Annotated in this window: 89 protein-coding genes, 1 tRNA gene and 3 pseudogenes; 63 read left to right on the plus strand and 30 right to left on the minus strand. The window is 60.1% G+C overall.

Annotated elements, in window-relative coordinates; genetic code table 11:
* Positions 1 to 381 precede the first annotated feature (381 nt).
* Positions 382 to 2469: pseudogene (locus HX790_RS20470) on the plus strand (LTA synthase family protein).
* A gap of 56 nt (positions 2470 to 2525) precedes the next feature.
* Here HX790_RS20470 and HX790_RS20475 read toward each other — a convergent pair.
* Positions 2526 to 2678, minus strand: coding sequence for a DUF3309 family protein (locus HX790_RS20475; RefSeq protein WP_015885095.1), 153 nt, complete (start codon positions 2676 to 2678; stop codon positions 2526 to 2528).
* A 329-nt stretch (positions 2679 to 3007) separates the two neighbouring features.
* Between HX790_RS20475 and HX790_RS20480 the strand changes: the two genes are divergently transcribed.
* A complete protein-coding gene (locus HX790_RS20480; RefSeq protein WP_017137819.1) occupies positions 3008 to 3823 on the plus strand; it encodes an SDR family oxidoreductase in 816 nt (271 codons plus the stop codon).
* Positions 3824 to 4072: 249 nt separating this feature from the next.
* Positions 4073 to 4270: a carbon storage regulator CsrA gene (gene csrA / locus HX790_RS20485; RefSeq protein ID WP_176992024.1), complete on the plus strand. Its 198-nt coding sequence runs from the start codon at positions 4073 to 4075 to the stop codon at positions 4268 to 4270.
* 7 nt (positions 4271 to 4277) lie between these two features.
* Here the strand turns inward: csrA and HX790_RS20490 are convergent, their stop codons facing one another.
* From HX790_RS20490 to mnmC, 5 genes are all read right to left on the minus strand, one after another.
* Entirely contained in the window at positions 4278 to 4505 is a 228-nt protein-coding gene (locus HX790_RS20490) for a YheU family protein (RefSeq protein WP_003192759.1), read from the minus strand.
* Positions 4506 to 4595: 90 nt separating this feature from the next.
* The gene (locus HX790_RS20495; protein WP_017137817.1) at positions 4596 to 5780 is read right to left on the minus strand and encodes an osmoprotectant NAGGN system M42 family peptidase; all 1185 of its coding nucleotides are present in this window, start codon (positions 5778 to 5780) and stop codon (positions 4596 to 4598) included.
* A gap of 136 nt (positions 5781 to 5916) precedes the next feature.
* Positions 5917 to 7662, minus strand: a complete 1746-nt coding sequence (gene ngg, locus HX790_RS20500) for an N-acetylglutaminylglutamine synthetase (protein WP_176992025.1) — start codon at positions 7660 to 7662, stop codon at positions 5917 to 5919.
* A gap of 3 nt (positions 7663 to 7665) precedes the next feature.
* Positions 7666 to 9438, minus strand: a complete 1773-nt coding sequence (locus HX790_RS20505) for an N-acetylglutaminylglutamine amidotransferase (RefSeq protein WP_169984785.1) — start codon at positions 9436 to 9438, stop codon at positions 7666 to 7668.
* Positions 9439 to 9602: 164 nt separating this feature from the next.
* Entirely contained in the window at positions 9603 to 11591 is a 1989-nt protein-coding gene (gene mnmC / locus HX790_RS20510; RefSeq protein ID WP_176992026.1) for a bifunctional tRNA (5-methylaminomethyl-2-thiouridine)(34)-methyltransferase MnmD/FAD-dependent 5-carboxymethylaminomethyl-2-thiouridine(34) oxidoreductase MnmC, read from the minus strand.
* Between the two features lie 210 nt (positions 11592 to 11801).
* Here mnmC and HX790_RS20515 point away from each other — a divergent pair, with 210 nt between their 5' ends.
* The 14 genes from HX790_RS20515 to HX790_RS20580 all read left to right on the plus strand — a co-directional run bounded on the left by HX790_RS20515 (position 11802) and on the right by HX790_RS20580 (position 30772).
* Positions 11802 to 16646, plus strand: a complete 4845-nt coding sequence (locus HX790_RS20515; RefSeq protein ID WP_176992027.1) for an NEL-type E3 ubiquitin ligase domain-containing protein — start codon at positions 11802 to 11804, stop codon at positions 16644 to 16646.
* Between the two features lie 102 nt (positions 16647 to 16748).
* The gene (gene pap / locus HX790_RS20520) at positions 16749 to 18263 is read left to right on the plus strand and encodes a polyphosphate:AMP phosphotransferase (protein WP_017137812.1); all 1515 of its coding nucleotides are present in this window, start codon (positions 16749 to 16751) and stop codon (positions 18261 to 18263) included.
* 1002 nt (positions 18264 to 19265) lie between these two features.
* Complete coding sequence (locus HX790_RS20525; protein WP_176992028.1) at positions 19266 to 20450, plus strand: thiolase family protein; 1185 nt, start codon at positions 19266 to 19268, stop codon at positions 20448 to 20450.
* Positions 20451 to 20944: 494 nt separating this feature from the next.
* Positions 20945 to 21466: a fimbrial protein gene (locus tag HX790_RS20530; protein ID WP_017137810.1), complete on the plus strand. Its 522-nt coding sequence runs from the start codon at positions 20945 to 20947 to the stop codon at positions 21464 to 21466.
* A 52-nt stretch (positions 21467 to 21518) separates the two neighbouring features.
* Entirely contained in the window at positions 21519 to 22079 is a 561-nt protein-coding gene (locus tag HX790_RS20535) for a fimbrial protein (protein ID WP_017137809.1), read from the plus strand.
* Positions 22080 to 22099: 20 nt separating this feature from the next.
* Complete coding sequence (locus HX790_RS20540) at positions 22100 to 24703, plus strand: outer membrane usher protein (protein ID WP_176992029.1); 2604 nt, start codon at positions 22100 to 22102, stop codon at positions 24701 to 24703.
* Positions 24700 to 25458, plus strand: a complete 759-nt coding sequence (locus tag HX790_RS20545) for a fimbria/pilus periplasmic chaperone (protein WP_099548932.1) — start codon at positions 24700 to 24702, stop codon at positions 25456 to 25458. Before HX790_RS20540 ends, HX790_RS20545 begins: the two co-directional genes overlap by 4 nt.
* 21 nt (positions 25459 to 25479) lie before the next feature.
* Complete coding sequence (locus HX790_RS20550) at positions 25480 to 26064, plus strand: fimbrial protein (protein WP_026013763.1); 585 nt, start codon at positions 25480 to 25482, stop codon at positions 26062 to 26064.
* Between the two features lie 10 nt (positions 26065 to 26074).
* A complete protein-coding gene (locus tag HX790_RS20555) occupies positions 26075 to 26569 on the plus strand; it encodes a fimbrial protein (RefSeq protein ID WP_017137805.1) in 495 nt (164 codons plus the stop codon).
* Between the two features lie 13 nt (positions 26570 to 26582).
* Positions 26583 to 27062, plus strand: coding sequence for a fimbrial protein (locus HX790_RS20560; protein ID WP_099548933.1), 480 nt, complete (start codon positions 26583 to 26585; stop codon positions 27060 to 27062).
* 11 nt (positions 27063 to 27073) lie between these two features.
* Positions 27074 to 27610: a fimbrial protein gene (locus HX790_RS20565; protein ID WP_017137803.1), complete on the plus strand. Its 537-nt coding sequence runs from the start codon at positions 27074 to 27076 to the stop codon at positions 27608 to 27610.
* 80 nt (positions 27611 to 27690) lie between these two features.
* Positions 27691 to 28662 (plus strand): fimbrial protein, encoded by a 972-nt coding sequence (locus HX790_RS20570; RefSeq protein WP_176992030.1) that lies wholly within the window; start codon positions 27691 to 27693, stop codon positions 28660 to 28662.
* A gap of 116 nt (positions 28663 to 28778) precedes the next feature.
* Entirely contained in the window at positions 28779 to 29735 is a 957-nt protein-coding gene (locus HX790_RS20575) for a fimbrial protein (RefSeq protein WP_176992031.1), read from the plus strand.
* Between the two features lie 80 nt (positions 29736 to 29815).
* Positions 29816 to 30772, plus strand: a complete 957-nt coding sequence (locus HX790_RS20580; protein ID WP_017137800.1) for a DMT family transporter — start codon at positions 29816 to 29818, stop codon at positions 30770 to 30772.
* 108 nt (positions 30773 to 30880) lie between these two features.
* Here HX790_RS20580 and HX790_RS20585 read toward each other — a convergent pair whose 3' ends face one another.
* Entirely contained in the window at positions 30881 to 32269 is a 1389-nt protein-coding gene (locus HX790_RS20585) for a class II fumarate hydratase (RefSeq protein WP_017137799.1), read from the minus strand.
* A gap of 319 nt (positions 32270 to 32588) precedes the next feature.
* Between HX790_RS20585 and HX790_RS20590 the strand changes: the two genes are divergently transcribed.
* The 7 genes from HX790_RS20590 to HX790_RS20620 all read left to right on the plus strand — a co-directional run bounded on the left by HX790_RS20590 (position 32589) and on the right by HX790_RS20620 (position 40450).
* Positions 32589 to 33107: a DUF2059 domain-containing protein gene (locus HX790_RS20590; protein WP_017137798.1), complete on the plus strand. Its 519-nt coding sequence runs from the start codon at positions 32589 to 32591 to the stop codon at positions 33105 to 33107.
* 6 nt (positions 33108 to 33113) lie between these two features.
* Positions 33114 to 33407 carry a BolA family transcriptional regulator gene (locus tag HX790_RS20595; RefSeq protein ID WP_099548936.1) on the plus strand — a complete coding sequence of 98 codons (294 nt, stop codon included), beginning with the start codon at positions 33114 to 33116 and terminating at the stop codon, positions 33405 to 33407.
* Between the two features lie 275 nt (positions 33408 to 33682).
* Positions 33683 to 34624, plus strand: a complete 942-nt coding sequence (locus tag HX790_RS20600; protein WP_017137796.1) for a rhodanese-related sulfurtransferase — start codon at positions 33683 to 33685, stop codon at positions 34622 to 34624.
* A gap of 3 nt (positions 34625 to 34627) precedes the next feature.
* On the plus strand, positions 34628 to 35266 hold the full coding sequence (locus tag HX790_RS20605; RefSeq protein ID WP_017137795.1) for a DsbA family protein: 639 nt from the start codon (positions 34628 to 34630) through the stop codon (positions 35264 to 35266).
* Positions 35256 to 37058: an ABC transporter ATP-binding protein gene (locus HX790_RS20610; protein WP_017137794.1), complete on the plus strand. Its 1803-nt coding sequence runs from the start codon at positions 35256 to 35258 to the stop codon at positions 37056 to 37058. The genes HX790_RS20605 and HX790_RS20610 overlap by 11 nt, the downstream gene beginning before the upstream one ends.
* 65 nt (positions 37059 to 37123) lie before the next feature.
* Positions 37124 to 39598, plus strand: coding sequence for an EAL domain-containing protein (locus HX790_RS20615; protein ID WP_017137793.1), 2475 nt, complete (start codon positions 37124 to 37126; stop codon positions 39596 to 39598).
* A 45-nt stretch (positions 39599 to 39643) separates the two neighbouring features.
* Complete coding sequence (locus tag HX790_RS20620) at positions 39644 to 40450, plus strand: TenA family transcriptional regulator (protein ID WP_017137792.1); 807 nt, start codon at positions 39644 to 39646, stop codon at positions 40448 to 40450.
* Between the two features lie 21 nt (positions 40451 to 40471).
* Here HX790_RS20620 and HX790_RS20625 read toward each other — a convergent pair whose 3' ends face one another.
* Positions 40472 to 41398, minus strand: coding sequence for a GGDEF domain-containing protein (locus tag HX790_RS20625; RefSeq protein ID WP_017137791.1), 927 nt, complete (start codon positions 41396 to 41398; stop codon positions 40472 to 40474).
* A 282-nt stretch (positions 41399 to 41680) separates the two neighbouring features.
* Positions 41681 to 42823, minus strand: coding sequence for an FMN-dependent L-lactate dehydrogenase LldD (gene lldD / locus HX790_RS20630; protein ID WP_017137790.1), 1143 nt, complete (start codon positions 42821 to 42823; stop codon positions 41681 to 41683).
* A 101-nt stretch (positions 42824 to 42924) separates the two neighbouring features.
* On the opposite strand from lldD, the gene HX790_RS20635 reads away from it, so the two are divergent.
* From HX790_RS20635 to HX790_RS20675, 9 genes and pseudogenes are all read left to right on the plus strand, one after another.
* Positions 42925 to 43809, plus strand: coding sequence for a LysR family transcriptional regulator (locus HX790_RS20635; protein WP_017137789.1), 885 nt, complete (start codon positions 42925 to 42927; stop codon positions 43807 to 43809).
* 86 nt (positions 43810 to 43895) lie between these two features.
* Positions 43896 to 43971: transfer RNA gene (locus HX790_RS20640), tRNA-Asn, on the plus strand.
* A 213-nt stretch (positions 43972 to 44184) separates the two neighbouring features.
* Complete coding sequence (locus HX790_RS20645; RefSeq protein ID WP_017137788.1) at positions 44185 to 45906, plus strand: ShlB/FhaC/HecB family hemolysin secretion/activation protein; 1722 nt, start codon at positions 44185 to 44187, stop codon at positions 45904 to 45906.
* Between the two features lie 33 nt (positions 45907 to 45939).
* The gene (locus HX790_RS20650; RefSeq protein WP_176992032.1) at positions 45940 to 60624 is read left to right on the plus strand and encodes a filamentous hemagglutinin N-terminal domain-containing protein; all 14685 of its coding nucleotides are present in this window, start codon (positions 45940 to 45942) and stop codon (positions 60622 to 60624) included.
* Complete coding sequence (locus HX790_RS20655) at positions 60611 to 60844, plus strand: hypothetical protein (RefSeq protein ID WP_099548941.1); 234 nt, start codon at positions 60611 to 60613, stop codon at positions 60842 to 60844. Before HX790_RS20650 ends, HX790_RS20655 begins: the two co-directional genes overlap by 14 nt.
* A gap of 65 nt (positions 60845 to 60909) precedes the next feature.
* Positions 60910 to 61491: a tetratricopeptide repeat protein gene (locus HX790_RS20660; RefSeq protein WP_176992033.1), complete on the plus strand. Its 582-nt coding sequence runs from the start codon at positions 60910 to 60912 to the stop codon at positions 61489 to 61491.
* Positions 61492 to 61680: 189 nt separating this feature from the next.
* Positions 61681 to 62187 carry a sigma-70 family RNA polymerase sigma factor gene (locus tag HX790_RS20665; RefSeq protein WP_176992034.1) on the plus strand — a complete coding sequence of 169 codons (507 nt, stop codon included), beginning with the start codon at positions 61681 to 61683 and terminating at the stop codon, positions 62185 to 62187.
* Positions 62184 to 63149, plus strand: coding sequence for a FecR domain-containing protein (locus HX790_RS20670; RefSeq protein WP_176992035.1), 966 nt, complete (start codon positions 62184 to 62186; stop codon positions 63147 to 63149). The genes HX790_RS20665 and HX790_RS20670 overlap by 4 nt, the downstream gene beginning before the upstream one ends.
* Positions 63150 to 63245: 96 nt before the next feature.
* Positions 63246 to 66080: pseudogene (locus HX790_RS20675) on the plus strand (TonB-dependent receptor domain-containing protein).
* A gap of 129 nt (positions 66081 to 66209) precedes the next feature.
* On the opposite strand, the pseudogene HX790_RS20680 reads toward HX790_RS20675, so the two are convergent.
* A pseudogene (locus HX790_RS20680) lies at positions 66210 to 66362 on the minus strand (hypothetical protein); the annotation flags it as partial.
* 183 nt (positions 66363 to 66545) lie between these two features.
* On the opposite strand from HX790_RS20680, the gene HX790_RS20685 reads away from it, so the two are divergent.
* A complete protein-coding gene (locus tag HX790_RS20685) occupies positions 66546 to 67601 on the plus strand; it encodes a D-isomer specific 2-hydroxyacid dehydrogenase family protein (protein WP_176992036.1) in 1056 nt (351 codons plus the stop codon).
* A gap of 108 nt (positions 67602 to 67709) precedes the next feature.
* Positions 67710 to 68633 (plus strand): LysR family transcriptional regulator, encoded by a 924-nt coding sequence (locus HX790_RS20690; RefSeq protein WP_170037863.1) that lies wholly within the window; start codon positions 67710 to 67712, stop codon positions 68631 to 68633.
* Between the two features lie 22 nt (positions 68634 to 68655).
* Here HX790_RS20690 and phnX read toward each other — a convergent pair whose 3' ends face one another.
* The 5 genes from phnX to HX790_RS20715 all read right to left on the minus strand — a co-directional run bounded on the left by phnX (position 68656) and on the right by HX790_RS20715 (position 73713).
* The gene (phnX, locus tag HX790_RS20695; protein ID WP_017137004.1) at positions 68656 to 69483 is read right to left on the minus strand and encodes a phosphonoacetaldehyde hydrolase; all 828 of its coding nucleotides are present in this window, start codon (positions 69481 to 69483) and stop codon (positions 68656 to 68658) included.
* 89 nt (positions 69484 to 69572) lie between these two features.
* Entirely contained in the window at positions 69573 to 70445 is an 873-nt protein-coding gene (locus HX790_RS20700; RefSeq protein WP_017137003.1) for a LysR substrate-binding domain-containing protein, read from the minus strand.
* Positions 70446 to 70465: 20 nt separating this feature from the next.
* Complete coding sequence (locus HX790_RS20705; RefSeq protein ID WP_017137002.1) at positions 70466 to 71761, minus strand: MFS transporter; 1296 nt, start codon at positions 71759 to 71761, stop codon at positions 70466 to 70468.
* Between the two features lie 103 nt (positions 71762 to 71864).
* The gene (gene psrA, locus HX790_RS20710; RefSeq protein WP_026013707.1) at positions 71865 to 72956 is read right to left on the minus strand and encodes an iron-containing alcohol dehydrogenase PsrA; all 1092 of its coding nucleotides are present in this window, start codon (positions 72954 to 72956) and stop codon (positions 71865 to 71867) included.
* 112 nt (positions 72957 to 73068) lie between these two features.
* On the minus strand, positions 73069 to 73713 hold the full coding sequence (locus HX790_RS20715; RefSeq protein ID WP_017137000.1) for a TetR/AcrR family transcriptional regulator: 645 nt from the start codon (positions 73711 to 73713) through the stop codon (positions 73069 to 73071).
* 121 nt (positions 73714 to 73834) lie between these two features.
* On the opposite strand from HX790_RS20715, the gene HX790_RS20720 reads away from it, so the two are divergent.
* Both HX790_RS20720 and HX790_RS20725 read left to right on the plus strand, forming a co-directional pair.
* Positions 73835 to 75052 (plus strand): MFS transporter, encoded by a 1218-nt coding sequence (locus HX790_RS20720; protein WP_017136999.1) that lies wholly within the window; start codon positions 73835 to 73837, stop codon positions 75050 to 75052.
* A 204-nt stretch (positions 75053 to 75256) separates the two neighbouring features.
* Positions 75257 to 76123, plus strand: coding sequence for a DNA/RNA non-specific endonuclease (locus HX790_RS20725; protein WP_017136998.1), 867 nt, complete (start codon positions 75257 to 75259; stop codon positions 76121 to 76123).
* Between the two features lie 85 nt (positions 76124 to 76208).
* Here HX790_RS20725 and HX790_RS20730 read toward each other — a convergent pair whose 3' ends face one another.
* From HX790_RS20730 to HX790_RS20750, 5 genes are read right to left on the minus strand one after another with little or no spacing between them, the layout of a single operon-like run.
* A complete protein-coding gene (locus HX790_RS20730) occupies positions 76209 to 77228 on the minus strand; it encodes a branched-chain amino acid aminotransferase (protein WP_017136997.1) in 1020 nt (339 codons plus the stop codon).
* A 33-nt stretch (positions 77229 to 77261) separates the two neighbouring features.
* Positions 77262 to 78512 (minus strand): ATP-grasp domain-containing protein, encoded by a 1251-nt coding sequence (locus HX790_RS20735; RefSeq protein ID WP_017136996.1) that lies wholly within the window; start codon positions 78510 to 78512, stop codon positions 77262 to 77264.
* The gene (locus tag HX790_RS20740) at positions 78509 to 79456 is read right to left on the minus strand and encodes a DMT family transporter (RefSeq protein WP_017136995.1); all 948 of its coding nucleotides are present in this window, start codon (positions 79454 to 79456) and stop codon (positions 78509 to 78511) included. The genes HX790_RS20735 and HX790_RS20740 overlap by 4 nt, the downstream gene beginning before the upstream one ends.
* The gene (locus HX790_RS20745; RefSeq protein WP_176992037.1) at positions 79453 to 80658 is read right to left on the minus strand and encodes a DUF6421 family protein; all 1206 of its coding nucleotides are present in this window, start codon (positions 80656 to 80658) and stop codon (positions 79453 to 79455) included. The genes HX790_RS20740 and HX790_RS20745 overlap by 4 nt, the downstream gene beginning before the upstream one ends.
* A complete protein-coding gene (locus HX790_RS20750) occupies positions 80645 to 81193 on the minus strand; it encodes a hypothetical protein (RefSeq protein ID WP_017136993.1) in 549 nt (182 codons plus the stop codon). Before HX790_RS20750 ends, HX790_RS20745 begins: the two co-directional genes overlap by 14 nt.
* A 239-nt stretch (positions 81194 to 81432) precedes the next feature.
* Between HX790_RS20750 and HX790_RS20755 the strand changes: the two genes are divergently transcribed.
* From HX790_RS20755 to HX790_RS20775, 5 genes are all read left to right on the plus strand, one after another.
* A complete protein-coding gene (locus tag HX790_RS20755; RefSeq protein WP_017136992.1) occupies positions 81433 to 82644 on the plus strand; it encodes a YeeE/YedE family protein in 1212 nt (403 codons plus the stop codon).
* 26 nt (positions 82645 to 82670) lie between these two features.
* Positions 82671 to 83546: a LysR family transcriptional regulator gene (locus HX790_RS20760; RefSeq protein WP_176992038.1), complete on the plus strand. Its 876-nt coding sequence runs from the start codon at positions 82671 to 82673 to the stop codon at positions 83544 to 83546.
* A 111-nt stretch (positions 83547 to 83657) separates the two neighbouring features.
* A complete protein-coding gene (locus HX790_RS20765; protein ID WP_138449673.1) occupies positions 83658 to 84083 on the plus strand; it encodes a VOC family protein in 426 nt (141 codons plus the stop codon).
* Between the two features lie 158 nt (positions 84084 to 84241).
* Positions 84242 to 84784 (plus strand): cysteine hydrolase family protein, encoded by a 543-nt coding sequence (locus HX790_RS20770; RefSeq protein WP_017136988.1) that lies wholly within the window; start codon positions 84242 to 84244, stop codon positions 84782 to 84784.
* A gap of 4 nt (positions 84785 to 84788) precedes the next feature.
* On the plus strand, positions 84789 to 85772 hold the full coding sequence (locus HX790_RS20775) for a GlxA family transcriptional regulator (protein WP_017136987.1): 984 nt from the start codon (positions 84789 to 84791) through the stop codon (positions 85770 to 85772).
* Here HX790_RS20775 and HX790_RS20780 read toward each other — a convergent pair.
* The gene (locus HX790_RS20780; RefSeq protein WP_017136986.1) at positions 85743 to 85910 is read right to left on the minus strand and encodes a DUF2986 domain-containing protein; all 168 of its coding nucleotides are present in this window, start codon (positions 85908 to 85910) and stop codon (positions 85743 to 85745) included. The two genes, HX790_RS20775 and HX790_RS20780, sit on opposite strands and share 30 nt — an antisense overlap.
* Positions 85911 to 86050: 140 nt before the next feature.
* Between HX790_RS20780 and panB the strand changes: the two genes are divergently transcribed.
* On the plus strand, positions 86051 to 86866 hold the full coding sequence (gene panB / locus HX790_RS20785) for a 3-methyl-2-oxobutanoate hydroxymethyltransferase (RefSeq protein WP_099548954.1): 816 nt from the start codon (positions 86051 to 86053) through the stop codon (positions 86864 to 86866).
* Here the strand turns inward: panB and HX790_RS20790 are convergent.
* Complete coding sequence (locus HX790_RS20790) at positions 86854 to 88230, minus strand: PLP-dependent aminotransferase family protein (protein WP_176992039.1); 1377 nt, start codon at positions 88228 to 88230, stop codon at positions 86854 to 86856. The two genes, panB and HX790_RS20790, sit on opposite strands and share 13 nt — an antisense overlap.
* Before the next feature lie 299 nt (positions 88231 to 88529).
* Between HX790_RS20790 and HX790_RS20795 the strand changes: the two genes are divergently transcribed.
* The 3 genes from HX790_RS20795 to HX790_RS20805 are packed head-to-tail and all read left to right on the plus strand — an operon-like array spanning position 88530 to position 91144.
* A complete protein-coding gene (locus HX790_RS20795; RefSeq protein WP_176992040.1) occupies positions 88530 to 89513 on the plus strand; it encodes a DUF1852 domain-containing protein in 984 nt (327 codons plus the stop codon).
* A 29-nt stretch (positions 89514 to 89542) separates the two neighbouring features.
* Positions 89543 to 90577, plus strand: a complete 1035-nt coding sequence (locus HX790_RS20800) for a methionine synthase (RefSeq protein ID WP_176992082.1) — start codon at positions 89543 to 89545, stop codon at positions 90575 to 90577.
* Positions 90578 to 90628: 51 nt separating this feature from the next.
* Complete coding sequence (locus HX790_RS20805) at positions 90629 to 91144, plus strand: flavin reductase family protein (protein WP_017136981.1); 516 nt, start codon at positions 90629 to 90631, stop codon at positions 91142 to 91144.
* 706 nt (positions 91145 to 91850) lie between these two features.
* Here the strand turns inward: HX790_RS20805 and HX790_RS20810 are convergent.
* Positions 91851 to 92681, minus strand: a complete 831-nt coding sequence (locus HX790_RS20810) for an alpha/beta fold hydrolase (RefSeq protein ID WP_017136979.1) — start codon at positions 92679 to 92681, stop codon at positions 91851 to 91853.
* Between the two features lie 159 nt (positions 92682 to 92840).
* Here HX790_RS20810 and HX790_RS20815 point away from each other — a divergent pair, with 159 nt between their 5' ends.
* Positions 92841 to 93263: a MerR family transcriptional regulator gene (locus tag HX790_RS20815; RefSeq protein ID WP_017136978.1), complete on the plus strand. Its 423-nt coding sequence runs from the start codon at positions 92841 to 92843 to the stop codon at positions 93261 to 93263.
* A 72-nt stretch (positions 93264 to 93335) separates the two neighbouring features.
* Positions 93336 to 94568, plus strand: coding sequence for an NADH:flavin oxidoreductase/NADH oxidase family protein (locus HX790_RS20820; protein WP_176992041.1), 1233 nt, complete (start codon positions 93336 to 93338; stop codon positions 94566 to 94568).
* A 7-nt stretch (positions 94569 to 94575) separates the two neighbouring features.
* On the opposite strand, the gene HX790_RS20825 is transcribed toward HX790_RS20820, so the two are convergent.
* Positions 94576 to 96003, minus strand: a complete 1428-nt coding sequence (locus tag HX790_RS20825; RefSeq protein WP_176992042.1) for an MFS transporter — start codon at positions 96001 to 96003, stop codon at positions 94576 to 94578.
* Positions 96004 to 96098: 95 nt separating this feature from the next.
* On the opposite strand from HX790_RS20825, the gene HX790_RS20830 reads away from it, so the two are divergent.
* A complete protein-coding gene (locus HX790_RS20830; protein WP_218174707.1) occupies positions 96099 to 96722 on the plus strand; it encodes a metalloregulator ArsR/SmtB family transcription factor in 624 nt (207 codons plus the stop codon).
* Positions 96723 to 96886: 164 nt separating this feature from the next.
* On the opposite strand, the gene cynR is transcribed toward HX790_RS20830, so the two are convergent.
* The gene (cynR, locus tag HX790_RS20835; protein WP_176992083.1) at positions 96887 to 97780 is read right to left on the minus strand and encodes a transcriptional regulator CynR; all 894 of its coding nucleotides are present in this window, start codon (positions 97778 to 97780) and stop codon (positions 96887 to 96889) included.
* Between the two features lie 111 nt (positions 97781 to 97891).
* On the opposite strand from cynR, the gene HX790_RS20840 reads away from it, so the two are divergent.
* From HX790_RS20840 to HX790_RS20850, 3 genes are all read left to right on the plus strand, one after another.
* Positions 97892 to 98533, plus strand: coding sequence for a carbonic anhydrase (locus HX790_RS20840; protein ID WP_017136973.1), 642 nt, complete (start codon positions 97892 to 97894; stop codon positions 98531 to 98533).
* A 31-nt stretch (positions 98534 to 98564) separates the two neighbouring features.
* Entirely contained in the window at positions 98565 to 99035 is a 471-nt protein-coding gene (gene cynS, locus HX790_RS20845; RefSeq protein WP_138451189.1) for a cyanase, read from the plus strand.
* Between the two features lie 67 nt (positions 99036 to 99102).
* Entirely contained in the window at positions 99103 to 99246 is a 144-nt protein-coding gene (locus HX790_RS20850) for a hypothetical protein (RefSeq protein WP_176992044.1), read from the plus strand.
* Here the strand turns inward: HX790_RS20850 and HX790_RS20855 are convergent.
* Positions 99225 to 100286, minus strand: coding sequence for an alpha/beta fold hydrolase (locus tag HX790_RS20855; protein WP_176992045.1), 1062 nt, complete (start codon positions 100284 to 100286; stop codon positions 99225 to 99227). The two genes, HX790_RS20850 and HX790_RS20855, sit on opposite strands and share 22 nt — an antisense overlap.
* A 255-nt stretch (positions 100287 to 100541) precedes the next feature.
* Here HX790_RS20855 and HX790_RS20860 point away from each other — a divergent pair, with 255 nt between their 5' ends.
* The 3 genes from HX790_RS20860 to msrA all read left to right on the plus strand — a co-directional run bounded on the left by HX790_RS20860 (position 100542) and on the right by msrA (position 103084).
* Positions 100542 to 101039: a hypothetical protein gene (locus tag HX790_RS20860; protein ID WP_176992046.1), complete on the plus strand. Its 498-nt coding sequence runs from the start codon at positions 100542 to 100544 to the stop codon at positions 101037 to 101039.
* A 94-nt stretch (positions 101040 to 101133) separates the two neighbouring features.
* Positions 101134 to 102468 carry a hypothetical protein gene (locus HX790_RS20865; RefSeq protein WP_176992047.1) on the plus strand — a complete coding sequence of 445 codons (1335 nt, stop codon included), beginning with the start codon at positions 101134 to 101136 and terminating at the stop codon, positions 102466 to 102468.
* Positions 102469 to 102577: 109 nt separating this feature from the next.
* Entirely contained in the window at positions 102578 to 103084 is a 507-nt protein-coding gene (msrA, locus tag HX790_RS20870) for a peptide-methionine (S)-S-oxide reductase MsrA (RefSeq protein ID WP_176992048.1), read from the plus strand.
* A gap of 134 nt (positions 103085 to 103218) precedes the next feature.
* Here the strand turns inward: msrA and HX790_RS20875 are convergent, their stop codons facing one another.
* Positions 103219 to 103542 carry a DUF6124 family protein gene (locus tag HX790_RS20875; RefSeq protein ID WP_176992049.1) on the minus strand — a complete coding sequence of 108 codons (324 nt, stop codon included), beginning with the start codon at positions 103540 to 103542 and terminating at the stop codon, positions 103219 to 103221.
* Between the two features lie 618 nt (positions 103543 to 104160).
* Positions 104161 to 105402 (minus strand): acyl-CoA dehydrogenase family protein, encoded by a 1242-nt coding sequence (locus tag HX790_RS20880; protein WP_176992050.1) that lies wholly within the window; start codon positions 105400 to 105402, stop codon positions 104161 to 104163.
* 272 nt (positions 105403 to 105674) lie between these two features.
* On the opposite strand from HX790_RS20880, the gene HX790_RS20885 reads away from it, so the two are divergent.
* The 4 genes from HX790_RS20885 (at position 105675) to HX790_RS20900 (ending at position 108501) form a co-directional block, all read left to right on the plus strand.
* Entirely contained in the window at positions 105675 to 106598 is a 924-nt protein-coding gene (locus HX790_RS20885; protein ID WP_176992051.1) for an ABC transporter substrate-binding protein, read from the plus strand.
* A 139-nt stretch (positions 106599 to 106737) separates the two neighbouring features.
* On the plus strand, positions 106738 to 107040 hold the full coding sequence (locus HX790_RS20890) for a type II toxin-antitoxin system RelE/ParE family toxin (RefSeq protein WP_099548967.1): 303 nt from the start codon (positions 106738 to 106740) through the stop codon (positions 107038 to 107040).
* 1 nt (position 107041) lies between these two features.
* On the plus strand, positions 107042 to 107416 hold the full coding sequence (locus tag HX790_RS20895) for an addiction module antidote protein (RefSeq protein WP_099548968.1): 375 nt from the start codon (positions 107042 to 107044) through the stop codon (positions 107414 to 107416).
* 134 nt (positions 107417 to 107550) lie between these two features.
* A complete protein-coding gene (locus tag HX790_RS20900; protein WP_176992052.1) occupies positions 107551 to 108501 on the plus strand; it encodes a DHH family phosphoesterase in 951 nt (316 codons plus the stop codon).
* Here HX790_RS20900 and gudD read toward each other — a convergent pair.
* Complete coding sequence (gene gudD, locus HX790_RS20905; RefSeq protein WP_017136961.1) at positions 108470 to 109795, minus strand: glucarate dehydratase; 1326 nt, start codon at positions 109793 to 109795, stop codon at positions 108470 to 108472. The two genes, HX790_RS20900 and gudD, sit on opposite strands and share 32 nt — an antisense overlap.
* 18 nt (positions 109796 to 109813) lie before the next feature.
* Positions 109814 to 111175, minus strand: coding sequence for an MFS transporter (locus HX790_RS20910; protein WP_170037910.1), 1362 nt, complete (start codon positions 111173 to 111175; stop codon positions 109814 to 109816).
* Between the two features lie 350 nt (positions 111176 to 111525).
* Here HX790_RS20910 and HX790_RS20915 point away from each other — a divergent pair, with 350 nt between their 5' ends.
* The 4 genes from HX790_RS20915 (at position 111526) to HX790_RS20930 (ending at position 114176) form a co-directional block, all read left to right on the plus strand.
* Positions 111526 to 112236 carry a FadR/GntR family transcriptional regulator gene (locus tag HX790_RS20915; protein WP_017136959.1) on the plus strand — a complete coding sequence of 237 codons (711 nt, stop codon included), beginning with the start codon at positions 111526 to 111528 and terminating at the stop codon, positions 112234 to 112236.
* A 13-nt stretch (positions 112237 to 112249) separates the two neighbouring features.
* On the plus strand, positions 112250 to 112945 hold the full coding sequence (locus HX790_RS20920) for a tRNA (adenine(22)-N(1))-methyltransferase TrmK (protein ID WP_169984717.1): 696 nt from the start codon (positions 112250 to 112252) through the stop codon (positions 112943 to 112945).
* A gap of 292 nt (positions 112946 to 113237) precedes the next feature.
* Positions 113238 to 113783, plus strand: coding sequence for an ATP phosphoribosyltransferase regulatory subunit (locus tag HX790_RS20925; protein ID WP_026013702.1), 546 nt, complete (start codon positions 113238 to 113240; stop codon positions 113781 to 113783).
* Positions 113784 to 113876: 93 nt separating this feature from the next.
* Positions 113877 to 114176: a DUF3144 domain-containing protein gene (locus HX790_RS20930; RefSeq protein ID WP_017136956.1), complete on the plus strand. Its 300-nt coding sequence runs from the start codon at positions 113877 to 113879 to the stop codon at positions 114174 to 114176.
* The last annotated feature ends 1167 nt before the right edge of the window (positions 114177 to 115343 follow it).

Raw genomic sequence — 115343 nt, forward strand, 5'->3', positions numbered from 1 at the left:
ATCAAGACACAAGCGGGCTTGCCCGCGATAGCGGTGTATCAGTATCAGATGTTTTGACTGACACACTGCAATCGCGGGCAAGCCCGCTCCCACAGTGGTTTCCAACGTACTCAGGATTTTGTGTGTCGAAACTATTCGCTGCACACAATTTTCACATCTTTTCCAAGACAATTCGGCGGTTTTACGGCTCTCCCAAGGCTCTAACTCACGTGCCATTAAAGGCCGGGCCACGGCGCACGTTCAGTAATTAATAGCGTTGATGCCATTGATCGGGCACCATTTGCGCCACCGCGTTAACCGCCTACCCCAGCCAGCCTGGGCGAGGGACGGACGCCACTGCATAATTTCGAAACTTAAACTTCCAATGGGTCCTAGAACGACATGGCAAACCCGGACGCCCTGAGTCAGCAGCGAGCTTCTAATCGCTTGCTGCAACCGACCGTCAAATCCCATCTGGCATACACGCTGCTTTGCGCGCTGGTCATGATGGTGATGTTCTCCCTGCTGCGCCTGGCGCTGCTGGTCTACAACCGCGAGATGATCCTCGACACGCCCGCCTCGACCTTCCTCGAGGCCTTCGTCAACGGCACGCGCTTCGACATCCGCTTTGTGATGTACGCACTGGTTCCGCTGCTGCTGGCCTTGTTCAGCGTACGGGCCATGGCGGCGCGCGGGTTCTTCCGTTTTTGGCTGACCATCGCGTCCAGCATTGCCCTGTTCCTGGGCCTGATGGAGATGGACTTCTACCGCGAGTTTCACCAGCGCCTCAACGGCCTGGTCTTCCAATACGTGAAGGAAGACCCGAAAACCGTGATGAGCATGCTCTGGTACGGTTTCCCGGTGGTGCGCTACCTGCTGGCCTGGGCCGTAGGCACGCTGATCCTGAGCATCGCCTTCAAGGGCGCCGACCGTGCGACACGCCCACGTGGTCCGTTCAGCGGCGGCACCGTCGGCACTCGCCAGGTTGCTCCGTGGTACAGCCGCATTGCGGTGTTCGTGGTGTGCCTGCTGATCGCCGTGGTCGCCATTCGTGGCACCCTGCGCCAAGGCCCGCCGCTGCGCTGGGGTGATGTCTACACCACCGACTCGAACTTCGCCAACCAGTTGGGCTTGAACGGCACCCTGTCGTTGATCGCCGCAGCCAAGTCGCGCTTCTCCGAAGAGCGCTCGAATATCTGGAAAGCCACGCTGGACCAGCCGCAGGCTACCCAGACCGTGCGTGACATGCTGGTGTTGCCGCAAGAGAAACTGGTGGATACCGACACCGCCGCCGTGCGCCGTGACTACACGCCACCGGCCGAGAAAACCCTGCCGATCAAGAACGTCGTGGTGATCCTGATGGAAAGCTTCGCCGGTCACTCGGTCGGCGCACTGGGCCGCCCAGGCAACATCACGCCGTACTTCGACAAACTGTCCAAGGAAGGCCTGTTGTTCGACCGTTTCTTCTCCAACGGCACCCACACCCATCAGGGTATGTTCGCCACCATGGCGTGCTTCCCGAACCTGCCGGGTTTCGAATACCTGATGCAGACCCCGGAAGGCAGCCACAAGCTGTCGGGCCTGCCGCAGTTGCTCAGCGCGCGCAAGTTTGACGACGTGTATGTCTACAACGGCGATTTCGCCTGGGACAACCAGTCGGGCTTCTTCAGCAACCAGGGCATGACCAACTTCATCGGGCGCAACGACTTCGTTAACCCGGTGTTCTCCGACCCGACGTGGGGCGTGTCCGACCAGGACATGTTCAACCGTGGCCTGGAAGAATTGAAGGCCCGCGAAGGCGGCAAGCCGTTCTACGCCCTGCTGCAAACCCTGTCCAACCACACGCCGTATGCGTTGCCGACGCCCTTGCCGGTCGAGAAAGTCACCGACCGTGGCAGCCTCAACGAGCATTTGACGGCCATGCGTTACTCCGACTGGGCCTTGGGCCAGTTCTTTGAAAAGGCGCGTAAAGAGCCGTACTTCAAGGAAACCCTGTTCGTGATCGTGGGTGACCACGGTTTTGGTAATGAACAGCAGATCACCGAGATGGACCTGGGCCGCTTCAACGTACCGATGCTGATGATTGCACCGGGCATGCAGGAGAAGTTCGGCGAGCGTGACCACACCGTGGGTACCCAGATCGACATCGTGCCGACCATCATGGGCCGCCTGGGTGGCGACACCTTGCACCAGTGCTGAGGCCGCGACTTGTTGAACCTGCCGGAAGGCGACAAGGGCTTTGGCGTGATCAAACCGTCGGGCAGCGACCAGACCGTCGCCCTGGTCACTGCTGACCGCATCCTGGTACTGCCTAAAGAGATGCCACCGAAACTGTGGGAATACGAACTGGGCGCTAACCCGACCGGTAAGGTGATTCCTGAATCGCCGGACGAAGCCGCGCTGAAACAGAAACTTGAGTCGTTCCTGCAGACGGCCACCAAGAGCCTGTTGGATAACACCGCCGGTGTGATCGACGGCAAGCCGGACTAATAATCCGGGCATAAAAAAAGAGGCCTTCTAGAAGGCCTCTTTTTTTTGTCCGGATTTTATATCCGGCCGAGTAGCAACAGCACCAACAGTACCACCAGTACCACACCCAGAATACCCGACGGCCCATAGCCCCAGTTACGAGAGTGCGGGAACACCGGCAGGCCGCCGACCAGCAGCAGGATCAGAATTATGATCAGAATCAGGCTCATGTTTTTTTCCTTGTAGGCCTTCTGAAAAGACCGGTTGTTTAACGACAGGCCCGTGGGTTTATTTACGGACGCCTTAACAACTCCGACTGTGCCGTTGTGGAGAAAATTCCATAGTTTCTTAAAGCATTTCGCACACTGGCTTATTTCTTTTAATGCGTTCGCAATAATGGGCACTTAGTTGAAAAAGATTGAACTTACGCTATAAGCCGGGCTGCTACCTGGCTGGCGGTTTGCCTGAGGCATTCATCAATTGGATGGTGCGTGGGTGCAGGAAAAACCTTCGCTACACTGCCGATCACTTCTTCCGTGAACTACAAGGCTACTTACCTATGCAAAATCGCATGATGATCACTGGCGCCGGATCCGGCCTGGGTCGCGAAATCGCGCTGCGCTGGGCACGCGAGGGTTGGCAGTTGGCCTTGTCGGACGTCAGCGAGCCAGGCTTGCAGGAAACCCTGAAGCTGGTGCGCGAGGCCGGTGGCGATGGCTTTATCCAGCGCTGCGACGTGCGTGACTACAGCCAGCTCACCGCCTTTGCCCAGGCTTGCGAAGTGAAGCTGGGCGGCATTGATGTGATCGTCAATAACGCTGGCGTGGCCTCGGGTGGTTTTTTTGCCGAATTGTCCCTGGAAGATTGGGACTGGCAGATTGCGATCAACTTGATGGGCGTGGTCAAGGGCTGCAAGGCGTTCCTGCCGCTGCTGGAAAAGAGCAAAGGACGGATTATCAACATCGCGTCCATGGCTGCGCTGATGCAGGGGCCGGCAATGAGCAACTACAACGTGGCCAAGGCCGGTGTGGTGGCGTTGTCGGAGAGTTTGCTGGTGGAACTCAAGCAGCAGGAAGTCGGTGTGCATGTGGTATGCCCGTCGTTTTTCCAGACCAACCTGCTGGATTCATTCCGTGGGCCAACGCCTGCGATGAAGGCGCAGGTCGGCAAGTTGCTGGAGAGTTCACCGATTTCGGCGGCGGATATTGCCGATTACATTTATCAGCGGGTGGCAGAAGGGGAGTTCATGATTTTGCCCCACGAGCAGGGGCGCATGGCGTGGGCGTTGAAGCAAAAGAACCCGCAGTTGCTGTATGACGAGATGACGCTGATGGCCGACAAGATGCGCGCCAAGGCCCAGGCAACCAAGGGCTGATGATGATCGTTCCCACGCTCCGCGTGGGAATGCCGCCCCGGACGCTCCGCGTCCCGCTTTTGAAGGCGTGACGCGGAGCGTCACCGGATGCGTTACCACGCGGAGCGTGGGAACGATCAGAAACTGGGGCTTGTCTGTCAGCAAAATTACCGGGCTACGTAGGCCTTTCCTGATTTTACTGCAAGCCATTGCTGCGTCAAATCCAATCGCGCATGGTCAAGGTCCTGTCACTCCAAAAGGACAACCGCCATGCTGGTCTTAAGCCGCGCTGTGGGCGAAGTCATCTCCATCGGCGATGACATCGCCCTGCACATCCTCGAACTCAACGGTACCCAAGTGAAATTCGGCATCGAGGCCCCGGTGGGTGTGAATGTCCATCGGGCCGAGGTGTATCGCAAGATCCTCGAACGCCAGGCCACAGAAACCCATGCCGAACCCAACCGCTGAACCCTGCTCAGTCAAACAGATGCTTGGGCACGTCGTGCTTGAGCATCAACTGGCATTGCTCGCTCTCCGGGTCGAACACGATCAGGGCCTGGCCCTTGGTCAGCGCTTGGCGCACGCGCAGTACGCGGGTTTCCAGGGGCGTGTCGTCGCCATTGTCGGTACCGTCGCGGGTGACGAAGTCTTCGATGAGGCGGGTCAGGGTGTCGACTTCAAGTGCGTCGTAGGGAATCAGCATACAAGCCTCGGAGGTAGGAACCCGGCGATGCTACTGCGCCGGGGGCCCTTGTTACCAGCAGTTACCATCAGTTACCAGTAGTTGCCAGTGTCAGGACTTCTGTCCGACCAGGCTGTCCACCGACGGCACGCGGGTGTCGCTCTCCATTTGCGTTTCGTGCTCGATCTGATGACTGAACCTGTCCAGCGAACCCTGGGCCGGCTGTGCGTCGCTGGCAAATACCGGCGGGCTGAGGATGTACGCGCCCAACAGGCGGCTGAGTGCGGCCAGGCTGTCAATGTGTGTGCGCTCATAGCCATGGGTCGCATCGCAGCCAAACGCCAGCAGCGCGGTGCGAATATCGTGGCCGGCGGTGACTGCCGAGTGGGCGTCGCTGAAGTAATAGCGAAACAGGTCGCGGCGCACCGGCAGTTCATTCTCCGATGCCAGGCGCAGCAAGTGACGGGACAGGTGATAGTCATACGGCCCGCCGGAATCCTGCATCGCCACACTCACCGCGTGTTCGCTGGAGTGCTGGCCGGGCGCGACCGGGGCGATGTCGATACCGACAAATTCACTGACGTCCCAGGGCAGGGCGGCGGCGGCGCCACTGCCGGTTTCTTCGGTGATGGTGAACAGCGGGTGGCAGTCGATCAGCAACGGTTCGCCGCTGTCGACAATCGCCTTGAGTGCGGCAAGCAGGGCGGCCACACCGGCTTTATCGTCCAGGTGGCGGGCGCTGATATGCCCGCTCTCGGTGAATTCCGGCAGTGGGTCGAACGCCACGTAGTCACCGATGCTGATGCCTAACGAGTCGCAATCGGCGCGGGTGGCGCAGTAGGCGTCCAGGCGCAATTCCACGTGGTCCCAGCTCACCGGCATTTCATCTACGGCGGTGTTGAACGCGTGCCCGGAGGCCATCAACGGCAGCACGCTGCCACGGATCACGCCGTTGTCGGTAAACAGGCTGACACGGCTGCCTTCGGCAAAACGGCTCGACCAGCAGCCCACCGGTGCGAGCGTCAAGCGGCCGTTGTCTTTGATCGCACGCACGGCGGCGCCGATGGTGTCCAAGTGCGCGGAAACAGCGCGGTCGGGGCTGTTTTTCTGGCCCTTTAGCGTGGCGCGGATGGTGCCGCGCCGGGTCATTTCAAAGGGAATGCCCAGCTCTTCCAGGCGCTCGGCGACGTAGCGCACGATGGTGTCGGTGAACCCCGTGGGGCTGGGGATGGCAAGCATTTCCAGCAGCACTTTCTGCAGGTAGTTGAGATCCGGTTCGGGGATGGTTCGGGTCATGGAAACTCCTGATGAGTTGAGGGCGATCGTTCCCACGCGCAGCAAAGGAATGCCTCACTGGACGCTCTGCGTCCGCTCTTGTGACGCGGAGCGTCACCGGCTGCATTCCCACGCAGAGCGTGGGAACGATCAGTGGTCAGGCGGTCGGCTGACTGTGCGGAAACAACAAATCCACAAACTTCTCCGCTGTCGGTTGCGGTTCGTGATTAGCCAGCCCGGCGCGTTCGTTGGCTTCGATAAACACATACTCGGGCTGGTCGGCGGCGGGCACCATCAGGTCCAGGCCGACCATGGGAATGTCCAATGCACGGGCGGCGCGCACGGCGGCGTCTACCAATGTCGGGTGCAGGATCGCGGTGACGTCTTCCAGGCAACCGCCGGTATGCAGGTTGGCGGTACGGCGCACCGCCAGGGTTTGGCCACGGGGCAAGATGCTGCTGTAGTCGTAACCGGCGGCGTGCAACGTGCGTTGGGTTTCGGCGTCCAGCGGGATTTTGCTCTCACCATCGGTGGCCGCCTGGCGGCGACGGCTCTGGGCTTCGATCAAAGCACCGATAGAGTGCTGACCATCACCGGTAACCTCGGCCGGGCGCCGAATTGCAGCGGCAACTACCTCAAAGCCGATCACCAGGATGCGCAGGTCGAGGCCTTCGTGGAAACTTTCGAGCAGCACACGGCTGTCGAATTGACGCGCCGTCTCGATGGCTTTTTGCACCTCCTCGATGGTCTGCAGATCCACTGCCACGCCTTGGCCTTGTTCGCCATCGAGCGGCTTGACCACGATGCGCTGATGCTCGTCGAGAAACTCCAGGTTGTCGTCGGCACTGCCGGCCAATTGTTGCGACGGCAGTTTCAACCCCGCTGCGCTGAGCGTCTTGTGGGTCAGGCTCTTGTCCTGGCACAGGGTCATGCTGATGGCGCTGGTCAGGTCGCTCAACGACTCGCGGCAACGCACACGGCGCCCGCCGTGGCTGAGGGTGAACAGGCCGGCGTCGGCGTCATCCACTTGCACATCAATGCCACGTCGATGGGCTTCTTCGACAATGATGCGCGCATACGGGTTAAAGCCTGCCTGCGGGCCGGGGCCGAGAAACAGCGGCTGGTTGATGCCGTTCTTGCGCTTGATCGCAAAGGTGGTCAGTGCGCGAAAACCGAGCTTGGCGTAGAGGCTTTTGGCCTGACGGTTATCGTGCAGCACCGACAGGTCGAGATAGCTCAGGCCACGGCTCATAAAGTGCTCTACCAGGTGGCGCACCAGCACCTCGCCCACTCCGGGGCGCGTGCATTGCGGGTCGACCGCCAGGCACCACAGGCTGCAACCGTTTTCCGGGTCGTGGAAGGCTTTTTGATGGTTCAGGCCCATCACGCTGCCGATCACCGCGCCGCTGTCTTCATCCTCGGCCAGCCAATACACCGGGCCGCCTTGATGGCGTGGTGTCAGGCGCTCGGCATCGACGGGCAGCATGCCGCGGCCTTGATACAGCTGGTTGACCGCCTGCCAATCGGCATCGGTTTGCACGCGGCGAATGCGAAAGCCGCGAAATACCCGCGTAGCGGGGCGGTAATCGCTGAACCACAGGCGCAAGGTGTCGGAGGGGTCGAGGAACAACTGCTGCGGGTCAATCCCGAGGATTTGCTGGGGCGCTGCCACGTACAGCGCGATGTCGCGCTCGCCCGCCTGTTCATTGAGCAGTTCCTGGGCCAGGCTGGCCGGGTCCGGAAAGGTATGCCCGATCAATAACCGGCCCCAGCCGCAATGCACGGCAATCGGCTCGGCGCCCAGTGGGCTGCCGTCTTCAGCCAGGCGCGCCTGCAGGCGCTCGTAGGTCGGCGCCTGGCCCTTGAGCAAGCGTTGGCTGTAAGCCGCTGCAAGAGGTTTCATCGATCAGATTCCTTGTTCGCTGAGCCACAGGTTCAGCGCCGCCAGTTGCCATAGTTTGGAGCCGCGCAGCGGCGTCAGTTGGCCTTGCGGGTCGGTCAGCAGGCGGTCAAGCATGGCCGGGTTGAACAGGCCGCGATCCTGGCTTGGGTCCATCAGCAAATCGCGCACCCAGTTCAAGGTATCGCCCTGCAAATGCTTGAGGCCCGGCACCGGGAAGTAGCCTTTCTTGCGGTCGATGACTTCGCTGGGGATGACTCGGCGCGCGGCTTCTTTGAGCACCTGCTTGCCGCCATCGGGCAATTTGAATTTGCCTGGCACACGGGCTGACAGTTCTACCAGGCGGTAGTCCAGGAACGGCGTGCGCGCCTCCAGGCCCCAGGCCATGGTCATGTTGTCGACGCGTTTGACCGGGTCGTCCACCAGCATCACGGTGCTGTCCAAGCGCAAGGCCTTGTCCACGGCGGCGTCCGCGCCGGGCATGGCAAAATGCTCGCGCACAAAGTCACCGGCGGCGTCATTGGCGGTCAGCCATTTTGGCGCGACGGTGGCGGCATAGTCGTCGTAGCTGCGGTCGAAAAATGCGTCTCGGTAGGCGGCATACGGGTCGTTGGCGCCGTCCACCTGCGGGTACCAGTGGTAACCGGCGAACAGTTCATCCGCGCCCTGGCCGCTTTGCACCACTTTGCAATGTTTGGCCACTTCCCGCGACAACAGGTAGAAGGCGATGCAGTCATGGCTGACCATCGGCTCGCTCATGGCACGGAACGCTGCCGGCAGTTGCTCGATGATTTCGCTTTCGGCGATGCGCAACTGGTGGTGACGGGTGCCGTAGTGTTTAGCGATCAAATCCGAATACTGGAACTCGTCGCCACGTTCGCCACCGGCGTCTTCAAAACCGATGGAGAAGGTCGACAAATCCTGCACGCCGACTTCCCGCAGCAGGCCCACCAGCATGCTCGAATCGACACCGCCCGAGAGCAGCACGCCGACATCCACGGCCGCACGTTGGCGGATCGCCACGGCTTCGCGGGTGCTGTCGAGCACGCGGTCGGTCCAGTCTTCGAGGCTGAGGTTTTTTTCATCCTCGTGCGGGCCGTAAGGCAGGGTCCACCAGGTTTTCTGTTCGGTGGTGCCGTTGGCATCGATGCGCATCCAGCTTGCCGGCGGCAGCTTTTCGATGCCTGCCAGCAAGGTGCGCGGTGCAGGCACCACGGCGTGGAAATTGAGGTAGTGGTTGAGTGCGACCGGATCCAGGATCGGGTTGATATCGCCGCCCTTAAGCAGGGCCGGCAGCGCTGAGGCAAAACGCAGGCGCTGGCCGGTGCGCGACAGGTACAACGGCTTCACACCCAGACGGTCACGGGCGATAAACAGGCGCTGCGCGTCACGCTCCCAGATGGCAAAGGCAAACATGCCATTGAGCTTGGGCAGCAAGGCTTCGCCCCAGGCGTGATAGCCCTTGAGCAGCACTTCGGTGTCACCGCCGGAATAGAAGGCGTAGCCCAGGGCTTCCAGCTCTTCACGCAATTCCGGGAAATTATAGATTGCACCATTGAACGCCAGGGACAGCCCCAGCTGGGCGTCGACCATCGGTTGGGCGGAGCCGTCCGACAGGTCCATGATCTTCAGGCGGCGGTGGCCCAGGGCAATCGGCCCTTGGGCATGGAAACCCCAGGCGTCCGGGCCTCGCGGGGCAAGGTGATGGGTGATTCTCTCTACGGCTGCCAGGTCGGCAGGTTGATGATCAAAGCGTAACTCGCCAGCTAGTCCACACATAAATTCCTTACCGGTTTTTCCGTTGGGGAGGGCAATACTCGATACGCCCGACAGGGCGCGTACCCAGAAACTGACCCAGTGCTATGCGTGGAGTTTTAGACCGATAAGTTATAAGGCAAATAGCCGCGATGCTCGCGACGGCGTCGTTTCTTCCCTCACGGTGATCAGCGTGTCGCCGGTTTTCCTCGAACCAGCGCGCGCAAGGCAAACCGGTTCGGGTGGCAGGCTTCGGCCACGCTGGCCGGCACCGGCAGCGGTTCGTCGCTCAACCAGGCGGCCAGCAGTTCGCCGCACAGGGGCGCGGTGATCAGCCCGCGTGAGCCGTGGCCGCTGTTGATATACAGGCCCGGCAACCACGGGCAGGGCGTATCCGGGACTTGCCGGGCGTCTTTGCCCAGTACGGCATAAGCCTGTTGGAACGCAGCGCTTTCGGCCAAGGGGCCGACGATTGGCAGGTAGTCAGGGCTGGTGCAACGAAAGGCGGCGCGGCCTTGCAAGTGTTCGGCGTTTAGTGAGTCAGCGCCAAGACGCAGCAGCAGGTCTTCGGAAATCTCCCGCAGCATCGCAAGGTTGCCCGTGTGCTCGGCGAGGGTGGGGGTGAGGTCTTCATTGTTGAAATCAAAACTGGCGCCCAAGGTGTGTTCGCCAAGGCGCGCGGGTGCCACATAACCTTCGGCGCACACCACGGTGGCCAATGCCGCACTCGCCGGAGTTTGCGCCAAACGTGTGATCTGCCCGCGAATGCGCTTGAGCGGCAAGCCCGCACTATGCGGGAATCGCTTGATTTCGGCTGCACCGGCCAGCACTACCACGTTGGCGCTTGCCAGTACGTCATCGCCGTCACGGGCTTGCCACTGCTCGTCGACGCGGTGCAGCTCCAGCGCCTCGTGATGGGTAAGCACCTTGATAAGCGGATGCGTGGCTTGCCATTGGCACAGCGCCGGTGGATGCACCCAGCCACCTTCGGGGAAAAACAGCCCGCCCTGGGCCAATTGTATGCCGGCCTGTAGTTGAGCCTGATCGCGGCCCAGCAGGTGCAACAGATCCGGTGCGAAGGCCTCGGCCAGTTGCGCCTGGCGTTGGGCTTCCTTGGCGTCAAACGCCAGTTGCAGGACACCGCAACCGTCCCAGTCAACGCCGCGCTGCAAGTGCTCCAGCAGGCGCCGGGTGTGGCCGAAACCGCTGAGTATCAGCTGCGACAATGCTGTGCCATGGGCCGACAGCTTGAGGTACAGCACGCCCTGCGGGTTGCCCGAGGCTTCCTGGGCCAGGGCGGCGTGACGTTCCAGCAAGCTCACGCGCCAACCGCGAGCGGCCAGGCTGGCGGCGGTGGCGCAACCGGCCAGGCCGCCGCCGATGACCATGGCGTGGCGTTCGCCTTCGATGCCTGCCGGGCGCGCAAACCAGGGTTTGGGTGTGGCCGGCGGTGGCGTATCTTCGGGCCAGCCGAGGAACTCACCGCGCAGTATTTCCCATTTATGGCCGATGCCCGGTGTGCGTTTCATCTTGAACCCGGCGGCATTGATCAACCGGCGTACCCAGCCGGTGCTGGTGAAGGTGCTGATGGTCGAACCCGGTGCCGCCAGGCGCGCCAGTTCGGCGAACAACTCAGCGGTCCACATGTCGGGGTTCTTGGCCGGGGCAAAACCGTCGAGAAACCACGCGTCGATTTGCGCGTCCAGTTGCGGCAATTGCTCCAGGGCGTCGCCGATCAACAGCGTCAGGGTCACCCGGCCGTTATCCAGCACCAGGCGCTGGAAGCCTTGATGGATCGCAATGTACTGAGCCAACAGTTGCTCGGCGAAGGCACTGAGTTCCGGCCAGAGGGCCAGGGCGCGTTGCAGGTCGGTGTGGCTCAGAGGGTACTTTTCCACACTGACGAAGTGCAGTCGCGCACCGGCCACGGCGTGCTGTTCAAACAGTTGCCATGCGCAGAGAAAATTCAAACCCGTGCCGAAGCCGGTCTCGCCAATGACCAGTCGCCCACCCACCGGCAGGGCCGCAAAGCGCGCCTGCAAGCGGTTCTGCTCAAGGAACACATAGCGGGTTTCTTCAAGGCCCGACTTGTCGGAGAAGTACACATCATCGAAGACCCGCGAGTGCGGTCGACCTTGGTCATCCCAATCGAGCTGGGCGTGGGTGATGGGGTTCATGGGCGACTCATAAAAAAAGCAGACAAAGGCAAGGCGGCCATTCTAGCCGATCACGGGGCAGAGGGCTGATTGCGGGTGGTAACCCAATAGATTTTGCATGGAAAAAACTGCTGTGCGCAGCCTCCAAGCCATCAACAATCAGCGCTAATCCTGGGCAGATTGCTGCGGTATCGTCATTCCTTGATTGATAGGCAATAAAGGATATTGCTGATGCGCACCCAGGATGATTTGAACAATAAACTGAGCCAATTGACCCAGAGCCAGCTGCAAGCGGCCTTGCTGGAAATGACGGGCGATCTGGACAAAGCTCAGGTGCTGCAAAAGCAACTGCCTGGCTGGATGGTCAACGCGCCGCCCGGCGTGCTGGATGCATTGACTAAAGATGCCCTGCAGGTTGCAGATGCCCAGGCAGCCGTCGCCGAGCGATTGAAGCCATTGCAGGCGCTGGATGAGTTTTGCAGTGAGCGGCTCAAGCAATACTGCTCTACGCGATGGCAACGGGTTGTGGACCCCAAAAAAGATCTATTTATTCGTGCGGTAAACGAATACGAGAAAGAGGTCTTGCCGTTGAAGTATGTGAAGACGGTGAGGTTGGTGCAGGACAGCCTGCTGCATGTGGCGATGCAGAATTTCTCAGAGGATGAAGCCCGGGCGCAGCACTTTCCCGTCGGGTCGCTGTTGCAGTCGGGGTCTGCTGATCGTGAAGTCATTGGCATTACACCCCTCGAGTTTGCGCAGGGGTGTCGCGCCCTGGATCTTGGCCGCTTGTATCAGCAGCACATCAGTGACGTGCTTGAACTTGACAGCGACCCGGCAGGTGATAAGCCTTACCTCAATAATGTAGCGACCGATATCGGCCGGATGAAAATCCTGGACGTAAAAGTCGACGCCCATATTGCCTTGATGCGAGGGGACATTACCCAAGGCACCTACGCGATGTTGTGCACATTGCTGGACCGCCAATTGACGCCGTCCCAGGCCCAGGCCGAAGGGGTGCTGTACGACGGGCGCCCGGTCATTTGGCAAGGGCTCAATACCCAGGGCGGATGCCTGTGGAGCATTCTGGTGTTTTCCGCTCGCTCGATTGCGCAATACCCGCAAGCGCCTTGCGTGGTGTACATGCCCAATGAACCGGAACGGCCATTCTTTGAGTATGCCTCGCTTGACGACTTTCAGGTCTACCTCAAGCGCAAGCTTGCACTGGCCGCGTACCGTGCCTTCTTTACGCGTTACCTGAGCCAGGGGGACCGGGTTGGGTTCTTCACCCGTTTCGATCAAGCCCAGAGCCTGGGGGCGCTGGACGCCAACCCCATTACGGCCAGCCTGGCGCGGCACTTTTTCGACACTTACGCCGCAAAGCTGCAAGCCGATGCACGGGCCCTGGCGGTGCCGGTGGCCGAGGTCGATGAGGACGTCCGTGAGCAGCGCTTGCAGACGTATCTGGACGCCGGTTTGACGGTGCTCAACCTCGCAGGGTTTGTCGTCCCGGAGCTGGGGTTATTGATGACAGCCGTGGCGGTAGGCCAGATGCTCGGGGAACTCTATGAGGGCATTGAAGACTGGCGCCGTGGTGATAAGAATGAGGCGTTCCAGCAGTTGGCAGTGATCGCGCAAAACATCACGTCGATGGTGTTGTTCGCGGCAGGGAGCAAGGTTGTCGGTTCGGCCATGCAGCGTACCGGCCTTAATCTGAATGGTTTTTTCCGTAAATTCGAGGTGATAAACCCCGCTGTGGGCAACCAGCGGCTGTGGCGTCCGGATATCACGCAATACGTCCATGATCAGCGCCTTGGCGACGAGCAGGTTGCCGACGCGTCGGGAATCTACACGGTGGAGGGGCATTCGTACGTCAAGGTCAATGACTGTATCCACCGGATCGCGTTCGACGCGAGACTGGATCAATGGCGGGCCAGCCACCCGGTGCGGCAGACGGCTTATCGCCCGAAATTGCTGCATAACGGTGAAGGTAGCTGGCGTTTTGCGTTCGAGAAGCCCGACGAGTGGGAGAACCCGGAGTATCTTTTTTCGCGGTTGAAACCGACAGGTCCCGGCTCTTCGCTCCCTCCTCGCAAACTTCTACAGATCAAGGCCATTATGGATTTGCCCGATGATTGGGGCGTCTATCAGGCCCAGGAGTGTCTGCCGTTTCCCGCACGCTTTCGCGATCTGTACGAACGTTTCAGGCTCGATCAGTCCATTCGCGATTTGAACTGGCAGTTGGAAAGCGGTGCTTCCCCCAACATTGAAAACTCGACCTTGCAGATGCATGCCTTGCCCCTGTTACCGGGGTGGCCCGCCGGGCGCTATTTTGAGCTGCTGGATGCAAAGCGCAGTGTCATGGCGCGTTACCCTGCCAGCGAACCTTACGATGCAGGCCTGCGTTTGACGATCACCGAGCCGATGCTCAGTGAGGGGAAAGTGTTTGAAGTGCTGTTGTCCGGGCTGGATGACGCACAAAAGACCGGCTTGTTGGGAGAGGGCGTAGACGCCGATCAGGCCCACACCGTGCTGGCGCGTCAGTTGCTCGCGCATCTGAAGGCTGATCGCAAGCCGCTGTTTGAGCAGTTGTATCAGACCTATGATGGGCCCGTACCGCCGGAATGGGCGTTGCTCAGGCGCACCTACCCGCAATTGCCCTGCACGCTGATGCGCGAATTGATGGCCGAAACGACCACCGTGCAGCGTGAGTCCCTGCGCGATAATCAACGGGTTCCCATGGCGTTGGCCGAGTCAGTGCAACGTGCTCTTGAGGCACAACGCCTGGACCGCGCCTTGATGGGGTTTGAGCAGCCAGAGTTGGCCAGCCTGGATACTGCCCTCATCGCTGTTCGGACAATGCCGCGCTTGGCGGGGTGGGGGGCAGAGCTGCGGCTTGAGTTGCGCCAGGACTCGCCTCAAGGCGACTTGTTGGCCTTGGGCGCGTTCAAAGACGCTGGTGTGCGGCGAGTAGTAGTCAGGTCGAACGCAGGGTTTGAAGCGTTCAACGACAACGGCCGCAGTCTCGGCGGACCTTATGCCGGGCCGGACGGCCTGTTCGAGGCGATCGATGCAACGCTGATGGATGGCCAGCGAGTGGCATTGGGATTGCCGCTGAAGGACGCCAGTAACATTTGGCGTTTGCGATACATGAGTGCCTCGCAAGCGAAAGGCGATCGGGAACTGGCTGTCGAGGCTTTTTCCAGCCAGGTCAGCGAACCGGCGTCGCAGGGGGTGAGCTGTGAAATGGCCGATTTGCCGACGGGGCCGTTGGTTCATCCAGCCGCACTGGTGCGTAAGGTAAAGCGTTTGTACCCATTGTTCAGTGAGGCTCAAGTGTCTTCGCTATTGATGACGTTGGGCGCTGACCATCTGGCCCGGGCCAAGGCGGTCAAACGTTTGAAGGCAGAACTCGGCCATTTGCGCGCGCTGCTCAAGCATTGGAAAACCGATATCCAGGGCATGGAGACACAGCCGGGCCTGAGTGACGTTCGTACTAGCCGCCAGCAGGTGGCTGAGCGCATTGAAGCGTGTTGGCGGCGTCAAAGCTTTGCTCTGGATGAGCATCAGACGTCCGTTGCCAGTTTGAACCTGGATGGGATGCGCGTTGGCTCACTGCCGACGCTGCCAGCCGACATACGTTTCGACCATGTTCGGCAGTTGTCACTCAGGAACATGCGACTGGGCGATGACGTCGCCTATTTCCTGAAGTGCTTTAAAGGCGTGCAGCATTTGAAACTGGGGCGTAACCGACTGACCCGCTTGCCGGAGGTATTTTCGCGAATGCTCGACCTGGAAAGTTTGTCGATGCCCCGCAACCGTCTTGTGCTCACCGAATACACCCGACTGAAACTGGCAGACCTGAATACGTTGCGCCTGCTGGATCTGAGCCACAACCCGCTGGACAAGTTGGTGGATGTCAGCCGGATGCGTGACCTGCACACCCTGTTGTTGCAGGACACCAAAATCGTCGACTTACCCGCAGGGCTTGGGCGCCTGGCTCACCTGGAGCAAGTGGACCTGCGCGATAACGTGATCACCGTGTTGCCTGAGTGGTTGTTTACGGTGTCACGCAGTTTCAGCCAGTCGATTGACCTGGGCGGCAACCCGCTCTCCAGTACCACGATAACCGCGCTTACGCGTTACCGTGACGAAGTGGGAATTGGCATGGGGTTTGTAGAGGACGATCAGCCACGCATGACCGAACTGAAGGCCAGGGCATTGTGGTTGCCGGACGAGGTGGCCGCCCGAGAGGCCCACAAATCTACCGTGTGGGCCAACCTGCGGGATGACCCGGACTCGACGCCGTTGTTCCACTTGCTGGCTGAGCTGTCCGGTACTGCCGACAATCGTCATGTGCACGAGGACTTGACCCGGCGGGTCTGGGACGTGTTGCAGTCGACCCACGACAGTACCGATCTGCGCGAGCAGGTCTTTCAACTGGCGGCTCATCCGGCGAACTGCGCAGACGACGCCGCGCAGATTTTCAGTCAGATGGAGGTGCTCAAGGAGGTCGAGAAGGCAACGCAGCAGGCCGGTCGTGTAAAAGGCAATTCCGGGGCACTGTTGAACTTGGGCCGAGGGTTGTTTCGCCTCAGCGAGCTGGAGAAAATTGCGGCCACCTACGCTGTCGAAAACGCGTCCGTGGACCCGCTGGAAGTCAGCCTGGCATTCCGGGTAGGGTTGGCCAAAACCCTGCAGCTACCGGGGCAGCCCAAGCACATTCAATATGGAGAGTTTGCCAATGTGACCAGCGACAGTCTGGAGGTGGCGCACTCCCAAGTGCGCACGGCAGAGCTGTCCCCCACGTTCTTGCGTTTTATTTCACAGCTGGCGTTCTGGAAAACCCACCTCAAGCAGCAATTTTCCGGTGCGTTCGAGTCGGCGACAGAGCCCTTTGATACGCAGCAGCAAGCACTTTTTGAGAACAGCCAGAATCTCACCGACGCGCAGTACCTTGAGCAAATGGAGGCCCTGCGTTCGCCTCGCCGGCAGGCCATTACCGAAGTGGTAGAGCGGCTCACACAGCAGATGTTGAGGCAGCATGACCTTGGCATTTGCCATCTGCCAGGGAACTAGCCATAGGGGACGGCGATTGATCCATGGCAACTGTTTTGGAATTCTTTGAGTGGCGTGGTGCCCAATCCGCTAGTCTTGAGCCATCTTGAAATGGAGCTGCCCATGTTCGAATCCGCCGAAATCGGTCACGCCATCGATAAAGACACGTATGACGCCGAAGTGCCGGCCCTGCGTGAAGCCTTGCTGGAAGTACAGTACGAACTGCAACAGCAGAAGCGCTTCCCGGTGATCATCCTGATCAATGGCATCGAGGGCGCGGGCAAGGGCGAAACCGTCAAGCTGCTCAATGAATGGATGGACCCACGGCTGATCGAAGTGCGCACCTTTGACCAGCAGACTGACGAAGAACTGGCGCGCCCACCGGCGTGGCGCTATTGGCGTCAACTGCCGGCCAAGGGGCGCATGGGCATCTTTTTCGGCAACTGGTACAGCCAGATGCTGCAAAGCCGCGTGCATGGCCAGATCAAGGACGCGCGCCTGGACCAGGCCATCGCCGGTGCCGAGCGCCTGGAAAAGATGCTCTGTGATGAAGGCGCGCTGATCTTTAAGTTCTGGTTCCACCTGTCCAAGAAACAGATGAAGGCACGCCTCAAGGCGCTGGCCGACGACCCGCTGCACAGCTGGCGCATCAGCCCGCTGGACTGGCAGCAGTCCGAAACCTACGACAAGTTTGTGCATTTCGGCGAGCGCATCCTGCGCCGTACCAGCCGTGACTACGCGCCGTGGCATGTGATCGAAGGCGTGGATGCGAATTACCGCAGCCTCACGGTGGGCAAGATCCTGCTCGAAAGCCTGCAAAACGCCTTGAAGCTGCCCAAGGGCAAGGCCAGCGGCATGAACCCGGCGCCTTTGATTGCCTCCGTGGACAAGAAGGGCCTGCTCGACAGCCTCGATTTGACCCAGCGCCTGGAAAAAGATGATTACGAAGAGCAACTGATTACCGAGCAGGCGCGCTTCTCTGGCTTGATGCGCGACAAGCGCATGCGCAAGCACGCATTGATCACCGTGTTTGAAGGCAACGATGCGGCGGGCAAGGGCGGCGCGATCCGCCGCGTGGCGGCAGCGCTGGACCCGCGCCAGTACCATATCGTGCCGATTGCCGCGCCGAGTGAAGACGAGCGCGCCCAGCCGTATCTATGGCGCTTTTGGCAGAAGATTCCGGCTCGCGGCATGTTCACCGTGTTCGACCGCTCGTGGTACGGCCGCGTATTGGTGGAACGCATCGAAGGCTTCTGCACCCCGACGGACTGGATGCGTGCCTATGGCGAGATCAATGACTTCGAGGAGCAACTGCGCGATGCGGGCGTGATCGTGGTCAAGTTCTGGCTGGCGATCGACAAAGATACACAGTTGGAGCGCTTCCAGGCCCGTGAGGAAATTCCCTTCAAACGCTTCAAAATCACCGAAGACGACTGGCGCAACCGCGACAAGTGGGATGACTACCGGGCGGCGGTGGGTGACATGGTCGATCGCACCAGCACCGAAGTGTCGCCCTGGACCCTGGTGGAAGCCAACGACAAACGCTGGGCGCGGGTCAAGGTGCTGCGCACCATCAACCGCGCGCTGGAAGAAGCGTTCGACAAGACCGACAAGCACGATAAGAAGAAAAAGAAATAAAGCTGGCGGCACTTCCTGTGGTGAGGCTCCCGTGGTGAGCGACGCTTCTGTGGCGAGCAGGCTTGCCCTGCGTTGGGCTGCGCAGCAGCCCCCGACCCAGGCAGCGCGTTCTTTCTGGTAGACCTCATTGGCAGGTTTTGGGGCCGCTGCGCAGCCCAGCGCGAGCAAGCTCGCTCGCCACAGTCTGCGTCGCCTCCAAGACCTGTGGTGAACAGAGGCTTCTGTGGCGAGCAGGCTTGCCCTGCGTTGGGCTGCGCAGCAGCCCCTACCCAGGCAGCGCGTTCTCTCAGGCAGACCTCATTGGCAGGTTTTGGGGCCGCTGCGCAGCCCAGCGCGAGCAAGCTCGCTCGCTCGCCACAGTTTGCGTCGCCTTCAAGACCTGTGGTGAACAGAGGCTTCTGTGGCGAGCAGGCTTGCCCTGTGTTGGGCTGCGCAGCAGCCCCCGACCCAGGCAGCGCGTTCTTTCTGGTAGACCTCATTGGCAGGTTTTGGGGCCGCTTCGCAGCCCAGCGCGAGCAAGCTCGCTCGCCACAGTTTGCGTCGCCTCCAAGTCCTGTGGTGAACAGAGGCTTCTGTGGCGAGCAGGCTTGCCCTGCGTTGGGCTGCGCAGCAGCCCCCGACCCAGGCAGCGCGTTCTCTCAGGCAGACCTCATTTGGCAGGTTTTGGGGCCGCTGCGCAGCCCAGCGCGAGCAAGCTCGCTCGCCACAGTTTGCGTCGCCTTCAAATCCTGTGGTGAACAGAGGCTTCTGTGGCGAGCAGGCTTGCCCTGCGTTGGGCTGCGCAGCAGCCCCCGACCCAGGCAGCGCGTTCTTTCTGGTAGACCTCATTGACAGGTTTTGGGGCCGCTTCGCAGCCCAGCCCAGCGCAGGGCAAGCCTGCTCGCCACAGAAGCCTCGTTCAGGCGGTCATGCTTTTGTATATGCCAGGTGAATGATCGTCGCGGTTGGGCAGGCCGGCCTCTATGCTCGGTCCATCTCCCAACCACAAGATCGAGGTAGCCCATGCGTGAAGTAGTGATCGTCGACAGCGTGCGAACCGGCCTGGCCAAGTCCTTTCGTGGCAAGTTCAACCAGACACGCCCGGATGACATGGCGGCCCATTGCGTCAACGCGCTGCTGGCGCGTAATGGCGTCGACCCGGCGACGGTCGAGGATTGCATCGTCGGCGCCGGCTCCAACGAAGGTGCCCAGGGCTACAACATCGGGCGCAACGTGGCGGTGCTCTCGCAACTGGGCACCGGGACGGCGGGCATGACCCTCAACCGGTTCTGTTCCTCGGGCTTGCAGGCGATTGCGATTGCGGCCAACCAGATTGCCTCGGGTTGCAGCGATATCATCGTTGCCGGTGGCGTCGAGTCCATCAGCCTGACCATGAAAAGTGTCAACACCGATAACCTGATCAACCCGCTGCTCAAAGAGCAGGTGCCGGGCATCTACTTCCCCATGGGCCAGACTGCCGAGATCGTCGCGCGCCGCTATAACGTCAGCCGCGAAGAACAGGACCTGTACGCCCTGCAAAGCCAGCAACGTACCGCCCAGGCCCAGGCCGACGGCTTGTTCAACGATGAAATCGTGCCGATGGCCGTCAAGTACAAGGTCGAAGACAAAAACACCGGCGAGGTGCAGGTGCTCGATGGCGTGGTCGACCGTGACGACTGCAACCGCCCGGACACCACACTGGCCAGCCTCAATGGCCTCAAGCCGGTGTTTGCCGAAGACGGTTCGGTGACGGCGGGCAACTCTTCGCAGTTGTCCGATGGCGCTTCGATGACTTTGGTGATGAGCCTGGAAAAAGCCCTGCAATTGGGACTCAAACCCAAGGCGTTTTTCCGTGGCTTTACCGTGGCCGGTTGCGAGCCGGACGAGATGGGCATCGGACCGGTGTTCTCGGTACCCAAATTGCTCAAGGCCAAGGGTTTGCAGGTGGCGGATATCGACCTGTGGGAGCTTAACGAAGCGTTTGCCTCGCAGTGCCTCTATGCTCGCAATCGCCTGGAAATCGACAATGGCAAATACAACGTCAACGGTGGCTCGATCTCCATTGGCCACCCGTTCGGCATGACCGGGTCGCGGCAGGTCGGGCACCTGATGCGTGAGTTGCAGCGACGTAACCTGCGCTACGGCATCGTCACCATGTGCGTGGGCGGTGGCATGGGCGCTACCGGATTGTTTGAGGCGGTGCGTTAGTCAATCGACAGCTCACACCTATCCATACAAAAGGGGGAGCGTGCTCCCCCTTTGCGCATTCGCTGTTTGGTAATAATCAGGTACTTCTCTGCTTGTTTGATTAGTTGCTCAAAGTCCGTAAACACGGTTATTTTTTAATGCGCGTAATCCCCATCTTACAGAGACGGTCTGATTTGAATTGTTCTCATTAATCTGCATGTAGTCCTTTTCCTTCAGCCAGTTTTAAAGTTTTGGCAAATAGCCATGTTTTTCCTGCGCGCTTTGGCGTACTGCGGCTACTTGGTTTGCGGAAACAGACGGCTTACTTGCTCAAGTGTGAAGTGGAGAATTGCCCGGCGTTGAGCTGATTCCTGGATTGCAATACAACAAGTTGGAAAAAAACTCAGGAATCATCGGCTTAACAGCACGGGTTATAACCGCTCGTTTAATCAGCCCTGCACCGACCTGTGGCCGGGCTTCTTTAATGACACTTGTTAATAAGTGGGAATCTGTAGATGAATACCAAAATGAAAGCTGCGCTGTTGTCTATCGGTCTGTTGGCCGGCTCGATCTCTGTTGCGCAGGCAGCGGATGGGACCGTCACGTTTCTGGGGTCGGTGCATTCGGGTGCTTGCTCCATCAAGCCTGACTCTGTGGATCAGACCGTTCGCCTGGGGGCGATTGCCAAACACCAACTGGAATCGGGCGGCAAGTCTGAAGCGCGCCGCGTGCTGATTGAACTGGAAGGCTGCGACCTGTCCGGCCTGACCGATAACACCGTGACCACGACCTTCACCGGCGCACCGTCGAGCGTGGTTCCAGGTGCGATCGGTACGGTCGGCGGCGCTGGCGGCGTGGGCATCATGATGACCCACGGTGGCGCACCTGTTGAGCTGGGTGTTCCTACCACTCCGCAAGCCATCTCCACCGGCAACAACACCCTGGAGTTCGGCGCTTATGTGCAAGGTGCCGCCACGGACCCGATCATTCCTGGCGATTTCAGCGCAGTGACCAACTTTACCTTGGCTTATCAGTAAGTTTTTCCCCCCGCCACCACGTGTGGCGGGGGGACGCTGACGGGAGATCCAGGTGAAAACATTCCTACGTTTGGCTATCGCCTCTTCATTGACGACGTTGATCTGCCCTTACGCTCTGGCCCAGGACGCTTCGCAGGGTGAAGGCGTCGTTCTGTTGGGCGGAGAAGTCGTGGACTCAGCCTGCGGGCTGGAGCTGAGCAGTATCGATCAAACCATCGAAATGCCGTCGGAGCCAGTTGGCCGGCTGTTGCGCAACACGCGGGGAGAAGATCACCCGTTTCAGTTGCGTTTGGTCAACTGCTCACTGACACGTCCGGACCCGTCGCGCCCAGGGGCAACCCTGCCTGACTGGGAGCACATGCGGGTGACGTTTGATGGGCCGACCGACCGGGCTGGGCTTTCCTTTGCTGTGTTCGGTGGCTCCCAGGGGGTTGCCCTGCACATTGTGGACGCGGCCGGCGAAGAGAGTATTCCCGGGCAGCGAATGTCGCCTACGCCACTGTCGGAGGGCGATATGACACTTAACTACAGGTTTTATCTGGTTGGCAATGGACTGCCACTGGTAGTGGGCGCCCACAGTGCCGCAGTGCGGTTCAAGTTGGAATACTTTTGAACATTGATGGACAGGCTTTCATGTTGAATACAGCGAAGATCAAAAACACGCTGCGCCCGAGTCTGTTTGGCGGGCTGATGTCTCTGGCGGGAACTGCATTGGGTGCCGGCGATATCGAGTTTAATACCGACGTTCTTGACTTGATTGATCGCACCAACATTGACTTGTCTCAATTTGCGCGCAGCGGGTTTATTTTGCCCGGCACGTACTCGATGGTCGTGCACATCAACGGCCAGCCAATTGCCGAACAATCGGTGGCGTTCTATCACCCCGATAATGATCCCAAAGGCAGTCAGGCGTGTTTATCTCGCAGCCTGGTGGAACAGTTGGGTCTAAAAGCGGCGGATGCCGACAAGCTTGCCTGGTGGAAGGGCGGCGAATGCCTTGATGTTCAAAGCTTGCCGGGCACCGAGGTCAGTGGCGACCTGGCCACGTCCACGCTGAGCATCAATCTGCCCCAGGCCTACCTCGAATACAGTGCCATCAACTGGGACCCGCCCTCGCGGTGGGACGAAGGGGTGCCGGGGTTGTTGGTTGACTACAGTCTGACGGCGCAGTCCAACTACCAGCGCGGCGATGGTAACCGCAATAACCTCAGTGGCAACGGCACCGTTGGCGCCAATGCCGGCGCCTGGCGGTTGCGGGCCGATTGGCAGGGGCGCGTCGAGCGTGGCCGGCAGGAAGCGGCCGGGCCGCAAAAGCTGGAGTGGAGTCGCTACTACGCGTACCGCGCCATTCCTGCGCTGAAGGCACGTTTGGTGGTGGGCGAGAACTACCTGTATTCGGACCTGTTCGACAGTTTCCGCTTTACCGGTGCCGCGCTCAACTCGGATGAAAGCCAGTTACCGCCCAACCTGCGTGGCTATGCGCCGGAAGTGGTCGGGGTGGCCAAGACCAATGCCAAAGTCATCATCAGCCAACAGGGCCGCGTGCTTTACGAAACCCTGGTAGCGGCGGGGCCTTTTCGTATTCAAGACTTGCAGGATGCAGTGACGGGCAAGCTCGATGTGCGGGTGGAAGAACAGGACGGCTCGGTCCACAGCTTCCAGATGGATACGGCCGGGGTTCCTTACCTTACCCGCCCGGGGCAAGTGCGTTACAAGCTGGCATCCGGGCGCCCGTCCAACCTTCAGCATGGCGGTGACGGCGACTTTTTCGGCACCGGGGAGTTTTCCTGGGGCATCAGCAATGGCTGGTCGTTATTTGGCGGCGGCATGACCGATAACAACTATCGGGCATTGTCCGTGGGGGCGGGGCGCGACTTGCTGGCGTTCGGCGCGGTCTCGCTGGATGTGACGCAGTCTCACGCCGAGGTGTGGAACGAGACGCTCTCGGGCAAATCCTACCGCCTTCAATACTCCAAGAACTTTGAGCAGTACGACAGCCAGGTGACCTTCGCCGGTTACCGGTTCTCCGAGAAAAACTTCTTGAGCATGAGTGAATACCTGGATGCCCGGTATTACGGGCTGAACGGTGAACTCGGCGGGCGTGGTGATTACCGTGACCCGAGTGAGGGCTGGAAGCCGATTGGTGGCAGCAAGGCGCTGTATACGGTCACGGTCAACAAGCAGTTTCGTGACCTGGGCGCCACCGTATACGCCAGCTACAACAAGCAAACCTACTGGGATAGGCCCGACACCCAGCGCTGGAACCTGTCGCTGTCGCGCTACTTCAACGTGGGCACGGTCAAGAACATGAGCCTGTCCCTGAACATGTACCGCACCCAGGAATACAACTACAAAGACAACGGCATGGCCGTCACGGTCAGCCTGCCGCTGGGGCGCACCGGCACATTGTCGATGGACGCCAGCCGCACCGCCGGCAGGAACAACTTTGCGACGCGCTACAGCGATCGTCTCGATGAGCGCAACAGCTATCAGCTCAGTGCCAGCGATTCGTCCGCCAGCGGTTACTTGAGCCATATGGGCGACCAGGCCGATATCGACGTCAGCGCCAGCACGCAAGAGGGCGGCTACAGCAGCCTGGGTGTGTCGGCGCGTGGCGGTGGCACGGTCACGCAATATGGCGCGGCCTTGCACCGTACCACCAGTACCGGCGGCACGCGCCTGATGCTCGACACCGGCGGTGTACCCGACGTGCCGGTGCGCGGTTACGGCTCGCCGACCCGTAGCAATGCCTTCGGCAAAGCGGTTATTTCCGATATCAGCAGCTATCAGCGTACGGCAGCCAGCGTGGACCTGGAGCGCTTGCCGAGCACGGTCGAAGCCACTCAATCGGTCACGCAGTTGACGCTCACCGAAGGGGCGATTGGTTATCGCTCGCTGAGCGTGATTGCCGGTGAAAAAGCCATGGCGATTCTGCGCCTGCCGGATGGCAGCTCGCCGCCCTTTGGCGCCACGGTGAAGAACCTCAAGCAACAGGACACCGGCATTGTGAATGACGGCGGCAATGTCTACCTCAGCGGCCTGCAGGCCGGCGAGCAGATGGTCGTCAGTTGGGGCGGCAACGAGCAATGCATCCTCACGCTCCCCACCGTTCTGCCCGTCGATGGCTTGACGCACGCCCTGCAGCTGCGCTGCCAGAGAGTTGCCGCTGCCCCATCCCTGCCCGAGCCAGCCACGCTGACCGGGGAGCTTACCGACACGGAGAACACAGCCTCATGAAGCTTGATATGCGCCTCACCTTCCCAGCGTTCGCGCTGCTGGCCCTAGGCTTGAGCCAGGGCGCCAGCGCCGCGGTTGGCCTGGATCGTACCCGGGTGATTTTCGATGGCGGCAAAGATGCCACCAGCGTGAACATCACCAACAACAATACTCAGCTGCCGTACCTGGCCCAGGGTTGGATCGAGGATGAAACCGGTAAAAAAATCAACTCACCCTTGATCGTGCTGCCGCCGGTGCAGCGCCTGGAACCCGGCAAACAAAGCCAGGTGAAAGTCCAGGCGCTGCCGGCCGCCAAGTCGTTGCCGCAGGACCGCGAGACGGTCTATTACTTCAACTTGCGAGAAATCCCGCCGCGCAGTGATAAATCCAACACCCTGCAAATTGCCCTGCAAACCCGCATCAAGTTGTTCTACCGCCCGGATGCGATTGCGCCGAGCCAGCAAGACCTGTCCAACCCCTGGCAGCAGAAACTGACCCTGACCCGCGAAGGCGACCACTACCGGGTCCATAACCCGACGCCGTACTACGTGACCCTGGTGGATGCACGTGCCAGCAAAGACGGCAAAACCGTGCCGGGCTTTGCGCCGGTGATGGTTCCCCCCAAGGACGCGCTGACCCTGGGCCCCAGTGCCAAGGCACTGGGTACGTCACCTTATCTGGCCTATGTGAATGATTACGGCGGCCGTCCACTCCTGGCGTTCACCTGCAATGGCAATACGTGCCAGGTCAACGCGCAGGCCTCAGCGCCGAAATGAGTAATGCTGCTGGAGAACATCATGAAGTCGCAAAGTGTGAAGGTCTTGGGCTGCCTGTTATGGGTCTTGGCGATGGGCGCGCACGCCGCCGACGATGACGAAGATATCGAAGGGATGAGCGGAATGTTGAATGTCCTCGGGGCCATGAATGAGTCGCCTTGCAGTCTGGATATGACCTCATTGCACCAGACGGTGGACCTGGACGCGGTGTCGACCAGCCATTTGCAACGGCCTGGTGATCAGGCGCCCGCCAAGGCTTTTCAACTGCGTTTTACCGACTGTATGCGCACCGCCGGTCGCGTGCGCAACGAACGCACGGGCAACCTGACATGGAGTGCTTACCAACCTGTGTTGTCGGTGGCGTTTGTCGCGCCGGCCGACGCCGATGATCCACGGTTGGTCAAAGTCCAGGGCATCACCGGGATGGGCCTGCAATTGACCGATCCCCTTGGTCGGGATGTACAGCTGGGCTCAAAGGGCGAACCGTTGATTCTGCCCGTGGGCCGCAATACCCAGACCTGGAATGTTCGGCCTACGCGCACCTCGGCGCCGTTGAGCAGTGGGGCTTTCAGGGCCGTGGTGGAATTCAGGCTCAACTATGAGTAAGGGCAGAGCGATGGCTAACTCAATCGGCCCGTGGGCCATTCTTATCGGTGGCGGTTTACTGTGGCCTGTCAGCCAATGCGTGCAGGCCGACACCAGCCTGACCATCCGCGCGGTCATCATCGCGCCGCCGCCTTGCGTGATTAACAGTGGCGCAACCCTGGATGTGCCGTTCGGCAATGACCTGCAGACGTCACGGGTAGACGGGGTTAATTACCGTCGTGACGTGCCCTATACCGTCACCTGTAATTCGCCGTTCAGCAACGCCCTGACCCTGGAACTCAAAGGCACCGGCGCCGGGTTTGACAGCCGCGTGCTGTCGACCCGCAAGGCCGACCTTGGGGTCAAGCTGTTCGTGAATGGCGCTGACTGGCCGTTGAATACGGCCGTGAATTTTACCTATCCCAACTTCCCGGCGGTACAGGCGGTGCCCGTCAAACGCGTGGGCAGCACGCTGAGCGGCGGGGCATTTGATGCTGTGGCAACCCTGGTGGTCGATTACCAATGACGAGGAATGCTCAATGACATTTTGGCAGCAACGCGTGTTGCTTACCTTGTGTTCCATCGGCCTTTGCAGTGGTGCGTCGGCCAACCTGACGTTCAGCGGCACGCTGAATGAACCGCCGCCCTGCACCATTGACGGCGGCAACACCATTGAGGTGGATTTTGGCGATGTGGGGGTAAAACGCGTCGATGGTGTGAAATACCGCCGGGGCGTCGGTTATGCCATCAACTGTGGCACCGACACGCTGCCGTGGGAGCTCAAATTGAGCGTCAACGGCACAGCCACCTCATTTGACGGTGCAGCGGTACAGACCAGTGTGCCGGCACTGGGCATTCGGATTTTCCAGAATAACCTGCCACTTCCACTTAATACGCCACTGGACATCACCCTGTCGTCACCGCCGACATTGGAGGTGGTGCCCGTGCAGCAGCCAGGCACCATTTTGACGCCCGCGCGGTTTACGGCGGTGGCCACGTTGTTGGCCGAATACCAGTAGGAGTTGAGTCGATGCGAGACCAAATTGTGCAAAAAGGCGGGTTGGCGTTATTGCTCACCGTCGGCCTGATCCCCCTGGGGCACGGCGCGGACAACCTGATGTTCAAGGGCAACCTGGTGGAAGAGGCCTGCACCATCCGCCCTGGCGATGAGGCCATCACGCTGGAGCTCTGGGACGTCACCAGCAAGCACCTTTATATCAACACGCGAACCGTGGGCAAGCGGTTCCAACTGCACTTGGAAGAGTGTGACACCACCATTGGCAACACCGTGACCATCACCTTCGGCGGTGCCGAAAATGGCGAACTTCCAGGTTTGCTCGCGCTGGACGGTGGCAGTGGTGCCTCGGGGATTGGCGTTGGTATTGAGACGCTGAGCGACAAGCCGTTGCCCTTGAATACCGTCAGCGATGAGCAGGTGCTGAGCGATGGTAGCAATGTGATCGAACTCAAGGCCTATGTGCAGGGCGAGCCGACGGCGATAAGAGATCAAACCATTGGGCACGGTGCGTACACGGTGACCTCTACTTTTACGTTGGACTATCCGTAGCGGCTACGTCCTCTTCACGACGTGAGCCGAGTGCCCGGCGGGCGACATTCGGGTAGATAAAAGCCGCGAGAGATTAAAAAATGAAACAGCGCTATGGAGCCATTGTGCTTCTTGTACTGATGGGAATGACTACGGCTGCGAGTGCAACTGATTGTCGTGTGAACGGCGGGGCTTGGATATTTGTAGGTGCGGGTGGGACTTTAAACCTGCAAGTTCCCGTCACAGTTCAACTGAGCGCAGACAGAACTCGTATCATGCTCGAAGGGGCAAGGTTAGAGTGCCGGTTCTCGGGTTTTGGCGGTAGCCAGCCTTGGTATACGGACTACTGGGCTACGTCCGCAAGAGTGGGGCCGGCCTGGGTGCCAGGCCCGAAGTTCACCAGCCAAGGCACCGGCTTACGCATCAACGGCAGCTATCAAAATACCCCGGTCCCGAATGGTATCCGAATGACGACCATGCCTAACAACGGCATCGGCGTGCCGGTCGATGTCACACCTTATATTTTGGTGCGTAACAATCCGACCAATCCTATCGACGTTCGATTAGGAGACGTCCTCGGAAGGTTAAACCTGGACCAGACAAATAACTATAACTCCGGCAGCTCAACGCTCGCGCTCACGTACACGGCCGCCAACAACTTCTCCATCTCCCCATCCACCTGCACCATCAACAATAACAATCCGATCGAGATCAACTTCGGTACCGTCCATCAGCGGGCAATCGGCACCGACCCGTTGACCTCTTCCGTCGTCAGCAACCGCAGGCTCACTTACTCATGCCCGGACGGCGGCATTACCACGCCCATCACCATCACCTACAAAGGCACCCGCTCGGCCTTCGATGCACGGCTGTTGATGATGAGTAACCCGGACGTGGGCACGGCCATGGTGCATGCCGGTACTGCGGTGCCGGTGAACGGCTCGTTCCTGACCCGTATCACCAACAGTGTGGGCGCAGACGATGTGACCTTTTCGCTGGTGCGGCGCAATGGCTCCTTGCCGACCGCAGGCGCCATAAGCGGCAGTGGTGTGCTCGTAATGGGTGTGCCATAAGGCCCAAGCTCGCCGGCAGCCAACCCTACTAACCCCAACACTCTAACGGGCGGCGCGAACAGGGGGCTGAATATTCCTCGGACGGCGCCTGGGTAGAAAAATCACGAGAAGTCAAAATGAAATCACTTTATGGCGCGCTGGCGCTTCTCGCCCTGGCGGGTTTTACCACAACCGCGCACGCCGTCGATTGCCGTGTTAACGGCGGGGCTTGGCAGAATGGCAACCCCAACCTGCAGGTGCCGGTGACGGTCACCCTGGCTGCAGATCGCACGAGGCTCATGCTCGAAGGTGCAAGGCTGGAGTGTCGGTTTACCTATAGCGGAGGCCCCGCTTGGCATACGGACTTTTGGGTCAGTGGAAGCGCCGCAGGTACGGCCTGGACTCCTGGACCAAAATTTGCCGGCGAAGGCACCGGTTTACGCATCAACGGCGCTTTTCGAAACACGCCGGTGCCGTCCGGCATAGCGATTGCGAACATCCCCAACAACGGAGTGTTTTACCCGATCAATGTCACTCCCTACATTCTGCTGCGTAATTATCCGTCCAACCCGTTCGATGTTCGTATCGGTGACAACCTCGGCCTGTTGCGCCTGACCAGCTCGAACAATTACGACGGCACCCGGCCACAGCTCACGGTAACCTACACGGCGGCCAACAACTTCACCGTCTCGCCCTCCACCTGCACCATCAACAATAACAACCCGATCGAGATCAACTTCGGCGACGTCCACCAACGCGCCATAGGTTCCGACCCGTTGACATCCTCCGTCGTCAGTAACCGCAGGCTGACCTACTCATGCCCCGACGGTGGGATCAACACACCGATCACCATTACCTACAAAGGCACCCGTTCCGCGTTCGACCCGCGCCTGCTGATCATGAGCAATCCCGATGTGGGCACGGCGTTGTTGCGCGGCGGTGCTGCAGTGTCTGTCAACGGCTCATTCCTCACCCGCATCACCAACAGTGTGGGCGGCGATGATGTGACGTTTTCGCTGGTGCGGCGCAATGGTTCACTGCCGACGCCTGGCGCCATCAGCGGCAGTGGTGTGTTGGTGATGGGGGTGCCCTGACCCCCAAATGATCGATACCCAAAGCACAACGCCTCGCCCTAGAATGCCAGCTCCTCCACCTCTGGCATTTTGGGGCGCTCATGCACATCTCTTCCGGTCGCTGGGTCTATGGTTTTGGCCTGACCCTGCTGACTGCGTTTCTCTGGGGCATTCTGCCGATCAAACTCAAGCAAGTATTGCAGGTGATGGACCCGATCACCGTCACCTGGTTTCGCCTGGTGGTGGCCGGCAGTTGCCTGTTTATCTACCTGGCGCTGAGCAAACGCTTGCCCAGTCGCAAGGTGCTTGGTCCCAGGGGCGGCTGGCTGGTGGCGATGGCCGTGTGTGGTTTGGTGGGCAACTACGTGTTGTACCTGGTGGGCCTGAAAATGCTCAGCCCCGGCACCGCGCAATTGGTGGTGCAGATGGGGCCGATTTTTTTGATGATTGCCAGTGTGTTCGTGTTCAAGGAGCGTTTCAGCCTGGGGCAGGGCATGGGGCTGGCGGTGCTGATCTTGGGCTTTGGTCTGTTCTTCAACCAGCGCCTGGCTGAGCTGCTGACCTCCATGGGCACCTACACGGCGGGCGTGTTGACGATCCTGCTGGCTACCACCATCTGGGTGTTCTATGCCCTGGGCCAGAAGCAATTGCTCACGGTGTGGAATTCGCTGCAGGTGATGATGGTGATCTACTTGTCGTGCGCCCTGTTGCTCACGCCATGGGCACATCCGCTGGAGGCGTTGCAATTGAGTCCGCTGCAAGGCTGGTTGCTGCTCGCGTGCTGCATGAACACGCTGGTGGCCTATGGTGCGTTTGCCGAAGCACTGGCGCATTGGGAGGCCTCGCGCGTCAGTGCGACCCTGGCGCTGACGCCGTTGGTGACCTTTGTGGCGGTGGCGGTGGCGGCGTGGCTGTGGCCGGACTATGTGCAGGCAGAAGAGATCAATGCCGTGGGCTATATAGGGGCATTGGTGGTGATGCTGGGTTCAGCGACGGTAGCACTGGCGCCGTCGCTGCTCGCCGGGCTCAAGGCCCGGCGGGTGCGTATGGCGTCTTAATACCTTATTAAGGACGAACACTCTCACTGTGGCGAGCAGGCTTGCCCTGCGTTGGGCTGCACAGCAGCCCCAGCCAGCTTTAACTGACTCACCGAGTCGCCAGTTCTCTCAGTGGCCGGCTTCCAGCATGTTCTCCGGGCGCACCCACTGATCGAACTCTTCATCAGTCAGATAACCCAGGTCCAGCGCCGCCTGGCGTAGCGTCAAGCCTTCGGCGTACGCCTTCTTGGCAATCTGCGCCGACTTGTCGTAGCCGATATGCGGGTTGAGCGCCGTGACCAGCATCAAGCCGCGCTCCAGGTGCTCGGCCATTTGCTCGGCATCCGGCTCAAGGCCTGCGATGCAGTGCTCCTGGAAGTTGTTGCAGCCGTCGGCCAGCAGGCGGATCGATTCGAGCAGGTTGTGGATGATCACCGGCTTGTACACGTTCAGCTGCAAGTGCCCTTGACTGGCGGCGATGCCGATGGTCACGTCATTGCCCAGCACTTGGCAGGCCAGCATCGACAGCGCTTCGCACTGGGTGGGGTTGACCTTGCCGGGCATGATCGAGCTGCCCGGCTCATTGGCTGGCAGCTTGACCTCGGCCAGGCCTGCGCGTGGGCCGGAACCCAGCAGGCGCAGGTCGTTGGCGAGCTTCATCAGCGCCACCGCCAGGGTCTTCAGTGCGCCGTGCAGGGTGACCAGCGGTTCATGGCCGGAGAGGGCGGCGAACTTGTTGGGGGCGGTAACGAACGGCAAGCCGGACAAGGCCGCCAGCTCGGAGGCGATCGCCTCACCAAAGCCATGCGGCGAATTGAGCCCGGTGCCCACGGCGGTGCCGCCCTGGGCCAGCTCGCACACAGCGGGCAGGGCGCTACGGATGGCGCGCTCGGCGTAGTCGAGTTGGGCGATAAAGGCCGAGACTTCCTGGCCGAAGGTGATCGGCGTGGCATCCATCATATGGGTGCGGCCGGTTTTCACCAGTTTCATATGGCGTGCAGCCAGCTCGGCCAAACCGCCAGAAAGCGTGGCGATCGCCGGGAACAGGCGTTGATGAACCGCCTGCACCGCCGCAATGCTCATGGCCGTGGGAAAGCAGTCGTTGGAGCTTTGCGAGCGGTTCACATGGTCATTGGGATGCACCGGGCTTTTGCCGCCACGGGCCTTGCCCGACAGCTCGTTGGCGCGGCCGGCGATCACTTCATTGGCGTTCATATTGCTTTGGGTGCCGCTGCCGGTCTGCCATACCACCAGCGGGAACTGGTCGTCGTGCTGGCCATCGAGCACTTCATCGGCGGCCTGTTCGATCAGGCGGGCGATGTCGGCGGGCAAGTCGCCGTTGCGGTCGTTGACCCGTGCTGCGGCTTTCTTGATCAGGGCCAGCGCGTGCAACACCGCCAGCGGCATGCGTTGCTCGCCGATGGCGAAGTTCACCAGCGAGCGTTGGGTCTGGGCGCCCCAGTAAGCGTCATCCGGGACTTGGACGTCTCCCAGGCTGTCGGTTTCGATACGGCTCATCGGGCACACTCCTTCAGGTTCGTTTGCGCAGTTTAGGCTGTGATCCGTTGGTGGGGTTCCATAAAAGACTTTTCATCGAGGGTATTCCCATGCGGTTCAGGCTGCCTGCGATGGCGTCAACGGGTTGTCACTGATAAACCGCGGTGCTTGCATCGCAGCGGTGCGACGATTCGACAAGCCGGCTCGCATAGAAAGGCAGATCCCAGCCGCGTGCCCCCGCAAACCAGGCTGAACAAGGCCTGGGGTTGAGCCGCAAGGTTTTTTAGGCGCAGAATGGTCGCCCTTGGGGTCTTACCTCGCCTGCTAGAAAGGAAACTCGATGACTCGTCTTCGTGCCATCTGTACCGCGGTTGCTCTGGTTTGCGCCAGCGGCCAGGTTTTTGCCGATACCGCCAGCCATAACGCCAGTGCCGAAGCCTTCCTGACCCTGGCCCACGCTGACAAGCTGGGTACCCCGGTGTACATGCAAGTGCAGCAAATGTTTGCCCAGCGTTTCGCCCAGACCAAGGCACCTGCCGCCAAGCAGTCCGTACTCGACAGCTACCAGGCCAAGGCCAATGCTGCGCTGGACCAGGCCATCGGCTGGCCGAAGCTGAAGCCGGACATGGTCAAGCTCTACACCACCAACTTCAGCGAATCCGAGCTCAAGGACCTGGTAGCCTTCTACCAGTCGCCGCTGGGCAAGAAAGTCCTGGAAAAAATGCCTCAGTTGACCCAGCAATCGGCCCAGATGACCCAGGCCAAGCTGGAAAGCGCGGTACCTGTGGTGAACAAGCTGCTCGAAGACATGACCAACGAGCTGACGCCTAAAGCCCCGGCCCCGGCCAAGAAGAAGTAAACAGGAATGACCATGCAACAGCGTATCGAATCGGCACTCGTCGCCCTGAGCCCGGAATACTTGAGCGTGCTGGATGAAAGCCATATGCACAGCCGTGGGTTGCAGACCCACTTCAAGGCCGTGCTGGTCAGCCAGCAGTTCGAGGGGCTCAACCGCGTCAAGCGCCATCAGAAGGTCTATGCCACCCTGGCTGACCTGATGAGCGAATTCCATGCGTTGGCGCTGCATACCTACACGCCTGACGAATGGGCGAAAATCGACGCAGCCCCGGCCTCGCCGACCTGCGCCGGCGGGCACTGACACTGTGGCGCATGGGCGTTATGTGGTGAGGGAGCTTGCTCCCGTTGGGCTGCGCAGCAGCCCTGATGCCCATCACTGCGATCTTTGTGAAAGGTCACAATCGCCTTATCGGGGCCGCTTCGCAGCCCAGCGGGAGCAAGCTCCCTCGCCACAGTAAAGAGGCGGCCCATAAACGTCGCCAATTTTGTTAGAATCCGCAACGCGCCGCTTAGCCGGCGCGTTTTTTTTGCATCCGGTTCACCCCTTACGAGGGTAGCCACCTGGAGAGAACACCCATGACTCAACCGATTGTCGTGGCGGCACTGTATAAGTTCGTCACCCTCGAAGATTACGTCGCTCTGCGCGAGCCACTGCTGCAGGCAATGGTCGATAACGGTATCAAAGGCACCTTGCTGATCGCCGAAGAAGGCATCAACGGCACCGTTTCCGGCAGCCGTGAAGGCATTGATGGTCTTATGGCCTGGCTCAAGAACGACCCACGCATGGACGACATCGACCACAAAGAGTCGTACTGCGACGATCAGCCGTTCTACCGCACCAAGGTCAAGCTCAAGAAAGAGATCGTGACCCTGGGCGTCGAAGGCGTTGACCCGAACAAAAAGGTCGGCACCTACGTCGACCCGCAGGACTGGAACGCGTTGATCAGCGACCCTGAAGTGCTGTTGATCGACACGCGCAACGACTACGAAGTGTCGATCGGCACCTTTGAAGGCGCAATCGACCCGAAAACCACCAGTTTTCGCGAATTCCCTGACTATATCAAAGCCAACTTCGACCCGGCCAGGCACAAGAAAGTCGCGATGTTCTGCACCGGCGGCATTCGTTGCGAGAAGGCTTCCAGCTACATGCTCAGCGAAGGTTTCGACGAGGTTTACCACCTTAAAGGCGGGATTCTGAAGTACCTCGAAGAGGTGCCGCAGGCAGAAACCAAATGGCAGGGCGACTGCTTTGTGTTCGACAATCGCGTGACCGTGCGCCACGACCTGAGCGAAGGCGACTACGATCAATGTCATGCCTGTCGCACACCGGTCAGCGTAGAAGACCGCGCGTCCGAGCATTATGTGGCTGGCATCAGTTGCCCGCATTGCTGGGATAAGCTGCCGGAGAAGACCCGTCGCAGCGCCATCGACCGGCAAAAGCAGATCGAACTGGCCAAGGCCCGCAACATGCCGCACCCGATTGGCTTCAACTACAAGCAAACCCCTTCCGAGGCCTGACCCATGCCCGCGCGCCTGCTCTATGTGATGGACCCGATGTGTTCCTGGTGCTGGGGCTTTGCCCCGGTGGCGCAGGCGCTGGTTGAGCAGGCCCAGGTGGCCGGCGTGGATGTGCACCTGGTGGTGGGCGGTTTGCGCACCGGCAGCGGCGCGGCACTCGAGCCGACTACGCGGCGCTATATCCTTGAGCACTGGCAGGCCGTTACCGACGCCACCGGCCAGCCGTTCAAGCGCGAAGGCGCGTTGCCCGACGGGTTTGTCTATGACACCGAGCCTGCGTGCCGCGCCATCGTCACCGCGCGCAGCCTGGCGCCCGATTGCGCCTGGACACTGCTGGGGCTGATCCAGCGTGCGTTTTATGTCGAGGGCCGCGATGTGACCCTTGCCAGCGTGCTGGTGGAACTGGCCGAGCAGGCGGGCATTCCGCGCATCGAGTTTGCCGGCGCCTTCGACCGCGCCGAGCAACATGCGGCGACGGCGGCTGACTTTACCTGGGTGCAGGACTTGGGCATCGCCGGTTTCCCGACGCTGCTGGCCGAGCGTAATGGCCAGCTGGCGTTGCTGACCAACGGTTATCAGCCGTTGTCCGAGCTGTCGCCCTTGCTCGCCCGATGGCTGGAGCGTGCCACCTGTGCAGGATGAGCCCAAACGCACCGACCGACTGACCTGGGCGGAAGTTCGCCGCCTGGCCCTGCGTCACAAGAAATCCCTGTGGATCGCCAATGGCGTTGCCGTGCTGGCGACCCTGTGCAGCGTGCCCATCCCTTTGCTGTTGCCGTTGCTGGTGGACGAAGTGCTGCTGGGCCACGGCGATGCTGCGCTCAAGGTGATGAACCACGCGTTGCCACTGGGTTGGCAGAAGGCCGCCGGTTATATCGGCCTGATGCTGTTGGTGACCTTATGCCTGCGCTGCGGTGCGCTGGTGTTTAACGTGGTGCAGGCGCGGCTGTTTGCGCGGCTGGCCAAGGACATTGTGTACCGCATCCGCGTGCGCCTGATCGAACGGCTCAAGCGGATTTCCCTGGGCGAATACGAAAGCCTGGGCAGTGGCACGGTGACCACGCATCTGGTCACCGACCTGGACACGCTGGACAAGTTTGTCGGCGAAACCCTCAGCCGCTTCCTGGTGGCCATGCTCACGCTGGTCGGCACCTCGGCGATTCTGGTGTGGATGCATTGGCAACTGGCACTGTTGATCCTGCTGTTCAACCCCTTGGTGATCTACGCCACGGTGCAGTTGGGCAAACGCGTCAAACACCTGAAGAAGCTCGAGAACGACAGCACTTCGCGCTTCACCCAGGCGCTGACCGAAACCCTCGACGCCATCCAGGAAGTGCGCGCCGGCAATCGCCAAGGCTTTTTCCTCGGGCGCCTGGGCCAGCGCGCCAAGGAAGTGCGCGACTACGCGATCCATTCGCAATGGAAAACCGATGCCTCCAGCCGCGCCAGTGGCTTGTTGTTCCAGTTCGGCATCGACATCTTCCGCGCGGCGGCGATGCTCACGGTGTTGTTTTCCGACCTGTCCATCGGCCAGATGCTCGCAGTGTTCAGCTACCTGTGGTTCATGATCGGCCCGGTGGAGCAGCTGCTGAACCTGCAATATGCCTACTACGCGGCGGGTGGTGCGCTGACGCGGATCAACGAGCTGCTGGCGCGGGCCGACGAGCCGCAATATGCCGGCGGCGAAGACCCGTTCACCGGGCGTGAGACCGTCGGCATCGAGGTGCGCGGCCTCAACTTCGGCTATGGCGAAGAGTTGGTACTCAACCAGTTGAACCTGGCTATCGCACCCGGCGAGAAGGTCGCGATTGTCGGCGCCAGCGGCGGCGGCAAAAGTACCCTGGTGCAACTGCTGTTGGGGCTCTATACCCCACAAGCCGGCAGTATCCGTTTCGGCGGTGCTACCCAGCAGGAAATCGGCCTGGCGACCATCCGCGAAAACGTCGCAGTGGTGCTGCAACACCCGGCGCTGTTCAACGACACCGTGCGCGCCAACTTGACCATGGGCCGCGCCCGCAGTGACCAAGCCTGTTGGCAGGCACTGGAAATCGCCCAGTTGGATGCTACCGTCAAGGCACTGCCCTTGGGCCTGGACAGTGTGGTGGGGCGCTCGGGGGTGCGCTTTTCCGGTGGGCAACGCCAACGCCTGGCGATTGCACGCATGGTGCTGGCCGAGCCCAAAGTGGTAATACTGGACGAGGCCACCTCGGCCCTGGACGCCGCCACCGAGTACAACCTGCACCAGGCGCTGGCGCGGTTTCTCAGTGGGCGTACTACACTGATCATCGCCCACAGGCTTTCTGCGGTGAAACAGGCCGACCGGGTACTGGTGTTTGATGGCGGGCATATCGCCGAAGATGGCGACCATCAGCAGTTGATTGCCGATGGAGGGTTATACGCCAAGCTCTACGGGCATCTGCAACAAGTGCGTTGATTTGGCTGAGCTATCGAGAGCGGATTCTCGCGTGCGTATCAAGCAGTGCATGTGCAAGGGATCTCATGAAGCAAAAGCGTACTCTCGCAGCGACGTTAAGCAAGCCTCGGTTGCTGGGCATTGTCTGGCCCTTTATCGCCGTCGTGCTGTTCCAGGCATTGCTGGGCTGCGTCAGCCTCTACATGCTGTCAGCGGTGCGCGGCTATGTAGCAGGCGAGAGCTTGTGGTCCAAGGGCCAGAAAGACGCCATCTACTATCTGAGCCTTTACGCCGATAACCGCGACGAAGCGACGTTCCTCAAATACCGGCAAGCCATCGCCGTGCCCCAGGGCGGCCATGAGCTGCGCGTCGCGCTGGACCGTCCCACGCCCGACCTTGCGGCCGCGCGCCTGGGCATCCTCAAGGGCGGCAACCACCCTGATGACGTGTCCAGTCTGATCTGGCTGTACCTCAATTTTCGCCATTTCAGCTACCTGGAAAAAGCCATCGAGCTGTGGACCGTGGGCGATGGTTACCTGGTGCAACTGGATGACCTGGCCCAAGCGATGCACCGGGCGATCCGCAGTGATCAGGTCAGCCCTGGCGACATTGCTGGCTGGAAGACGCGCATCATCGCCATCAACGACGGCGTGACGCCAGCCGCCAAGGCCTTCAGCGATGCCTTGGGCGAAGGTTCGCGGATGATCCTGCGCCTGTTGCTGATCACCAACCTGGCCACCGCCCTGGGGTTGATCGTGCTGGCACTGCTGCGTACCCATAAACTGCTGACCCAGCGCCACGCCTTCGCCACCGCGTTGCAAGCCGAGAAGGAGCGGGCGCAGATCACCCTGGAGTCGATTGGCGACGGCGTGATCACCACGGATGTCGACGGCGCCATTGCCTACATGAACCCGGCGGCCGAGGCGCTGACCCATTGGAAGAACGCGCAGGCCCAAGGGTTGCCGCTGGCGGCGTTGTTCAACCTGCTTGATGAGAACGCCGAGCCCGATGGCTTCGCCCTGATTGAACACATTATCAAGGGTGAACTCAGCGGTGGCAGCGAGCATTCCAAGCTGATCCAGCGCGTGGACGGCAGCACGGTGTCAGTCACCCTGGTAGGTGCGCCGATCCGCAACGCCGGCAAGGTCAGCGGCGCGGTGCTGGTGTTGCACGACATGACCCAGGAGCGCCAGTACATCGCCAACCTGTCGTGGCAGGCGACCCACGATGCCTTGACTGGCCTGGCCAACCGCCGCGAATTCGAGTTCCGGCTGGAGCAGGTGCTGCAACAGGTAGCGCGCCAGCAGAGCGGGCGGCATGCCTTGATGTTCCTCGACCTCGACCAGTTCAAGCTGGTCAACGACACCTGCGGGCATGCGGCGGGCGATGAGCTGCTGCGGCATATCTGTGCGTTGCTGCAATCGGACCTGCGCGAAGGCGACACTCTGGCGCGCCTGGGCGGCGATGAATTCGGCATCCTGTTGGAGAACTGCCCGGCAGCGGTGGCGGAAAAGATCGCTGAAAGCCTGCGCCATACCGTGCAAAGCCTGCATTTTGTGTGGAAGGGCCGGCCGTTCATGACCACCGTGAGCATTGGTCTGGTGCATATCTCGCAATCGCCGACCACCCTGGAAACTTCGCTGCGCGCCGCTGATATGGCCTGTTATATGGCCAAGGAAAAGGGCCGTAACCGGGTGCAGGTCTACCATGCCGATGATTCGGAATTGTCCATGCGTTTTGGCGAAATGGCCTGGGTACAACGCCTGCACATGGCCCTGGAGGAAGATCGTTTTTGCCTCTACGCCCAGGAAATCTCGCCGTTGGGCCATACCGATGGTGGTAATGGTCATATTGAGATACTCCTGCGCCTGCACGACGAGGCGGGTCGGATCATCTTGCCGGACAGTTTTATTCCGGCTGCAGAACGTTACGGTTTGATGACTTCGCTGGATCGTTGGGTCGTGGAAAACGTCTTTAAGATTATCGCCCGTTGTATGCAAGAGCGTGCAGGCCGTCCTATGGCTATGTGTGCGATTAATCTGTCAGGCATAACTATTGGCGATGATGATTTTCTCGGGTTTTTACGTGAGAAATTCGAGGCTTACAGCATTCCGCCGGAAATGATTTGTTTTGAAATAACAGAGACCAGCGCTATTGCCAATTTGGGCAGTGCAATCCGCTTTATTAATGAACTCAAGGCCTTAGGTTGCCATTTTTCACTTGATGACTTTTGTGCCGGAATGTCCTCGTTCGCTTATCTTAAACATTTACCTGTAGACTTCCTGAAGATCGACGGGAGTTTCGTAAAGGATATGCTGGACGACCCGATTAACCGTGCCATGGTCGAAGTGATCAACCACATCGGCCACGTCATGGGTAAGCGCACAATTGCCGAATTTGTTGAAACACCGCTGATCGAGCAAGCTTTACTTGAGATCGGTGTGGATTATGCTCAGGGCTACCTGATCGAACGTCCGCAATTGTTTACCTTTGATAGTCTGCAGTGCCGACCCGTGCGGCCGCAGCCACTGTTGCTAAAGGCGCCCGGCACATTCCGCTGAAGCATTCGACGGTCTGTACAATCACACTAGAAAAGGAGCCCTACAGTGATCGACACCTTCAACCGAACCGGCCCGCTTATGGAAGCCTCGAGTTACCCAGCCTGGGCGCAACAACTGATCCAGGACTGTAGCGAGAGCAAGCGCCGGGTTGTCGAACACGAACTGTACCAGCGCATGCGTGATAACACGCTCAGCGCCAAGACCATGCGCCACTACCTGATCGGTGGCTGGCCAGTGGTTGAACAGTTTGCCTTGTACATGGCACAGAACCTCACCAAGACCAAGTTTGCCCGTCATCCTGGGGAGGATATGGCGCGCCGGTGGCTGATGCGCAATATTCGCGTGGAACTCAACCACGCCGACTATTGGGTGCACTGGGCGCGCGCCCACGGTGTAAGCCTGGAAGAGTTGCAAGCGCAGAACGTACCACCGGAGTTGCACGCACTGAGTCACTGGTGCTGGCACACCAGCTCGGCCGATTCGTTGATCGTGGCGATTGCCGCGACCAACTACGCGATTGAGGGGGCGACTGGGGAGTGGTCTGCCGTGGTGTGTTCGACCGGCGTGTATGCGGCCGCCTTCCCTGAGGAAGACCGTAAACGCGCCATGAAGTGGTTGAAGATGCACGCGCAATACGACGATGCCCATCCTTGGGAAGCCCTGGAAATCATCTGCACCCTGGCCGGGATGAACCCGAGCAAAGCCTTGCAGGTAGAACTGCGTCAGGCGGTGTGCAAGAGCTACGACTACATGTACCTGTTTTTGGAAAGTTGCATGCGGTTGGAGAACGAAAAAGCAAAGGCGCCAGCAGTTGTTCGTGAACGTCAGGTTCGCGCCGCCAGCGAGGCGTGATGTAAGCGTGATGGCGGGGTTTTACCCCGCCATTGCCAAGCGGTTGCGGCCTTCGCGCTTGGCCACGTACAGGGCGTTATCGGCCCGCCGCAACAGGCTTTCTGCCGACTCGGCGGCCAACAGGGTCGAGCAACCCAGGCTCACCGTCAGTTCAATTCGCTTGCCATCGGCCCAATAGTCCTGAGCCTCTGCCGCCCGACGCAGGCGTTCGCCGACCATACCTGCCGCGTCCCGGCCGGTGTTCGACAGCAGGATCAGAAACTCTTCCCCGCCAAAGCGAAACACCATGTCCACATTGCGCAACTGGCTTTTGATCGAGTCGGCGACAGCGCGCAATACGATGTCGCCCGCTGCATGGCCGTGGGTGTCGTTGATTTTCTTGAAATGGTCAATGTCCAGCATCAACAAAGACAGCGGGCTCAGGTGCCGCCGGGCCATGTCGATTTCCCGTTGCAGCGTCTGGTCCATCGCAATGCGGTTGCCGGTTTCGGTCAGCGGGTCACGCAGGGCGCTGCGGGTGGCGGCGCGGTAGAGCAGGGCGTTACGCATCGGGTACAGCAACGTCGACAGCAGTGACTCAAGTTGCGCCAACTCGTCGTCCAGCAAACGCTGGTTGCGCCGGAATATCAACTCGCCCAGATGCTCGCCTTCATGGCTCAAGGTGTAGCTCACCGAGTGATGCCCGCGATGGCCAAACTCCAGGCGCAAGTCGCTGGCCTCATGGCGATATTGCAGCGCGTCCAACGGCACCAGCCGCTGAACTTCGCGAAAGAACAGCGCCAGAATGCGCTCCGGCTCAAGGCTGGTTTGCAACTGCTGGTTCAGTTGCTGACGAAGTTGCGCAAGTGTGGTGGGGCGACGTGGAAGCAGGGACGGCTGACCAAACCCCAGGCGTTGCAATTTGGCACTGTCGAAGTCAATTGCGTTGGTCTGGGTCGGTGATTTCATAAGCTGACGGCCTCTAAGCACTTAACTGTCTTACAGGCTGCACGAGAGCGGCAAATGCCAAGCGTCTTACTGTTCCTTCAGTTCCGTAAAACATTGGAAACAGTTTAAACCGCTTTGCCATGGGTTATAACCCCTGGGCCCTGCCACACGTCTTGTCATCGCTTAACCTGCTTGAAAGGGGTTAGAGCGAGATTCATGCCACTTTGTTTAACTTACAAAAACGCCTTATAAATCAACGACTGTTTTAAAAAACTCAACACAGTCGTTGTGCAGTGACGTCAGTTATTTGGCTGTTTGAACCAAGGTGGAGTGGTCAATCTGGTCAATCGAGGTGACGCCGGTCAAGGTCATGGCCACGCGCATCTCCTTGGCGAAGATATCCAGCAGGTTTTCCACCCCGGACTGGCCGGCGGCGGCCAGCGCATACACGGTCGAACGTCCCAGCAGGCAACCCTTGGCGCCCAGGGCGAGCATGCGTACTACGTCGAGTCCGGAGCGAATGCCGGAGTCCACCAGCACCGTGAGATCATCGCCCACGGCCTCGGCAATCGGCGGCAAGGCTTTGGCGGTCGACAACACGCCATCCAGTTGGCGCCCGCCGTGGTTGGAGACCACGATGCCGTCGGCACCGAAACTCACCGCGTCCTTGGCATCCTGGGGGTCAAGGATGCCCTTGATGATCATCGGGCCTTTCCAAAACTCACGGATCCACTCCAGGTCTTTCCAACTGATCGATGGGTCGAAATTATTCGCCAGCCAGCCGATGTAGTCTTCCAGGTGGGTGGGCTTGCCGAGGTATTTGGAGATATTGCCCAGATCATGAGGGCGGCCCATCAGGCCCACATCGAAGGCCCATTGCGGCTTGCACACCGCCTGCAGCATCCGGCGCTGCGCCGCATACGGCCCGGACATGCCCGAATGCGCATCACGGTAACGCGCGCCGGGTGTGGGCATATCGACGGTGAATACCAGCGTGGTCACGCCCGCTGCCTGGGCGCGCTCCAGCGCATTGCGCATAAAGCCGCGGTCCTTGAGCACATAGAGCTGGAACCAGATCGACTGCGGGCTTTGCGACGCCACCTCTTCAATCGGGCACACCGACACCGTCGACAGGCAGAACGGGATGCCCTTGTTGGCCGCCGCCTTGGCCGCCTGCACCTCACCACGTCGCGCGTACATGCCGGTCAGGCCCACGGGGCTGAGAATCACTGGCATGGCCAGCTCCTGGCCGAACAGCGTGGTCTTGAGGCTCAGGTTGTCGACATTGCGCAGGATGCGCTGGCGCAGGCTGATCTCGGCCAGGTCCGAACTGTTGGCGCGCAGGGTGTGCTCGGCGTAGGCGCCGCCGTCGATGTAATCGAACAGAAAGCGCGGCAGCTTGCGTTTGGCGGCTGCACGGTAGTCGGCGGCGGACGAGATGATCATGAACGGGTTCTCCACAGAGCTGGGTCGCACCACCATAAGCAAAAAGCTGGCATGATAAAAACAACTTTTATTACTAATACCCAGTCGCTATAGGAATACCGATGAACCTGAGAACCGTGCGGGCCTTTGTCGAAGTGGTGCGCCAGGGCGGTTTCTCCCAGGCGGCTGAGGTGGTGGCCCTGACTCAATCCACCGTGAGCAAAGCGGTCAAGACCCTCGAAGACGAGCTCGGCACGCCGCTGCTCAATCGCCTGGGCCACCGTAACGAGCTGACGGCCGCCGGCGAAATTGCCTACCGCCGCGCCCTGGTACTCCTCGCCGAGCACAACGACCTGGTGGCCGAGATCAACGACCTGCGCGGCCTCAAGCGCGGCGTGCTGCGCATCGGCCTGCCGCCGGTGGGCTGCGGCGTGCTGTTTGCCGCTATGTTCGCGGCATACCGCAGCCGCTACCCGGATATCGAGATCGAACTCACCGAATACGGCAGCAAAAAACTGCGCGAATGCCTGGAAGCCGGGGAGGTCGACCTTGCCGCACTGCTGTTGCCGGTGGACGAAGCCTTCGACTACCAGCCAGTGCGCAATGAACCGCTGATGGCGGTATTGCCCATCAGCCACCCACTGGCCCAGCGCAAACACATCGACTTCACCGACCTGGCCGATTCACCGTTCATCTTGTTCGAAGCCGGCTTCGCCCTGAACGCCAAGATCCTCGCCGCGTGTGAGCGCAAAGGCGTCACGCCCCGAGTGACCGCGCGCAGCGGGCAAATCGACTTTATCGTTGACCTGGTCTCAGCCGGGCTGGGCGTTGCGTTTCTGCCGCGCATGCTCGCGCTCAAACATCAACACGCGGGTATCGCCTTGATTGCGTTGGACGAACCACACACCGACTGGCATATCGCCCTGGCCTGGCGGGCCAGCGCACACCTGCCGCCGGCGGCGCGTGCGTGGCTGGATCTGGCCAAGGAAACGGCCAGCCCGGTGTAGCGGGCTGCGGCCGTAATTTGCAGGAATTCGTCAAAATGCTCCTCAATGCTTGACTTCTTCTTTTTAATCAGTAACATATGGCGCATTCCGCGATAGCTCAGTTGGTAGAGCAAATGACTGTTAATCATTGGGTCCCTGGTTCGAGTCCAGGTCGTGGAGCCAGATAGAGAAAAGCCTGCAGAGATGCAGGCTTTTTTTTGCCTTGGATTTTTGAAATATTTGTTAAGTGCATGATTTTAAAAAAACATAACTTTCAAGCTGAACCTGATTTGTTTCACTTTTGAAACAAATTTGTACATTTTATTGACGCCATCAAAGTGCCATCCTAGAATCGCCGCCCATTGATAGCACAACGCTATGTAGAGGGATCTAGAGATGTGGCGTTTGGAACGCCGGACCAGGTTTTGCCTGCTGTCCGTTTTTTTCTGCCTGGGCACCGCCGGATTAGCGCACGCCGCGCCCCCGCAGAGCACCCCCGGCATCACCGACCTGATCCGCGACCGTCAGGACCGCCTGCTCGAAGAGCAGCAGCGGCGCCTCGAAGAACTCAAGGATCTGCCCGGTAAATCCGCCGCCCCTGCAGCTCCGGCGACGCCTGCCGACACCCGTTGCTTCCCGATCAAAACCATCGAGCTCGCAGGCGCCGACGCCCTGTCCGTAGACGAGCGCAGCGCGCTGATCAAGCCTTACATCGGCCAATGCCTCGGCGTGCCGCAGCTCAACGAAGTGCTCAAGGTCATCACCGACCGCTACCTGGCCAAGGGTCTGGTCACCAGTCGCGCGTATCTGCCACAGCAAGACCTTTCCAGCGGCAACCTCAAAATTCAGGTAGTCGAGGGCAAGCTCGAAAGCCTGAAAGGCGCCGAAAGCAGCGGCATCACCGACCGCCAACTGGCGATGAGCTTTCCCGGCAAACAAGGCGAGTTGCTCAACCTGCGTGAAATCGAGCAGATGGTCGATCAGCTAAACCGTTTGCCCTCGAACCAGGCGCAGATGGAACTGGCGCCGGGCAAGGCCGTGGGCGGCAGTGATGTACTGGTCAAAAACACCCCGCAAAAGCCCTGGCGTGTCGGCCTGTCGCGGCACAACGGCGGCCAGCGCAGCACCGGCGAACAACAGTGGGGCGCCAGCCTCGACTGGGACAACCCGCTGGGCTTGGCCGACCAACTTTCGTTGCGTGGCGGCCACGATGCGGTTAGCGATCACCAGAAAACCTCGCGCAATTCGATGCTCAACTACAGCTTGCCCTTCGGCTGGTGGAACCTCACCTACAGCTACACCGAAAGCGAATACCGCTCTCGGGCCGAGGCCAACAACTTCAAGTTCAAGCAGACCGGCGACAGCCAGAGCCACCAGTTGCGCCTGGAGCGTGTCGTTCACCGCGACGCCTTGAGCAAAACCTCCCTGAGCACCGGCGTGGCCTACCTGCGCACCAACAACTTCATTGAAGACAGCAAGCTGGCGCTGAGCAGCAACCGCCTCAGCGAAGCCCAGTTCGGCATCAACCACGGCCGACGTATCGGCAGTTCATTTCTCAACATCGACCTCGGCATGCAAGACGGCATCGGTGCCTTTGACGCCCAGGCCAATCACCACCCCCGGAACGGCCAGGCCGATGCGCGCTACCGCAAATACACGGCCACCGTCAGCTACCTGTACCCGTTCAAGCTGTGGGGCGAGTCCTTGAGCTTCAGCAGTTTGATGACCGGCCAGCACAGCGAAGATGTGCTGTTCAGCCCGCAGCGCATGAGCCTGGGTGGGCAGTCGTCGATCCGTGGCTACAAGGACCAGATGCTGTCCGGCGACAGCGGCGGCTACTGGCGCAACGACCTGCGCTGGAGCCGCCCGGTGACCTGGGCCTGGCTGCAACCGGTGCTCAGCGAATACGGCACCAGCCTCGGTTATGACCAGGGCGTGATCAGCCGCGACCGTTACAACGCCGAGCAGCATGGGCGCATGAGCAGCAACTCGGTGGAGCTGTTTGCCCGTGGCAAAAACGTCGCCGCCAGCGTGACCTTTGCCCACTCTTTGGAACGACCGGCCGCTATCACAGAGCGTGAAGCGCCGATCTATTTCCGTATGGATTTTTTCCTTTAATTTTTTTACCGCCTTCGGGTATCGAGACACAACATGGACGTTCGCCAGTTCGCCTTCCTCGTGCGTCAGCCTTCTGCTGCCGTAAAAAGCCGTTCCCACTTTTTGGGGCTGCCTAAACGCGGGTTGGCGTTGATCCTGGCCAACGCGATGTTCTGGCACCCGTTGCTGGCCCAGGCCGACGGCATTGTGGTCAGTGCACCGGGCACAGGCCTCGCGCAGGCGGGCAATGGCGTGCCCATCGTCAATATCGCCGCACCGAATGGCAATGGCCTCTCGCACAACCAATTTCATGACTATAACGTCGGTGCCAACGGCGTCATCCTCAACAACGCCACCGACCGCACCCAGGCCACACAACTGGGTGGCATCATCGTCGGCAACCCGAACCTGCGCGGCACCGCTGCCAATATCATCCTCAACGAAGTCAACGGCGGCAGCCCCAGCCAACTGCGCGGCTACACCGAAGTGGCGGGGCAGTCGGCCCATGTGATTGTCGCCAACCCGTATGGCATCAGTTGCAACGGTTGCGGCTTTATCAACACGCCGCAAGTCACGCTGACCACCGGTAAAGCGGTGATCGAAAACGGCCAGATCAGCCGCTATCAAGTCGATCAAGGCAACGTCGCCATCGAAGGCGCGGGCCTCAACGCGACCAATGTCGACCAGTTCGAAATCATCACCCGCGCTACCACCATCAATGCGCAGATCCAGGCGAAAAAACTCACCATCGTCGCCGGGCGCAACGATGTGGACGCACGCACCTTAAACCCCACCGCACGGGCGGCAGATGGCAGCCAGGCGCCAGACCTGGCGATTGACTCGTCGGCGTTGGGCGGCATGTATGTGGGCGCGGTCAAGCTGATCGGCACCGAGGCCGGTGTGGGCGTGAAGCTGTCGGGCGATATGGTCGCCGGTGGTGATATCCAGATTGATGCTGCGGGCAATGTGGTCATGGGCACAACCACGGCAGGCACCTCTGTCGCCGTCAAAGCGGCCAGCTTGCAAGCCAAGGCGGCGGTCTACGCCGGTACTGATCTGTCGGTAAAAACCCAGGGTGCGCTCACCACGCAACAAACCCTGGCCGCCAAGGACAGCATCGCGCTGGACGCCGGCGGCCGCTTGACCAACAACGGGATCATCGAAGCAGGCGTCAACGCCGATAACAGCCGCAATGCCCAGGGCGATGTACGCTTGACCGCGCAGGCCATCGACAATACCGGCAAAACCGTGATCGCCAGCCGCGACCTCAGCGTCAACAGCGGCGAACTGGCCAACCAGGGCGGTACCTTGAGCGCCCGGCGCGACGCACAGTTGACGGCCACGCAGATCGACAACCAGAACCAGGGCCGCCTCCTCAGCGCAGGCAGTCTTGGGATCACCGCCGGGCAACTGCTCAACAGCCAAGGTGGTTTGGTCACCAGCACCGGCAACCTCACGGCGGGTATCGGGCAACTGATCAACCGCAACGGCGAGCTGTCGAGCCAGGCGCAGGTCACGCTGCAACTGAATGAACTGGATAACGTCGCCGGCCTGGTCTCGGCCGGCCAATCGCTGAGCCTGAATGCGACGGGGCTGATCAATAACCAGGGCGGGCGAATTGCATCGCGTCAGACGGCACAGGTTAATACTGGCGCCCTCGACAACAGCCAAAAGGGCTCGCTCACCAGCCAAGGCTCACTGACGTTGAGCCTCAACCAAGGTCACTGGGATAACCGCAACGGCCTGATCAACGCCGGCGGTCAATTGACCCTTAACAACCTCAACACGGTCGATAACCGCCAAGGGGAAATCTCCAGCGCGCAGTCATTCCTCCTGGCCGCCAACAGCCTCGACAGCGGCGCCGGTAAAGTGCTCAGTGACCAAGACCTGACCCTGCGTATCGCCGGTGCAATGAACAATGCGTTGGGCCTGGTTTCTGCGTCGAACCTCGACGTCAACGCCGCCAGCCTGAACAACCAGGGCGGCAAGCTCCGCGCATTTAATCAACTGACGGCGAACACCGCAGGCCTGCTGGACAACCGCGGCGGCGAGTTGCTGGCCACCGACCTGGCGTCCACCACGGGTGAATTAAACAACAACAGTGGCCGCCTGCAAGGTGATCGCTCCCTGGTGCTCAGCAGCGGCGTGGTGTCCAATCAGCGCGGTACATTGGCGGCAGGTGCAACGTTTACCCTCAATGCATCCCGCCTGGACAACAGCGCAGGCACGCTCACCAGCGACGGCGTGTTGGTCGCGGTGATTGCCGGGCAATTGCTCAACCAGACCGGTCTGTTTGCCGCCAAAGGTGATGTACGCCTCAGCCTGGGTAGCCTTGATAACCAACAGGGCAGTCTCGTCGCCCGTAACCTCACCGTGCAATCAAGCGGCCCGCTGAACAACCAGCGTGGCACCTTGCGCGGTGACGTCGCATTTAATTTGAACGCCGGCCAAGTGGATAACAGTGAGGGCGGCCGCATCAGCGCGGGCCAAATGCTGAATGCTGGTATCAGTGGTCTTGATCAGCACAACGATGGTCGATTCTTCGGCCAGGGTGACGTAAGCCTCAACCTCAATAATGGGCATTTGAATAACCAGGGCGGCACGATCAACGCCCCTGGCCAATTACTGCTGAGCAACCTCGCCAGCGTCGATAACCAAGGCGGCGAAATTTCCAGCGCCCAGGCGTTTACCCTGGCCGCCGATACCCTGAATAACCAGCACGCCAAGCTCCTCAGCGAGCAGGGTTTGGCCCTGCGTATCGCCCACGCACTGGATAACACGCAAGGCTTGATCTCGGCTAAAACGCTGGATGTACGCGCCGCCAGCCTGACTAACCAAGGCGGCACGCTCAGCGCGGGTGATGGCCTGATCGCACAGATCGACGGAGCATTGGATAACCGCAGTGGCAAGCTATTGGCGCGCACGGCGTCGGTCAACAGTGCGTCGCTGGATAACCGCGAGGGCCTGCTGCAAGGCGACGCGATGCTCTCGCTCAACAGCTCAGGCTTGATCGACAATCGCCAGGGCACGCTGTTCGCCGGGCAGGCGCTGGACATCACCGCTACGCGCTTGGACAACAGTGGCGGTAAGCTGACCAGCGACGGTCGCCTTGGCGCGTTGATCAGCGCGCACCTGCTGAACCAGGCCGGGCTGTTCAGCGCAACCGGCCCGTTGCTGGTGAGTGCGGCAAGCCTGGACAATAGTGCCAAAGGCAATATCCACAGCCAAGCGGGTGCAAACCTTGACCTGAACCACGGCCACCTGAATAACCAAGGCGGCTTGATTCACGCGCCGGGCACGCTGCTACTGAGCAACTTAAGCAGTGTCGATAACCAGGCCGGGGAAATTTCCAGCGCCCAGGCCCTGGCGTTTACCGCAGGCAGCCTCGATAACCGGGGCGGCAAATTGCTCAGCGAGCAAGGCCTTGTGGTGCGTGTTGCCGGTGCGCTGGACAACACCCAAGGCTTGGTCGCTGCCACGGGGTTGGACCTGCACGCAAACAGCCTGGTTAACGCCGAAGGCAAGCTGAACGTCCGCGATGATCTGGCACTGTCCGTCGACACTGCCCTGGACAATCACCACGGTGAAGTCATCGGTGCTACCACCACCTTGAGCAGCATGAGCCTGGATAACAGCCAGGGACTGTTGCAGGGTGACCGCTTGCTTAACGTCACTACCCGCGGCATCGCGATCAACCGTGGCGGTCGGTTTGTCAGCGGTCAGCAGGCGGCCTTGGCGATTGAGCAATTCGATAACCGTGGCGGTAGCGTAACGGCAGCCGGGCCGATGCAGGTAAGCGCCACGCAACTGGATAACCGCGAGGGTGGCTTGCTCAACGCTCGCCAGTCGCTGGTGGTGAAAGTTGATAGCCTGAATAACCAGGGCGGCGAAGTCTCCAGCCTCACCGACCTGTCGTTCAACGGCAGGCAGTTCGACAACAGCAACAAAGGTCGACTTTTAGCGAACGGCGCACTGAGCCTGAAACTGGACCAACTGAACAATCAGCAAGGCACCGTACGCAGTGACAAGAGCCTGACCCTGCAAACCGCCACACTGAACAACGACAGCGGCCGCCTCAGCGGCGGTGCGGCTTTGGATCTGACCGCCAGCGGCGTACTGACCAACCGCAGCGGCGAGCTGCTCAGCGCGATGGCGTTGACCGTGAGCAGCGCCAGCATCGACAACCGCGGCGGCAAAATGATCGGTGACGGCGCTGTGCGCATCACGACCGGCGCGTTGAATAACCAGAGTGGCGGGCGCCTGACCAGTGCTGATCGCCTGGCGCTGACGGCAGGGAACGTGGACAACCGTTTTGACGGCCACATCGCCAGTAACAAGGCACTTACCGCCAGCCTCGCGGGCCTGGACCAACGCAACGGTGGGCAGCTCTACAGCACCAGCGACGTGAGCCTGGACATGAATCACGGCGCTCTTGATAACACCGGTGGCTTGATCCATGCGCCGGGTCAGTTGCTGTTGAAAAACCTCTCCACGGTCGCCAACCAGTACGGCGAAATTTCCAGCGAGCGTGCCTTCACCCTGGCCGCACAAAGTCTGGATAACAGCAACGGCCATGTGCTCAGTGATCAGGCGCTGACCCTCAAAGTCGACCAAGCGCTGATCAACCTCAAGGGCGTCATTTCTGCGGCAGGCCTGGCTGCTCAAGCTGGGCGACTGGATAACACCCACGGCGTATTCAGCAGTTCCAAAGACCTCGCGTTAACGTTGGCGGCTGACCTGCATAACGACGACGGCGAAGTCTCCAGCGGCGGCGCCACAGTGGTCAACGCGATGACCCTGAATAACCGCAACGACGGTCATGTGATGGGCGACATCAGCCTTGACTTGACCGCCCGCGGTGCACTGTTCAACCAGGCCGGCACCTTGGGCGCCGGCCAGCGTTTGAACGTGACCGCGGCCAGCCTGGATAACAGCCAGTCCGGCAGTCTGGCGACCGATGGCAGCCTGACGGTGAAAGTCGACGGCCTGCTCGATAACCAAGCCAAAGGTGCCGTGCTCGCCAAAGGCGTGATGGACATCCAGGCTGGGAGTGTGGACAACCGCACCGGTCGCCTGTCCGGACAGAACCTGCTGACCCTGCGCAGCAATAGCCTGGATAACCGTGGCGGCGCGGTGCGCGCCAATCAGGGGCTGAACCTTCACGTCGGCCAGCTCGACAACCGTGAAGGTGTGCTTAACAGCAAGCAGGCGCTGGCACTCGACGGCCAGTCCTTGAACAACCAGAACGGCCTGACCAGCGCGATTGGCCCGGTACGCCTGGCCCTAGATACCGTTGAAAACGCCAAAGGGCGCATCGCCAGCCAGGATGATCTGGACGCCACGATTGGCGTGCTGAATCAGCAGGGCGGTCAGTTGGTCGCGAAGGGTAATCTGAGTCTCAACGCTGCCACCGTGGATAACCAGAACGGCGGTTTGCTCGCCGCGACAAAAGTGCTGAAACTCAAGGCAGGCAGCACCGACAATCGCAGCGGGGAAATCTCCAGCCAGCAGAGTGTCGATTTCAGCGGACAACGCCTGGATAACAGTGCAGGCAAGTTGTTGGCCGGCACTGCGCTTGAATTGGCGATGGCCGAGGTGATCAATCAGGCCAAAGGTTTGATCTTTGCCCAGGACGCTCGGCTTACCGGCACTGCAGTAGATAACACCGATGGCACTGTTGGCGCTCAGCGTGCTTTGGCGCTTCAACTGAAGGCAGGCCTGGACAACACAGGCGGCAAGCTCACCAGCGAAGGCTCGATGGCGCTGGCAGGCCAGCGTATTGACAACACCAGCGGCAAAATTTCCAGCGCAGGACCGTTGACCCTTGTGAGTGCAGCGGCGCTAATCAACCAAGGCGGCACCGTCGAAAGCGCCCAAAACCTCACACTGACCAGTGCCAGCCTGGATAACACCAACGGCCTGCTCAAAAGCCAAGGCCTGGCAACCGTTAACACCGGACAGTTCACCAACGGCATCGACGGCCGTGTGATCAGCGCCGACAAGCTCGACCTCAGCGCCACCCAGCTCACCAACAGCGGGCATATCGCCAGCGTCGGCGCAATGAATGCCAGCGTCACCGGCCTGACGCAATTGGACGGCGCCGAACTGGTCAGCACCACACAACTCAACCTTGACCTGCACCACGGCGCACTGGTCAACGCGGGTGTGATCAACGCACCGCTGCTGACACTGAACAACCTCGCCAATATCAACAACCGCGACGGCGAAATCTCCAGCCAGAACGCTTTTACCTTGGTCGCAAAAAACCTGGATAACAGCAACGGTAAACTGATCAGCAACCAGGCACTGACCCTGCGTGTCGACCAACTGCTGGCCAACCTCAAAGGCCATCTCAACGCCGCCAGCCTGGATGTGCGCAGCACTCGCCTGGACAATACCGAAGGCGTGCTCAGCGGGCGTGGCGATGTCACCCTCAGCGCCAGCCAATTGTTCGATAACCAACGCGGCAGCGTGATCGCCGACGGTGCCTTGTTGCTGACCAGCGCAACGCTGGACAACCGCAATGGCGAGATCGCGGGCAAGGCGCTTGCGACGATCAGCGCCAGCAACCTCGATAACCAAAACGGCAAACTGATCAGCACCGACGAGCTCAACCTGCGCGGCGCAAACCTTGATAACCGCAACGGTCTGGTAGGTGCCACAAAAGCGCTGAAACTCGACGTGCAGACGCTCGACAACCGCACCGGCGAATTGACCGGCAACGCCGACGTCAGCGTCACCGGTCAGCAGCTCAACAACAGCGACAAAGGTGTGGTGTTCGCAGGCGGTACGTTAAGCCTTGCAGTCGATCAGGTCATCAACCGCACCCTCGGCGAACTCAACGGCGAGCGCCTGACGCTGACCGGCTCCATGCTGGACAACAACGGCGGCAAGCTGCTCAGCCAGCAATCGCTGAAGCTGGATCTCGCCGGTGATTTCGATAACAGCCAGGGTGTACTTAGCAGCGAAGACGCATTGGCCGTCAAAGCCCGCAGCCTGAATAACAGCAAAGGCAGCCTGTCCAGCGCCAATGGTTTGAGCGTCGCCGTCACCGACAGCCTCAATAACAGCGAAGGCAAACTGGTCACCGACGGCGGCCTGACACTGCAAAGCGCCAATCTTGGCAACCAGCAAGGCATCATCAGCGGCAAAGGCCCGGTCACGGTCAGCACGGGCGAGCTGAACAACCAAACCGGCCGCCTCAACAGCGGCGACACCCTGGCCCTGACCACCGCACAGTTGACCAACGGCGGCAGCATCGGCAGCGCCAAGACGCTGACCGCCAGCGTCACCGGGCTGGATCAGCAGGGCGGTAAGCTGTTCAGCAACGCTGGCTTGAGTCTCGACCTGAACAACGGCCAACTGAAGAACCAAGGCGGATTGATCAACGCTATTGGCCCGCTGACGCTTAACAACCTCAACAGCATCAATAATCAGAACGGTGAAATCTCCAGCGCCCAAGCCTTTACCTTGGCCGCGCAAAGTCTGGATAACAGCAACGGCAAGCTGCTGAGTAATCAGGGCCTGACCCTGCGCGTCAATCAAGCCCTGGCCAACCTCAAAGGCCTGATCGGCGCCGCCAGCCTCGACGCTCACGCAGGCTCCGTCGACAACCGAGGCGGCACTTTGAATAGCCGCAGCGACTTGCAACTGACCAGTGATGGCCTGCTGAACAACCAGGACCAAGGCTTGATCAGTGCCAAGCAAACCCTGAATCTCAACGCCGCCGGCCTCGACACCGGCAACGGCGGTGAGGTCTCGGCCAAAGGTGTGTTGACCGCGAACCTCAACGCTCTGGCCCTGGCGGGCGGTCGCGTTGTGGGTGAGCAGGGAATGACCCTGGACCTCAACAACAGTGATTTGGACAACCGCAACGGTCTGCTGCTGACTAACGGCCCGCTGACCCTGAAAAACCTGGGCGACCTTAATAACCAGGGCGGTGAAATCTCCAGCCTGCAAAGCTTCGCTTTGACGGCGCGCAACCTGGACAACCGCGCCGGCAAGCTGATCAGCAGCCAAGTGCTGACTGTCAACGCGGACACCATGAACAACACCGCCAGAGGCCTGCTGTCCGGCTGGCAAGGCCTGAACGTCAGTGGTGGCAACCTCGACAACCGTAACAACGGCACGCTCTCCAGCCGCAGCGGTGCAATCGATGTGCGCCTGAGCGGCGCGTTGCAAAACAACAACGAAGGCGCGCTGGTTAGCCAGGGCCGCTTGGGCGTCAGTGCCGCCAGCCTGGATAACAGTGGCAAAGGCGTACTTTCCAGTGGCGATGGGCAAACGCTTATCGTGACCGGTGCGCTGACCAACGCCGACGGCGGTTTGATCGAAAGCGGCACCACGCTGGATCTGCAGGCGGTAACACTGACCAACCAAAGCACGATCAACGCCCAACAAGCGATGACCGTCACCGGCACCGACCTGAACAACAACAGCGGCACGTTGGCCACCAACGGTCGCCTGACCCTCAACCTGCTCGGCACCCTCAACAACAGCGGCGGCAGCATTGCCAGTTCCGGCCCACTGCTGCTGCAGCGGGCGATGCAGGTCAACAACGACGCCAAGGGCAGAATCATCAGCCAAAGCCTGCTGACGCTGTTCGCCGGTAGCCTGAACAACAGTGGCGGCGGCACCCTTGCCAGTAAGGATCGTGTCGCGATCACCAGCACCGGCATCGTGCAAAATACTAACGACGGCCTGATCTATAGCCAGGACGCCGACGTGCAATTGAACGCAGTGGGATTGAATAACGCCAAGGGCAAGGTGCAGGGCCAGACCGGCCTGAGCCTGGGCGTCAGCGGTGACCTCAATAACCAGGGTGGCACACTCCAGGCCCATAGCCTGAACCTGACTGCCAACCGCCTCGACAACCAGAACGGCTTCATCGCTGCGCAGACCGGCGATGCAGTGGTCAATGCCAACTACTTCGCCAATGCCAACGGCGGGGTGTATGCCACCGGCTTGATGCGAGTCAGTGGTGCACAGCTGGACAACAGCGCCGGGCAAATTGCAGGTCGCGCGGTTGAGCTGAGCGCTGGTGGCGCGTTGATCAACCGCAGCGGTGTGATTGAAAGCGATAGCTCCCTGAGCGTGACAGGCGCCAGTGTCGACAACCAAGGCGGGCAACTGCGCGCGCTGGGCCGTAGCGGCAAAACCAATTTCCAGCTCGGCGGTGCGTTCGATAACCGCAATGGACGACTGGAAACCTCCAACGCTGACCTGACCCTGAATGCCGGCAGCTTCCTGAACCAGGGCGGCAGTCTGCTGCACGGCGGCACCGGCACTTTTGATATCGCCACCGCCAACCTGATCAATGCCGGCGGCAACCTGGTGACCCGTGGTGGCCTGACCCTGGCCGCAGACAGCTGGACCAACAGCAGCGTGATCCAGGCCGGGCGCCTGACGGTCAACGTCAATACCTTGAACCAGACCGCCAGTGGCCAGTTACTCGCCTCCGACAGCCTGACGGGCAACGGCGGCAACTGGAATAACGATGGCCTGATCGCCAGCGACGGCACGGCCAACCTGACGCTGGCCGGCAGTTATGGCGGCAATGGGCGCTACAGCAGCCTGGGCAACCTGGGCTTGAGTGCCGCGCAGATAACCGTGAATGAAGCCGCCAGTGTGGCAGGCGGCGCTTCCCAACTGACCACCGGGGGCCAACTGCTCAACCGGGGGCGTTTGACCTCCAGCAGCGACCTGCGCATCAACGCCGGCAGCATCGTTAACACCGGCACGTTGGGGGCTTCACAGAACCTGGTACTGACCGCACAAAGCCTGCTCAACGACCACGCCGCCAGCGGCATCGGGGCACGTGGCTTCCTGTTCAGCGGCCAGGACTCGACCTTCAACCTCGGCAGCCTGACCAACAACTATTCGGATATCTACAGCCTGGGCAACCTTACGGTGGCCGGTGTAGCCGCTGGCACTCTGGCGCAGAGTGTGCGTAACGTTTCTGCCAGCATCGAGAGTGTGGGCGACCTCAGACTGTCGGCCAATGACGTGGTCAACGAGCGCGAGAAATTCACCCTCAACCAGCAGCTGACCTCGGTGGGCGTGAGCATCCGTTGCACCCAGCATTGCAGCGGCGGTTGGAGCGACCGGCGCCCGGCGGTGTCCCTGAGCCGCACGGTTGAGAGTGTGATCGAAGCGAACTCGCCTTCCGCCACGATCAGTTCGGGGCGCAACATGGTGATTACCGGTCAGAACTTCACCAACCGCTATAGCGTGGTGTCGGCTGCTAACGATCTGTCGATCAGCGGCGAGAACATTCTGAACCTGGCGGCCACCGGTGGTTCCGGCTCCCAGAGCCAGGAGTACGGCGGCATTACCAAAATCTCCAAAGGCCAATACAACCAGATGGTCGCCGCGGTGCAGGCCTATAACCGTGCGCACCCGCAGGGTTCGCCGGTGGATGAGGCGGCGTTTGCGGCCTTGATGACGCGGTTCAGCCCGTCGCTGTTTCCCGGCATCAACCAGCCCATCGCGGTACAAGGCGGCACCCAGGTGGTGGCCCCGGCGATTATTCAGGCCGGTGGCAACGCTGCGCTCACCGCCAGTAAAAGCATCAACAACATCAACGTGATCAAGACCGCGCTGGCGGTTGATGGCCGTTCGCTGGACACCGGCGTAGGCGCCAACAAAACCCGGGTGGTAGTGCTCAATGCACAATTGCCGCCCGACCTTGCCCAACAGCAGGTCAACCCCTTGACCCTGCCGGGCTTCGGTTTGCCCAGCGGGCAGAACGGATTGTTTCGTTTAAGTGGCCAAAGTGGCACTACGGGGCAGGCAGGTGCTGGTAATCAGGATTGGACGCTGGGCAGCGCCAGCCTGGACCCAAGCCAACGCCAACAAGCCCTGCCTGGCGCCCACGAACGTGTGATTCAGGTGGGTGGCGCGGCGCAAGTGACCACCAACACGCGCCAAGTTGCCGTGGCTGCTCGTGAAGCCGGTGTCGTCAACGCGGTTGCCAGTGCCATTGATACCGGCGCCGTGGGCAGCGCCGATGTGCAGCCCCTGCCACCGGGTCGCACCAGTGGCGTAGACATCACCCGCGTCGATGGCATTGACGCCCGCAATCCTACGGGTGTCCCCCAGCCTGCGGTCGATGGTTCGCGGCCGGGCATCGACCTGCCTGCCGTAACGCCAGGCGATAGGGTTGTGCATACGTCATCTGACGGGGCTCTCCCTGATCTGCGTGTGCCGGGCTTGTCGACCGTTGCGCGCAGTGCAGACGTTGCTGCGATCGCACCGCCGGATACCCAACTGCCGGGCCTTACCCCGGCGGCCCACGACGTACCCGTTGTCGGTAACGTACAGCCACCGCAGGTCAGCCAACCCACGGCATTGGCCAGCCAAACCATCAGCCGCGTCCAGGGGCTGCCGGAAAGTCGTGCCGTATCGCAACCGCACAAATACCTGATCGAAACCAACCCGGTACTCACCGACCTCAAGCAATTCATGAGCTCGGACTACCTGCTGCAAGGCGTGGGCTACAACCCGGACGAAAGCTGGAAGCGCCTGGGCGATGGCCTCTACGAACAGCGCTTGATTCAGCAGGCCGTGCAAGCACGCACCGGCCAACGCTTTATCGACGGCCAGACCACCGACGAAAAACTGTTCAAGTACCTGATGGACAACGCCATCAGCAGCAAGCAGCAACTGAACCTGTCGATGGGCGTCAGCCTCACCTCGCAACAGGTCGCGGCGTTGACGCATGACATCGTGTGGCTGGAAGAGCACGAAGTGAACGGTGAGAAAGTCCTGGTGCCGGTGCTGTATCTGGCCCAGGCCAACAACCGTCTTGCACCCACCGGAGCCTTGATCGCGGGTAACGACCTGAACCTGATTGCCGGTGAAAACCTGGTTAACGCCGGCACCCTGCGGGCCACCAACAACTTGTCGGCCAAGGCCGCCAATGACTTGACCAACAGCGGGTTGATCGAAGCGGGCAACCGCCTGGACCTGCTGGCGGGCAACAATATCGTCAACAAAGCCGGAGGCATCATCAAAGGGCGTGATGTGACGTTGACCGCCATTAATGGCGATGTGATCAACGAACGCAGCGTGACCGGTTGGGATGACAAAGGGGCAGGGTACTCGCAGCATCGCGATTATGTGGATAGCGCTGCGCGGGTTGAGGCGGCGAATGATCTGAGTATCAAGGCGGGGCAAAAAGTAACCAGCGCAGGCAGTGGTTTGCAAAGCGGTCGTGACATGACGATCGTCGCCGGGCGCGATGTGAGCTTCGTGTCCGCCGAAGAGCAAAACGCGATGGACATGGGCAAGCGTCTGCAAACGAGCAGCGCCACGCAACATGGCTCAAGCGTTGAGGCGGGGCGCGATATCAACGTGAAGGCGGGCCGGGATATCACGGCGATTGCCAGCCAAATCGATGCGAAACGCGATATCAGCATGAGTGCAGGCGCTGATTTGATTCTGGCTTCGGCGGCGGATGAGGAACATTCCTCTAGAAAGAGCAAAAAGGAGAAGCGTCAGGAAGATCATGTGAGCCAGGTGTCGACCACGCTGAATGCGGGTGGGGATGTAACGCTTGGTGCGGGTAAGGACCTGCTAATGACCGCCAGCCGCATTAGTGCGGGGGATGAGGCTTATCTGGTCGCGGGCGGCAACCTGGGCTTGCTGTCGGCTGAAGACAGCGATTATTCGCTGTATGACATGAAGAAGAAGGGGAGTTGGGGCTCTAAGAAAACCCAGCGTGACGAAGTGACTAAAGTCACCAACATCGGCAGTGAAATAAAAACCGGTGGCGACCTTACGATTCAAAGCCAGGGTGACCAGAAGTACCAGGCGGCGAAGTTGGAAAGTGGCAATGATCTGACCATTGCCAGTGGCGGTAGTGTGACGTTCGAAGGTGTGAAGGACCTTCATCAGGAAAGCCACGAGAAGTCCAATAACAACGCTTTTTGGGTGTCATCCAAAGGCAAAGGCAATACCGACGAAACCGTGCGTCAAACGCAAATGGCCGCTGCAGGCGCTATTGCGATCAAAGCGGTGGATGGTTTGAAAATTGATGTGACGCAGGTCAATCAGCAAACCGTTAGTCAGTCCATTGATGCAATGGTCAAAGCTGACCCGCAATTGGCATGGATAAAGGAAGCGGAAAAGCGTGGCGATGTAGATTGGCATCAAGTCAAGGAGATCCACGACAGCTTCAAATACAGCAATTCCGGGCTTGGTCCTGCGTCGCAGATCATTATCGCGATCGTGATGGCTGCGGTCGTAGGGCCGATGGCTGCGGCTGCGGCGGGTGGTGGTGCTACGGGAGCGGCGGTGGGTGCGGTTGCTTCAAGTGCAGCGACTAATGCAAGCGTCAGCGTTATCAATAACCGGGGCAATCTTGGGGCGGTGTTCAAGGACGTCACCTCGTCGGATGCAATGAAGGGCTACGTGATATCGGGTGTAACGGCAGGCCTGACGGCGGGTCTTTTCGATGGTTGGACAGGCACGCAGACCAATCCAGGCACGGGAGCTGTTATCACTTCGCCAGCCCTCAACACCTGGACCGGCGTTGGGCAGTTTGCGGCGAACCAAGCCTTGCAGAACGGCACGTCGACGCTGCTGAGCAAAGCGCTCGGGCAAGGTGGTGACTTTGGTGATGCACTCAAAGGCGCTTTGTTCAACACGTTGGCAGCGGCAAGCTTCAATGCTGTGGGGGATTACACCAAGGGCAAACTGACTGATGGCTACCCGCCGAAGATATTGGTGCATGCGATGGTCGGTGGGTTACTTGCCCAGGCCACCGGTGGAGACTTCAAGACCGGCGCGCTGGCGGCGGGTATTAACGAAGCGGCTGTAGTTCACTTGGATTCGTTGGTTAGCGGTGATAAGAATCTGCTAGCTATGAGTTCTCAAATAGTCGGTGTTCTGGCGGCAGCTTCGCAAAAAGATGCTGATGCGAAGTCCATCGAGAAAGGTGGATGGATTGCGAAAAATGCTACCCTCTACAATCGTTCTGCACATAAAGATGAAATTGACGCTATACAGCAAGAGACTGAAAAAGGAGATTTCAAAAAAGAAAATCTCGAAAAAGCGACCTGTTTTCTGACGAAATGCTGGGCGGAGTTTGAACGAGGCGGCGAAGAGTACCGTAATAAATACCTTACGGAGTCAGATATGGCTGGACTCAGTAATGAACTTACGTGGGCGCAAGTGCAGCAAGAAAAAGGGCTGTTTAACTATAGTTTTTTTGATCGTCTGGCTGACGGAACAACGTCCGATGTAATCCCAGTCGGAAAAAGTGCAGTCACAGCGGGGTTGGGTGGCATGACCGTGAGTGCAGGCGTTACGCTATGCGCCACTGCTGCGGGCTGCTTCGTGGGCGCTCCCATGAGTGCGTTTGGAGCAGGTAATGTCTTGGAAGGAACCACGGGGATGTACAACCATTTCTGGGGGGATGAGCCTAAGAGCTACAACCCTGTTAAGTCGGCGTTTGACTTGATTCCAGGTGGCTATGGTCCATTGGTCTACCAAGGGGCGGATACGTTACTTTCCGCCGGTGCTGGCTTTGGGAAAGTCCCTCTCGTGATGGGGGCTTCGGATGGGTTGAGGAAGGGTTCGATCTTCGGGGTTTTGGTTCCGAAGATGGATAATAATTTTATCATTCCGCTGTTAGGTACGAAAACGCCATTTGGTACTGCGCTGGGTGTGTATGTCGGCGGAGTGGGTTATAAGGGCTACGGCTTTTACGAGGAGGCTAAGGGTGACGGTAAGTAAGTTGATGTCTTCGGCGATAATGGCGGCGGGCATTTTAGTCGTAATGCTTTCCATAGGCTGCCTGCTGGCATTGTTGCCAGTCCTGTTTATTTCCGCAGGGTTTGAGGTGGAATTTGATGTGGTATTTGTATGGTTGGGAATGCCATTTTCGATTTTGTTTGCGTTGAGTTGGTTTTATAAGTATGCAGACTTCGCAAAATCAATCATCTTTAGGCGCTAGTCAGGCGTGCCTGTGAGCACGGCTTGGATAACAAGACGGCCCGCAGAAGTGGTTGGAGAGTAGGTGTGAGCGAATCTGATTTTAGAAATATAAAGAGACAGCTGATTCGATACCTTTCAAGCGGACTTGACGAAAAGGCTGTTGACTATTTCAAGGAGTGTTCGCACTCACTGTCGGAGTCAACATTCGCTGAGTGTTTGGGCGATATTTGTTTCTATCAGCGTGACTTCGCCCAAGCCATAAAACATTATGAAGTGGCTACCCAATTGGCCCCCGGCCAGGTCATCGCGCGCTATCTTTTCCTGGCGGGTGTATCCAATGAGCGGGCGTCTAATTATGTCGACGCATTTAAGTATTATCAGGCCGCCATTGAAGCTGAACCGTCATTTGTCGATACGTATCTTGAGCTCGGTGCAATGTTGGTGAAGTTGGGGGATCTTGAAGGCGCCTTGCAGTGCTATGAAGATGCTATTGAAATAGAACCTGCAGACTTGGCGAGTCATGAAAGTCTGGTGTCGATTTTGGCTGAGCTTCACAGCCGCACTCCGGAAAAATATGCTGATAAGTACGCAGCGTCCAAAGCGACAGTTGAAAAGATGAGGCGTTCCGGAAGGTCGACACCGTCGAATCGTCATGCCGCATGGTAAGTAAATCCAAAACAAGCCAAGCCGAGGTTCCCTGGTTCGAGCCCAGGTCGTGGAACCAGATAGAGAAAAGCCTGCAGAGATGCAGGTTTATTTTGTCTGAAATTTGGCTGATCGTCGCAACTTATCCCTCTATACAAGCCATCCCCTCACCCTTAAGATGAGAAGCATTATCATTAGTGCGGATCTGAAATGCAGCACGACAGCACCCCCTCGCCCGTCGCCCAGCTGTACGCCAATCACCACAGCTGGCTCCGAGGCTGGTTGCATCGACGGCTGGGGCATACGGCCGATGCCGAAGACCTCGCACATGACACCTTTATCCGCGTGCTGCGCTCCCAAGAGGACGTGCGTGAATTACGCCAGCCCATGGCATTTCTGGCCACCATCGCCAACGGCTTGCTGATCAACCGTTGGCGTCGCCAAGCCATCGAGCGGGCTTATCTGGAAGCGCTGGCGGCGCGGTCGGTGGCCGAGGAGCCTTCGCCGGAAGAGCGGCATCTGATGATCGAAACGCTGTTGCAGCTGGATTCGCTGCTGGTCGGTTTGTCGGGGCGGGTGCGGCAGATTTTCTTCTTGTCGCAGCTCGATGGCCTGACCTATCCGCAGATCGCCAAACAATTAAGCCTGACGGTGGCCGAGGTGCAGCGCGCCATGGGTAAGGCATTCAGTGTCTGCTATGCGAGCCGGTTTGAATGAGCAGTGTGGCGGTTGACCCGCAAGTGCGCGACAGTGCCATCGAGTGGCTGGTGCGCTTACAGTCCGGCTTGATGAATGCCGCCGACCATCAGGCTTTGCAGCAATGGCGCCAGGCCAACCCCGCGCATGAGTACGCCTGGCAGCGGGTCAGCAGCTTGCCGCTGTTGTTGCAACCAGGCGCCAATGTGTTGGCCGACGTCACGGCACGCCAGGCATTGCAGGCGGCCGGGACCGATCCTCAGCGCCGTCGTCAGGTGCTCAAGTGCCTGTTGGCGCTGGGGCTGCTCGGCGGCGTTGCCTGGCAAGGTGCGGACTCCACGCGGGTACGCGCGGCGCTGGCGAGTTATCGCACCCGCACCGGCGAGCGCCGACACTGGACCCTGGCGGACGGCAGTTCGCTGTGGCTGAACACCGCCAGTGCGGTCAACCTGGACGTGAGCGTAGGCCAACGCAGTGTGCAGTTGGTCGAGGGCGAGCTGGCACTCGATACGCCAGCGGGGTCTGCCTCGTTACAACTGCAAACCCCGAACGCGCTGCTTTATAGCCAGGGTGCCAACCTGTTGGTGCGCCATGATCATCAGAGCACGCAGGTGACTGTTTTGCGCGGGCGGGTGCAAGTGAGTGCGCGGCATCAGCCGACGCCCGTGCCGTTGCAGGCTGGCTGGCAGATAAACGTTGACGACTACGCAATCGGGCGCCCAAGCCCGGTTGACTTGTTGCTGGCCCAGGCCTGGATGCACGGCATCCTGCCTGCCGAACGCATGCGCCTGGATCAATTGATCGCCGAACTCTCGCGCTATCGTCCAGGCTTGCTGCGTTGCAGTGAAGCGGTGGCGGCGCTGCGCATCACCGGCAGTTTCCAGTTGGACGACACCGATGCCGCGCTGGCCCTGGTGGCCAAAACCTTGCCGGTGCGCATCGAGCGAAGAAACCGTTATTGGGTGACGGTGGTGCCCGCGTAAAGTTTTTTTTCGCCGACGCGATAGTTTTTTCGATCTGGCTTGGCCTTTAGGTATTACCCACCGGCACAGGTGGGTTTCGATCCCTAGGAGCCTTGCATGATTTCCCCCGTTAGTGTCTTGCGTCGTCATACGTTCAGCTTGTTGTTTCTCGGCCTGCAACCGTTGTGCGGTGAGCTGGTGTTGGCCGCCGGTGAACGCCCGTATAGCATCAGCGCCGGGCCGCTGGACCAGGTGCTGTCGCGCTTTGGTGCCGAAGCCGGGATCAGCATGGCGGGCAGTTCGCTGCTCACGGCGGGCAGGAAAAGCCAGGGGCTGCAGGGCGAATTCAACACTGAGAACGGCCTGGCCCAGGTGCTCTCGGGCACCGGCCTCGACTATCAGCGCCAGGCCGATGGCGGCTATGTGTTGCGCCTGCGCCAGGAGGCCGTGCAGTTGCCGACGCAAAAAGTGACGGGCGAAAATCTCGACGAAGAGGAGGTCTACCGCGCGCCGCGTTCGTCGGTGTATATCTCCGGCGAAGACATGCAGCGTTTTGGCGTGGTGTCGGTGGGTGATGTGCTCAAGGGCCAGCCCGGCGTGCAGGTGGGCGACAGCCGCAATGGCGGCGGGCTGGATGTGAACATTCGTGGCATCCAGGGCCAGAGCCGGGTGGCGGTCACGGTGGACGGCTCGCAGCAGGCGCTGGATGTGTATCGCGGCTATGCCGGTACTCAGCAGCGCAGTTATATCGACCCGGACTTGATCAGCGACATCACCATCGACAAAGGCCCCAGCCTGACCTCCAGCGCCATTGGCGGCACGGTAAAAATGCGCACGCTGGGCGTTGGCGACATCCTCAAGGACGGCCAGAACATCGGCCTGCGCCTCAAGGGCGATGTTTGGAACAACGGCGTCGCCCCGGCTTCCCGCGACCCGCACTCAAAAACCCAGGACCTGTATGCTGAGCCGCACCAGAGCCGCGGCGGGCTGTTCGGCTCGCAGGCCGAAGCCGGCAGCGCCGCGTTTGCCTACACCCATGAGTTTTTCGACGTGGTGGCGGCCTACGCCAAGCGCAATCAGGGCAATTATTTTGCCGGTAAAAAAGGCCAGGACCGCTACCGCACCTACAACCGTTGGGGCGATGAAGACACCAGCGTCGCCACTACCTACAACGCCGGCGAAGAAGTGCTCAACTCCTCGGCGAAGACCGAATCGTTCCTGCTCAAGACCACCCTGCGCCCGGCGGACGGCCATACCTTCGACCTGGGCTATCGTCGTTATGACGGGCGCATTGGCGAGATCATGCCGTCGGATATCTTCCGTTTCGGCACCGGCGGCATCTATCAGTACCCGCTGGGCCATACCAGGATCGACACCTACACCGCTCGCTACAACTACCTGCCCTCGGGCAACCCGCTGGTGGACCTGACCGCCGACCTGTGGATGACCGACGCCCAAACCAGCCAGCTCACCTCGGTGGCCGCACCTGCGTCCCAGGCTTATCGCTCCGACCGCGCCTGGAGCCGCCAGGCAAACCAGCGCATCGGCGGCGGGCTGGCCAACACCTCACGCTGGGCGACCGACTACGGTGATCTGAAGCTCGACCTCGGCAGCTCGTTCCAGCTCGAAGAACTGCGCCCGCAAAAAGGCGTCGCCACCACCCAGCACGATATCAACGCCAACCGCATGCTGCGCGAAGGCTCGCGGCAGGAATACAGCTTCAATGGCAAACTCGAATACAAGCCGGTGGACCGCCTGACCTTATGGGGTGGCGGCCGTTATACCCACTACCGCAGCAAAGACCATATTGCCAATGCCACCGCGCGACGGGAGGAGCGTGACCTGCGCTACCTGCGCGTCTACAACGGCAACAATTCCGGCAACATGATGTGGTTCCCGGACCAGAACGGCGAGTACACCAACGCCACTGATCCGCGCCTGAACAACGGCATCGTGTTCCAGAACACCAACTTCCCCTTCGAAGGCGTGCGCTACAACGACTTTGGCGTGATCGATTCGACGGTTTACCCGTCCCAGGTCGGTGACGTGGTGAGCGGCTATGACTATTCCGGCAAGGCCAGCAACAGCGGCGGGGCATTTTCGCCGGCGCTGGGCATCAATATCGAAGTGCTGCCGGACACCTTTGTGTATGCCTCCTACACCCAGGGGTTTCGCATGCCCTCGTTGTTTGAAACCAGCCAGGGCGTGCTGCAAACCCTGCCCGGCAAGGGCTTGAAACCCGAGCGCTCAAGCAACTGGGAGGTCGGCGCCAGCACGTTGCGCAAAGGGCTGTTGGTCGAGGATGACGCGGCGGCGATCAAGCTCGCCTACTTCAACAACACCATCAAGAACTACATCACCCGCTACTAGGACCCAAGCCCAGGCACCTGGGGCCAGATGCGTTTCAGCAACACCGACAGCTACAAGACCAGCGGGCTGGAACTGCAAGCCCGCTACGATGCCGGGCGCGTGTTCGCCGACCTGTCGTCCACCTACTACTTGAAAACCGAAACCTGCGACGCGGCCTTCGCCGCCACACTGCGTGCTACCAGCAACAGCTATCAGAAAACCGCCGACACCCCGAACTGCACGCCGGGCAGCTTCATGGGTTCCTACACCAACACCCAGAACCCACCCCGGCTTGCTGGCAACCTGACCACTGGCCTGCGCTTCTTTGACCAAAGCCTCACGCTCGGCACACGTATTACCTACACCAGCGGCCCCACCGTCACCGCCGACAAACCCTGGCAGACCGGCGCCACCACGCCGCAACTGAACTACCGCGAAGTGGCACTGGTGGATCTGTTCCTCAACTATAAGTTGCAGGAGGACGCGAGCCTGAATGTATCGCTGCAGAACGTCACCGATCGCTACTACCTGGACCCGCTGGCGCAAAGCTTCATGCCGGCGCCGGGGCGTACATTACGGTTGGGCGTGCAGGCGAAGTTCTAAGGGCCAGGCGACGCCCATCGGTTAAGGCTGGACACCTTCACCGTGGCAAGCCTGCTCGCCACAAGTGACGGTGTTCGTCGTTCACGCTCGCCCACTGGCAGGCAGCGCCCGTTCCTAGCTCTCAGTAGCTTACATCGCCTGCACAATGATCTGGCTTTTCAAGTCATTGACCATGCCTTCAATCGCCGGCTTCATCGCCGCGAAATCTTGCGGGGAGCACAGGGCATCCGGCTTGGTGAAGGTATAGTGGCGCGTGATCAGCACCGTGTTGGCTTTTTTCACAGTGATCGTTCCCACGCTCTGCGTGGGAATGCATCCGGTGACGCTCCGCGTCACGCCTTCAAGCGCTGGAAGCAGAGCGTCCGGGGCGGCATTCCCACGCGGAGCGTGGGAACGATCAATTAACCCCTATCCCCAGGGCAACCTGGGTATCGGCAGGCGCTACCCTCCAGGAGAATCAACTGTATGGCATTGACCACCCTGATACTGGATGCCCCCGGGCCGCCGTTACTGTTTGAGGAAGTCGATCGCTTTCTTGAGCTGGGTCTGGGTGTCACCCTCAACCTGTATTATTTCGCGGACAAAGAGCGCATTCGGCAGCACTACGGCGCGCGCATTCACTATGCCGAGATCAACTGCCATGACGAGCCTGGCTTTATTGCCGCCGTGAGTCAGGCCGGCGGCTACAGCGTGTTCAAGACGCGCCTGAACATCCCCTTGGGCGCCGGCCTGATCCGCGCTGCCACCTCGACGGCGTTGGCCACGCCACTGCGCGCCGTTGCCCAGGCTGGCACAGGGGTCAATCATATTGACCGGCTGGCGTGCGAGCAGTGTGGCGTGGCGATCCTTAACACGCCGGGCTCCAACGCGGCCGCTGTTGCCGAATACGTCGTGGCCCAGGCGCTGTATCTGTCGCGCGATCTGGATGCCTACAACGCCGAAACGCACAACGGCCATTGGGCAAAAGGCACCTTGGCACCTGCCTGCGAATACGCCGAACTCACGCTTGGGCTGGTGGGCACCGGCAGCATTGCCCGACAGGTGGCGCGCAAGGCTGCGGCGCTTGGCCTCAAGGTGATCGCCACCGGGTCCGAACGCTTTACCGAAGCGGTGGCGCGCAGCCTTGGGCTTGAACGACGGGCGGGTCTTGAACCGTTACTGGCCGAGGCGGACATCGTCTCGATCCACGTACCGCTCACCCCGCAAACCCGAGGCTTGTTCGGCACTGCCGAGTTCCGGCAGATGCGCCAGGGCTCAATCCTCATCAATACCGCGCGCGGCGGGATCGTCGACGAACACCAGTTGGCCGCCTTCATGGGCGAGTTTCCCAGGCATATCAAAGCGGTGGCCATCGATACCTTTGCCCTGGAGAAAGACCGCTTCGACTCGCCATTGACCGCTATTGCCAATGCGCAATTGACGCCGCACATTGCCGGCAATACCACCACGGCAATCCGGACGGCATCACGCCAGATCGTCGACAAGATCCACGCATTCAGTGCCGCCGCCATCGTGCGTTAACCTGCCGGACACAAAGAAGGCCGATGACTCATTCTCGTCCGGCGCGCTGTATTAAAGGCCAAGAGGCTGGTAAGAATGACGTCGGATAGTGAGCCGATGTAATCAATCATGAAACGCCATTTCGAAGATTTACAGCTGGGCAGCATCGAGCTGTTCTGCCTCGCTGCCGAAGCCGGCAGTTTTACCGCTGCTGCGCAGGCTGCGGGCGTTACCCCGGCCGCCGTCAGCCGCAGTATTTCGCGCCTGGAAGAACGCCTGGGCTCGCGCTTGTTTGTGCGCACCACGCGCAGCATTCGCCTCACCGACAGCGGCCGCACATTTTACGAGCAGTGCCGCCAGGCGCTGACGCAACTGGTGGAGGCCCAGCAACAGGTGATGGGCGCGCAGGCGGTGCCGTCCGGGCGCTTGCGCATCAGTGTGCCGACCACCTACGCGCATCACCGCTTGCTGCCGCTGCTGCCCAGGTTCCGTGCGCAGTACCCGCAAGTCACTGTGGATATCCACATCAGCAACCGCAATATCGACTTCGTTGCCGAAGGTTATGACCTGGCCATTCGCGTGCGCGCCCAGCCGGATTCGTCGCTGATCGCGCGGCTGCTGGAAGATGCTGAGTTGGTGGTTATCGCTGCGCCTGCGTACTTGCAGCGCGTCGGCACACCGCAGACGCTGGACGATCTGCCATTGCATGAGTGCATTCAGTTTGAACTGCCCAGCAATGGCCGGCGCATCCCCTGGCTGTTCCAGCTGCAAGGCCAGGAGCAGGAGTTTGCCGGAGAGGCCGGTTACAGCATTGCCCATGATGTGCTGGGCGGCGTAACCCTGGCCAAACACGGCGCGGGGTTGTTTCAGACCTACAAGTTTATCGTTGAGCGTGAATTGGCCGACGGCAGCCTGGTTGAAGTGCTGAAGCCGTTTGGCGGGCGTTCACGGCCCTTCACCTTGCTGTATCCCCATGGGCGCTATGTGCCGCATCGGGTGCGGGCGTTTGTGGATTTTTTGCTGGCATGTCGGGACGAATGGGGCACGCTTTAACAGCAGGCGTGCCCCGAACCGGTCAGACGCCTTGGGGTGTTTCCCCGCGTGCCAGGCGGGCGTTGATGTCTTCAACCACCGCCGCCAGATCGACGATGGTGTCGATCAGGTAATGCGGGCGGGCGCCTTCGAACAGCTGGCCGATGCGTGTACGTTCTTCGGCAAGTTTCTGCGCCGGCAGCGCCTTGAACTGCTCGTAGGTCAGGCCCAGGGCATTGCCGGAGCATGTGAGTGCCACCGTCCACATGCCGGCGCTGCGCCCTTCGAGAATACCCGGCCAGGTGTCATCGACCTTGACGCACGCCGCGACGTCGCTGATGCCCAGCGCGATCACATTGGCCAACGCCTGCGCCGGGTACGGGCGGCCGTTGGGCACTTCATCGGTGGCCACCACGTGGTCGGCGACGTAGCCGTTCTGGCGGGCCAGCTCCACGACTTTGGCCATGACCACTGCCGGGTAGCCCGAGCACGAGCCGATTTTGAGGCCTTTGCTGCGCAGGGCTGCAATGGCTTCCAGGGCGCCGGGGATCACCGCCGAATGCAGTGCAATCTTTTCGATTTGCAGGGGCATGAAGCGTTCATACAGCGCGGTGACGTCCTCATCGGTCGGCAGGCGATCAAACACGGCGCGGTAGCGTTCGGCAATTTGCGGCTGGTTGCACAGCGTACGGATGTGGTCCCACTTGCCCATGCCCATGGGGCCGCGCGCCTCCTCCAGTGACACCGCCACGCCAAACTCGGCAAAGGCTTCGACGAAAATCTGGGTGGGGGCAAACGAGCCGAAATCCACCACGGTGCCTGCCCAGTCGAGGACGACAGCTTGCAGTTGCTTGGGTTGTTGGTAATGCATGGTCAATCTCCAGTTGCGGGTACAGGGAGGCCGTCCCTTTCGCGTGCGAGAGGTAGGCGGCCAGTTCAAGGGTCAAGCGTGTGGGGTATTCAGGTGGTCGGTGTGGGGCTTGAGTCGAACAGTTCGGCGATCATGGGTCGATTGCGTCGGATGCCCAGGCAACACAGGTGGTAGTCGATGGAAAACGGGTGATTTACAAAGGTAATCGGGGTCGTACCGGGCGTTTCGGCGTATTCGACCGCCGATACAAAACCGATACCGATACCCTTGGCGATCGCATGCACGATGGCTTCGCGGCTGTTGAGTTGCATCACACAATTAAGCGAGACACCCAGGCGTGTGCAGCTTTCCTCCACCAGTTGGCGGGTGCGCGAGCTTTTTTCACGCATCACCCATTTCTCCTGACTGATCTGCTCCACATGCACCTCCTTCTGGCTGGCCCAGGGATGGTCGTTGCGCACCACGGCAATGATCGGGTAACGGTGGTAAAGCTGCGTGTCGAAGCGCTGGTCGAATTCGGACAGCGCCAGGATCGCCACATCGATATCAAAATTGAACAGCCGGTCCAGGGTTTCCTTTTCGGGTGAGAAGGAGGTTTCCAGCTCGATGTCCGGGTGACGTTGCATCAGCTCATACGTCAGGTTCATCGCAATCGGCGGCGACACCGCACCCAGGCGCAACATCCCGAGCTTGCGTTGCTTGAAACTCTGCAGCAATTGCACGGCTTCATCCTCTTGCCCGAACAGCCCCTGGGTGATCGCATACAGTTGATGGCCAGCGGCGCTCATTTCGACAAAACGCCCGCGCCGGTGGAACAACTCAACGGAGAACTTCCTTTCCAGGGCATTCACCTGTTCGCTGACGGTCGGCTGGCCAACACTCAGGAACTCGGCGGCGAGGGTGAAACTGCCGGTCTTCGCCACCGCATGAAAGGAGCGCAGCCACTTGTGGTACTGGTACATGCAAAGGTCCTGTGGCTGGCTCAGCGTCTGATGAACAGTGCGACCACCGCGCTGCTCAGGCAGGCAGTCGTCACCACCAGAAAGATCAGCGACGTGTTGCCGGTACTGTCGAGCATACTGCCGATCAGCGGTTCCGCCAGCCCGGCAAACAGATAGGACGAGAAATTCATCACACCGGTCGCGGTCCCGGCGCGCTTGGCGCCGACCAGGTCCGGGCACAGTGCCCAGAAACTCGACGCCGGCCCATAGACGAAAAAGCCACACAGAAACAACGCGACCAGGCCGATGGCGCTATGCGGCGGCAGGCTCCACATCCACAGGCTGGTGGCGGCACCGAGGACCATGTACAGCATGATCGCCAGGTAGCGTTTTGAGCCGAACAGCTTGTCCGACACCCAGCCATTGCTCAAGGCGCCGATGGCCATGCCAACGGGCAAGGCAACGGTGATCCACTTGGGGTCGACCAGGCTGTCGCCGCTTTTCCAGTTGGCGCCCAGGAAGTGCACCGGCACCCACACGATCAAGCCGTAGCGCGCAGCGTTCTGAAACCCCAGGGACACGGCTGCGATGATCAGGCGGGCATTTTTCAGCACCGCCTTGTAGCGCTGTAACGAGCTTTCGACGGCGCCGTGCGCCACCTCATGGTTCTTGTCTTCGGCATTGGCCACGCCGGTATCGGCAAGGGCTTCGAAACCCATGTCCTGTGGGCGTTCGCGGGCCACCAGGTAAAAGATGATGCCGCCGGCGAGCATCAGCAGCACCGGCAAGCGGAAGATCCAGCGCCATTCCAGTTGCAGCACTTCAAGCACGATAATCGATGTGACGTAGGACAGGATCGAGGCGCAACCGGCGGCGAAGACATAAAAGCCGTAGACCTTGCCGCGCTCGCCCGCGCTCCACCAGTTGGAGATCAGCCGGCTGCCGGGCGCCCAGCCCAAGGCCTGAAAATAGCCATTGAGACCCCAGGGCAGGATCAGGCTGGCAAAACCGCCGGCAAAGCTGGTCACCCAGTTGGCGGCGCACGACAGCACCGCGCCGAGGGTCATGATGCGCCGCCCGCCAAACTTATCGGCAAGGTTGCCGTTGATGGCCTGGCCGATAGCGTAGGCCCACAGCATGGCCGCAGAGGCCCAGCCGAGGGTTTCCTTGGTCAAGCCGAACTCGGCCTGGATGCCGGGGATGGCAAAACCGAAGGTTTGCCGGCCAGTGTAGAAAAACAGGTAGCAGAACATCGCTGCCAGCAGCATTCGCCATTGGGCGACTCGAAACGAGGCGGTTTTCACGGTAAGGCCAGGCAAGGCTTGGGCACGGTTCATGATCTTTTCCTTTTTATTGTTGGTTCCCACCGAGTGGTGTCGGTGGGCGCACTCTTGCGAGGGTGCGGCAGGAAATCGTCGCTACAGGGGTAAACGGCTGGCTTCAGGCGGCGTGGGCACCGATGAAGTTTTTGCCGCGTGCGCCCTGCAGGGCGAAGTTGATCATGGCTTCGGCCTGGGAGGCTGTTACACCGTAGTCGGCAAACTCCGTCTTCACCTCAAGGCTGTGCAGAAAGTCGCGCAGCCTGTGTTGGGCGTGCTGCAAGTCGCTGCCGAAAATCCGCTGAAGGGTTCGGTCACGCGCTGCGTTGCGACCCCAGGCCAGGCCCAGCACCAGCGGCAGCGTGAACGAGCAGGCAATGCCATGCGGCAGGCCGTGGTGCAGGGTCATTTCGTAGGAGATGGAATGGGCGAGGGCGGTCTTGGTGTTGGAGAACGCCAACCCGGCTTTAAGGGCCGCCAACGCCATGCGCGAGCGCAGTTCCTGATTGGCCAGGTCACGCCGCAGCAACGGCAGGCATTCGAGGATGTCTTCGATGGCCGAAATGGCGAACGTATCCGAGATGGGGTTGGCATTGATGTTCCATACCGCTTCCAACGCATGGGACAAGGCGTCCAGCCCGGTGGAGACGGTGACGCCGGCGGGCACGGTGAGCATCAATTGTGGGTCGATGATCGCCACCTTCGGCCAGGTACACGCCAGGTGCAGCGAGTACTTTTTCAGGCTCGCCGAGTCCCAAATGGTGGCCCAAGGCGTGACTTCACTGCCGGTTCCCGCCGTGGTGGGCGCGGCAATCAGGATTTTGCTGCGCGCAGGCACAAAGGGTTTGCCCGTGGCCAGCAACGCCAGCAACTCATCGAAACGGCCGGACTCGGTGCCCACAATCAGCGCTTTGGCCGTGTCGATCGCGCTGCCGCCGCCCACGGCAATCACCGCATCACAGTCGCCGGCTACCTGCCAGAAACGTTCATAGGTATCGCGCAGTTGCGCCACGTCGGGGTTGGGCTGCACGTCTTCGATGAGGTACACCAGGCGGTCGCCGAGCAGGTCCTGGATGCGTTCCACCAGGCCCAGCCCACGCGCTTCGGGAAAGGTCACCAGCGCCACGGTCTGGCCCTGGGTGATGTCGGCAAGCTCGAGCAGGCTGCCGCAGCCGAAACGCGTGTCTACTGGGTTGTGAAATCGGGCAGTCATGGCGAGTCCTTTGTTTTTGTTGTTGGAAGTGGCCCCATAGTCGGGGCGCTTCAACAAAGGCTCAAATCGATAATTCGCGGGTGTGCATCGGCTGGGCCGATAACGGGCCGGTTCAGGCGTGATTGAAGTGGGTGCGCGGTGCGACGGTTGAGGCTGCAACATCCCATGTCAGCAGGAGTTGAGTGATCGCCGCGTCGATAGCCACATGCGGCACGTTATCGCGCGCCAGAATCGAAACGCCCTGCAAGAAACTGTCAAATACCGTCGCCATCGACGCTGCCTGCGTGGTGCCCGGCAATTGCCCAAGACGTATCCCGCGCTCAATGCAGGCCACAATCCCGGCCCGGGTGCGCACGCGCGATTGCGTCAGCGCGTCCGCGACCCGCGCGTTCTCCGGGCTGGGTGCGCTCATCACGCCCAGCGCCACCATGCAGCCTTTGGGGTGCCCGTCTTCACACTGCATGCGTGCTGACTGGCGCAGCGCGGTTTCGATGGCCTTACGCGGGGGCAAAGCCTCATCCCACAGGCATTCGGTGACCTGGGCGTAGGTGGCCAGATAACGCTGCACGCATTCATCGAACAGCGCTTCTTTGGAGCCGAATGCGGCGTAAAAACTCGGCGCGGAGATACCGCCACCCAACCCGGCCTTGAGCTGGGCGAGGGAGGTGGCGTCGTAACCGTGCTGCCAAAACAGGTGCATGGCCTGTTCCACGGCCTGGTCTCGGTCGAAATTACGCGGGCGGCCCATTTGTGCCATGTCGGGAATCCTCTGGGTAAGCGAGATAAATACTAGTCGATACATAAGTCGTTGACAACGAGCTGTGTGTGCACGCAACATTTATATCGATCAGTATCTAAGTCATCTCAAGGAGTCTCCCGTGACACCCTCACTCAGCCTATCTGCGGTATCCGACCGTCTGCCCATTGGCGCCTTGCTCGCCCTGGCCATGACCGGCTTTATCTGCATCGTCACCGAAACCCTGCCCGCAGGGCTGTTGCCGTTGATCAGCGACGGCCTGGCGATTTCGCCGTCGATGGCCGGGCAGATGGTCACGGCCTACGCGCTGGGGTCGGTGCTGGCGGTGATTCCCATGACCATTGCCACCCGAGGCTGGCGGCGGCGCAACGTGTTGCTGCTGACTATCGTCGGCTTTCTGCTGTTTAACTCCATCACCGCGCTGTCGTCCCAGTACGGCGTAACCCTGGTGGCGCGGTTCTTTGCCGGCGTGGCGGCAGGGCTGGCCTGGAGCCTGCTGGCCGGTTATGCCCGGCGCATGGTTGCGCCGCATCAACAGGGTCGGGCGCTGGCACTGGCCATGGTGGGTACGCCGATTGCGTTGTCGCTGGGTGTGCCGCTGGGCACTTGGCTGGGCGGCCTGGTGGGCTGGCGTACGACGTTCGGCCTGATGTCGGCGCTGACGCTGCTGCTGATCGTGTGGGTGCTGGTGAAAGTCCCGGACTATCCACCGCAGCCTGCGCACCAGCGGCTGTCCCTGGGCCAAGTGCTGACCACGCCCGGCGTGCGGCCGGTGCTGGCGGTGGTGATCAGTTGGATGCTGGCACACAACATTCTGTACACCTACATTGCCCCGTTTGTGGCGCGTGCAGGCTTGGCTGAACGTGTGGATTTAGTCTTGCTGGTGTTCGGCATTGCCGCGCTGCTGGGGATCTGGTTGACGGCCAAACTGGTCGAACCGCTGTTGCGCAAGACCGTGCTGGCAAGCCTGGTGACGTTTGCGGCGGTAACCCTGGTGTTCGGCTTTTTGGGTAGCGTGCCGCAGGTGATCTACCTCGGCGTGGCCGTGTGGGGCCTGAGTTTTGGTGGCGCCGCGACACTGCTGCAAACCGCATTGGCCGATGCCGCTGGAGAGGGCGCGGACGTGGCGCTGTCGCTGAACGTGGTGGCGTGGAACAGCGCCATTGCGGCCAGCGGCGTGGTCGGTGGCGTGTTGCTGGAGACGTGGGGCGCCGCCTCATTTCCATGGGCAATGGCGCTGTTGCTGCTGGTGGCGTTGGTGATTGCCTGCGCGGCGCATGCCCATGGCTTCAAACCGGGACGGCGGTCAGCCGATGGGCCAGCGGTGGCGGGGCAATAGGCGCTAAGCGAGCTTCACGGTCATGGTGCCGCCTGCCAGTTCGGCAAGTGGCTTCCCCGGCAGGCGCAGCATCCTGCGTGAAGCGCTGGCGTGCTTTAACGAGGTGGGGAGCCTGGCTCAGGCGGCCTGGAATTCGATCCGTCAGGCGTCGCACTAAAGTTTAAAGTGAGGGTCCATTAGGCTCCTCACTTTAAGATATAAAACATGCACTTACGCATTATTGCAGTCGGCCTGTCGGCGTGTGTTCTGCTCTCGCCCGGCGCGCAGGCCCGCAGCCTGCTGGACCTGATCAAACCACCGGCCCATGAACACACTTCGCGCTCAAGCTCCATCAGCCAAAGCGCGGCCCTTGGTCTCTATTCCCGTCAAGAAAAGCAGCTCTCCTTCGACGGCTGCGCGGACCTGTTTCCTGGCGCCACGCCGATCAACACGGCCACCGTACCCGCCTCGATGAAACCCATGGCGCTGTGTTCGGATCACTTTGCGGTGCTCTACTCGCAAACCAGCAAGACGCCTTTGGTGGTGGTCGAGCGTTTGAACGCCGCACAGTTGAAAGATGCCAAGGGTGAAGAGCGCACCAACCAGTTTTATCCCGACCCGCGCATTCCCAAAGGCGCCCGCGCCGAGCTGAGCGACTACCGCAGCCAGCACCCGGCGGTTGACCGCGGCCACCAGTCCCCGGCCGCCGATGCGCCAAGTGCAAATGCCATGGCGCAGTCCTTCGCCTTGTCGAACATGGTGCCGCAAGACCCCACCAATAACCGCAAGATCTGGAGCAAGGTCGAGGCCGACGTGCGCAAGTTCGCGGTACGTGCAGGCGGTAATGTGTTTGTGTTCACCGGCCCGTTGTTTGATGCCGGCTACAGCACCATCGGCGACAACAAGGTGTGGGTGCCGACACGCCTGTTCAAGCTGGTGTACGACGCTTCGTCCAAACGTGCCTGGGCCTATGTGCTGCCCAACGCCGAAACCCGTATCCAGAAGCCGATGGACTACGACACCTTTGTGAAAAGCACCGGGCTCAAGTTGCTCGGCAACTTGCCGGTTACCGGTTCGGTGGGGCGGACATGAGCTTTTTCGGCCGGTCTGACTGACGCTTGATCGGCCCGCTGTACTGACACCCACGGGGTGTCGGCACAGCGAGCGCCTCAGGGCTTTAGACTTTTTCGATCCAGCCTGCCGGCGCTTCAACGTCGCCGTTCTGGATGCCCGTCAACTCGTTGAACAAACGTTGGGTCATCGGGCCGGCTTCATGTTCACTGTGGAATACATGCAGGTGATCGTTGTAGCGGATACCGCCAATCGGTGTGATAACCGCCGCGGTGCCGCACGCGCCGGCTTCCTTGTACGCCGCCAGGTTGTCGATATACACATCCTCTTCCACCGCCTTGAGCCCCAGACGGCTTTGCGCAAGCTCGATCAACGAGGCGCGGGTGATGCCAGGCAATACTGAAGGCGAACGCGGGGTCACAAAGGTGTTGTCATGGGTGATGGCAAAGAAATTCGCCGAGCCGACTTCTTCGATTTTTTTATGGGTCAGCGGGTCGAGGTAAATGCAGTCGGCAAAACCCGCCTGCCGTGCCTCGGTACCGGGTAGCAGGCTGGCCGCGTAGTTTCCGCCGACCTTGGCGGCGCCGGTGCCATTGGGGGCGGCGCGGTCGTAGTCCGAAATGATGAAGTTGCTCGGTTGCAACACGCCTTTGAACAACGCGCCGACCGGGATGCAAAACACGCAGAAGATAAACTCCGGCGCGGTACGCACACCGATGTTATCGCCCACACCGATGACGAAAGGTCGTAGATACAGCGAGCTGCCTGTTCCGTAGGGCGGCAGGAAGCGTTCGTTGGCCTTGATCACCTGCTTGCAGGCATCAATGAATTGCGCGGTCGAGACGGGCGGCATCAGCAGCCGTGAGCAACTGCGCTGCATACGGGCAGCATTCTGATCGGGGCGAAACAGGTTGATCGAACCATCCTTGCAACGGTAGGCCTTCATCCCCTCAAAACACTGCTGGCCATAATGCAACGCGGTTGAGCCTTCGCTGATATGCAGCTGGTTATCTTCGGTCAGTGCACCTTCCTGCCACTGACCGTCACGCCAATGTGCGATGTAACGAAGGTCGGTTTTCCTGTAGCTGAAACCCAGGTTATTCCAATCCAGTTGCGGATGTTCCATATCACGACTCCCGAACCCGGCTACGGGTGGTATTTATTGGTTCCAGTTGATGCTCAAGGAAGCATCAAGCCATTGGTGGTAAGCGCTCGCCGCCTCATCCGAGGCATGTACCGAGAAGATGAAGCCTGGGTAGCCGCCAAACGCGGGAGGTGGTGGTGAAAGATGCCCTGCCTCGAAAAAAGTCACGATCCGGGCGGTTTCAGGGTGCTCCGCGACCTTTTCCAGCCCGCTGAAACCGTTGAAACGGCCATCGCCGCGCAGAGGAATGATGTAGTTTGCTGCCACTCTGGCGGCCGGCAGCACATCGGGCAGTGCCGGGGTGGGCAAACCCAGGGCGGCCTTCATGCACAGTGCGGCGAACGACACGCCGGTGCTCTGTTCCACCACAAAGTGCGAGACCCCCGAGCCCCCTATGCGTGCGCCGATTTCAATCACATACGCTTGCTGGTTGGCATCCAGGCGCAGCTCCACATGGGCGGCGCCCATGGTAATGCCCAGTGCCTTGACCCCGGCGCGCGCGGTCTCACACAGGGCCATGATCAAGGGGGCGTCGATATCTCGACGCTGGCGGTAGATCGTTTCTTCAAACCAGGGCCCTTCGGGTTGGCCCTTGTCGCCCACTGCCAGGACATGCACCCCTTCGATATCGACAAAGCACTCCACAACGAATTCTTTACCCGGCAAATACTGTTCAACAACCAGGCCTGCGGCTTTGTCCTGGTCATAGAAACGAGCCAGGTCCTTGCTCTGGACCTCCCAGACCGCGTTGACGAGGGCGGGAAGCTCTTCGGCCGTTTTGGCCAGCATCACACCGGTGCTCGACCAGCCGGAGAGCGGCTTGATCACCAGTGGCAACCCCAGGGCGCGGGTTTGCGACAGGTCGTGCGGGTTATCGATGTAGCAAAAGCCCGGCGACCTCAAGCCTGCCTCGGCAAAGGCCTGGCGCATCAGGTACTTGTTGCGGGCCAGCGCCGCCACATGCGGATCGATGCCAGGGGTACCGATTTTTTGCGCCGCCAGTGCCGTCCAGATGATCGCTTCTTCGCGAACCGTCATCACCCCGCCAATCCCTCTCTCTTGCACGCCGGCCGCGAACGCTTCCAACGCCAGCTGCGGCTCGTCGAAAACCGGCAGCTGCCAGGTCGACGTGACTGCCGGCAAGTGCGCGGGGGCGCTTTCGGTCGTGTCGTAAATCAGTACCAGTTCAATACCTGCCGCTTCTGCGGCCTCAAATACAAAGGACAACTTGGCACTGCGGTGGCAAACCAACGCCAGCTTTTTCATTGTATTTCCTCACTAACCGGTTGGTTTGGGGCACGACGCTTGAACGTCCAGCCCGAGGCGCCTGATGCATCCATGAATAACAGGGTGATCCCCACCATGACCGCAATCATCGCGACGATTTTTACTGCACCCAAGGTCGTGCCGGAGCCGATCAACCACTCACCGGTGACCACGGCGAACGGTGCCAGCAAGCCAATCGCATTGGCATACAGCACGCCGCCCTCGGCCAAAACCTTCTGGTACAACACATACACCGGCGCCGAGCAGGCAGCCCCCAGGATCAGCACTTTGAGCGCATCCTCAAGGTTCAGGCGCAACAAGGGCGCGGGGTCGAGAATGAACAGCGGCACAAAGCACGCCGCGGCGATCAGTGTGACCCAGGCCAGCGAGTTGATCAGTGGCAAATCCTTGAGGTAGCGCTTGGACAGCAGGCCATAAACGGCGTAGGAAAGCGCCGCGACCAGGGCCAGCGCAATGCCAGACGGGCTGACTGCGCTAACGTCACCGGTGTGGGTATTGAACGCCAGCGCCGCGACACTGACGATCACCACACCCGCCAGTTTGAGCCAGGAAAACCCCAGGCTGCGTGTCAGCAGGCCCAGCAGGTAGGTAATGCCCGGAATCGTCGCCAGGACCATGGTCAGGTCGCTGGCTTTCAGCGTTTTCAAGGCGCCGAAGCTGCAGACAAAATAGAGCGAGAACCCCAGGATCGACAGGATGAAAAACCCCGGCATTCTTGCGAGCAGCGGCTTGGATGCCAGCGGCGGTCGCGTGCCGAACGCCACGATCAACCATAAGGCGGCGGTTGTGGCCCACAGCCTGAGCCCAACGGCATGCATCACCGAAATGCTACCGAGCAGGTTTTTCGACAGCAGCCAACTGATCGAGAACAACGCGAGAATGGCCACGGTGAACAGCAGCAGACGGACCTTCAATGCATTCATTGGGGGCACTCGGCCAGCACGCGGCGTGCGTAGTGCGTGGCCGGGAAATTGAAACGTGCCAGTGGGGTTTGCGGTGTGCCCAGATGTTGCTGAACATAGGCTTTGGCACCCGCCAGGTAGGCCTCGTCGTCGAGTGCTTCGAGGGCCTCGATATCGGCAATCATCGACACAAGCTTTTGGTCAAGACGCTCGCTGTCAAAGCTGAGGTGGCCGTGCTCGGTTTCGACCAATGCCTTGGCATTGATCAGCATCTCAAAGAGCAAAATCCCGGTGCCGGCATCGAACGTCATGTGCTGGTCCGAGCCCTTGGGGTAGCGGAACATGCGCTCGAGCAGGATGAACTCGGCGATTTCACGCCAAAAGTCCGGACGATGTTCCAGCACCAGGCGCACCGTAATCAGGTCACACTTGGTCTCTTCCAACAGGCCGGTAAACCAATTCAGCTTTATGTACAGGTTTTTGTCCAACGGGCGTGGCCCGGTGTGGTGCGCATAGTCGTGGTAATAACCCCACAGGCAACGCGCGTCGTACATGTCTGACTCAGACATCTGGCGGCTGCTCAATTGGCCGAACAGGAACGGGCTCTGGCGCCCGAACAAGCGGTCTGCCTCGACGAGTGTCTGCTCGTTGTAGATACGCAGAAACTTGCTGAAAAAGAACAGCGCGAAGGTCTGTTTATCGACCTTGGCTGCCGTCGCCACGGACTCTGGAAACAGCACAATGCAATTGCCTTGCAGGAACCCCTTCGAGGCCGCTCCAAGCTTGATGCATTGAAACGGTGCCACGTACTGCTCGGTGTACTGCGCGGCCTTTGCCAGGTAAGGGGTTTCACTGCGGTAGCCGGTGACCAGCTCCAGCCGAAAGCCTTCGGGGTCAGGGCCGTTGGTCGCGCGCATGGGGGCCAGTAGAAACAAGGCGTCGCCGGGTGCAGGGGTGTTGAAACTGGCGAGAGTCTTATCGAATAGAGGCCGTTGATCCAGGCCATTCTTCAGCCAGTTGCCCAGGTCTTCCAGGGTCGCCGTCAACAGCGGCGCAGATAGCCCGTCGATGATTGCGGCGTGCCGGTCGAGCTCGGTGATCAAGCGGTTGATGAGGGCATGGTCGGCTACGTTCGGCGCCTTGATGCTGCCATCCAGTTCCTGGCGGGCACGCACTTCATCGACGATATTGACCAGGGTCGACAGCGGATCAGGCTTTTGCATGGTCGGCTCGCTTCAGCGAATGGACCAGAAAGGCCATCGGCACCTGGCCGAAATCCTCAATGATGTTCAGCTCATGCAGGTCTGCCGCGACCACGGTGGTCACGCACGCATCTGCCTGGCCAGTGCTGCACAGCACGGCGGCATCGGCATTGCTGTTGGCGAACACTTTGCGGTAGTGGCTTGCCACCAGGGATTGGGGCGCGGGATGGGTTGCCACACTCTTTATCTGGTCGGCGCTGGTACGGCTGGCAAGCACCATGGAGTGGGTCGGCATGATGAAGCTGTCGCACAGCTCCATATCGCCCAGGCGGGTAAAAATCAGCGTATGCAAATCGGGGTACGCGGCGCAGCTTAAAAGATAGCCGTCCTGTTTTCCGGACAACTCATCAAAGGCTTGCTCAAGCGTCTCATGCAGAACAATTCGCTGCGTGCCATTGCGCGCTTCACGAGAATCAAGCCACCACTGCGCGGCGGTGGCGCAATTGGTACCCTCGGGGCCGAGCGTATAGATGGTCGGACTGATAGCCGTGTGCATGCTTTAACTTCCTTGTCAGAGCCCACCGGACAGCGGGCCAGAATCCATTCCTGCCACCCATTGGTGGCTGCCTTGGCGGAGGTTACTGTAGGTTTTTTGTTCAAGCAATACACCCGGCGAAACTAAACGTTGCCACCTTCGCAGGCGTTGCCTGGCCGTCTGAATTCCTGCAAAGGCCGACCCTGTCAGGGTTTATACTCACCGCCAAACTTCCCCCCCGATCAAATCCGAGAAAGCCCATGAGCACCTCCCTTTCCCTGACCCCCGCGCGCAAGCCTATCGCGCCGTTGGCGGCTTTTATCATCCTGGTGGCCGGTGCCGTATTCCTGCAAAACAGCGTCGGCTCGCGCCAGGTGCTGTTGCTGGTGGTCGGCGCCGCATTGGGCTTGACCCTGTACCACGCCGCTTTCGGATTCACGTCGGCCTGGCGCGTATTTATCAATGATCGACGCGGCGCCGGTTTGCGCGCACAGATGGTCATGCTGGCGGTGGCGGTGTTGCTGTTCTTCCCGGCATTGGGCGCGGGCACGTTGTTCGGGCAGCCGGTGGTCGGGCTGGTAGCACCGGCTGGGGTGTCGGTGGTGTTCGGGGCGTTTATCTTTGGTATCGGCATGCAGTTGGGCGGCGGTTGTGCGTCCGGCACGCTGTTCACCGTGGGCGGCGGCAATGCGCGCATGCTGGTGACGCTGCTGTTTTTTATCTGCGGTTCGCTGATTGCCACGCACCATGTGGATTGGTGGTTCGCGTTGCCGGCGTTCCCGGCGGTGTCCATCGTCAAGAGCTTCGGCGTGTTGCCGGCCATGATTCTGAGCCTGGCCGTGTTCGCGGTCATCGCACTGGTCACCGTGCGTTTGGAGAAGGGCCGTCACGGCCAGCTTGAACCCGGCGTGAGCAGCGAGCACATCGGCCTGCGCCGCTTCCTGCGCGGGCCTTGGCCATTGGTTTGGGGGGCAATCGGTTTGGCGCTGCTTAACTATGCGACGCTGGCGCTGGCCGGGCGGCCATGGGGCATTACCTCGGCGTTCGCGCTATGGGGCGCCAAAGTGGCCAGCGGCTTGGGTGTGGACGTGGCCAGTTGGGCGTTCTGGCAAATGCCGGGCAATGCCAAAGCCCTGGCAGCGCCCGTGTGGGAAGACATCACCAGCGTGATGGACATCGGCATCGTCCTCGGCGCGCTGTTGGCTGCGGGCCTGGCCGGGCGTTTTGCCCCAAGCCTGAAAATCCCGGCACGCTCGCTGGTGGCCGCAGTGATCGGTGGTTTGCTGCTGGGCTATGGCTCGCGCCTGGCCTACGGCTGCAACATCGGCGCGTACTTCAGCGGCATCGCCTCCGGCAGCCTGCATGGCTGGGTGTGGTTGGTGGCAGCGTTTATCGGTAACAGCGTCGGTGTGCGCCTGCGGCCGTTCTTCTTCGCAGGCGAGCGACCGCAGGTGGCCTTGAGCGGTTGCTGAACCCCAACGACCTATAAGGCAGGCCCATGATCAGAGAACTGAGAACCTTCGTAAGCGCCGCCCGCCGTGGCACTTTCGCCGCCGCCGGGCAGCAGGTGGGGCTGACGCAATCGGCGGTGAGTGCGCAGATCAAACACCTCGAGGACGCCCTGGGCGTCAAGCTGTTCGACCGCACCGGTCGCTCCGCCACGCTCAATGCGGCCGGGCAGCGCGCGGTGCCGCTGGCGGAGGAGATCCTCGATATTTTCTCGCGCATGGGCGCGCCCGACAGCGCCAACAACTTTCAGGGTTCGCTGCGCATCGGCGCCATCGGCAGTGTGCAAACCGGCCTCCTGCCCCAGGCGCTGGTCGCGCTTAAACGCCGCGCGCCGTTTATCGAGGTCAGCCTGGTGCCCGGCGTTTCGCTCAACCTGCTCAGCCAGGTGGATGCCGGTGAGCTGGATTTGGCGATCATGATCCACCCGCCGTTCAACCTGCCCAAGGACCTGAATATCGAAGTGATCGCCCGCGAACCCTTTGTGCTGATTACCGCCAAGGACGTGCAGGGCGACGACCCGCTGCAGATCCTGCGCGAGCAACCCTTCGTGCGGTATGACCGTGGCTCGTTCGGCGGGCGCCAGGTCACGCAGTTTCTCAAGGAACACAAGATCCAGACCCGGCAAGCGCTGGAACTCGACGAGCTGGACGCCATCGTCAAGATGGTACGCAGCGGCCTCGGCGTGTCGCTGGTGCCCCTGGCCGGCCTGTGGCTGGAACACGGCAGTGACGTGCGGGTTTTGCGATTGGACAAGCTCACGTTCTACCGTGAAATCGTGCTGCTGACCAAGTACACCCAGCGCCAATTGCCGCTCTTCGAATTATTCAGGGCGTGCGTCATCGAAGTGCTGGGTGCGCCGAAGTAGGGCGCGAGCATCGAAATTTTTGAGGCTCAGGGCGAAGGATATCCGCTTTATCCGTGGGGCTTTCTGGTGAAGAATCGGGTTCTAACCAAACAGAACTTGCAGGTAGCCACCGTGAGCCTTTCTCCCTTTCACCTAGCGATTCCCGTCTACGACCTGGCCGCCGCGCGTCACTTCTACGGCGATGTGTTTGGCCTTTCGGAAGGTCGCTCCAGTGCGCAATGGGTCGACTTCGATTTCTACGGCCACCAACTGGTGATTCACGAGCACCCCAAGACGCATTCCCAGGAGTCGGTGCACTCCAACGCGGTGGACGGCCACGATGTGCCGGTGCCGCATTTCGGCATCATCCTGCAATGGGACCAGTGGGAAGCCTTGGCCGATCGGCTGCGCGCGCGGGAAACCCAGTTTGTGATCGAACCCTACATCCGCTTCAAGGGTGAGGTGGGCGAGCAGGCCACCATGTTCCTGTTCGACCCGTGCGGCAACGCCCTGGAGTTCAAGGCGTTCAAGGACATGAGCCAGCTGTTCGCCAAGTAATTGCTCATCGTGCGCAAACGTCCCAGGGTGATTTGCGCCGCTGAGCCGGTATGTCTGAATCGGTCCTGAAGTGGTCCGGCACCTGCCTGTCGCTCATCGGCGCGGGTGCTTACCATGGCTTGCATCAACCACTGTGATGCAAGCCACAAGGACCTGTCATGAGCCGCAAAGCCCTTATCGTTATCGATGTGCAGCATTCGTTCCGTCATTCTGCTTACTGGTCCGAAAATGACCTGCCGTTGTTCCTGGAAAAACAGCAAGCGCTGATCGATGGGTGTGTTCAACAGGGCATCCCGGTGATACAAGTCTTCCATGTTGAAGACCAAGGGCACTTTTCGATGGCATCGGGCAATGTCAAAACCTTGAGCGAGTTGTCGATCAACCCCGACCTGATCATCCACAAGCGCTTTCACAGTGCTTTCGCCGGCACGCCTTTGTCTGCACGGCTTACGGAGATGGGCGTGAGCGCGCTGATCATCAGTGGCATCCGCACCGAACAGTGCTGCGAAACCACCACCCGGCAGGCGTCGGACAGTGGTTTTACGGTGGATTTTGTCAGCGAGGCGACCCTGACCTTCCCGATGACCCACGCACGCAGTGGCCGCGAATACAGCGCCGCCGAGATTCGTGAGCGTACCGAACTGGTGCTGGAAGAGCGCTTTGCGCGCATCGTCACCGTCGCCCAGGCGCTGGAGCGTTGAACCCGTGAGCGTGCCGGTGCTGTTCGTGCTGTTGCCCAATGTGCTGATGCTGGACTTGGCCGGCCCCGCCGAGGTGCTGCGCCTGGCCGCGCAGAGCGAGGACCCTGCGGCTCTCGACTTCGACTTGCAGTACGTCAGCCCGGTGCCGTCCCTGCAAACCTCGATTGGCTTGCCGCTGGCCGGCTTGGCGCCCCTGCCGCCAAGCCTGGCGCCCGGCACGCTGGTGGTGTTGGTCGGCTCCACGTCAAAGGTGAGCAAGGCGCAGCAGCAGGCGTTCGAGTCGGCAAGCGACACCTTGACCCAATGGCTGCAAAGCGTGTTTGCAGCGTCGGGCCAGCGGCTGGTTTGCGTGTGCGCCGGCGCATTAAGTGCCGCCCGCGCGGGGTTGCTCGATGGCCGCCAGTGCACCACCCACCACGCGCTGTGCGAGGCATTGCAGGCCCTGGCGCCCAAGGCCCGCGTGTTGGAAAACCGGCTGTATGTGACGGACGGCCCGGTCAGTTGCAGCGCCGGTGTCACGGCGGGCATCGACCTGATGCTGCACCTGCTCGCCGAGTTGGCCGGGCCACGCCTGGCCTGCAGCGTGGCGCGCGACATGGTGGTGTACATGCGTCGCAGCGGCGCCGACCCGCAGCTCTCAGCCTGGATCACCGGTCGCAACCACCTGCACCCGGCCGTGCACCGTGTGCAGGACGCCATCACCGCGGCGCCCTGTGAAGCCTGGACCGTCACACGCATGGCCGAACTAGCGTGCACCAGCAGCCGACACCTGGCGCGGCTGTTCCACGAACACGTTGGCATCAGCCCGCTGGATTACCTGCACACGCTGCGTATCACCGTGGCCCGTGAACTGCTCATGGCGTCGAGCCTGGACATGGAAACCGTCGCCGAGCGCGCAGGCTTTGGGTCAGCCCGGCACCTGCGGCGTATCTGGAGCAAATATGAGGTGGGGACGCCTTCAAGCGGGCGTGTCGGCGCCGCTGGTTGAGGCTTGATCGGCCTCGGCTTCGAGTTTGGCGCGGTCTGCCTTGCTGATGTACTTGTCTTTGCTTTTCGGCGCCAGTTTGGCGCTGGCCTTCTTGGCTTTAGCCTTGAAGAGCTGCTTGAGTTTTTTCTGGCGGTTCATGTGTCGGTGCCTGATGGGTGAAGGCCCGGATGATATCAGGTTAAAAACCTGGGTCGCTTTTTAGCGTCAATCTGTGCATTGAACGCTCTGGGGTTTTACCAATAATCGGGCCGTGAATTCAGCACAAACGGAAAAAACCGATGAGCCTCCACACCCGCACCAAACGCCTCACCGTCCCGCAACTGGTCGCCATGAAGGGCCAGCAGAAAATCGTCTCCCTCACCGCGTACTCCAGCGCCATCGCCAAGCTGATCGACCCGCTGGTCGACTTCATTCTGGTGGGTGATTCCACGGCGATGGTCGGCTACGGCCGGGCCTCGACCTTGAGCATGCAGCTGGAAGAAATCATCGGCCACACCCGCGCCGTGGTCGACAGCACGCGCCTGGCCTGCGTGATTGCCGACATGCCCTTTGGCAGTTATCAGGAATCCAACGAGCAAGCGTTTCGCAACTGCGCCCAAGTGCTGGCGCGCACTGGTTGCGATGCGCTGAAGCTGGAGGCCAACGTGGCGTTGGCGGGCACCGTCGAGTTTCTGGTGGCGCGCGGCATTCCGGTGATGGCCCATGTGGGGCTGATGCCGCAGTTCGTCAACGTGATGGGCGGCTTCAAGGCCCAAGGGCTTACCGCCGAAACTGCTGCAGTGATTGCCGCAGATGCCCGTGCCAACCTGGAGGCGGGCGCCTTCGGCCTGCTGCTCGAAGGTGTGGCCGAAGGCGTCGCGCGGCAGATCACCCTGGATTCAAAGATGCCCACCATCGGCATTGGCGCTTCACCGGCCTGCGATGGCCAAGTGTTGGTGACCGAAGACCTGTTGGGCCTGGGCGGCGAACACCTGCCGCGCTTCGTCAAACAGTACGCAGATGTAGGCGCGGTGATTCGCGATGCCTGCGAGCGGTTTGCCGACGATGTGCGCCATGGCCGTTTCCCTGAAGCGCGGCATTGCTACGGGCTTTGATCGATCGCCTCGGCCAATCGCTTCACGGCCTGGGCGATATCCTTGCTCCAGTCGAGGGTGTAGCTCAGGCGCAGGTGTTGCGGCCAGGCGCCATGCTGGCTGAACAGCTCGCCAGGGGCGATGACGATGCGTTGGGCCAGCAGCCGCTCAAATACCTGACGCATATCCACCGCATGCGGCGCTTGCAGCCAGAAGCTGGCGCCGCCTTGGGGCGCGATCACCTGCCAATGTTCCTCCAGCAAGGCTTTCATGCCGGTCATGCGCTCCAGCAGCAGCGCCCGCAGCGCTTTCAAATGCACGTCGATACGCTTGGAGGTGAGCAGCTTGGCGATCGCCTTTTGCCGGATCGGTGACAGGCGAAACCCACGCTCCAGAAACACCCGCTGCAATTGCGGCGCGTGCTCGTGGCACACCACATAGCCATACGGCGCTTCCGAGCCGATGACTTTATCGAAGGTCGAAAACACCAGCAGCTTCTGCAGGTCGGCGAAGTCGCGATAACGCGGCGGCTGCGCTTCGAAATACAACTCGCCGTAAGTGTCGTTTTCGAACAGCCAGATATCCCGCGCCGCCAGCCAGCGGCAGATCTGCTGCTTGTCCTGTGCCGGCATCACCCCGCCCTGGGGGATATTCACCGTCGACGACAGCACCGCCAGGCGAATCGGCTCACGCATCAGCACGCCTTCCAGCGCCGCCAGGTCGAAACGCCCGTGGGCGTCGAGCGGCATTTCGATCACGCGAATCTTCGCCGCTTGCAACTGGCGCAAAATCGCCCACGAACACGGTGACTCCACCAGCGCCACGGTGCCGCACAGGTCCAGGGCATTAAGTGCCGCATCCAGCACGCTGTGCAAGTCCGCGCCGATATACACCTGGTCGGCCTGCCAGTAGCGGTCGGCGGATTGGGTGTAGCGCTCGGCCAATGCGGTGCGCAACTCGGGCTCACCGAAGGGTAAGTAAAGCGGCGCCAGCGAGCGTGGGTGCTGGCGGGTCAGTTCACGCTCAAGCATCAGCAGCGGGTTTTCCAGCGACAACAGCATGGCCGGTGCATCGCTGCTCAAGGCAAGCATTCCCGGCTGGCGGGCATTGGCGAACACTTGGTCGAGCAGGTTGGTTTCAGTTGTTACCCGTGCAGCCATGGCCCTCGTGAAATAACCCTGTTTGGGCCGCGCGTAGATCCGCCCTTCATCCTCAAGCAAGGCGTAGGCGTACTTGGTGGTCGACACCGATACGCCAAGGCGCTCGGCCAATTGGCGCAGGGACGGCAGTTTGCGTTCGCCTGACGACGGGCTGGCGTCGATCAACTCGACGAGGTAACGGTAGACCGTCTGATAGGCAAAGCCGGCGTCTTTGGGTTTATCCATGGTCCTTTGAGCTGCGCAAAACAGAGTGGGAAGAGAGCCTGGCAGTATCACTCAAGGCGGTCTTATTTGCGCGCGTCTCGGGCTGAACAGCCCATGGCTCGGCCCATTGGGTTTGAGGCAACCCATCATGAACAGGGCTAAAGGTTTAGTGAAATCGTTTCATTATCTCTTGCTCTATAGCCAGCATAGACTCCACCTTAATTATTGAAACTGTAAAGACTTGGGCCCAACGTCGGCGTGTTGCTAAAAGGCAAGCAGTGAACTCAAGTCTGTCTCAACTTTTAAGGTGTCAGGTGGTCATGGATAACGCGTTTGAATTTACGATTAAGAGTGTTTGTTTTGACGAGCACTATCGCCCCTCCGAAAACACGCGCACCACCACTAACTTTGCTAATTTGGCCAGGGGCGAGCGTCGTCAGGAAAACCTGCGCAATACCTTGACGATGATTAATAACCGCTTCAATGCCTTGGCGCATTGGGATAACGCTGGCGGTGATCGGTATGCGCTCGAACTCGAGATTGTTTCGGCTCAAATGCAGATCGGTGTTGAAGGCAATGGGCAGGCCATTCCGCTGATTGAAGTGTTGAAAACGACGATTGTGGACCGCAAAACCAATGAGCGCCTTGAGGGCATCGTCGGCAATAATTTTTCTTCGTATGTACGCGACTATGACTTTAGCGTGGTGTTGTTGGGCCACAACAGAGGCCAGGCTGAATTCAGCACGCCCGATAATTTTGGCGACTTGCATGGCAAGCTGTTCAAGTGCTTTGTGAATTCAGCGGCGTACAGGCAGCACTTTAAGAAGTCGCCCGTCATCTGCTTGAGCGTTTCGAATACCAAGACCTATCAGCGAACTGAAAACCAGCACCCGGTATTGGGCGTTGAGTATCAGCAGGATGAGTATTCGCTGACCGATGAGTACTTCAAGAAGATGGGCTTGAAGGTGCGCTATTTTATGCCACCCAACAGTGTTGCACCCTTGGCATTTTATTTTTTCGGTGACGTGCTGAGTGATTACACGACGCTTGAACTTATCAGCACCATTAGCACGATGGACACTTTTCAAAAGATTTACCGGCCTGAAATTTACAATGCCAATTCTGTCGCCGGAAAACGCTACCAACCCAGTTTGAAGCATCAGGATTATTCATTAACACGCATTGTTTATGATCGAGAAGAGCGTGGTCGGCTGGCGATTGAGCAGGGCCGGTTTGTTGAGGAAAATTTCATCAAGCCCTATCACGCTGTGCTTGAACAGTGGTCCGCGCAATACGCCGCTTGACTCATCAAACTTACAAGGTTGTGCCTGTCATGAAAAAGTTATTACCCACTTCTACAGCTGGCAGCTTGCCAAAACCGGCCTGGCTTGCTGAGCCCGAGACGCTGTGGTCACCCTGGAAGTTGCAAGGTGACGAATTAATTGAAGGCAAGCAAGATGCCTTGCGCTTGGCATTGCAAGAGCAGCAAGACGCCGGGATTGATATCGTCAGTGATGGCGAGCAAACCCGCCAACACTTTGTCACCACGTTTATCGAACACCTGAGCGGTGTTGATTTCGAGAAGCGTGAAACCGTCAGGATTCGTGATCGCTATGACGCGAGCGTGCCGACGGTTGTAGGCGCCGTTGCGCGCCCAAAGCCGGTGTTTGTCGAAGACGCCAGGTTCTTGCGCCAGCAAACCAACCAGCCGATCAAATGGGCGCTGCCAGGCCCCATGACCATGATCGATACGCTGTATGACAACCACTATAAAAGCCGCGAAAAACTCGCGTGGGAATTCGCCAAGATCCTCAACGAAGAAGCCCGGGAACTGGAAGCGGCGGGCGTCGACATTATTCAGTTTGATGAACCGGCCTTTAACGTGTTCTTTGACGAGGTGAATGACTGGGGCGTCGCCACCCTGGAACGGGCCATTGAAGGCCTTAAATGCGAAACGGCGGTGCATATCTGTTATGGCTATGGCATCAAGGCCAACACCGATTGGAAAAAGACCCTGGGGTCGGAGTGGCGGCAATATGAAGAAGCCTTCCCCAAGCTACAGAAATCCAGCATCGATATCATTTCGCTGGAATGTCACAACTCCCATGTCCCCATGGACCTGATTGAGCTCATTCGTGGCAAAAAAGTCATGGTTGGGGCCATTGATGTGGCAAACCACACCATTGAAACGCCCGAAGAAGTGGCCAATACCCTGCGCAAAGCCCTTCAGTTTGTCGATGCCGACAAGCTTTATCCGTGCACCAACTGTGGCATGGCGCCCTTGCCTCGCCGCGTGGCGAGCGGCAAGTTGAATGCATTGAGTGCAGGCGCAGAGATCGTTCGAAGAGAGCTCAATAACGCGCGTTGAGCCACCATTGGAAGGGGTGTACCAAGTTGCACTCCCTGTTCAGGATTTACCATGTCATTTCCCACTACGACGGTCGAGCCACTGAGCTTTCGCGAAGCGCTCGGGCACTACGCGTCCGGTATTACGGTGATTACCTCGCACCTGGATGACGAGCCGGTCGGCTTCACGTGTCAGTCGTTCTACAGCGTGTCGATGAGCCCACCGCTGGTGTCATTCAGCGTAATGTCCAATTCGGCCAGCTACCCCAAGATTCGCCAGGCCGGTCGATTCGTGGTCAATATCCTGTCGGGTGAGCAGGCCGGGATTTCCAACCAATTCGCCCGCCGCGGCACAGACAAATGGCACGGCGTGCAATGGCAGCACTCGCCTTTGGGTAATCCGATCATTGCCGGCAGCCTGCACTGGCTGGATTGCGAAATTCACGCCGAACACGCCGCCGGTGACCACCTGATCGTGATTGGTGAAGTAAAGGCGTTAAGTCTGCGAGCAGCGGCTGCGGCGAAGCCCTTGCTGTATTTCAAGGGGCAGTATTGCAACATCGCCGCACAGGGCGTGGTTCACGGGTAGGTAAAGGTGTGGTTAATAATGTAAGTGCCTAGCGTGTTCGTACGCGCTGTCACCCAGGCAACGGTCATACCGCGTTTTATTTGATCGTCAAGTTCTGATCGGGTTGTGCACAGTTCGATATCGCGCTCAGTGTGTAGATCCTTGATCCATAAGCCCGCCTCGCAACGACTATATTTCCCATAAGCCGGTCCCGGAAACCTGATTTCATAGACGGATTTATAGTGGATTACTTCGCCAGGCAGCAGGTAGACGCACACGGCATAACTATTCAGGAGGAAAACGAATCCAAGGCTGAAGCCCCCTAAAAACTTGTTAGTCGAAGACATATTAGTGCTGTTGGGCGGGCGATTGCGTTCGGGCCTGAACGCACAATAGAGGCCTGTCACAACGCCGAATACCACATAGGTCGTCCATTCAGGAATCCATGCCATCAAGATGGTTTGCCTGGCAACCCGAGAGGCCCAGCCCATGTAAAACATCCATGCCCCAAGGACGAGAAGCACTAATATCAACGCCGCTATTCTTTTGAATTGTCTCCCGAGTGAGGGGTGTTTCATTGTTTTTTTTGCTCGGTTCGTTGGTCGGCTGGGTAGCGTTGAGTGAACACCGGTGTGTTCAACCGATCAATCCACTCAAGCAAAATACCATCTAACCGGGCGCGACGACGCCCACTACTTCTCTGTGCGGCGCCGCAGCAACGAGTGACTTAGCTTCGTAAAAACTCAAGCAAATCCGCGTTGATGACATCCGCATTCGTCGTCGGCATCCCATGGGGAAACCCTGCATAGGTCTTCAACGTGCCATTCTTCAACAGTTTTGCCGACAACGGCCCGGAATCTTCATACGGCACAATCTGGTCATCATCGCCGTGCATCACCAGCACGGGGATCGTGATGCGCCGCAAAGCCTCAGTAAAGTCCGTTTGCGAAAACGCCACAATCCCGTCGTAGTGGGCGATTGCGCAACCCATCATGCCTTGTCGCCACCAGTTCTGGATCACGCCTTCCGACGGTTTGGCACCCGGCCGGTTGTAGCCATAAAAAGGCCCCGATGGTACGTCGCGATAGAACTGCGCACGGTTGGCTTTGAGCTGCGCCTGCATGTCGTCGAACACCGACTTGGGCAAGCCGCCTGGATTGCTCGGTGTTTGCAGCATCAACGGTGGCACGGCGCTGATGATGGCGGCTTTGGATACGCGGTCTTCGCCGTGGCGGGCAATGTAGTGAATGACTTCGCCACCGCCGGTGGAGTGGCCCACATGGGCGGCGCCCTGTACACCAAGGTGGTTGACCACGGCGGCGACGTCGTCGGCGTAGTGGTCCATGTCGTGGCCGTCCCAGACCTGGCTGGAGCGGCCATGGCCGCGGCGGTCGTGGGCGACGACGCGGTAACCGTTAGCCAGGAAGAACAGCATCTGCGCATCCCAGTCATCGGCGCTCAGTGGCCAGCCGTGGTGGAAGAAGACCACCGGGGCATCGCGTGGGCCCCAGTCTTTGTAAAAGATCTCAACGCCGTCCTGCGTAGTGACATACCCCATGTTCATCTCTCCAAAGTGATTGATCGGCCATCAACAGCAACGTGTTGATCGTGACCGGTTGAACAAAGTGCGGCTCAACCGATGGGCGGCCACGCTTGGCTGCCTGATCACTTGAGGTTTACAGTCCGCCTCAAGGTCAATGTGCGCGCGGAGTGGAACATGAGAATAGGCGAACTGGCGAAACTCAGCGGCTTGGCGCCATCGCGCATCCGTTTCTACGAAGCGAGCGGCCTGATCAAGTCGGTCACGCGCAAGGCCAACGGTTATCGGGACTATGCGCCGGAGGCAGCGGGGATGTTGCAACTGATCACGGGCGCACAGGCGGCAGGGTTTTCCCTGGAAGAAATCCGCCAATTGCTGCCGATGAACGCTGGCGGCTGGCAGCATGAGGCGTTGCTCGGAGGGCTCAAGCGCAAGGTCGAGGAAATCGAGGTGTTGCAGCAACGCCTGGCGCAGAATAAGGCCCAGTTGCTGCGGGTGATTGACGGCATCGAAGGCAAGCCTGAGGGCGTGGCGTGTGCGGACAATGCGCAGTTGTTGCTCAACCGCCTGCAGGATGAGCGCGAGAAAGCCGTGCACTGACCTGAAAAAAGCCATTGACCTTAAAGTTGGCTTTAATCTTATGGTGGTCCCACGCCAACTGAGGACTGCTCCATGAATCTGTTCGATCCCCTGTTATTACCCAACGGTTCGACCATCAATAACCGCATCGCCAAAGCCGCCATGGAAGAGAATATGGCAGACGCCGACCAGGCGCCTTCCGCCGATTTGCTGCGTCTCTACCAGGCCTGGGCCGATGGTGGTGCCGGCCTGATCATCACCGGCAACGTGATGGTTGACGGCCGCGCCATGACCGGCCCCGGTGGCGTGGTATTGCAGGATGATCAGCAACTGGCCAAGTTCAAGCGCTGGGCGCAAGTGGGGCGCGCAGGTGGCGCGCAATTCTGGTTGCAGATCAATCATCCCGGGCGCCAGATGCAGGCCAATCTGGGGCAACAGACCTGGGCACCCTCGGCGGTTGCCATGGACCTGGGCACGTTATCCAAACACTTCAGCCGACCCCAGGCGATGACCGCCGAGGTGATTGCCGAGGTTATCCAGCGTTTTGCGCGCACCGCTCGCCTGGGCGAACAAGCCGGTTTTACTGGCGTGGAAATTCATGCGGCGCATGGTTATTTGTTGAGTCAGTTCCTCTCACCGTTGAGCAATCAACGCACAGACGCGTGGGGCGGCTCCCTGGAAAACCGCGCGCGGCTGTTGCTCGATATCGTCAAGGCGGTACGGGCGGTGGTTAGCAGGGAATTCGCGGTGGCGGTCAAACTCAACTCCGCGGATTTCCAGCGCGGCGGGTTTACCGCCGATGACGCCAAGCAGGTGGTTGAGTGGCTCAACGACTTGGGCGTGGACCTGGTGGAATTGTCCGGTGGCAGTTACGAAGCGCCCGCCATGCAGGGGGACGCGCGTGACGGCCGAACCCTGGCGCGTGAGGCTTATTTTGTTGAGTTTGCCCACGACATCCAGACGGTCGCCAAGATGCCGGTGATGGTCACCGGCGGTATCCGTCGACGCCCGGTGGCTGAAAGCGTGGTGCACAGCGGCGTGGACATGGTGGGCATCGGCACCGCGTTGGCTATTGATCCGCTACTGCCGCGTGCGTGGCTTGAAGGCAAAGACACAGCGCCCGAACTGCCGCCGATCACTTGGAAAAACAAAGCCTTCGCCTCCTTGGCCAATATGGCGCTGGTCAAGTTCCAGCTGCGCAAACTCAGCCAGCGCAAGCAGCCTGATCCCGGCGTATCACCGTTACGCGCATTGATCGAGCAGCAACTGGGCAACGCTTTGCGCACGCGGCAGTATCGCCGCTGGATCGCCAAGCGTAGCGCGTAGGCGGTGGTCAGGACGGGGTCAGTTGCGCCGCCGCAACCTTCACCCGCGTCGCGCGCCGCGCCATCACCCAGGCCAGCACCGGCGCCAGGGTAAACAGGGCAAACAACCACCGTGCCGCGTTGGCGATGCCGGCATTGCCGGTGGCGTCGTTGATACCCGCCACGTTGGAAATCACTCCCGCCAATGCCGCGCCCAGGGCCATGGCGAACAGCTGCAAGGTGGTGATCGACGCGGCGGCCGTGTCCTTGTCCTGCTCCGACGCCACTTGCAGGATGCGCGTCAGCAGGTGCGGCCAGCCCAGGCCGATGCCGAAACCGACCAGGAACAGCCCGAGGCAGATCGGCGCCAACCGCGCCCATTCACCCAGGCTTTCCACTGGCGTGGTGATGGCTAGCAGCACCAGCCCGGCCACGATAAACAGCGGCCCCGCGAGGATGGCGCGCTGTGCGCTGCGGCCGCTCCAGCTGGAACTGAGGATTTCCGACACGGTCCAGCCGGCCGCCATCAGCGCCGCCATGTACCCGGCAACCAGCGGTGATTGACCATGCAGGTGTTGCAGAAAATACGGCATGAAAATCTCGCTGCTCATGCCGATCACCAGCAGGCAAGTGGTTGCATACAGCGCGCACAGTGGGGTGTTGAACTTCAGTGCGTCCTTGGGCAGCAGGCGTATGGTCGCGTTGGACTCGTGGCGGATCAGCACACCTACCAACACGGCGCACACCGCGATACCCAGCAGGTTCCAACTCGGCAGCGCCGACACGCTGCCTGCGCACACGGCCAGCACGGCGGCGGCCAACAGCACCAGTTGCGGCACCGGCAAGCGGGTCGGCGTGCTCGCCGTGGCGTCGCGTGGCGGTAGCGCGCGGTGGGTGAGGACCATATAGGCAAGACTTATCGGCACCATGGCGCCGAAGGCGAAACGCCAGGCATCCATCTCGGCGAACACGCCACCGACCGCCGGGCCGACCAAGGTAGCCACGCCCCACATGCCCGATACCAGCGCCATCGCCCGCGGCCATAAGCGCTCTTCGAACACCAGTTGGATCATCGAGTAACACAGGGCCAGCAACATGCCGCCGCCCAACCCCTGAATCAAACGCCCGACCAGCATCACCGGCATGTTTGGCGCCAAGGCGCAGATCAGCACACCGACCATAAAGATCAACGTGGCGACGGTATACGCCAGCCGCGGCCCGGTGCGTTGCAGCAGCTTGGAAGTGAGGGCGGAGCCGAGGATCGAAGCCACCACATACAGCGTGGTGCTCCACGCATACAGCGCCAGCCCGCCGATTTCGGCGACCACCGAGGGCAGAATGGTCGTGGCGATATAAGTGTTGGTGGCATACAGCGCGATGCCGCCGGAAAGGGCGATAGAACGGGGGGCGTTCTTGCCCCGGAGCAACTCGCTCCAGCTGCTGTCTTGGGTGTGCATCGACGATTCCTTGTGCCGGTGTCCGGCTTGGGTTAATTTGCCAAGCAATTGCTTTGAATATTGCGACGAGGCTGTTTATTTTGTCAAGAAATGACTTGGAATATTCGCCAGCGTCCCCGGCGGATCGTTTGTTGCACCTGCTCAAGACCCGTGGGCCACAATTGGCCAGTGATGCCGGTGAGTTCCTCGGCACCACCGGTGAAGCGGCACGCCAGCAGTTGGTGAAGCTGGCGGCCAGTGGGCTGGTCGAGGCCCACTCCGAAGTGCGCGGGGTAGGGCGCCCGATCCAGGTCTGGCAACTGACGGCGGCAGGGCACGCGCGCTTCCCCGATACCCATTCCGAACTCACCGTGCAACTGTTGCAGACCGTGCGCGAGACCTTTGGTGAAGAGGCTATTGAGCGTTTGATTGACGTGCGCGAGCGCCAGACCCTGGCGTTGTATGAACGTGAGATGCAAGGCGTCAGCGGCCTTAAAGCGCGGGTCGAAAAGCTTGCGGCACTGCGCACGCGTGAAGGTTATATGGCCCAGTGCAGCGAGCAGCCGGACGGTGCCCTGATCCTGGTGGAGAACCACTGCCCGATTTGCGCGGCGGCTACTGCGTGCCAAGGGTTTTGCCGCGCAGAATTGCAGGTGTTCGAGCAGGTGTTGCGTGCCAAGGTCGAGCGCGTGGAGCACATCCAACTGGGCGCGCGGCGGTGTGCTTATCGGATTCACTGAACGCGCCGCCGATTGAAGGTGGGAACTGGCTTGCCTGCGATAGCCATCGGTGTCTGCACAGCTATTGAAGGTATCCACATTCCCCTGTGGCGAGCGGGGCAAGCCCGCTCGCCACAACAGCCCGTTCAGCCTGTAGCATCGCAGCGGTGCGACGATTCGGCACGTCAGCTCCCTTCTCCCAGTGCGACCGCCACCTCCTTGGCCACCTCGATAAACGCCCGCGCCGCCACACTCTGGTACACCCCTTTGCGCTGCATCAACACCGCTGTGCGCTGCAGCCGCTGCGGCCCCAGTTCAATCGCGACCAACTCGGGATGCGCCCGTGCAATCGCGGCCGGCAGTAGCGTCGACAGCGTGGTCCGGCGCACCACCTCGATCAATGCGCCAATCACATTGGCCTCCATCACCACGCGTGGGCGGATGCCGTGTTGGTTGCAGTAGCGGTCGATCTGCTCGCGGGTGGCGAACGCCTTGCTGAGCAAGATCAGCGATTCGCTATTGAGCGCCTGCAGCCCAATGGCAGCCTCGCCCGCCAACGGGTGTTGGCTGCCGACCACCAACGCCAGGGTTTCCACCAGCAGCGGGTAGCTGTCGATGTCGGGTGCGTGCGCTTGATCAAAGGCAATGCCCACATCCAGCTCGTCAGCCAGCAACTGGTTCTCCATCTGCTCCTGGGCGACCTCGCGCACGTTCAGCGTGATGTTCGGATAGCGGCGGTGAAAGGTTTCCACCAGCGGCCCCACCAGGTAGGTGGTGAAGGTGGGCGTAACAGCAAACCTCAGCGTCCCACGGCTCAAATCACCCACGTCATGGATTGCACGCTGGCCTTCCTGCAGTTCCTGCGCTGCCCGTAACGCATAGCGCAGGTAAACCTCACCCGCGTCGGTCAGACGCGTCTTGCGCCCTGAGCGATCAAACAACTGCGCGCCGAGGCTTTCTTCCAACTGCCGCACTTGCTGCGACAGCGCCGGCTGCGAGACATGCAGGGCCGTCGCTGCCTTGGTAAAGCCCTGATGCTCTGCGACAGCAAGGAAGTAATGGATATGGCGCGCCAGCATGCTTGTACTCATAAGATTATCTGATGATCCTGATCATATATGAGACTTTTACCTTATTTAAGTGGCTGCGTAACCTTTGCTTCATCGCATCGCGAACCAAAGGAGTCACCCATGCAAGACATCATCGACGGTTTCCTGAAGTTTCAACGTAACGCCTTCCCCGAGCGTGCCGGCCTGTTCAAAGACCTGGCCAACCAGCAGAGCCCGCGGGCGCTGTTCATCTCCTGCTCCGACAGCCGCCTGGTGCCAGAGTTGGTCACGCAGCGCGAGCCGGGCGACCTGTTCGTGATCCGCAACGCCGGCAATATCGTGCCGTCCTACGGCCCCGAGCCGGGCGGTGTGTCGGCCTCGGTGGAGTACGCCGTCGCCGCCCTGCAAGTCAGCGACATCGTGATTTGCGGGCATTCCGATTGCGGCGCCATGACCGCCATCGCCACCTGCAAATGCCTGGACCACATGCCCGCCGTGGCCGGCTGGTTGCGCTACGCTGACTCCGGCCGGGTGGTCAACGAGGCCCGCCAGCATGTCGACCAGCACGCCAAAGTCGCCTCCATGGTGCGCGAAAACGTCATCGCGCAATTGGCCAATATCCAGACGCACCCTTCAGTGCGCCTGGCCCTCGAAGAAAAACGCGTAACCCTGCACGGCTGGGTCTACGACATCGAAAGTGGCTGCATCCAGGCCTTCGATGGCCGCACCGGCCAGTTCGTCGCCCTTGCCGACAACCCTACTGCGCGCGCCGTTTCCTACTAACACCTTCCTTTTTACCCACGGAGATAACCCCATGATCCAGTCGCAAATCAGCCAGACCACTCGCCTTGCCCTGACCGACGTCATCCTCTTGGCTAAAGCCCGCAAAGACCTGTCGTTCGCCCAGATCGCCGAAGGCACCGGCCTGCACGAGGCCTTTGTTACCGCCGCCTTGCTCGGCCAGCACCCACTGCCGGCCAGTGCCGCTCAAGCCGTTGCCGACACCCTGGGCCTGGATGCGGATGCCGTGCTCCTGCTGCAAACCATCCCGGTGCGCGGCAGCATCGGCAACGGCATCCCGACCGACCCGACCATCTACCGCTTCTACGAAATGATCCAGGTCTATGGCACCACGCTCAAGGCGCTGGTCCACGAGAAGTTTGGCGACGGCATCATCAGCGCGATCAACTTCAAGCTGGACGTCAAAAAGGTTGAAGACCCGGACGGTGGCTCCCGCGCCGTGATCACCCTGGATGGCAAGTACCTGCCGACCAAACCGTTCTGATCAGCTGAGTAACGGCCCGGCGCTGCAAGGCGCTCGGGCCACGGCAGCGATATTGAGGGTCGCAGTTATGGATTTGATCTTTCGTCATGTACGCATCGACGACGCACAGCCGCTGATGGATGTGATTCTTGATCTGCCCGCGCGGTTGAGGGTGCTCAAGCGCGGGAAGATCGTGGCGATGTCGGTATGTCAGCGGTCGGTGGTTTTCTGATCCTGCGTACTCAGCCTGCCCAGAAACCCCGTAATCAACCCCACCACCTGTTGCTGAATCACCGCCCGTGGCCGCCCACCCTCGCCATCGCGGCAAATCATGCCATCGCCCGGCGAGCGTTCCTCAATCAACGCGATTGCGCCCGGTTTGCAGATCGACATAAAGCTGAAGTGCGTGGCGTCGCTGATTTCCACGTACTGCGTCGTAGCTTTTGGCAGGCGCTTGACCAGGTTGGCGGATTCCAGGTTGGGGTCCATATCCTCGGTTGGCACGCCACCTGCGATAACCAGCGCAGGCACCTTGAATGCCGCCAGGCTGGCGTCGGTCATGCCGCGTGACAGGCCCAGGTCCAGAGACACGATGGCGGTGACGCGCTTGTCGCTCAAGTCCGCAGCCAGACGCGCTTTGCCGTCGGGTGTCGCGGCGGGGTTCATCTCATGGTAGCCGATGCAACCGCCCAGCTTTGGGTGGGCGGCGCAGTCGCGGGTGAACAGGTCAGGATCGAAGCGCGCGCCGGCGATTTCCAGTACGGTCCAGCCGCCAAGGGAATGGCCGACAGCAGTAATGTGTTGGTTCGCCACCGCGCCAAACTGTTGCGGTTGAGCCAGCACGGCGTCGATAGCGCGGGTCAGGTCGGCCGGGCGTTGCCATAGCTGTGCGGCGGCTTGCGGGTTGCGGTCCTTGGTGGTGGTGCCGGGGTGGTTGACCGCCGCGACGATGTAACCTTTGTGCGCCAATGCACTGGCCAGCCACACCTGATTGCCCCAGTTGCCGCCGTGACCGTGGGACAGCACCACCAGCGGATGCTCGCCCGCAGCCGGCGGCGCGTCGGGCACGGCGAGGGCGCCGATGAAGACCGCGTTGTCGGCGATCAGCGTGGGTTTGGCCGTGGTGGTAGCGGGGTACCACACCACCAACTCCAGCGCGCGATTGTTGTGCGCATCGGGCAGGGTGGTGGTTTTGAAACCGACCGAGCTTTCGTCGGCGAAAGCGGGGGCGGCCAGGCAGAGCAGGAACAGCGCGCGTAGAGCGGTTTTCATTGTTTTTATCGTCCTTGATGAGGTGGCGCATCATGACGGGAAAAACCCCGTTTGAGTAGAGGGCAGGCGGGACTAGGAAGTAACTGACACACTCCTACTTTTAAGTATGACAGAGCGGTCCTTAGTGTTTTTAGGAAGTGGCTGGCTTACGTCGGTTGATTATTCGTGCAGTGTTGGGGGCGTGAATCCTACTGCGGGAAATGATAGTGCCGACGGCAGGCTGAGTACTTGATTATTAACTCTAGGGTGATAACGATGAAAAGGTTACTTGCGGTTTCGTATGGTGTAGGTGTGCGTAAAGCGTTGTCAGGCATATTGATTTTTGTGATGTTGCTGGCGATGGGTGTTACTTACGCGCAAGAAAGTGTAATCAATAAAAGTAGCAAGCCCGCCGCCATTGTCGTGTTGTCGAATGGCGGATTTGGACTCGCCTTTTTCAATCTTCTCAATGTCGACTTTCCTTCCGGTACTGCTGCGCTGCCCAAAAAGTTGATGGGGATCGAATGGACGACTACTTACTATCCAGATGCTGTGGGAGAGTCGGTTGAGTTTTGTTACTTTCGCCCCTATAACAGCGTTAAAGAAAATTGCCGAGCGATTAGTCCGAATTCATCGGGCGTAGTGCTTGATTTTAATGACTTACCTTTTGGTAATGGTGCCGGTGTCACCATTAGACATAATGTTGAAGGGGCCGGCGTACCCGTTGCTAATGCTGCTGGCAACGATTCAGTTACTTACCGTTATAGCTACTAACGAGAGGCTGGGTTGCCTTGCGACCAATCCTGTCGCAGGGCTCCCTTCTGCATCTATGAAAGCAAGCACTGCTTGTTTTATGTGGGGTCAAGTCATGATCAATATCGCGCCTTACACATCGTTGCTTAACCACCGGTTGGCTGACAACCCCATCACTGCTCATAGCCAATTACCCGTCTTGCCTAACGACGCCGCCGGCGCTTTTACAGGCGCCGCGAGTGAGAGCAATGTCTCGATCCTTTCCCGTCAATTAAGTGAAGCGGCAGCACGCGCTGAAACCCGAGGGGCCGGGCATCTCGATTCGATTTCGGGTGACGGCTATTTCATCGGCAAGGCTCAGCACGACGCCGAAGTTCCAAAGACAGACTCACTGGAATTAATCAGTCGTGCCAAGCAGGCAACCGACTTCCTAAACGGATCTGACAGCAACCCATTCAAAGGCCTTTCTCTCGATCAATTGAGGCTTATTGCTCTCGACGAGGGCGGTCCTTTCACTCTCAACGAGCGGCGCGCGGCTTGGGAAGAAGCCAATAGCTTGACTGTTCTGAATGCGCGGGCATCGTCTTCCGCCCCTGCACCCGACAGCAGGCGCGACCTTATGATCTCCCGTCTGTTCAACGGTTCAGAACCCGAGGTAGCCGACCCTAAGACTAACCGTAACGACCGGCACCGCAACGAATATCTCACCCGCGACGATCGCGACATACTGTCCCAGATGTACGCTTATGCGGATTCGGAGGGTGCTGATCTGGACTATGTTGATAATGTGGCTCGTTGGCTCGCCCACTATCGTGAACACGACAATGGTCGCACGATTAGCAACGTCAATAACGGAAAGGGGTACAACTCAGAAGGCTATATGATCACGGTCAACTTCAAGGAAAAGGATGCTGCCATTGCGTCACGTATCTTGAACAGCACTGCAATCAACAGCACGCGTCTCGATCAAGGTTTTCTACGCCATTTCCTTGATCCCGGGCAGGGCGCACTTATTCATCATGGTGGCATGGCCTTCCTCGAACAGATGGTGATCAAGTTCTCCAATGAAGCGGCGACACAACCTTCGCTTGGCAAAGAGTTCGCTCAGTACACCTCAATTGATATCAACGACAATATTGTGATCACCGTGCACAAGGACAAAAAGCTCCCACCCTTCGAGCCTCTGGTTATCAATGACAATGGTGTCTGGAGCGTTACCGAAAAAGGCAGGGCTGCCGGCTATTCGTTGGACCCGCAGACGGGTAGAGCCCGCTGGGCCGATCCCACTGCGGTTGCCCAGCAACCGAGCGGTTCCATCGCAGATACACCTGCCGGTCAAAGGCCGAACAGCTTCATTCTGGAAGCCCTCTCCGGCAATCGTGATCAGCCTGATGCGCGCCCGATCTGGCTGAGCAGCCTATTCAAGTTGATTCAAAATTACCGGCCTTGATTGGGCTGCGGGAGATTTCGCAATCTTTGAGGCAACTAATCGACGCCTAACCTTGGTATTGGCCAACCCAGCCCCATAACTACCCTCGTATCCACTGAGGGCGCAGACCATGACCAACTCAACCGAAACCGCCATCCTTGCCGGCGGCTGCTTCTGGGGCATGCAAGACCTGTTGCGGCGCTACCCTGGCGTGCTGCAAACGCGCGTCGGCTACACCGGCGGCGATGTGCCGAATGCCACGTATCGCAACCACGGCAACCATGCCGAAGCCATCGAGATTGTGTTTGACCCGGCGGTGATCAGTTATCGGCAGATACTGGAGTTTTTTTTCCAGATCCATGACCCGAGCACGCCTAACCGCCAGGGCAATGACACGGGGCCAAGCTATCGGTCGGCGATTTACTATTTGAGTGAGCAGCAGCGCGACATTGCCGAAGATACGGCGGCCGACGTGGATGCGTCGAAGCTGTGGCCTGGTCGAGTGGTCACTGAGATTGAGCCGGCAGGGCCGTTCTGGGAGGCGGAGCCTGAGCACCAGGATTATCTGGAGCGGATACCGAATGGGTACACCTGCCACTTTATTCGGCCGAACTGGAAGCTGCCGAAGCGGGCTTGAGGGCCGCCGAGATGATCGTTGCAAAATGTGGGAGCTGGCTTGCCTGCGATTACAGTGTGTCAGTCAATAAATTAGTTAACTGATCCTCCGCCATCGCGGGCAAGCCCGCTCCCACAGGGTTTTGTGTTTGATCGTTAGCCGGCGGCCTCGCGTTCCAGCAGCTTGTCCATCAACAGCACCCCCAACTCACTCAACTGGTGAATCGCCAGGGCCACGTCGCGCTGTTTTCCGGTCAAGTCTTCTGACAGGTCGAGCAGTAAGGCGGTGACCGAGGAAAAGGTTTCGTAGCTGTTGGTGATCAGGGTTTCGTTGCTGGCATCGGCCGCGACGTTGAACAGCGAAGGTGGTGACAATGCCGGGTCGGCTTTTGGATTGAGGTAGTGATCAATTGCGCGATGCGCGGCCTGATTGAGTTGCAGGTCCGGTTCGCTTGGAGGGTTCGGCGTTATTTTGAACATGTGTGTTGTACCTGATTAGGGCCGACACCTTTTCGCTACTAAACGAAAGGGTGGCAGCTGTGCACAGGTTAGTAGACCGGGGAAACACACAAAGCCGGCGCGCCCGAGGACGCCCTGCGCACAGCCACCATCAAGCACAGACAAAAACATCTGAGAGATGAGGCTCATGCACTTTATGTTGTCACTCGGGCTACTAAACCCGATCACTGAGTTGTCAGCGACCGAGCAACCTTAGAGACGCCCACCACAGCGCACAAGCCGGCGGATTCTGACGCAAGCGTAGGCAATGGAGCAAGGCGCTGTGGCTTCGGACTTTCCTGTTTCAGGCTTCGTTGTAGGACATGAGCCTTACGCCGAACAAAATGTGGGAGCTGGCTTGCCTGCGATTACGGTGTGTCAGTCAATAAATTAGTTAACTGATCCTCCGCCATCGCGGGCAAGCCCGCTCCCACAGGGTTGATCGTTCCCACGCTCCGCGTGGGAATGCCGCCTCAGACGCTCCGCGTCCAGCCGTCGACGCCTATTTTAAGGCCTGCGCAATGTGACGCGGAGCGTCACGGGATGCATTCCCACGCGGAGCGTGGGAACGGTCATGCGGGTACTGTGTTGTGTGGTTGATCAGGCTTTGGCTACGCCCACTCGCCACTGCGCGGGCGGCAGCAGCCCATTCACCAGGTAATTACCCACGATCCGCGACTTGTACACCCGCGGGTTATGGTTCGCCAACGTGCGCGCATTGCGCCACAACCGGTCCAGAGCCTTGTTGCTGGCCGTGGCGCTGGCGCCCAATGCATCGAACAATCCGGTGGTCGCCGCCAACGTTGCATCCACCACGGGATTGACCGCCAGGCACACCTCCAGCTCGGCCAGTGCAACCTGCGCGTCGTCGTCATTAAGCGGCCGGTCTCGCGCAATCACATACTGCGCCGTCTGGTCCAGGCGCTGCGCCGCGTGCTGGGTGATGGCCTGGGCGGCGTAGGCTTGGCTGGCGACTTCGCCAATCACTTGCAGCAACTGCACATCCTGGGCGGCGGTGTCGGCGTTGCCGGTGGTGAAGGTGCGGGCGCGCTGGCTGAGTTCGGCGGCGCCACTGAGCGCGGCGCGGCGGGCGATGCCGGCCAGGGTGGCAAGGTGGTAGATCTGGTAGAACGACTGGCCATAGGCGAAGCGTTGGGTGGTGGGGCGCACATCGTCATCCACCACCGGTGCGTTGTCGAAGAGGCAGGTGCCGCTGGCGGTGAGGCGTTGGCCGAAGCCATTCCAGTCGTCGATGATCTGCACACCGGGCGCCTTGAGGTCGACCACCAGGCTGTACACCACACCGTCTTCGCCGGTGGCCACGGTGTTGATCAGGTCACTGTAGAGCGCGCCGGTGGTGTAGAACTTTTTGCCGCTGATGCGCAGTGTGCCATCGGTGTGGCGGTGCAGGCGGGTGCCGAAATCGCCACGGGCCTGGTTCCCGACTTCGGTGCTGCCGGGGGAAAGCAGGGCGCCTTGGCCGAGGCGGTCGAGCCATTGGGCGCGCCAGTCGCGGTCTTTGGCGCATAGCACGTCTTCGCAAAAGCCAAAATGCCCACGCAGTGCCTGGGTGATGTTGGAGTCGGCGGCGGACAGTTCTGTCAGCAGCGCAAGCAGTTCAGCGAAGGTCGCGCCTTGCCCGCCGTAACTGACTGGCAATCGCCAGCGTGGCAAACCCAGAGCGTTGAGCTGTTGGATCACTGTCGCCAGGCTGGCGCGTGTCTGATCCGCCTCGGCAGCGTGTGCAAGGATCTGCGCAAAAAGCGGGCGAAACGGAGCGGCCAGTTGTTCGTAACGGGCGGAGGGCGCAGTGCCCCAGATATTCAATACGGGAGTCGACATGCAATGGACCTTGCAGAAAGGGTTTCAGGCGCGGGGTCCAGTGGTCTGGTGGCGTCACCCTAACTCAGTGGGCAGCAAATTTTTAATACGAAAAATAGCTAACCCACTGTGCTGCGGTTCTATCGATAGTGCACAACAGTATTAAACCCGGCGCTTTTATTGCGCTAGCTTCTACGGGCGCCACGCTCGGCGACCGCCAAAACCCTTCTCTCATTGCCAGACTGCACGCCCACAGATGGTTGAGTCAGGCATTAACTGTGTGGATTCCTCCTATGATCAATCGTCGTAACTTGCTCGCCGTGCTGGGCCTGGCCTCGCTGACACTGCATGGCCCATCGGTGTGGGCGGCAGCGCCGCAGACCCTGACGGTGGGTGACCAGTTCTTCTCCAATCGCATCGTCCTGGAGCTGTCCGGCGAGCTGAAAGACCTGCCGTATCAAATCGACTTCAAACGCTTCAATACCGGCTCCCCGGTGGCCTCGGCGGTCGCCAGTGGCGCGCTGGACGTGGGCATTGTCGGCGATACACCGGTGATCAGCCTCGCCGCCAATGGCGCGCCGGTGAAAGTGGTTGCCAGCACCCAGACCAGCCTCGATGGCGTGGGCATTGTGGCGCGCAAAGGCATCCATTCGGTGGCCGAGCTCAAAGGCAAAACGGTGGCGATCTGGAACGGTTCGTGGAGCCAGCAACTGGCCTACAAGGCCCTGGATGAGGCCGGTGTGCCGCGCAGCAGCGTGACCTTCAAATACCTGCTGCCGGCCGAAGCCAGCCTGGCGCTGAGCCAGGGCGACATCGATGCCTTCGGCACCTGGGAACCCTACGTGTCGTTGCAGGAGAAAGAGGGCAGCACCCTGATCCGCAATGCCAAGGGCCTGATGAGCGCGCCGACCTACATCGTTGCGTATGAGCCGGCGCTGGCGCAGAAACGCGCGATTATCAAAGATTTTGTGGCGCGTCTCACCCGTGCGCGGGTGTGGAGCAGCAGCCACGTTGATGAGTATGCCCAGGCGTGGTCGAAGGCCAACCAATCTGCACCGGAGATTGCCAAGGTGTGGTTCAAGCGTGATGCGATCAAGGTGCTGCCGATCTCCCCGGCCATTGTCGGCGAAGCCCAGGCCACGGCGGATTTCCTGGTCGATGCGCAGATGCTCAAACAGCCTTATGACGTGACGCCCTTGTTTGATCAGGCCCTTTAAACGCGGACGAAACACGCGCTAATAGTCTCGGGCGCCTGTTGATACGGGGGCTGAGCTAGGGTTTTTGGTTCCGGTTGGCGCCGGAACAAAAAATTCACTAGCATCAGTATGGAGTAGCCAGTAGGCTACAGGTGAGACTTTGACCAATTCGATCGGCAGGACGCCGGAGTTTGATACATGGCTCGACGGTATGAAGGATCTATGGGGCAAAACGGCGGTGCTGACTCGCCTGGACCGCGCCGAAGAAAACAATTTTGGCGATTGCGAGCCGGCCGGTGACGGCCTGAGTGAAATGCGTGTATTCGTCGGGCCTGGCTACAGGATTTATTTTGTACGCACAGGCATCACGGCCTACCTGATGCTGTGGGGCAGTGATAAAACCGACCAAAAAAGAGGCATACAGCGGGCAAAAGAGATTCTTGTTGCCCTGAGAGGTAAATGAAATGAGCAACGCGACATTCAAACCCGAGGACATGCCGATCCTCGATCTTGATACATCCGGCACCAGCGTCTACGAAGCTTCGCGCTTCCTCGACAGCCCGGAAATCATCAGTGCTTATCTGGCACAAAGCATGAAGTCCCAGGACCCGCAGATCCTCATGAAGGCGCTGGCTGAAGTCGCCAAGGCCCAGGGTGTGAACAAGGTGGCCGAGGCGGCGGGGGTCAATCGCGAGAGTCTGTATAAAACCCTGAAGGGCGGCTCTAAAACACGTTTTGAAACGATCAAGAAGCTGATGCTGGCGTTAGGCGTTGAGCTGACTGTGCAGCCCGTTGCAGCTGGCGCGAGCAAAAAAATGCCGCGGCACAACGGACAATAATCAGCAACTGTCAGTTTTCACAGTATCTTTCTCCTTGAAGTCATGGTCTTGTCACACGCTGATGCGAACGTTCCCTAGCCAAAAAACACAAGGCACCGGACCGCGCCTGAGTTGTACTTCAAGGAGATTTAATCATGAGGGTCGTGACCTCAGGCTCTGCTTATCTGGATATAGACGCTTACGCTTGTTGCATAGCCTACGCTGAACTGCTGAATCACCAAGGTGTTCAAGCGCGTGCGGTCAGCAGTGCGCCACTCAATTTCAGCGTTTGCGCCAGTGTGCTCGGTTGGAAGGCCTCGCTGGACGATTACCAACCCGGCGCCGACGATGAGTTCGTGTTGGTGGATGTCTCCGACTACCATCATTTTGACCCGGTCGTGGTACTCGATCAGGTGTGCGAAGTGATTGACCATCATCCAGGCTTTGAAATCCACTGGGCGCAGAAGCTGGGTGCGGATGCTGATATCCGGCCAATCGGTGCCGCGGCAACGCTGGTTTTCCAGCGTTGGGAAAGGTCCGGCCTGCTGCCGCAGATCAGCCGGCACAGCGCTGCGTTATTGGCCACGGCGATTCTGGACAATACCCTGAACTTCACCGGAAAAATGACCGCATCCCTGGATATCTGGGCCTACGAGGTGCTGGCGCGGCGGGCGGGGCTGACGGCGGATTGGTCGCAGCGTTATTTCAGCGAATGCCAGGCTGCGATCGAAGCCGACCTTGAGGTCGCCCTGGCGGCTGATATGAAACACATGACGGCCACGCGCAACCTGCCGCAGCTCATTGCGCAAATGACGGTGTGGGATGCGCAGGGGTTGCTCCAGCGGCATCACGCAGCCATTGAACAATGGCTGGCGGCGCAAGGTGAGGACTGGCTGTTGAACGCTATCAGCATCCGCGAGCGCAAGAGCTATTGGTTGGCCGAGCCTTCTCTCAGCCAGCCGAAGCTGAGCCTGCTGCTGTCGCTTGATTGGCAAGGTACACAGGCCGTGCTTGGGCGTGCGATGCAGCGCAAGGAGCTGGTGAAGCTGGCCCTGGCTGCCGCACGCGAAGACCTCAGCGTACGAGGCAAGGCCGTTTGTTGTTGAAGGCCCAGCCCGGTATCAAAAACTGCATCGCCACGCTGTCGTCCCGCGCCCCAAGGCCCATGCCTTTGTACAGTTCGTGGGCCTTGGCCACGGCGTCCATATCGATCTCCACGCCCAGGCCCGGTTTGCTCGGCACCTTGACGTAGCCGCCCTCGATTTTCAGCGGTTCCCGGGTCAGGCGTTGGCCGTCCTGCCAGATCCAGTGGGTGTCGATCGCAGTGATGTCGCCCGGCGCGGCGGCGGCCACCTGGGTGAACATCGCCAGGGAAATATCAAAGTGGTTGTTGGAGTGCGAGCCCCAGGTCAGGCCCCACTCATTGCACATCTGCGCCACGCGCACCGAGCCTTGCATCGTCCAGAAGTGCGGGTCGGCCAGGGGAATATCCACCGACTGCAGCTGGATCGCGTGGCCCATTTCACGCCAGTCGGTGGCGATCATGTTGGTCGCGGTTTTAAGCCCGGTGGCACGGCGGAATTCGGCCATGACTTCGCGGCCCGAGTAGCCGTTTTCTGCGCCACAGGGGTCTTCGGCGTAGGCCAGCACGTGGTGTTGATCGCGGCATAGGCGGATCGCTTCTTTCAGTGACCATGCGCCGTTCGGGTCGAGGGTGATGCGTGCGTCCGGGAAGCGCTCGGCCAAGGCCGTCACCGCTTCGATTTCTTCATCGCCACTCAATACGCCGCCTTTGAGCTTGAAGTCGTTGAAGCCGTATTTGGCTTTGGCGGCTTCGGCCAGGCGCACCACGGCCTCGCTGGTCAGGGCTTTTTCATGGCGCAGGCGGAACCATTCGTCATCGGTGTCCGCCTCGTTGCGGTAGGCCAGGTCGGTGGCCGTGCGATCACCGACGTAGAACAGGTAGCCGAGCATTTTTACTGCGTCACGCTGTTGGCCTTCGCCCAGCAGGGCGGCGATGGGCACTTCGAGGAATTGACCGAGCAGGTCGAGCAGGGCGGCCTCCATGGCGGTGACGGCGTGGATGGTGATGCGCAGGTCGAAGGTTTGCAGGCCACGGCCGGCGGCGTCCCTTGAGGCAAAGGTGGTGCGCATCTGGTTGAGGATGCGCTGGTACTGGCCGATGGGTTGGCCGATCACCAGGCTGCGGGCGTCCTCCAGGGTTTCGCGGATGCGCTCGCCACCGGGCACTTCACCGACACCGGTGTTGCCCGAACTGTCCTTGAGGATCACGATATTGCGGGTAAAAAATGGCCCATGGGCGCCGCTCAGGTTCAGCAGCATGCTGTCGTGGCCGGCGACGGGAACGACTTGGAAATGGGTGACGACGGGCGTGGTCATGGCAGGATCCTAATAAGCTTAAAGAGGTTTGCTGATAGCGGTGCCTGTTGCTGCAACGCTCTGCGGCGCCAGCACGGCAGAAGGCGAAGTCTTGGCAAAAAACACCAGGATGGCCGCCAGCACCGAGGTGCCGGCCAGGCCATACAGGCCGCCCTGGATCGAGCCGGTGGTCTGCTCCAGAAAGCCGAAGGTCGTAGGCGCCACGAAGCCGCCCAGGTTGCCGATGGAGTTGATCAGCGCGATCACGGCAGCGGCGATGCGCACATCCAGGTAACCCTGTGGGATTGGCCAGAACAGCGAGGACGCGGACTTGAACCCGATGGCCGCAAAGCAGATCGCGACAAAGGCGAAGATCGGCCCGCCGGTGGTGGACATGAACATGCCGGCGGCGGCAATCAACAGCGCGGCGGCGACCCAGGCTTGCTGGAACTTGAACTTGCCCGACAGCGCGGCGAAGGCGTACATGGCGATGATCGAGATCAGCCACGGGATCGAGTTGAAGAAGCCGACCTGCACGTCGCTCAGATCGCCCATCTTCTTGATGATGCTCGGCAGCCAGAAGGTCGCGGCGTAGATCGTCAGCTGGATGCAGAAGTACAAGGCGCAGAACAGCAGGATCTGGCGGTCCTTGAGCAGCTTGGCAATGGTCGGTTTGATGGTGGTCAGCGCCTCACGCTCGCGCTGTTCCTGGTCGATGGCGCCAACTAACGCGTCCTGTTCTTCGCGGGTCAGCCATTGGGCGTCGTGGGGTTTGGAGTCGAGCCAGAACCACACAAAAAAGCCCAGCGCCACAGAAGCCAGGCCTTCGATGGCAAACATCCATTGCCAGCCGTGAAACCCGAACCCTTCTATCTGCAGAAGTGCCCCCGACAGCGGGCCGGAGATCAGCGACGCAACCGCCGAGCCACTGAGGAAGATGGCGATGGCTTTACCGCGCTCCACGCCGGGCAGCCAGCGCGTGAAGTAGTAAATCACCCCAGGGAAAAACCCCGCCTCGGCCACGCCCAGCAGAAAGCGCAGGACGTAGAACTGGGTTTCGTTCTGGATGAACGCCATCAGCGTGGCGACGATGCCCCAGGTGAACATGATGCGGGTCAGCCAGATGCGCGCACCGACCTTTTGCAGCAGCATGTTGGAGGGCACTTCAAAGAGCGCGTAGCCGATGAAAAACAACCCGGCGCCCAAGCCGTAGGCGGCCGCGCCGATACCCAGGTCATGCTCCATGTGCGTGCGCACGAAGCCGATATTGACCCGGTCGATGTAGTTGAGAATAAACATGATCACGAACAGTGGGAGCACGTGGCCCTTCACTTTGCTCACGGCGCGCGTGAGGACCGAATCACTTTCTGGAGCGGCAGATGCGTGGTTTGAATTGCTCACAATTGAAAAACTCCCCCTGATTTATTTTTATGCGGGTTTGCGTGTTTTGTTGCCAGACATCATACAAGTGGTTTTCTTGAGTTCGCAATGCACCTGCAACTGTTTTTGTCCTTATAAGGCTGCTGATTGGTTGTGTGTTTTGGTTATTTATCTAGCGTTTGTTGAGTGTGTAGATCGATCGCCGATGTAATTATCGCGATCTTTACCTTCGCGCACGGCCCGCAAAGGCCAGCGAGCATTGCGTCATTCTGGTTGGTTGTCATACAAGTTGTGAGCTTTATGAATCAAGCCAGCGCCTACTCGGGGCAGGGTGTTAAGCTCCCCTCAGCCAACCCCGTGGACCCATAGTGATGCCCATTGAAAGCGCAAACCCTGTGCGTAAACGTTCCAATAACCTCGCCCAAGGTGTGGTCGAGGCGCTGACCCAGCGCATCCTGCTGGGCCAGCTCAAACCCGGTGAAAAATTGCCGTCCGAGTCCAGCATCGTGCTGGAGCATGGCGTGAGCCGCACAGTGGTGCGCGAGGCGATCTCCAAGCTGCAGGCGTCGGGGCTGGTGGAGACGCGTCACGGCATCGGCACCTTTGTGTTGGCGCAGCACGCCCAGCAAGGTTTGCGTTTGCATGTGGACACGGTCGCCAGCGTGCGTAACATGCTCGAGCTGCGCCTGGGCCTGGAGGTGCAAGCGGTGGCTTTGGCCGCGCTGCGCAGGAGCGACGAACAGCTCGCACACATGCGCCAGGCGCTGGACGATTACCAGGCCTCGCTGGCCAGCAACGACAGCTGTGTGGAAGAGGACAAGCGCTTTCATCAACTGATCGCCGAGGCCACCGGCAATACCTTTTTTACCGAAATCATGCTGCACCTGGGCAGTGCGATGATCCCGCGCACCCAGGTCAAGGGCGTCGAACGCGGCGGGGCCGACTTCGCCAAGCTGGGGCAGTTGGCGAACCTTGAGCATGAGGCGATCTTCAATGCCATCAAGCGCCAGGACCCGGACGCGGCGCGGGCCGCCATGGTGCTGCACCTGACCAACAGCCGGGACCGGTTTTCCGGGGAATGACAAGGAACCACCGTTGAACGAACACACATTGTCCATGCGCCTGGAGCGCGTGGCCGCCAACGTGCCCGCCGGCGCGCGCCTGGCCGACATCGGCTCGGACCACGGCTACCTGCCGGTGGCCTTGATGCGCCGTGGCGTGATCACGGCAGCGGTGGCGGGGGAAGTGGCGACCACACCCTTTTACGCAGCCCAACGCACCGTGCGCGACAATGGCCTGGAGCAACACATCAGCGTGCGCCTGGCCGATGGCTTGGCGGCGATTGAACCGGGCGATGGGATCACCGCGATCAGCGTCTGTGGCATGGGCGGCGAGACGATCCGCGACATCCTCGACAACGGCAAGGTGCACCTCAGCGGCCAGGAACGCCTGGTCCTGCAACCCAATGGTGGCGAGCAACCCTTGCGCCAATGGCTGATGGACAACGGCTATCGCATCCTCAGCGAAGAGTTGCTGCGGGAAAACCGCTTTTACTACGAGATCATCGTGGCCGAGCGCACAGGCGCCGTGACCTATACCGATCAGCAGCTGTACTTTGGCCCGTTGCAAATGCAAGCCCGCAGCCCGGAGTTCCTGGCCAAGTGGCAGCGGATGCTGCGCCAGAAGCACAAGACCCTGGCCAGTTTTGAGCAGGCACGCCAGGCGGTACCGGAGCAAAAACTGCAAGAAATTGCCCAGCAGGCGCGGTGGATTACCGAGCTGCTGGCGTGAAGTGACTTGTAACTTTTCCTACGCCTGTGCAAGGATCTGCCCATGACTCAATTTTCGCAAAGCAACCGCCATCATCCCCACGGACCTTCCTTCAGGTGCCGTGGTTGCTTGCGCTCACTGATTGACCAGACCCACTGATCACTCAATGAACCCCACCCAAGGCGCCTATGGCGCCTTTTTTATTGCCTGCAAACACTGGAGATTCAACCCATGACAATGCTACGTGGAACCCGAATGGTCACCGGCAAAGAAGCCGCAACGATGCGTGAAGTAGAGGGCCGTTTCCGGAGCTATCTTCATCGAAGCGGGCGCTGAAGAAGTCATCGTGCCGGCTCTTTGGGGCCAGGACACGTTTATCGAGAAAACCGGCGGCAGTGAAATCATCGGGCAGATGTGGGCCTTCGATGACAAGGCGGGCCGCAAGTGCTGCCTGATCCCGGAAGCCACTGCGCTGTTCCAGGAGCGCAACGCCGACTTGCTCGAGGGGCGCGCGGCGGCGATGTTTTTTTACGTGGCGCGGTGTTATCGCTATGAGCGGCCGCAAGCCGGCCGTTATCGTGAGTTCACTCAACTGGGGCTGGAGATTCTAAGCCCTGACCCTGGGTTGGCGTTGCAGCGCAGCCAGGCCCTGTGTACTGGGTTTCTGGACACGCTGGGGCTCGACTATGCGCTGAACCTGGCCGTGAAACGTGGGCTGAGTTACTACCTGGAGGGCAACGGCTTTGAGGTGCGCTGCCCGACATTGGGTGCGCAACAGCAAGTCGTGGGCGGCGGGGCTTACCGTGAAGGCGCGGGCTTCGGTATCGGGCTTGAGCGGTTGGTGCTGGCGTTGGCGTGAAGCACCAGGCGCCCCCAAGTCGGGGGCGCCTGCTTTGCAGGCCTCGAATATGCTCCAATAGCCGCCTTCTTTTGCTGACCCAGGAACCCTGTCATGGCCGAGACCACCGACCAAGCCTTCTACGACCGCGCAGATGCGCATATCGAACTGTCGAACGAGCAGCTCAAGACCTGTGAAAACCTCGGTGAGGTCAGCGCCTCGATGATGTTCGGCACCACGCGCTTCAATGCCTGGGCCAGCGCCCGCAACTTCAAGTCCGGCGCCGAGATGGCCGAGGCCCGTGAGGCGATGCTGAAGTATTTCTGTGATCAGTACAGGATGATGCTTGAGGATAACCTGGATGATCACATCAATAATTTCAGTCAGTACATGCGGGTGAAAGTGGCGGATTAAGAGGGTGGTGGGGGAGGGGCTGTGTGCTGGGCAGCCCCAGCGGATGCCGTCGCAGGCAAGCTGGCGCCCACAGTTACCGTTTCACTCTCGTCATTGAGTGTTTTTGCCCCATTTTTGCGCACGCCCGCGCACTTTTTGATTGCCGCACCGCCTATCTCCGGCCCCTCCTGCAACGGCCCGTATCTTGCTAGAACCAAGCTAATCAATGACATGGCATTTTGCTTCTAGTCATTTCCAGCTTGTTTTTGGGAGCGGTCGGCCATGCACACTCTTTTATCACCCGGTATCCATTTGCTCGGCCGTTTCGGTTTTGCGCGCAAATTCCAGGTGCTGTTTTTCCTGTTCATGCTGCCCCTGGCCGGGAGCCTCTGGATGATTGGCTCGGACTATCGCGGCAAATTGAACGTGATTACCAGCGAGCAGTCCGGCGTGCACCAACTGTTGGCCCTGGACACGCTCGATGGCCAATTGACTGCGCAGCGCAACCTGGCCGCGCGCTGGAAAGCATTGGATATCCTCCACACCCCAACCCCTGCCGCCCAGGCTGCAATGGACAAAGTGGATGCAGGCAACCCGATGATTATGCAAAGCCTGCAAGGCTTGGGTGAAGCACTCAAAGCCCGCAACGCCAGCGCCGACACGCTTGCGCGGTTTGAGGCATTGCAGGCGGCGGTCAAGGGCATGGACACCCAGTCCCTGCGCACCGTGGGCTGGTGGCCGGACGGCTACGACCGTTTCACTGCTGCGTTGACGGCGCTGCAAACCTTGCGCGAGCAAATCACTCTGGATACTGGCCTGATCCTCGATCCGTGGCTGGAAACCTACCTGCTGATGCAGATCTCCACCCAGCACACCCCGGACCTGATCGAGCGCATCGGTCGCACGGCCAGCGTCGGCCAGTCGTCCATCGCTTCGGGGCAGTTCACCTTGCAAAGCCGCTTGCAGATGCGCGACCTGCGCGGCCGTATTGGCGATGCACGTGACCAATTGGCCAAGGCCGCCGCTTCGCTCAAAGCCAAGCAATATCCTGGGATCGAGCCGTGGACGGCGCAATATGACAGCAGCCTGCTGCTTCTGGATAACGAACTAAAAACCTTGGATGAAGGCGTGTTTGGCGGCACCATCAAATTGGACACCGCCGCCTTCGACCGCAGCGTCGACAGCATG

The sequence above is a fragment of the Pseudomonas sp. IPO3747 genome (assembly GCF_013385245.1).
GTDB lineage: Bacteria > Pseudomonadota > Gammaproteobacteria > Pseudomonadales > Pseudomonadaceae > Aquipseudomonas > Aquipseudomonas edaphica.

What these genes read in the sequence shown, in the direction of transcription:
- HX790_RS20475 (WP_015885095.1), bottom strand. Translation starts at nt 2,678, where the DNA reads ATGAGCCTGATTCTGATCATAATTCTGATCCTGCTGCTGGTCGGCGGC.
- HX790_RS20480 (WP_017137819.1), top strand. Translation starts at nt 3,008, where the DNA reads ATGCAAAATCGCATGATGATCACTGGCGCCGGATCCGGCCTGGGTCGC.
- csrA (WP_176992024.1), top strand. Translation starts at nt 4,073, where the DNA reads ATGCTGGTCTTAAGCCGCGCTGTGGGCGAAGTCATCTCCATCGGCGAT.
- HX790_RS20490 (WP_003192759.1), bottom strand. Translation starts at nt 4,505, where the DNA reads ATGCTGATTCCCTACGACGCACTTGAAGTCGACACCCTGACCCGCCTC.
- HX790_RS20495 (WP_017137817.1), bottom strand. Translation starts at nt 5,780, where the DNA reads ATGACCCGAACCATCCCCGAACCGGATCTCAACTACCTGCAGAAAGTG.
- ngg (WP_176992025.1), bottom strand. Translation starts at nt 7,662, where the DNA reads ATGAAACCTCTTGCAGCGGCTTACAGCCAACGCTTGCTCAAGGGCCAG.
- HX790_RS20505 (WP_169984785.1), bottom strand. Translation starts at nt 9,438, where the DNA reads ATGTGTGGACTAGCTGGCGAGTTACGCTTTGATCATCAACCTGCCGAC.
- mnmC (WP_176992026.1), bottom strand. Translation starts at nt 11,591, where the DNA reads ATGAACCCCATCACCCACGCCCAGCTCGATTGGGATGACCAAGGTCGA.
- HX790_RS20515 (WP_176992027.1), top strand. Translation starts at nt 11,802, where the DNA reads ATGCGCACCCAGGATGATTTGAACAATAAACTGAGCCAATTGACCCAG.
- pap (WP_017137812.1), top strand. Translation starts at nt 16,749, where the DNA reads ATGTTCGAATCCGCCGAAATCGGTCACGCCATCGATAAAGACACGTAT.
- HX790_RS20525 (WP_176992028.1), top strand. Translation starts at nt 19,266, where the DNA reads ATGCGTGAAGTAGTGATCGTCGACAGCGTGCGAACCGGCCTGGCCAAG.
- HX790_RS20530 (WP_017137810.1), top strand. Translation starts at nt 20,945, where the DNA reads ATGAATACCAAAATGAAAGCTGCGCTGTTGTCTATCGGTCTGTTGGCC.
- HX790_RS20540 (WP_176992029.1), top strand. Translation starts at nt 22,100, where the DNA reads ATGTTGAATACAGCGAAGATCAAAAACACGCTGCGCCCGAGTCTGTTT.
- HX790_RS20545 (WP_099548932.1), top strand. Translation starts at nt 24,700, where the DNA reads ATGAAGCTTGATATGCGCCTCACCTTCCCAGCGTTCGCGCTGCTGGCC.
- HX790_RS20550 (WP_026013763.1), top strand. Translation starts at nt 25,480, where the DNA reads ATGAAGTCGCAAAGTGTGAAGGTCTTGGGCTGCCTGTTATGGGTCTTG.
- HX790_RS20555 (WP_017137805.1), top strand. Translation starts at nt 26,075, where the DNA reads ATGGCTAACTCAATCGGCCCGTGGGCCATTCTTATCGGTGGCGGTTTA.
- HX790_RS20560 (WP_099548933.1), top strand. Translation starts at nt 26,583, where the DNA reads ATGACATTTTGGCAGCAACGCGTGTTGCTTACCTTGTGTTCCATCGGC.
- HX790_RS20565 (WP_017137803.1), top strand. Translation starts at nt 27,074, where the DNA reads ATGCGAGACCAAATTGTGCAAAAAGGCGGGTTGGCGTTATTGCTCACC.
- HX790_RS20570 (WP_176992030.1), top strand. Translation starts at nt 27,691, where the DNA reads ATGAAACAGCGCTATGGAGCCATTGTGCTTCTTGTACTGATGGGAATG.
- HX790_RS20575 (WP_176992031.1), top strand. Translation starts at nt 28,779, where the DNA reads ATGAAATCACTTTATGGCGCGCTGGCGCTTCTCGCCCTGGCGGGTTTT.
- HX790_RS20580 (WP_017137800.1), top strand. Translation starts at nt 29,816, where the DNA reads ATGCACATCTCTTCCGGTCGCTGGGTCTATGGTTTTGGCCTGACCCTG.
- HX790_RS20585 (WP_017137799.1), bottom strand. Translation starts at nt 32,269, where the DNA reads ATGAGCCGTATCGAAACCGACAGCCTGGGAGACGTCCAAGTCCCGGAT.
- HX790_RS20590 (WP_017137798.1), top strand. Translation starts at nt 32,589, where the DNA reads ATGACTCGTCTTCGTGCCATCTGTACCGCGGTTGCTCTGGTTTGCGCC.
- HX790_RS20595 (WP_099548936.1), top strand. Translation starts at nt 33,114, where the DNA reads ATGACCATGCAACAGCGTATCGAATCGGCACTCGTCGCCCTGAGCCCG.
- HX790_RS20600 (WP_017137796.1), top strand. Translation starts at nt 33,683, where the DNA reads ATGACTCAACCGATTGTCGTGGCGGCACTGTATAAGTTCGTCACCCTC.
- HX790_RS20605 (WP_017137795.1), top strand. Translation starts at nt 34,628, where the DNA reads ATGCCCGCGCGCCTGCTCTATGTGATGGACCCGATGTGTTCCTGGTGC.
- HX790_RS20615 (WP_017137793.1), top strand. Translation starts at nt 37,124, where the DNA reads ATGAAGCAAAAGCGTACTCTCGCAGCGACGTTAAGCAAGCCTCGGTTG.
- HX790_RS20625 (WP_017137791.1), bottom strand. Translation starts at nt 41,398, where the DNA reads ATGAAATCACCGACCCAGACCAACGCAATTGACTTCGACAGTGCCAAA.
- lldD (WP_017137790.1), bottom strand. Translation starts at nt 42,823, where the DNA reads ATGATCATCTCGTCCGCCGCCGACTACCGTGCAGCCGCCAAACGCAAG.
- HX790_RS20635 (WP_017137789.1), top strand. Translation starts at nt 42,925, where the DNA reads ATGAACCTGAGAACCGTGCGGGCCTTTGTCGAAGTGGTGCGCCAGGGC.
- HX790_RS20645 (WP_017137788.1), top strand. Translation starts at nt 44,185, where the DNA reads ATGTGGCGTTTGGAACGCCGGACCAGGTTTTGCCTGCTGTCCGTTTTT.
- HX790_RS20650 (WP_176992032.1), top strand. Translation starts at nt 45,940, where the DNA reads ATGGACGTTCGCCAGTTCGCCTTCCTCGTGCGTCAGCCTTCTGCTGCC.
- HX790_RS20665 (WP_176992034.1), top strand. Translation starts at nt 61,681, where the DNA reads ATGCAGCACGACAGCACCCCCTCGCCCGTCGCCCAGCTGTACGCCAAT.
- HX790_RS20670 (WP_176992035.1), top strand. Translation starts at nt 62,184, where the DNA reads ATGAGCAGTGTGGCGGTTGACCCGCAAGTGCGCGACAGTGCCATCGAG.
- HX790_RS20685 (WP_176992036.1), top strand. Translation starts at nt 66,546, where the DNA reads ATGGCATTGACCACCCTGATACTGGATGCCCCCGGGCCGCCGTTACTG.
- HX790_RS20690 (WP_170037863.1), top strand. Translation starts at nt 67,710, where the DNA reads ATGAAACGCCATTTCGAAGATTTACAGCTGGGCAGCATCGAGCTGTTC.
- phnX (WP_017137004.1), bottom strand. Translation starts at nt 69,483, where the DNA reads ATGCATTACCAACAACCCAAGCAACTGCAAGCTGTCGTCCTCGACTGG.
- HX790_RS20700 (WP_017137003.1), bottom strand. Translation starts at nt 70,445, where the DNA reads ATGTACCAGTACCACAAGTGGCTGCGCTCCTTTCATGCGGTGGCGAAG.
- HX790_RS20705 (WP_017137002.1), bottom strand. Translation starts at nt 71,761, where the DNA reads ATGAACCGTGCCCAAGCCTTGCCTGGCCTTACCGTGAAAACCGCCTCG.
- psrA (WP_026013707.1), bottom strand. Translation starts at nt 72,956, where the DNA reads ATGACTGCCCGATTTCACAACCCAGTAGACACGCGTTTCGGCTGCGGC.
- HX790_RS20715 (WP_017137000.1), bottom strand. Translation starts at nt 73,713, where the DNA reads ATGGCACAAATGGGCCGCCCGCGTAATTTCGACCGAGACCAGGCCGTG.
- HX790_RS20725 (WP_017136998.1), top strand. Translation starts at nt 75,257, where the DNA reads ATGCACTTACGCATTATTGCAGTCGGCCTGTCGGCGTGTGTTCTGCTC.
- HX790_RS20730 (WP_017136997.1), bottom strand. Translation starts at nt 77,228, where the DNA reads ATGGAACATCCGCAACTGGATTGGAATAACCTGGGTTTCAGCTACAGG.
- HX790_RS20735 (WP_017136996.1), bottom strand. Translation starts at nt 78,512, where the DNA reads ATGAAAAAGCTGGCGTTGGTTTGCCACCGCAGTGCCAAGTTGTCCTTT.
- HX790_RS20740 (WP_017136995.1), bottom strand. Translation starts at nt 79,456, where the DNA reads ATGAATGCATTGAAGGTCCGTCTGCTGCTGTTCACCGTGGCCATTCTC.
- HX790_RS20745 (WP_176992037.1), bottom strand. Translation starts at nt 80,658, where the DNA reads ATGCAAAAGCCTGATCCGCTGTCGACCCTGGTCAATATCGTCGATGAA.
- HX790_RS20750 (WP_017136993.1), bottom strand. Translation starts at nt 81,193, where the DNA reads ATGCACACGGCTATCAGTCCGACCATCTATACGCTCGGCCCCGAGGGT.
- HX790_RS20755 (WP_017136992.1), top strand. Translation starts at nt 81,433, where the DNA reads ATGAGCACCTCCCTTTCCCTGACCCCCGCGCGCAAGCCTATCGCGCCG.
- HX790_RS20760 (WP_176992038.1), top strand. Translation starts at nt 82,671, where the DNA reads ATGATCAGAGAACTGAGAACCTTCGTAAGCGCCGCCCGCCGTGGCACT.
- HX790_RS20770 (WP_017136988.1), top strand. Translation starts at nt 84,242, where the DNA reads ATGAGCCGCAAAGCCCTTATCGTTATCGATGTGCAGCATTCGTTCCGT.
- HX790_RS20780 (WP_017136986.1), bottom strand. Translation starts at nt 85,910, where the DNA reads ATGAACCGCCAGAAAAAACTCAAGCAGCTCTTCAAGGCTAAAGCCAAG.
- panB (WP_099548954.1), top strand. Translation starts at nt 86,051, where the DNA reads ATGAGCCTCCACACCCGCACCAAACGCCTCACCGTCCCGCAACTGGTC.
- HX790_RS20790 (WP_176992039.1), bottom strand. Translation starts at nt 88,230, where the DNA reads ATGGATAAACCCAAAGACGCCGGCTTTGCCTATCAGACGGTCTACCGT.
- HX790_RS20795 (WP_176992040.1), top strand. Translation starts at nt 88,530, where the DNA reads ATGGATAACGCGTTTGAATTTACGATTAAGAGTGTTTGTTTTGACGAG.
- HX790_RS20800 (WP_176992082.1), top strand. Translation starts at nt 89,543, where the DNA reads ATGAAAAAGTTATTACCCACTTCTACAGCTGGCAGCTTGCCAAAACCG.
- HX790_RS20805 (WP_017136981.1), top strand. Translation starts at nt 90,629, where the DNA reads ATGTCATTTCCCACTACGACGGTCGAGCCACTGAGCTTTCGCGAAGCG.
- HX790_RS20810 (WP_017136979.1), bottom strand. Translation starts at nt 92,681, where the DNA reads ATGGGGTATGTCACTACGCAGGACGGCGTTGAGATCTTTTACAAAGAC.
- HX790_RS20815 (WP_017136978.1), top strand. Translation starts at nt 92,841, where the DNA reads ATGAGAATAGGCGAACTGGCGAAACTCAGCGGCTTGGCGCCATCGCGC.
- HX790_RS20820 (WP_176992041.1), top strand. Translation starts at nt 93,336, where the DNA reads ATGAATCTGTTCGATCCCCTGTTATTACCCAACGGTTCGACCATCAAT.
- HX790_RS20825 (WP_176992042.1), bottom strand. Translation starts at nt 96,003, where the DNA reads ATGCACACCCAAGACAGCAGCTGGAGCGAGTTGCTCCGGGGCAAGAAC.
- cynR (WP_176992083.1), bottom strand. Translation starts at nt 97,780, where the DNA reads ATGCTGGCGCGCCATATCCATTACTTCCTTGCTGTCGCAGAGCATCAG.
- HX790_RS20840 (WP_017136973.1), top strand. Translation starts at nt 97,892, where the DNA reads ATGCAAGACATCATCGACGGTTTCCTGAAGTTTCAACGTAACGCCTTC.
- cynS (WP_138451189.1), top strand. Translation starts at nt 98,565, where the DNA reads ATGATCCAGTCGCAAATCAGCCAGACCACTCGCCTTGCCCTGACCGAC.
- HX790_RS20850 (WP_176992044.1), top strand. Translation starts at nt 99,103, where the DNA reads ATGGATTTGATCTTTCGTCATGTACGCATCGACGACGCACAGCCGCTG.
- HX790_RS20855 (WP_176992045.1), bottom strand. Translation starts at nt 100,286, where the DNA reads ATGAAAACCGCTCTACGCGCGCTGTTCCTGCTCTGCCTGGCCGCCCCC.
- HX790_RS20860 (WP_176992046.1), top strand. Translation starts at nt 100,542, where the DNA reads ATGAAAAGGTTACTTGCGGTTTCGTATGGTGTAGGTGTGCGTAAAGCG.
- HX790_RS20865 (WP_176992047.1), top strand. Translation starts at nt 101,134, where the DNA reads ATGATCAATATCGCGCCTTACACATCGTTGCTTAACCACCGGTTGGCT.
- msrA (WP_176992048.1), top strand. Translation starts at nt 102,578, where the DNA reads ATGACCAACTCAACCGAAACCGCCATCCTTGCCGGCGGCTGCTTCTGG.
- HX790_RS20875 (WP_176992049.1), bottom strand. Translation starts at nt 103,542, where the DNA reads ATGTTCAAAATAACGCCGAACCCTCCAAGCGAACCGGACCTGCAACTC.
- HX790_RS20880 (WP_176992050.1), bottom strand. Translation starts at nt 105,402, where the DNA reads ATGTCGACTCCCGTATTGAATATCTGGGGCACTGCGCCCTCCGCCCGT.
- HX790_RS20885 (WP_176992051.1), top strand. Translation starts at nt 105,675, where the DNA reads ATGATCAATCGTCGTAACTTGCTCGCCGTGCTGGGCCTGGCCTCGCTG.
- HX790_RS20895 (WP_099548968.1), top strand. Translation starts at nt 107,042, where the DNA reads ATGAGCAACGCGACATTCAAACCCGAGGACATGCCGATCCTCGATCTT.
- HX790_RS20900 (WP_176992052.1), top strand. Translation starts at nt 107,551, where the DNA reads ATGAGGGTCGTGACCTCAGGCTCTGCTTATCTGGATATAGACGCTTAC.
- gudD (WP_017136961.1), bottom strand. Translation starts at nt 109,795, where the DNA reads ATGACCACGCCCGTCGTCACCCATTTCCAAGTCGTTCCCGTCGCCGGC.
- HX790_RS20915 (WP_017136959.1), top strand. Translation starts at nt 111,526, where the DNA reads ATGCCCATTGAAAGCGCAAACCCTGTGCGTAAACGTTCCAATAACCTC.
- HX790_RS20930 (WP_017136956.1), top strand. Translation starts at nt 113,877, where the DNA reads ATGGCCGAGACCACCGACCAAGCCTTCTACGACCGCGCAGATGCGCAT.